This window comes from Pseudomonas grandcourensis (assembly GCF_039909015.1).
Taxonomy (GTDB): domain Bacteria; phylum Pseudomonadota; class Gammaproteobacteria; order Pseudomonadales; family Pseudomonadaceae; genus Aquipseudomonas; species Aquipseudomonas grandcourensis.
The window spans coordinates 2395644-2509221 of record NZ_CP150919.1; the positions used below are offsets into that span (position 1 = coordinate 2395644).

General features: G+C 61.2%; 108 protein-coding genes and 2 pseudogenes (2 of these 110 only partly in view). 53 read left to right on the plus strand and 57 right to left on the minus strand.

Translation table 11 applies throughout. From position 1 onward, the window contains the following. The 6 genes from AABM52_RS10700 to cysG form a co-directional block, all read left to right on the plus strand. A protein-coding gene (locus AABM52_RS10700; protein ID WP_347911710.1) for a DNA translocase FtsK 4TM domain-containing protein crosses the window boundary here: on the plus strand, positions 1 to 1515 show its 3' portion. It extends 897 nt beyond the left edge of the window; the window shows 1515 of its 2412 coding nt (coding positions 898-2412); its start codon lies beyond the left edge, outside the window; it ends in the stop codon at positions 1513 to 1515. A 66-nt stretch (positions 1516 to 1581) separates the two neighbouring features. Then, entirely contained in the window at positions 1582 to 2205 is a 624-nt protein-coding gene (lolA, locus tag AABM52_RS10705) for an outer membrane lipoprotein chaperone LolA (protein ID WP_347911711.1), read from the plus strand. Between the two features lie 214 nt (positions 2206 to 2419). Next, positions 2420 to 3742 carry a replication-associated recombination protein A gene (locus tag AABM52_RS10710; RefSeq protein ID WP_095943730.1) on the plus strand — a complete coding sequence of 441 codons (1323 nt, stop codon included), beginning with the start codon at positions 2420 to 2422 and terminating at the stop codon, positions 3740 to 3742. Further along, on the plus strand, positions 3742 to 4116 hold the full coding sequence (gene crcB, locus AABM52_RS10715; protein WP_347911712.1) for a fluoride efflux transporter CrcB: 375 nt from the start codon (positions 3742 to 3744) through the stop codon (positions 4114 to 4116). The genes AABM52_RS10710 and crcB overlap by 1 nt, the downstream gene beginning before the upstream one ends. Before the next feature lie 16 nt (positions 4117 to 4132). Further along, complete coding sequence (serS, locus tag AABM52_RS10720; protein ID WP_347911713.1) at positions 4133 to 5413, plus strand: serine--tRNA ligase; 1281 nt, start codon at positions 4133 to 4135, stop codon at positions 5411 to 5413. Then, complete coding sequence (cysG, locus tag AABM52_RS10725; RefSeq protein WP_347911714.1) at positions 5414 to 6808, plus strand: siroheme synthase CysG; 1395 nt, start codon at positions 5414 to 5416, stop codon at positions 6806 to 6808. 103 nt (positions 6809 to 6911) lie between these two features. On the opposite strand, the gene AABM52_RS10730 is transcribed toward cysG, so the two are convergent. From AABM52_RS10730 to AABM52_RS10770, 9 genes are all read right to left on the minus strand, one after another. Next, positions 6912 to 7913, minus strand: coding sequence for a glutathione S-transferase family protein (locus tag AABM52_RS10730; protein WP_347911715.1), 1002 nt, complete (start codon positions 7911 to 7913; stop codon positions 6912 to 6914). A gap of 91 nt (positions 7914 to 8004) precedes the next feature. Continuing rightward, positions 8005 to 9006, minus strand: a complete 1002-nt coding sequence (locus tag AABM52_RS10735; protein WP_347911716.1) for a glycosyl transferase family protein — start codon at positions 9004 to 9006, stop codon at positions 8005 to 8007. Continuing rightward, complete coding sequence (locus AABM52_RS10740; protein ID WP_347911717.1) at positions 9003 to 9338, minus strand: TusE/DsrC/DsvC family sulfur relay protein; 336 nt, start codon at positions 9336 to 9338, stop codon at positions 9003 to 9005. The genes AABM52_RS10735 and AABM52_RS10740 overlap by 4 nt, the downstream gene beginning before the upstream one ends. Then, positions 9335 to 9628, minus strand: coding sequence for a sulfurtransferase complex subunit TusB (gene tusB, locus AABM52_RS10745; RefSeq protein ID WP_347911718.1), 294 nt, complete (start codon positions 9626 to 9628; stop codon positions 9335 to 9337). Before tusB ends, AABM52_RS10740 begins: the two co-directional genes overlap by 4 nt. Next, on the minus strand, positions 9628 to 9990 hold the full coding sequence (gene tusC, locus AABM52_RS10750; protein WP_347911719.1) for a sulfurtransferase complex subunit TusC: 363 nt from the start codon (positions 9988 to 9990) through the stop codon (positions 9628 to 9630). The genes tusB and tusC overlap by 1 nt, the downstream gene beginning before the upstream one ends. A gap of 1 nt (position 9991) precedes the next feature. Continuing rightward, positions 9992 to 10384, minus strand: coding sequence for a sulfurtransferase complex subunit TusD (gene tusD / locus AABM52_RS10755; RefSeq protein ID WP_347912609.1), 393 nt, complete (start codon positions 10382 to 10384; stop codon positions 9992 to 9994). 97 nt (positions 10385 to 10481) lie between these two features. Beyond that, positions 10482 to 11186, minus strand: coding sequence for a YoaK family protein (locus AABM52_RS10760; RefSeq protein WP_347911720.1), 705 nt, complete (start codon positions 11184 to 11186; stop codon positions 10482 to 10484). Positions 11187 to 11211: 25 nt separating this feature from the next. Further along, positions 11212 to 11541: a DUF6388 family protein gene (locus AABM52_RS10765; RefSeq protein ID WP_347911722.1), complete on the minus strand. Its 330-nt coding sequence runs from the start codon at positions 11539 to 11541 to the stop codon at positions 11212 to 11214. Between the two features lie 20 nt (positions 11542 to 11561). Next, positions 11562 to 11810, minus strand: a complete 249-nt coding sequence (locus tag AABM52_RS10770) for a hypothetical protein (protein ID WP_008049352.1) — start codon at positions 11808 to 11810, stop codon at positions 11562 to 11564. Positions 11811 to 11957: 147 nt separating this feature from the next. Here AABM52_RS10770 and AABM52_RS10775 point away from each other — a divergent pair, with 147 nt between their 5' ends. Further along, positions 11958 to 12308 carry a hypothetical protein gene (locus AABM52_RS10775; protein ID WP_347911723.1) on the plus strand — a complete coding sequence of 117 codons (351 nt, stop codon included), beginning with the start codon at positions 11958 to 11960 and terminating at the stop codon, positions 12306 to 12308. Positions 12309 to 12438: 130 nt separating this feature from the next. On the opposite strand, the gene AABM52_RS10780 is transcribed toward AABM52_RS10775, so the two are convergent. Beyond that, positions 12439 to 12864: a GNAT family N-acetyltransferase gene (locus AABM52_RS10780; protein ID WP_347911725.1), complete on the minus strand. Its 426-nt coding sequence runs from the start codon at positions 12862 to 12864 to the stop codon at positions 12439 to 12441. Positions 12865 to 13032: 168 nt separating this feature from the next. Between AABM52_RS10780 and AABM52_RS10785 the strand changes: the two genes are divergently transcribed. Further along, complete coding sequence (locus AABM52_RS10785; protein WP_347911727.1) at positions 13033 to 13626, plus strand: NUDIX domain-containing protein; 594 nt, start codon at positions 13033 to 13035, stop codon at positions 13624 to 13626. On the opposite strand, the gene AABM52_RS10790 is transcribed toward AABM52_RS10785, so the two are convergent. After that, positions 13627 to 14139: a methylated-DNA--[protein]-cysteine S-methyltransferase gene (locus tag AABM52_RS10790; protein ID WP_347911729.1), complete on the minus strand. Its 513-nt coding sequence runs from the start codon at positions 14137 to 14139 to the stop codon at positions 13627 to 13629. Between the two features lie 136 nt (positions 14140 to 14275). On the opposite strand from AABM52_RS10790, the gene ggt reads away from it, so the two are divergent. Then, positions 14276 to 16003 carry a gamma-glutamyltransferase gene (gene ggt, locus AABM52_RS10795; RefSeq protein WP_347911730.1) on the plus strand — a complete coding sequence of 576 codons (1728 nt, stop codon included), beginning with the start codon at positions 14276 to 14278 and terminating at the stop codon, positions 16001 to 16003. 69 nt (positions 16004 to 16072) lie between these two features. Continuing rightward, positions 16073 to 16606, plus strand: coding sequence for a cysteine hydrolase family protein (locus tag AABM52_RS10800; RefSeq protein ID WP_347911731.1), 534 nt, complete (start codon positions 16073 to 16075; stop codon positions 16604 to 16606). 224 nt (positions 16607 to 16830) lie between these two features. Here the strand turns inward: AABM52_RS10800 and AABM52_RS10805 are convergent, their stop codons facing one another. Next, positions 16831 to 17733, minus strand: coding sequence for a LysR family transcriptional regulator (locus AABM52_RS10805; RefSeq protein ID WP_347911732.1), 903 nt, complete (start codon positions 17731 to 17733; stop codon positions 16831 to 16833). A gap of 199 nt (positions 17734 to 17932) precedes the next feature. On the opposite strand from AABM52_RS10805, the gene AABM52_RS10810 reads away from it, so the two are divergent. The 7 genes from AABM52_RS10810 (at position 17933) to AABM52_RS10840 (ending at position 27422) form a co-directional block, all read left to right on the plus strand. Continuing rightward, entirely contained in the window at positions 17933 to 19432 is a 1500-nt protein-coding gene (locus AABM52_RS10810; protein ID WP_347911733.1) for a cytosine permease, read from the plus strand. Then, on the plus strand, positions 19429 to 20271 hold the full coding sequence (locus AABM52_RS10815; RefSeq protein ID WP_347911734.1) for a nitrilase family protein: 843 nt from the start codon (positions 19429 to 19431) through the stop codon (positions 20269 to 20271). The genes AABM52_RS10810 and AABM52_RS10815 overlap by 4 nt, the downstream gene beginning before the upstream one ends. Positions 20272 to 20359: 88 nt before the next feature. Next, on the plus strand, positions 20360 to 21382 hold the full coding sequence (locus AABM52_RS10820; RefSeq protein ID WP_347912610.1) for a helix-turn-helix transcriptional regulator: 1023 nt from the start codon (positions 20360 to 20362) through the stop codon (positions 21380 to 21382). 200 nt (positions 21383 to 21582) lie between these two features. After that, complete coding sequence (locus tag AABM52_RS10825) at positions 21583 to 23379, plus strand: amidohydrolase (RefSeq protein ID WP_347912611.1); 1797 nt, start codon at positions 21583 to 21585, stop codon at positions 23377 to 23379. 18 nt (positions 23380 to 23397) lie between these two features. After that, positions 23398 to 25137, plus strand: coding sequence for an amidohydrolase (locus tag AABM52_RS10830; protein ID WP_347911735.1), 1740 nt, complete (start codon positions 23398 to 23400; stop codon positions 25135 to 25137). A 109-nt stretch (positions 25138 to 25246) separates the two neighbouring features. After that, positions 25247 to 25987 (plus strand): TorF family putative porin, encoded by a 741-nt coding sequence (locus AABM52_RS10835; RefSeq protein WP_347911736.1) that lies wholly within the window; start codon positions 25247 to 25249, stop codon positions 25985 to 25987. A gap of 46 nt (positions 25988 to 26033) precedes the next feature. Next, entirely contained in the window at positions 26034 to 27422 is a 1389-nt protein-coding gene (locus AABM52_RS10840; protein ID WP_347911738.1) for a cytosine permease, read from the plus strand. Positions 27423 to 27541: 119 nt separating this feature from the next. Here AABM52_RS10840 and AABM52_RS10845 read toward each other — a convergent pair whose 3' ends face one another. From AABM52_RS10845 to AABM52_RS10875, 7 genes are all read right to left on the minus strand, one after another. Next, positions 27542 to 28258: a L,D-transpeptidase family protein gene (locus AABM52_RS10845; protein ID WP_347911739.1), complete on the minus strand. Its 717-nt coding sequence runs from the start codon at positions 28256 to 28258 to the stop codon at positions 27542 to 27544. Further along, entirely contained in the window at positions 28255 to 29013 is a 759-nt protein-coding gene (locus AABM52_RS10850) for a M15 family metallopeptidase (protein ID WP_347911740.1), read from the minus strand. The genes AABM52_RS10845 and AABM52_RS10850 overlap by 4 nt, the downstream gene beginning before the upstream one ends. 33 nt (positions 29014 to 29046) lie before the next feature. After that, on the minus strand, positions 29047 to 30036 hold the full coding sequence (gene lipA, locus AABM52_RS10855; protein WP_347911741.1) for a lipoyl synthase: 990 nt from the start codon (positions 30034 to 30036) through the stop codon (positions 29047 to 29049). A gap of 141 nt (positions 30037 to 30177) precedes the next feature. Then, on the minus strand, positions 30178 to 31434 hold the full coding sequence (gene glyA, locus AABM52_RS10860) for a serine hydroxymethyltransferase (protein WP_347911742.1): 1257 nt from the start codon (positions 31432 to 31434) through the stop codon (positions 30178 to 30180). 40 nt (positions 31435 to 31474) lie between these two features. After that, a complete protein-coding gene (gcvH, locus tag AABM52_RS10865; protein WP_347911743.1) occupies positions 31475 to 31858 on the minus strand; it encodes a glycine cleavage system protein GcvH in 384 nt (127 codons plus the stop codon). A gap of 387 nt (positions 31859 to 32245) precedes the next feature. Further along, a complete protein-coding gene (locus AABM52_RS10870) occupies positions 32246 to 33754 on the minus strand; it encodes a sigma-54-dependent transcriptional regulator (RefSeq protein WP_347911744.1) in 1509 nt (502 codons plus the stop codon). 68 nt (positions 33755 to 33822) lie between these two features. Next, positions 33823 to 34737 (minus strand): LysR family transcriptional regulator, encoded by a 915-nt coding sequence (locus tag AABM52_RS10875; protein WP_347911745.1) that lies wholly within the window; start codon positions 34735 to 34737, stop codon positions 33823 to 33825. 151 nt (positions 34738 to 34888) lie between these two features. On the opposite strand from AABM52_RS10875, the gene speB reads away from it, so the two are divergent. The 5 genes from speB (at position 34889) to AABM52_RS10900 (ending at position 41728) form a co-directional block, all read left to right on the plus strand. After that, a complete protein-coding gene (gene speB, locus AABM52_RS10880; RefSeq protein WP_095943760.1) occupies positions 34889 to 35890 on the plus strand; it encodes an agmatinase in 1002 nt (333 codons plus the stop codon). A 53-nt stretch (positions 35891 to 35943) separates the two neighbouring features. Further along, positions 35944 to 37455, plus strand: coding sequence for an aldehyde dehydrogenase family protein (locus tag AABM52_RS10885; protein WP_347911746.1), 1512 nt, complete (start codon positions 35944 to 35946; stop codon positions 37453 to 37455). Between the two features lie 334 nt (positions 37456 to 37789). Continuing rightward, positions 37790 to 39364, plus strand: coding sequence for a cytosine permease (locus tag AABM52_RS10890; protein ID WP_347911748.1), 1575 nt, complete (start codon positions 37790 to 37792; stop codon positions 39362 to 39364). Between the two features lie 17 nt (positions 39365 to 39381). Next, positions 39382 to 41070 (plus strand): choline dehydrogenase, encoded by a 1689-nt coding sequence (betA, locus tag AABM52_RS10895; protein ID WP_347912612.1) that lies wholly within the window; start codon positions 39382 to 39384, stop codon positions 41068 to 41070. Between the two features lie 199 nt (positions 41071 to 41269). Further along, positions 41270 to 41728, plus strand: a complete 459-nt coding sequence (locus AABM52_RS10900; protein ID WP_347911749.1) for a GNAT family N-acetyltransferase — start codon at positions 41270 to 41272, stop codon at positions 41726 to 41728. Positions 41729 to 41741: 13 nt separating this feature from the next. Here the strand turns inward: AABM52_RS10900 and AABM52_RS10905 are convergent, their stop codons facing one another. Then, positions 41742 to 42047: an NIPSNAP family protein gene (locus AABM52_RS10905; RefSeq protein ID WP_347911751.1), complete on the minus strand. Its 306-nt coding sequence runs from the start codon at positions 42045 to 42047 to the stop codon at positions 41742 to 41744. A gap of 230 nt (positions 42048 to 42277) precedes the next feature. On the opposite strand from AABM52_RS10905, the gene AABM52_RS10910 reads away from it, so the two are divergent. Both AABM52_RS10910 and AABM52_RS10915 read left to right on the plus strand, forming a co-directional pair. After that, positions 42278 to 42940, plus strand: coding sequence for an ATPase (locus tag AABM52_RS10910; RefSeq protein WP_347911752.1), 663 nt, complete (start codon positions 42278 to 42280; stop codon positions 42938 to 42940). 67 nt (positions 42941 to 43007) lie between these two features. Then, entirely contained in the window at positions 43008 to 43346 is a 339-nt protein-coding gene (locus AABM52_RS10915) for a hypothetical protein (protein ID WP_347911753.1), read from the plus strand. Between the two features lie 149 nt (positions 43347 to 43495). Here AABM52_RS10915 and ppk2 read toward each other — a convergent pair whose 3' ends face one another. After that, the gene (ppk2, locus tag AABM52_RS10920) at positions 43496 to 44413 is read right to left on the minus strand and encodes a polyphosphate kinase 2 (protein ID WP_347911755.1); all 918 of its coding nucleotides are present in this window, start codon (positions 44411 to 44413) and stop codon (positions 43496 to 43498) included. Between the two features lie 177 nt (positions 44414 to 44590). On the opposite strand from ppk2, the gene AABM52_RS10925 reads away from it, so the two are divergent. The 3 genes from AABM52_RS10925 (at position 44591) to AABM52_RS10935 (ending at position 46594) form a co-directional block, all read left to right on the plus strand. After that, positions 44591 to 45520 carry a Ppx/GppA family phosphatase gene (locus tag AABM52_RS10925; RefSeq protein WP_347911756.1) on the plus strand — a complete coding sequence of 310 codons (930 nt, stop codon included), beginning with the start codon at positions 44591 to 44593 and terminating at the stop codon, positions 45518 to 45520. A gap of 23 nt (positions 45521 to 45543) precedes the next feature. Continuing rightward, positions 45544 to 46002, plus strand: a complete 459-nt coding sequence (locus AABM52_RS10930) for an arsenate reductase ArsC (RefSeq protein ID WP_347911757.1) — start codon at positions 45544 to 45546, stop codon at positions 46000 to 46002. Positions 46003 to 46204: 202 nt separating this feature from the next. Beyond that, complete coding sequence (locus AABM52_RS10935) at positions 46205 to 46594, plus strand: cytochrome c family protein (RefSeq protein WP_347911758.1); 390 nt, start codon at positions 46205 to 46207, stop codon at positions 46592 to 46594. Here AABM52_RS10935 and AABM52_RS10940 read toward each other — a convergent pair whose 3' ends face one another. Further along, positions 46595 to 47470: a LysR family transcriptional regulator gene (locus tag AABM52_RS10940; protein WP_347911759.1), complete on the minus strand. Its 876-nt coding sequence runs from the start codon at positions 47468 to 47470 to the stop codon at positions 46595 to 46597. Positions 47471 to 47604: 134 nt separating this feature from the next. On the opposite strand from AABM52_RS10940, the gene AABM52_RS10945 reads away from it, so the two are divergent. The 4 genes from AABM52_RS10945 to AABM52_RS10960 are packed head-to-tail and all read left to right on the plus strand — an operon-like array spanning position 47605 to position 51845. Beyond that, positions 47605 to 48657, plus strand: a complete 1053-nt coding sequence (locus tag AABM52_RS10945) for an agmatine deiminase family protein (RefSeq protein ID WP_347911760.1) — start codon at positions 47605 to 47607, stop codon at positions 48655 to 48657. A gap of 4 nt (positions 48658 to 48661) precedes the next feature. Beyond that, entirely contained in the window at positions 48662 to 49570 is a 909-nt protein-coding gene (gene aguB / locus AABM52_RS10950; RefSeq protein WP_347911761.1) for an N-carbamoylputrescine amidase, read from the plus strand. Between the two features lies 1 nt (position 49571). Further along, complete coding sequence (locus AABM52_RS10955) at positions 49572 to 50672, plus strand: extracellular solute-binding protein (RefSeq protein ID WP_347911762.1); 1101 nt, start codon at positions 49572 to 49574, stop codon at positions 50670 to 50672. Between the two features lie 48 nt (positions 50673 to 50720). Further along, positions 50721 to 51845, plus strand: coding sequence for an agmatine deiminase family protein (locus AABM52_RS10960; protein WP_347911763.1), 1125 nt, complete (start codon positions 50721 to 50723; stop codon positions 51843 to 51845). Between the two features lie 136 nt (positions 51846 to 51981). Here the strand turns inward: AABM52_RS10960 and AABM52_RS10965 are convergent, their stop codons facing one another. The 6 genes from AABM52_RS10965 to AABM52_RS10990 all read right to left on the minus strand — a co-directional run bounded on the left by AABM52_RS10965 (position 51982) and on the right by AABM52_RS10990 (position 55883). Further along, complete coding sequence (locus AABM52_RS10965) at positions 51982 to 52410, minus strand: nuclear transport factor 2 family protein (protein ID WP_347911764.1); 429 nt, start codon at positions 52408 to 52410, stop codon at positions 51982 to 51984. A 2-nt stretch (positions 52411 to 52412) separates the two neighbouring features. Further along, positions 52413 to 53147 (minus strand): SGNH/GDSL hydrolase family protein, encoded by a 735-nt coding sequence (locus AABM52_RS10970; RefSeq protein WP_347911765.1) that lies wholly within the window; start codon positions 53145 to 53147, stop codon positions 52413 to 52415. Between the two features lie 27 nt (positions 53148 to 53174). Further along, positions 53175 to 53375: a helix-turn-helix transcriptional regulator gene (locus AABM52_RS10975; protein WP_007988375.1), complete on the minus strand. Its 201-nt coding sequence runs from the start codon at positions 53373 to 53375 to the stop codon at positions 53175 to 53177. Next, the gene (locus AABM52_RS10980) at positions 53372 to 53746 is read right to left on the minus strand and encodes a hypothetical protein (protein WP_347911766.1); all 375 of its coding nucleotides are present in this window, start codon (positions 53744 to 53746) and stop codon (positions 53372 to 53374) included. Before AABM52_RS10980 ends, AABM52_RS10975 begins: the two co-directional genes overlap by 4 nt. Before the next feature lie 351 nt (positions 53747 to 54097). Continuing rightward, complete coding sequence (locus AABM52_RS10985; protein WP_347906638.1) at positions 54098 to 55123, minus strand: IS110 family transposase; 1026 nt, start codon at positions 55121 to 55123, stop codon at positions 54098 to 54100. A gap of 190 nt (positions 55124 to 55313) precedes the next feature. Further along, positions 55314 to 55883, minus strand: a complete 570-nt coding sequence (locus AABM52_RS10990; protein WP_347911767.1) for a thioesterase family protein — start codon at positions 55881 to 55883, stop codon at positions 55314 to 55316. A 104-nt stretch (positions 55884 to 55987) separates the two neighbouring features. Between AABM52_RS10990 and AABM52_RS10995 the strand changes: the two genes are divergently transcribed. Further along, the gene (locus tag AABM52_RS10995) at positions 55988 to 56953 is read left to right on the plus strand and encodes a helix-turn-helix domain-containing protein (protein WP_347911768.1); all 966 of its coding nucleotides are present in this window, start codon (positions 55988 to 55990) and stop codon (positions 56951 to 56953) included. A gap of 66 nt (positions 56954 to 57019) precedes the next feature. On the opposite strand, the gene AABM52_RS11000 is transcribed toward AABM52_RS10995, so the two are convergent. From AABM52_RS11000 to AABM52_RS11030, 7 genes are all read right to left on the minus strand, one after another. After that, positions 57020 to 57592 (minus strand): chorismate mutase, encoded by a 573-nt coding sequence (locus AABM52_RS11000; protein ID WP_347911769.1) that lies wholly within the window; start codon positions 57590 to 57592, stop codon positions 57020 to 57022. 81 nt (positions 57593 to 57673) lie between these two features. Next, on the minus strand, positions 57674 to 57964 hold the full coding sequence (locus AABM52_RS11005; RefSeq protein ID WP_347911770.1) for a hypothetical protein: 291 nt from the start codon (positions 57962 to 57964) through the stop codon (positions 57674 to 57676). A 196-nt stretch (positions 57965 to 58160) separates the two neighbouring features. Next, a complete protein-coding gene (locus tag AABM52_RS11010) occupies positions 58161 to 59714 on the minus strand; it encodes an amino acid permease (protein ID WP_347911772.1) in 1554 nt (517 codons plus the stop codon). A 133-nt stretch (positions 59715 to 59847) separates the two neighbouring features. After that, positions 59848 to 61008, minus strand: a complete 1161-nt coding sequence (locus AABM52_RS11015; RefSeq protein WP_223454068.1) for an iron-containing alcohol dehydrogenase — start codon at positions 61006 to 61008, stop codon at positions 59848 to 59850. Between the two features lie 3 nt (positions 61009 to 61011). Next, the gene (locus AABM52_RS11020; RefSeq protein ID WP_347911773.1) at positions 61012 to 62403 is read right to left on the minus strand and encodes an aldehyde dehydrogenase family protein; all 1392 of its coding nucleotides are present in this window, start codon (positions 62401 to 62403) and stop codon (positions 61012 to 61014) included. Between the two features lie 7 nt (positions 62404 to 62410). After that, a complete protein-coding gene (locus AABM52_RS11025; RefSeq protein WP_347911775.1) occupies positions 62411 to 63784 on the minus strand; it encodes a glutamine synthetase family protein in 1374 nt (457 codons plus the stop codon). A 173-nt stretch (positions 63785 to 63957) separates the two neighbouring features. Next, the gene (locus tag AABM52_RS11030) at positions 63958 to 65547 is read right to left on the minus strand and encodes a winged helix-turn-helix domain-containing protein (RefSeq protein ID WP_347911776.1); all 1590 of its coding nucleotides are present in this window, start codon (positions 65545 to 65547) and stop codon (positions 63958 to 63960) included. A gap of 248 nt (positions 65548 to 65795) precedes the next feature. Between AABM52_RS11030 and AABM52_RS11035 the strand changes: the two genes are divergently transcribed. The 4 genes from AABM52_RS11035 to AABM52_RS11050 all read left to right on the plus strand — a co-directional run bounded on the left by AABM52_RS11035 (position 65796) and on the right by AABM52_RS11050 (position 69765). After that, on the plus strand, positions 65796 to 66548 hold the full coding sequence (locus tag AABM52_RS11035; protein ID WP_347911777.1) for an SDR family oxidoreductase: 753 nt from the start codon (positions 65796 to 65798) through the stop codon (positions 66546 to 66548). Between the two features lie 44 nt (positions 66549 to 66592). Beyond that, positions 66593 to 67006 (plus strand): cupin domain-containing protein, encoded by a 414-nt coding sequence (locus AABM52_RS11040; RefSeq protein ID WP_218430537.1) that lies wholly within the window; start codon positions 66593 to 66595, stop codon positions 67004 to 67006. A gap of 96 nt (positions 67007 to 67102) precedes the next feature. Further along, positions 67103 to 68200, plus strand: a complete 1098-nt coding sequence (locus AABM52_RS11045) for an HlyD family secretion protein (protein ID WP_347911778.1) — start codon at positions 67103 to 67105, stop codon at positions 68198 to 68200. Beyond that, positions 68197 to 69765 carry an MFS transporter gene (locus AABM52_RS11050; RefSeq protein WP_347911779.1) on the plus strand — a complete coding sequence of 523 codons (1569 nt, stop codon included), beginning with the start codon at positions 68197 to 68199 and terminating at the stop codon, positions 69763 to 69765. The genes AABM52_RS11045 and AABM52_RS11050 overlap by 4 nt, the downstream gene beginning before the upstream one ends. A gap of 69 nt (positions 69766 to 69834) precedes the next feature. Here the strand turns inward: AABM52_RS11050 and AABM52_RS11055 are convergent, their stop codons facing one another. From AABM52_RS11055 to AABM52_RS11085, 7 genes are all read right to left on the minus strand, one after another. Continuing rightward, on the minus strand, positions 69835 to 70197 hold the full coding sequence (locus tag AABM52_RS11055; protein ID WP_108230278.1) for a hypothetical protein: 363 nt from the start codon (positions 70195 to 70197) through the stop codon (positions 69835 to 69837). A 152-nt stretch (positions 70198 to 70349) separates the two neighbouring features. After that, positions 70350 to 71042: an RES family NAD+ phosphorylase gene (locus tag AABM52_RS11060; RefSeq protein WP_347911780.1), complete on the minus strand. Its 693-nt coding sequence runs from the start codon at positions 71040 to 71042 to the stop codon at positions 70350 to 70352. Further along, a complete protein-coding gene (locus AABM52_RS11065; RefSeq protein WP_347911781.1) occupies positions 71036 to 71434 on the minus strand; it encodes an antitoxin Xre-like helix-turn-helix domain-containing protein in 399 nt (132 codons plus the stop codon). Before AABM52_RS11065 ends, AABM52_RS11060 begins: the two co-directional genes overlap by 7 nt. A gap of 147 nt (positions 71435 to 71581) precedes the next feature. Continuing rightward, positions 71582 to 73171, minus strand: coding sequence for a glycosyltransferase family 39 protein (locus AABM52_RS11070; RefSeq protein ID WP_347911782.1), 1590 nt, complete (start codon positions 73169 to 73171; stop codon positions 71582 to 71584). 265 nt (positions 73172 to 73436) lie between these two features. After that, complete coding sequence (locus tag AABM52_RS11075; protein ID WP_347911783.1) at positions 73437 to 73643, minus strand: co-regulatory protein PtrA N-terminal domain-containing protein; 207 nt, start codon at positions 73641 to 73643, stop codon at positions 73437 to 73439. A gap of 468 nt (positions 73644 to 74111) precedes the next feature. Beyond that, on the minus strand, positions 74112 to 75608 hold the full coding sequence (locus tag AABM52_RS11080) for a methyl-accepting chemotaxis protein (RefSeq protein ID WP_347911784.1): 1497 nt from the start codon (positions 75606 to 75608) through the stop codon (positions 74112 to 74114). 296 nt (positions 75609 to 75904) lie between these two features. After that, complete coding sequence (locus AABM52_RS11085; RefSeq protein ID WP_347911785.1) at positions 75905 to 76039, minus strand: hypothetical protein; 135 nt, start codon at positions 76037 to 76039, stop codon at positions 75905 to 75907. Positions 76040 to 76552: 513 nt separating this feature from the next. Here AABM52_RS11085 and AABM52_RS11090 point away from each other — a divergent pair. Beyond that, complete coding sequence (locus AABM52_RS11090; RefSeq protein WP_347911786.1) at positions 76553 to 76858, plus strand: hypothetical protein; 306 nt, start codon at positions 76553 to 76555, stop codon at positions 76856 to 76858. A 174-nt stretch (positions 76859 to 77032) separates the two neighbouring features. Further along, positions 77033 to 77196: pseudogene (locus tag AABM52_RS11095) on the plus strand (YceI family protein); the annotation flags it as partial. A 73-nt stretch (positions 77197 to 77269) separates the two neighbouring features. Here AABM52_RS11095 and AABM52_RS11100 read toward each other — a convergent pair. Together AABM52_RS11100 and msrA are read right to left on the minus strand one after the other, a co-directional pair. Then, positions 77270 to 80590: a multicopper oxidase domain-containing protein gene (locus AABM52_RS11100; protein WP_347912614.1), complete on the minus strand. Its 3321-nt coding sequence runs from the start codon at positions 80588 to 80590 to the stop codon at positions 77270 to 77272. Between the two features lie 482 nt (positions 80591 to 81072). After that, the gene (gene msrA, locus AABM52_RS11105) at positions 81073 to 81579 is read right to left on the minus strand and encodes a peptide-methionine (S)-S-oxide reductase MsrA (protein WP_347911787.1); all 507 of its coding nucleotides are present in this window, start codon (positions 81577 to 81579) and stop codon (positions 81073 to 81075) included. Positions 81580 to 81632: 53 nt separating this feature from the next. Between msrA and AABM52_RS11110 the strand changes: the two genes are divergently transcribed. After that, positions 81633 to 81812, plus strand: a complete 180-nt coding sequence (locus AABM52_RS11110; RefSeq protein ID WP_347911788.1) for a hypothetical protein — start codon at positions 81633 to 81635, stop codon at positions 81810 to 81812. Positions 81813 to 82238: 426 nt separating this feature from the next. Continuing rightward, entirely contained in the window at positions 82239 to 84749 is a 2511-nt protein-coding gene (locus tag AABM52_RS11115) for an EAL domain-containing protein (protein ID WP_347911789.1), read from the plus strand. A 151-nt stretch (positions 84750 to 84900) separates the two neighbouring features. Here AABM52_RS11115 and AABM52_RS11120 read toward each other — a convergent pair. The 3 genes and pseudogenes from AABM52_RS11120 to AABM52_RS11130 all read right to left on the minus strand — a co-directional run. Further along, positions 84901 to 84993, minus strand: a pseudogene (locus tag AABM52_RS11120) (isochorismatase); the annotation flags it as partial. A gap of 45 nt (positions 84994 to 85038) precedes the next feature. Beyond that, positions 85039 to 85374, minus strand: a complete 336-nt coding sequence (locus AABM52_RS11125; protein WP_347911790.1) for a hypothetical protein — start codon at positions 85372 to 85374, stop codon at positions 85039 to 85041. Positions 85375 to 85565: 191 nt separating this feature from the next. Beyond that, entirely contained in the window at positions 85566 to 85838 is a 273-nt protein-coding gene (locus AABM52_RS11130) for a hypothetical protein (RefSeq protein WP_347911791.1), read from the minus strand. Between the two features lie 296 nt (positions 85839 to 86134). Between AABM52_RS11130 and AABM52_RS11135 the strand changes: the two genes are divergently transcribed. The 3 genes from AABM52_RS11135 (at position 86135) to AABM52_RS11145 (ending at position 89064) form a co-directional block, all read left to right on the plus strand. Beyond that, entirely contained in the window at positions 86135 to 87493 is a 1359-nt protein-coding gene (locus AABM52_RS11135; RefSeq protein WP_347911792.1) for an MATE family efflux transporter, read from the plus strand. A 194-nt stretch (positions 87494 to 87687) separates the two neighbouring features. After that, on the plus strand, positions 87688 to 88359 hold the full coding sequence (locus AABM52_RS11140; RefSeq protein ID WP_347911793.1) for a phosphoribosyltransferase: 672 nt from the start codon (positions 87688 to 87690) through the stop codon (positions 88357 to 88359). A gap of 135 nt (positions 88360 to 88494) precedes the next feature. Further along, positions 88495 to 89064: a YceI family protein gene (locus AABM52_RS11145; RefSeq protein ID WP_347911794.1), complete on the plus strand. Its 570-nt coding sequence runs from the start codon at positions 88495 to 88497 to the stop codon at positions 89062 to 89064. A 121-nt stretch (positions 89065 to 89185) separates the two neighbouring features. Here AABM52_RS11145 and AABM52_RS11150 read toward each other — a convergent pair whose 3' ends face one another. Further along, entirely contained in the window at positions 89186 to 92578 is a 3393-nt protein-coding gene (locus AABM52_RS11150) for a multicopper oxidase domain-containing protein (RefSeq protein ID WP_347911795.1), read from the minus strand. 266 nt (positions 92579 to 92844) lie between these two features. On the opposite strand from AABM52_RS11150, the gene AABM52_RS11155 reads away from it, so the two are divergent. Then, the gene (locus tag AABM52_RS11155) at positions 92845 to 93567 is read left to right on the plus strand and encodes a GNAT family N-acetyltransferase (protein WP_347911796.1); all 723 of its coding nucleotides are present in this window, start codon (positions 92845 to 92847) and stop codon (positions 93565 to 93567) included. Between the two features lie 218 nt (positions 93568 to 93785). Here the strand turns inward: AABM52_RS11155 and AABM52_RS11160 are convergent, their stop codons facing one another. Continuing rightward, positions 93786 to 94916: a P1 family peptidase gene (locus AABM52_RS11160; RefSeq protein WP_347911798.1), complete on the minus strand. Its 1131-nt coding sequence runs from the start codon at positions 94914 to 94916 to the stop codon at positions 93786 to 93788. Positions 94917 to 95080: 164 nt separating this feature from the next. Beyond that, positions 95081 to 96184 carry an extracellular solute-binding protein gene (locus AABM52_RS11165; protein WP_347911799.1) on the minus strand — a complete coding sequence of 368 codons (1104 nt, stop codon included), beginning with the start codon at positions 96182 to 96184 and terminating at the stop codon, positions 95081 to 95083. A gap of 110 nt (positions 96185 to 96294) precedes the next feature. On the opposite strand from AABM52_RS11165, the gene AABM52_RS11170 reads away from it, so the two are divergent. Beyond that, entirely contained in the window at positions 96295 to 97068 is a 774-nt protein-coding gene (locus AABM52_RS11170; protein ID WP_347911800.1) for a helix-turn-helix transcriptional regulator, read from the plus strand. An 18-nt stretch (positions 97069 to 97086) separates the two neighbouring features. Here the strand turns inward: AABM52_RS11170 and AABM52_RS11175 are convergent, their stop codons facing one another. After that, positions 97087 to 98022, minus strand: a complete 936-nt coding sequence (locus tag AABM52_RS11175; RefSeq protein ID WP_347911801.1) for a class I SAM-dependent methyltransferase — start codon at positions 98020 to 98022, stop codon at positions 97087 to 97089. Positions 98023 to 98304: 282 nt separating this feature from the next. Here AABM52_RS11175 and AABM52_RS11180 point away from each other — a divergent pair, with 282 nt between their 5' ends. From AABM52_RS11180 to AABM52_RS11210, 7 genes are all read left to right on the plus strand, one after another. Continuing rightward, positions 98305 to 98922 (plus strand): cytochrome b/b6 domain-containing protein, encoded by a 618-nt coding sequence (locus AABM52_RS11180; protein ID WP_347911802.1) that lies wholly within the window; start codon positions 98305 to 98307, stop codon positions 98920 to 98922. Further along, positions 98919 to 99704 carry a molybdopterin-dependent oxidoreductase gene (locus tag AABM52_RS11185; RefSeq protein ID WP_347911803.1) on the plus strand — a complete coding sequence of 262 codons (786 nt, stop codon included), beginning with the start codon at positions 98919 to 98921 and terminating at the stop codon, positions 99702 to 99704. Before AABM52_RS11180 ends, AABM52_RS11185 begins: the two co-directional genes overlap by 4 nt. Before the next feature lie 53 nt (positions 99705 to 99757). Continuing rightward, positions 99758 to 100027, plus strand: coding sequence for a pentapeptide MXKDX repeat protein (locus AABM52_RS11190; protein ID WP_347911804.1), 270 nt, complete (start codon positions 99758 to 99760; stop codon positions 100025 to 100027). A gap of 386 nt (positions 100028 to 100413) precedes the next feature. After that, positions 100414 to 100926, plus strand: coding sequence for a formaldehyde-activating enzyme (fae, locus tag AABM52_RS11195; protein ID WP_008043405.1), 513 nt, complete (start codon positions 100414 to 100416; stop codon positions 100924 to 100926). Positions 100927 to 100936: 10 nt separating this feature from the next. Beyond that, positions 100937 to 101971, plus strand: a complete 1035-nt coding sequence (locus AABM52_RS11200; protein ID WP_347911805.1) for an aldo/keto reductase — start codon at positions 100937 to 100939, stop codon at positions 101969 to 101971. Then, complete coding sequence (locus AABM52_RS11205; protein ID WP_347911806.1) at positions 101968 to 103401, plus strand: NAD-dependent succinate-semialdehyde dehydrogenase; 1434 nt, start codon at positions 101968 to 101970, stop codon at positions 103399 to 103401. The genes AABM52_RS11200 and AABM52_RS11205 overlap by 4 nt, the downstream gene beginning before the upstream one ends. 151 nt (positions 103402 to 103552) lie before the next feature. After that, positions 103553 to 104917, plus strand: coding sequence for an MFS transporter (locus AABM52_RS11210; protein ID WP_347911807.1), 1365 nt, complete (start codon positions 103553 to 103555; stop codon positions 104915 to 104917). A gap of 121 nt (positions 104918 to 105038) precedes the next feature. Here the strand turns inward: AABM52_RS11210 and AABM52_RS11215 are convergent, their stop codons facing one another. From AABM52_RS11215 to AABM52_RS11240, 6 genes are all read right to left on the minus strand, one after another. Next, on the minus strand, positions 105039 to 105914 hold the full coding sequence (locus tag AABM52_RS11215) for a LysR substrate-binding domain-containing protein (RefSeq protein WP_347911808.1): 876 nt from the start codon (positions 105912 to 105914) through the stop codon (positions 105039 to 105041). 233 nt (positions 105915 to 106147) lie between these two features. Continuing rightward, the gene (locus AABM52_RS11220) at positions 106148 to 107296 is read right to left on the minus strand and encodes a hypothetical protein (RefSeq protein ID WP_347912615.1); all 1149 of its coding nucleotides are present in this window, start codon (positions 107294 to 107296) and stop codon (positions 106148 to 106150) included. A 128-nt stretch (positions 107297 to 107424) separates the two neighbouring features. Continuing rightward, positions 107425 to 109074, minus strand: a complete 1650-nt coding sequence (locus AABM52_RS11225) for an ABC transporter ATP-binding protein (protein WP_347911809.1) — start codon at positions 109072 to 109074, stop codon at positions 107425 to 107427. A 2-nt stretch (positions 109075 to 109076) separates the two neighbouring features. Next, positions 109077 to 109913 (minus strand): ABC transporter permease, encoded by an 837-nt coding sequence (locus AABM52_RS11230; RefSeq protein ID WP_347911810.1) that lies wholly within the window; start codon positions 109911 to 109913, stop codon positions 109077 to 109079. Next, positions 109910 to 110863 (minus strand): ABC transporter permease, encoded by a 954-nt coding sequence (locus AABM52_RS11235; RefSeq protein ID WP_347911811.1) that lies wholly within the window; start codon positions 110861 to 110863, stop codon positions 109910 to 109912. Before AABM52_RS11235 ends, AABM52_RS11230 begins: the two co-directional genes overlap by 4 nt. 76 nt (positions 110864 to 110939) lie before the next feature. Then, complete coding sequence (locus AABM52_RS11240) at positions 110940 to 112574, minus strand: ABC transporter substrate-binding protein (protein ID WP_347911812.1); 1635 nt, start codon at positions 112572 to 112574, stop codon at positions 110940 to 110942. A 562-nt stretch (positions 112575 to 113136) separates the two neighbouring features. Between AABM52_RS11240 and AABM52_RS11245 the strand changes: the two genes are divergently transcribed. Next, positions 113137 to 113578 carry the 5' portion of a LysR substrate-binding domain-containing protein gene (locus tag AABM52_RS11245; protein ID WP_347911813.1) on the plus strand. It continues 491 nt past the right edge of the window, so the window shows 442 of its 933 coding nt (coding positions 1-442); its start codon is at positions 113137 to 113139; the stop codon falls past the right edge of the window.

Below are 113578 nucleotides of genomic sequence, written 5' to 3' on the forward strand. Positions count from 1 at the left end.
GTCGACAGTGCCGTGGAAGGTACCTTGCCGCCGATTTCGATTCTCGACCCGGCGGAAAAGAAACAGCTCAATTACTCGCCTGAATCCCTGGCTGCGGTTGGCCACTTGCTGGAAATCAAGCTCAAGGAATTCGGCGTCGAAGTCACGGTGGATTCGATTCACCCGGGCCCGGTGATTACCCGTTACGAGATCCAGCCGGCGGCCGGGGTCAAGGTCAGCCGTATTTCCAACCTGGCCAAAGACCTCGCGCGTTCCCTGGCCGTGACCAGTGTGCGCGTGGTGGAAGTGATTCCGGGCAAGACCACGGTCGGTATCGAGATTCCCAACGAAGACCGGCAGATCGTGCGCTTCTCCGAGGTGCTGTCGACCCCCGAGTACGACAACTTCAAGTCGCCGGTCACCCTGGCCCTGGGCCACGACATCGGTGGCAAGCCGGTCATCACTGACCTGGCGAAGATGCCGCATCTGCTGGTGGCCGGTACCACCGGTTCCGGTAAGTCGGTAGGTGTGAACGCGATGATCCTGTCGATCCTGTTCAAGTCCGGCCCGGAAGACGCCAAGCTGATCATGATCGACCCGAAAATGCTTGAACTGTCGATCTACGAAGGCATTCCGCACCTGCTGTGCCCGGTGGTCACTGACATGAAGGACGCCGCCAACGCCCTGCGCTGGAGCGTTGCCGAGATGGAGCGGCGCTACAAGCTGATGGCCAAGATGGGTGTGCGAAACCTGTCGGGCTTCAACGCCAAGGTCAAGGAAGCCCAGGACGCCGGCGAGCCGTTGAGCGATCCGCTGTACAAGCGCGAAAGCATCCACGACGAAGCGCCGCTGCTGAGCAAGCTGCCGACCATTGTGGTGGTGGTCGACGAATTCGCCGACATGATGATGATCGTCGGCAAGAAAGTTGAAGAACTGATCGCCCGTATCGCGCAAAAGGCGCGTGCGGCCGGTATCCATTTGATCCTGGCGACCCAGCGTCCTTCGGTGGACGTGATCACCGGTCTGATCAAGGCCAACATCCCGACCCGCATGGCGTTTCAGGTATCGAGCAAGATCGACTCCCGGACCATCATCGACCAGGGTGGCGCAGAACAACTGCTCGGCCACGGTGACATGCTCTACATGCCGCCGGGTACCAGCCTGCCGATTCGCGTTCACGGTGCTTTCGTGTCCGACGAAGAGGTGCACCGCGTGGTGGAAGCCTGGAAGCTGCGGGGCGCGCCGGAGTACAACGACGACATTCTCAATGGCGTCGAAGAGGCGGGCAGCGGCTTTGAAGGCAGCAGCGGTGGCGGCGACGGCGATGATCCAGAGGCCGACGCGCTGTACGACGAAGCGGTGCAGTTCGTGCTGGAAAGCCGTCGCGCCTCCATTTCCGCGGTACAGCGCAAGCTGAAGATCGGCTACAACCGCGCCGCGCGCATGATCGAAGCCATGGAAATGGCCGGGGTCGTGACGTCCATGAACACCAACGGTTCGCGTGAAGTCCTGGCCCCGGGCCCGGTGCGCGACTGACCCGAGTATGAAAAGGGTGGTGCCTTTGGCGCCGCCCGCACTCCCACGAATGTTATGAGGACTCCCATGCGTCTGATCCGCATGCTGTTGCTGCCGGTACTGGCCTTGACCACGCTCCAGGCTAACGCCGATGACAAGGACGTGGCACGCCTGACCCAACTGCTGGAAAAATCCCAGACCCTGACCGCACGCTTCTCGCAACTGACCCTCGATGGCACCGGCACCCGGTTACAGGAAACCGCCGGCGAGATGTCCCTGCAGCGTCCGGGCCTGTTCTACTGGCACACCGATGCGCCGGCCGAACAGACCATGATCTCCGATGGCAAGAAAGTCACCCTGTGGGACCCGGACCTGGAACAGGCCACCATCAAGAACCTCGACCAGCGCCTGACCCAGACCCCGGCCTTGCTGCTGTCCGGCGACGTGTCCAAGATCAGCCAGAGCTTCGACATCAGCGCCAAGGAAGCCGGCGGCGTGATCGACTTCACTCTCAAGCCGAAGACCAAGGACACCCTGTTCGACAGCCTGCGCCTGTCGTTCCGCAATGGACTGGTCAATGACATGCAATTGATCGACAGCGTCGGTCAGCGCACCAATATCCTGTTCACCGGGGTGAAGGCCAACGAACCGATCCCTGCGTCCAAGTTCAAGTTCGACATCCCTAAAGGCGCCGACGTCATTCAGGAATAAGACACATAACCTGTGGGAGCGAGCTTGTGTGGCGAGGGGGCTTGCCCCCGTTGGGTCGCGAAGCGGCCCCAAAACCTGCTATTGCGTTGTATCAGGCATACCGAATGCAGAGTTTTTACGACTGCTTCGCAGCCGGACGGGGGCAAGCCCCCTCGCCACAGGATGCTCGCCAGGCTTGAAACTGTGTGATAACCCGAGGTTTTAAACGTACGCCATGGACCTGTTTCGCAGCACCCCCATCGCCCAGCCTTTGGCCGCCCGCCTGCGTGCGGCCAATCTGGACGAGTACGTCGGTCAGGAGCACGTGCTCGCTCGCGGCAAGCCCTTGCGCGAAGCGCTGGAGCAGGGTGCCCTGCATTCGATGATTTTCTGGGGCCCACCCGGGGTCGGCAAAACCACCCTGGCGCGATTGCTCGCGGAAGTCTCGGATGCGCACTTCGAAACGGTCTCGGCGGTGCTGGCCGGGGTCAAGGAGATCCGTCAGTCGGTGGAAATCGCCAAGCAGCAGGCCGCGCAGTACGGTCGCCGCACCATCCTGTTCGTCGACGAAGTGCATCGATTCAACAAGTCCCAGCAGGATGCGTTCCTGCCCTATGTCGAAGACGGCACGCTGATTTTCATCGGCGCGACCACGGAAAACCCCTCGTTCGAACTCAACAACGCCTTGCTCTCCCGGGCGCGGGTCTATGTGCTCAAAAGTCTCGACGAAGCGGCCCTGCGCAAACTGGTGCACCGCGCGCTGACTGAAGAGCGTGGCCTGGGCAAGCGCAACCTGACCCTCAGCGACGAAGGCTTCCAGATGCTGCTGTCGGCCGCCGATGGCGATGGTCGGCGCCTGCTCAACCTGCTGGAAAACGCTTCGGACCTGGCGGAAGACAACAGCGAAATCGGTACCGAACTCCTGCAAAGCCTGCTTGGCGATACCCGTCGGCGGTTCGACAAGGGCGGCGAAGCGTTCTATGACCAGATTTCCGCGCTGCATAAATCGGTGCGCGGCTCCAACCCCGACGGCGCGCTGTACTGGTTTGCGCGGATGATCGACGGCGGTTGCGACCCCTTGTACCTGGCCCGGCGCGTGGTGCGCATGGCCAGCGAAGACATCGGCAATGCCGACCCGCGAGCCCTGAGCCTGTGCCTGGCTGCCTGGGAAGTGCAGGAGCGCCTCGGCAGCCCCGAAGGCGAGCTGGCGGTGGCCCAGGCCATCACTTATCTGGCTTGTGCGCCAAAGAGCAACGCGGTGTACATGGGCTTCAAGACCGCACTGCGTGCCGCCGCCGAGCACGGCTCGCTGGAAGTGCCACTGCACCTGCGCAACGCGCCGACCAAGCTGATGAAACAGCTGGGCTACGGCGATGAATACCGTTATGCCCACGATGAGCCGGACGCCTATGCCGCGGGCGAAGACTATTTTCCGGAAGAACTCGACCCGATCCCGTTCTATCAACCGGTCCCCCGTGGCCTGGAATTGAAGATTGGGGAAAAGCTCAACCACCTGGCGAAACTCGACCGTTTAAGCCCAAGGCAGCGGAGAAAATAGTGCTTCCCCTGATCGTTGCGGTTTCCGTCGGCGGGATGGCCGGCACTCTGTTGCGCTTTGCCACGGGCAACTGGATCAACGCGAATTGGCCGCGGCACTTCTATACCGCGACGCTGGCCGTTAATATCGTGGGCTGTTTGCTGATCGGCGTTCTATACGGTCTGTTTTTGATACGCCCGGAGGTGCCTTTTGAGATTCGCGCCGGGTTGATCGTTGGCTTCCTCGGGGGGCTGACAACTTTTTCATCCTTTTCACTGGATACGGTGCGCCTGCTGGAAAGCGGGCAAGTGCCGCTGGCCCTGGGCTATGCGGCGCTCAGCGTATTCGGCGGGCTGCTTGCCACCTGGGCCGGCCTGTCCTTGACCAAACTTTGATAAACGAGAAACCGACATGCTCGATTCCAAACTGTTACGTAGCAACCTTCAGGACGTAGCGGACCGCCTGGCATCCCGTGGCTATACCCTGGATGTTGCGCGCATCGAAGCGCTGGAAGAACAGCGCAAGACCGTCCAGACCCGCACCGAAGCACTGCAGGCTGAACGTAATGCGCGTTCCAAATCCATCGGTCAGGCCAAGCAGCGCGGCGAAGACATCGCGCCGTTGATGGCGGACGTCGAGCGCATGGCAGGCGAATTGAGCGCCGGTAAAGTCGAACTGGACGCGATCCAGACCGATCTGGACTCGATCCTGCTGGGTATCCCCAACCTGCCGCATGAATCGGTACCGGTTGGCGAAGACGAAGACGGCAACGTCGAAGTGCGCCGCTGGGGCACCCCGGCTGCCTTCGATTTCCCGGTTCAGGACCACGTGGCCCTGGGCGAGAAGTTCGGCTGGCTGGACTTCGAAACCGCCGCCAAGCTGTCCGGCGCCCGTTTCGCCCTGCTGCGCGGCCCGATTGCCCGTCTGCACCGCGCCCTGGCGCAGTTCATGATCAACCTGCACGTCACCGAGCACGGCTACGAAGAGGCCTACACGCCTTATCTGGTCCAGGCCCCGGCGCTGCAAGGCACTGGCCAGCTGCCGAAGTTCGAAGAAGACCTGTTCAAGATCGCGCGCGAAGGCGAAGCCGACCTGTACCTGATCCCGACCGCCGAAGTGTCGCTGACCAACATCGTCGCTGGCGAAATCGTCGACTCGAAACTGCTGCCGATCAAGTTCGTCGCCCACACCCCGTGCTTCCGCAGCGAAGCCGGCGCATCGGGTCGCGACACCCGCGGCATGATCCGCCAGCACCAGTTCGACAAAGTCGAGATGGTGCAGATCGTCGAGCCGTCGCAGTCGATGGAAGCGCTGGAAGGCCTGACCGCCAACGCCGAGAAAGTCCTGCAACTGCTGGAACTGCCTTACCGCACCCTGGCGCTGTGCACCGGCGACATGGGCTTCAGCGCGGTCAAGACCTACGACCTGGAAGTTTGGATCCCGAGCCAGGACAAATACCGCGAAATCTCGTCGTGCTCCAACTGTGGCGACTTCCAGGCCCGTCGCATGCAAGCGCGTTTCCGCAACCCGGAAACCGGCAAGCCGGAACTGGTACACACCCTGAACGGCTCCGGTCTTGCAGTCGGCCGTACCCTGGTGGCGGTGCTGGAGAACTATCAGCAGGCCGACGGTTCGATCCGTGTGCCTGAGGTCCTCAAGCCGTACATGGGTGGCCTCGAGGTCATCGGCTAAATGAACTATCTGCCGCTGTTCCATAACCTTCGCGGCAGTCGTGTGTTGGTCGTCGGTGGGGGGGAGATTGCCTTGCGCAAATCCCGCCTGCTGGCCGACGCCGGTGCGCTGCTGCGGGTGGTTGCACCTGAAATCGAAGCGCAACTGCGCGAACTGGTTGCCGGCAGCGGTGGCGAGTGCCTGCTACGTGGCTACGCCGAGGCGGATCTGGACGGTTGCGGGCTGATCATTGCCGCCACCGACGACGAAACGCTGAACGCCCAAGTCTCCGCCGATGCCCATCGGCGTTGCGTGCCAGTCAACGTGGTGGACGCGCCAGCCCTGTGCAGCGTGATCTTCCCGGCCATCGTCGACCGTTCTCCGTTGATCATTGCAGTGTCCAGCGGCGGCGATGCGCCGGTGCTGGCGCGTTTGATCCGCGCCAAGATCGAAACCTGGATTCCTTCCACCTACGGTCACCTGGCCGGGCTGGCGGCGCGATTCCGTCATCAGGTCAAAGGCCTGTTTCCGGATGTGCAGCAGCGTCGGGCGTTCTGGGAAGATGTTTTCCAGGGACCGATTGCCGACCGGCAACTGGCCGGTCAGGGCGGTGAAGCCGAGCGCTTGCTCCAGGCGAAAATCGATGGCGAAGCACCAGTGGCGACCGGTGAGGTCTATCTGGTGGGCGCAGGGCCAGGTGATCCCGATCTGTTGACGTTCAAGGCATTGCGTCTGATGCAGCAAGCCGACGTGGTGCTGTACGACCGTTTGGTCGCTCCGGCGATTCTCGAACTGTGCCGTCGCGACGCCGAGCGGGTTTACGTCGGCAAGCGCCGTGCCGATCACGCAGTGCCGCAGGATCAGATCAACCAGCAATTGGTGGACCTGGCCAAGCAAGGCAAGCGCGTGGTGCGATTGAAGGGCGGCGATCCGTTCATCTTCGGTCGCGGCGGTGAGGAGATCGAAGAACTGGCGGCCCATGGCATCCCGTTCCAGGTCGTGCCGGGGATCACGGCGGCCAGCGGTTGCGCGGCCTATGCCGGGATTCCGCTGACCCATCGCGATTATGCGCAGTCGGTGCGTTTCATCACCGGCCACCTCAAGGACGGCTCCAGCGATTTGCCATGGGCCGATCTGGTGGCCCCGGCGCAAACCCTGGTGTTCTACATGGGCCTGGTGGGCTTGCCGATCATCTGCGAACAGTTGATCAAGCATGGTCGCGCCTCCGATACCCCGGCGGCACTGATCCAGCAGGGCACCACGGTCAACCAGCGGGTATTTACCGGCACCTTGGCGGACCTGCCACGCCTGGTGGCAGAGCATGAAGTGCATGCGCCGACCTTGGTGATCGTCGGTGAAGTGGTGCAACTGCGCGAGAAACTGGCGTGGTTCGAAGGGGCTCAGGGGCAGGTCTGATTACTGCATTGGCTGTTACAAAAAGATCGCAGCCTTCGGCAGCTCCTACAGGGGTAAGGTGTACACCCTGTAGGAGCTGCCGAAGGCTGCGATCTTTTGCTTTTTAACGCTTTTTCCAAACCCCTTTCCCGCTCAACCGCTCCCGATCATGGGCCGCGGTGAAGTCCTGTGCCGGGCCTTTCGGTACCACACCCGTCGGGTTGATAGTGCGGTGGCTAGCGTAGTAGTGGTTCTTGATGTGGCTGAAGTCCACCGTCTCGGCAATCCCCGGCAACTGATAAATCTCCCGCAGCCAGTTCGACAGGTTCGGATAGTCGGCAATCCGCCGCAGGTTGCACTTGAAGTGCCCGTAGTACACCGCATCGAAGCGAATCAGCGTGGTGAACAGGCGGATGTCCGCTTCGGTCAGGTATTCGCCAGCCAGATAGCGGTTGGCGCCCAGCAGCAACTCCAGGCGGTCCAGTTCGGCAAACACCTCATCGAAGGCTTGTTCATAAGCCAGTTGCGAGGTGGCAAAGCCGGCGCGGTACACGCCATTGTTCACTGCCGGATAAATCCGCTCGTTCAGCGCATCGATCTCACCGCGTAGCGGCGCCGGGTAGAAGTCCAGGTCGTTACCAGTCAGATCGTCGAAGGCGCCATTGAACATGCGGATGATTTCCGATGATTCATTGTTGACGATGCGCTTCAGTTTTTTGTCCCACAGCACCGGTACGGTGACGCGGCCGGTGTAGTCGGCGGTGTCGGCGGTGTAGCGCTGGTGCATGAAGTCGAAGTGATCGAGCCTGTCGCCGGTCGAACCGAGGGTCTGGTCGAAGGTCCAGCCGTTTTCCAGCATCAACCAGCTGACAACCGAGACGTCGATCAGCTTTTCGAGGCCTTTGAGTTTGCGCAGGATCAGCGTGCGATGGGCCCACGGACAGGCCAGGGACACGTACAGGTGATAGCGCCCGGGCTCGGCCGCAAATCCGCCGACACCGGTCGGTCCCGGCTTGCCGTCAGCGGTCAACCAATTGCGACGCTGCGCCTGTTCACGCTGGAACGCGCCGTCCTTGCTGCTTTCGTACCACTTGTCCTGCCAGCGGCCATCCACTAACAAACCCATGTTCAAGACTCCCTAAACCCATAATCGATGGAGTCGAGTCTATTCCGATGAGTTCGAACAAAAAGCGCAAAGATCGGGCGTAAATGATCGATTAAATCGATTTATCCCGCGCAGCCCAGTATTTTTCAGCGATTTCGAAGGCCTGTTCACGGCTCTGTCCCAAGCCGCGCAGGGCCAGGGCCATGGTCGAGATCAGGGCCATTTGCGGGTAGCTGTCGACCACATCGCCACGCCAGACCGCTTTCAAATGTTCAGGCTCAAGCGAGGCAGGTTTGACGTGACGCTGCGCCGACAACTGCGGCCATTCCTCGTCCCAGCTCTCGCCGCCGGTGGTGCCATACAGGTGGCTGTCGGCGTCCGGGTTGATCTCGATCTCGCCGCCATCGCCTTTGACGACGATGGCGGTGTCACCCAGCAGGCCGCTGGCATCGCGATGCACCGCCTGATAGCCCGGGTGGAAAATGCTCTGCAGGCCGCATCGGGCGCCCAGCGGATTGAGAATCCGCGCCAGGGAGTGGATCGGCGAGCGCAGGCCCAGGGTGTTGCGCAGGTCGATCATGCGTTGCAGCTGTGGCGCCCAGTCCATCAATGGCATGAAGGCAAGGCCGCCGTTATCCAGCGCCGAACCCACCTGTTGCCAATTGCGGCACAGCGGGATGTTCAATTCGCCCAGCAGTTGCTCGCTGTACAGGCGACCGGCCGTGTGGGCGCCGCCGCCGTGCATGAAAATCCGCACGCCGTTTTGCGCCAGGCACTTGGCTGCCAGCAGATACCACGGCAGATGGCGTTTCTTGCCGGCATAGGTCGGCCAGTCCAGATCCACCGCCAGCGCTGGAGGACCCAGGCGTTCGCGCAAGGCTTCGGTGAAGCCCGCCATTTCTTCCGCGCTTTCTTCCTTGTGCCGCAACAGCATCAGGAATGCGCCGAGCTGGGTTTCCTCGACCTTTTCATCGAGCACCATGCCCATGGCTTCGCGGGCTTCGACCCGGGTCAAATCGCGGGCGCCGCGCTTGCCTTTGCCAAGGATCCGCACGAACTGGGCGAACGGATGCTCGGCGGGTGTTTCGAGTGTCAGTGCTGGGTAATCGGTCATAAGCAATTCGTCGGTTTGGGCAGGCCCGCCAGTTTCGCGGCGAGTTTGGCGGGAGTGCCTTTGAACAGTCGGTTCAGGTTTAGGCTGTTGCCTTTTTCCGGGCCGAGTTTCAGGGCGGTGTACTTGATCAACGGGCGGGTGGCCGGTGACAACTGGAATTCGGCGTAGAAACTGCGCAGCAGTTCGAGGACTTCCCAGTGTTCGGGCGTCAACTCGATGTCTTCGGCAGCCGCCAGGGCACTGGCCACCTCGGCGGACCAGTCACTCAGTTCGACCAGGAAACCGTCCTTGTCCAGTTCGATGGCGCGGGCGCCGACCGTCAATGCATTCATAGCCAGCTGTTGACCTTGTCGTAGCGAATCGACAGTTCGACGAACGCCGGGTAATCGATGGCTTTGGCCCAGTCTGGAACCGCAAGCGCCCGGGCCTGGGCATCTTCGGTCAGCACGAACAGTTTCAGGCCACGTGCGCTGAGCGCCATGAACGGCGCAGTGCCTGGCTGCAACGCATAGGCCGCATCACCGGACAATAGCAACCCGTCGCTGGCGCCGATCACACGCAGGCAACTGGTCAGGCGTTCGTCGCCGAACGGGGAATGAGACAACACATGCAAGGTCGACATCAGAGGGTGATCACCTGGTCGTAACGGTCAATGAGGGCGGTGATTTCGTGGGCGGCCACCACCTGGGCTTCTTCCAGCGACAGGCCGCTCGGGTCCAGGCCGCGCTGGGTGATACTGTCGCCGCAGGCAAACAGCTCCTCGACACCGAACATCGGCAGGGCTTGCAGGTTGGCGCTCAGGTCTTTTTGTTGCAGGGCCTTGGCGTTCTGACCGGCGGCCAACTGGAACACGCCGTCATCGAGAAACAACAGGCCGATCGGCAGATCGAAGGCGCCCCCGGCCAGCACGATATCCAGCGCTTCCCGCGCGCCAGGGCCGGACCATGGCGACTGGCGGCTGATGATCAATATGGATTTGGCCATGTCATGCGCCTCCGAAACAGATCAGACGGTCGGCATCCTGCGCGGCGTCATGCAATTGGCCGAGGCCGGACAATTCCCACGGCGCACCGACGGCAACCGCCTCGCGCTGATAGCGCTTGGCTTCTTCTTCATTCAACACGCCACGACGCAGCGCGGCGGCGATGCACACCACGCCATCGAGTTGATGGTCGCTGACAAAGGCGCGCCATTGCCTGGGCAAGTCCAATTCATCCTGGGGCGTGACCACGCTGGCGGACGCGTTGTAGACGCCGTCCTGATAGAAAAACAACCGGACAATCTCGTGCCCGCTGGCCAGCGCGGCCTGGGCGAACAGCAAGGCGCGGCGCGAGGAGGGCGCATGGGCGGCGGAAAATACGGCGATGGCGAACTTCATGACAGACTCGATCAGCGAAACTGCGGCCATGATAAAGCTTTATCGGCGGGCCGGCTAAAGTGATGTTGTCCGGGCGGCCTCACAGTCAACACCAGCCTCAGCGCGGCATATACCCCAACTGCCAGCGCCGCGGGATCTTCAGCGACAACACCCCGAGCCCGGCAGCCAGCAGGCCGCTGGCAAACAACGCCTTGAGCCCCAGGTGGTGTTCCAGCACGGCACCGAGTACCGCGCCGACGAACATGCCGGTCCAGGGGATCAGTTGTACGCGCCAGCCGCTACGGCGCTCGCCTAGCATCCAGCGGCCCAGTCCGCGGCCGAAGCGCGAAAGGGCACCGGTGACGTAAGTCAGGCCTACTGGCAGGCCGTTCACTTCTTCCACTGCGGAGTTGAGCATGCCCATTGCGATGATCGCCGCCAGCAGGGCCGGAAGTTGCGCGTCATAGGGCCAGGCTGCGGCGGTGCACAGCAGTGTGGCGATGCACAACAACAAAGGCAGGGCCCGGCGTCTGCCTAGCCGGCTGACGATAATGCCCAGCGCGTTGCCGACGATGAAAGTGGCGACGAGGATCACCAGGCGCAGGGTCAACCCAAGGTCGCCAGTACTGATGGCGACAGCCATCCGGGTGGTATTGCCGCTCATGAACGAGACGAAGTCGCCGCTGGCCATGAAGCCGATGGCGTCGGTCATGCCGGCGAGTACCGAGAGCATGGCCACCAGGCTCAGGCCTATGCGCCCGCGCCATTTCTGCGTGTGCAAGTGTCCGGGGCTGGCGTGGGGCCTGGCGGTGTTGGGCAGCATCGGCGACGGCATCCTTGAACAGTGCTTAGGGTTTGATCCCATTCAACTCGCAATATTCCAGCCAGTCCATGCCGGCCATTTCCGCCACTTCCCGATGCACTTCCAGGCGCTGCGCTTCGTAGTCCTGGGGTGTGGCGGTAGTTAACTGCAACGTCAGTTCCCAGGCGAACAACTGCTGGCGTTCGGCTTCAGCTTCAAACGCTTCGTGCAGCCGCTCCTCGCGATACTGAGCCGCCGTTTCACCCTTGGCCTGAGCCAACAGCGGGTTGAGGTGGTCGAGTTCTTCGCGCAACTCGGGGCGCGCATCGAGAAACTTCTTGAGTGCTTGCTCATGCTGCAGTTCGGTTGCCGCCATGGTCGCTCCTTGAGAACGGATTACGAGGATTGCTTCTTGCCGGCCTTCGCCGCTGCCGCCAGGCATTCGAGGGCAAACTGTTCGGTGTAGGTCATCTGGATCGGCGTGGTTTCGCCTTTGACGGTTCTTTCGCCGTCGAGGATGTAACGAATCCGCTTGTCGGTGACGCCGATTCGCTTGGCAATCCAGGACGGCGTCTGACCGATCTGGCTGATCAGCTTGTCGGCATATTCAGTGCTCGGTTTGTAGAACTCGGCATTAGGTGTCATCAGGTTTCCAGTCAGGGTGCGATGCAGCGTTATTGGCGCGACAGGGTGCGCGAATCGTTGCGCGCTGTCGCGGTATAAATGCAGTAAAGCAGAACGATACGGGCTGCCGGGGTGATAAAGTCCGCTTTTTCCCGATGAGTGAATGCAATGCGAATTCTGATGGTGGCGCTGGCCGTGACGTTGCTGGCGGGATGCGCCGGCTCGGCAATGAACGACGCCCGCACCAAGGCCCCGTACAAGACCCTGAACTCGGAAAAACCGGGAAAAGACGTCGCCCAGTGCGTGCAGTTTTCCTGGCAGGACGAGGCCGTGTTCGGCGTTGATGCCGCTGCGTATCTGCAACCGGGGGAGAAGGGCGGCACGACCGTTTACACCCGTTCGGCGGAGTACTTCGTCGACGTGACCACCGATGCCTCGGGCACGGTGTTGAGCTACTACGCACAGAAGGACGACTTCGTGGCCAAGCGCCGGTTGGCGGCGTTGGCGACTTGCCTCTGATCTGATGGCTTGTTGCATTACCCCTGTGGGAGCGAGCCTGCTCGCGATAGCGGTTGGTCAGTCGACATCAATGTTGAATGACAGTCCGTCATCGCGAGCAGGCTCGCTCCTACATTGGTTTTGTGTCGAGTCAGTAATTCAGGCGCTTCTGGAAGAAGAAGTGCTTGTGGCCCGGCGGGTAGTCGGCAATGTGCCCGATTTCGCTGTAGCCGCATTTCCTGTAGAACTCCGGTGCCTGGAATTCGAAGGTGTCGAGCCACAGTCCGACGCAGTGCCGTTCCCGCGCCAGGTCTTCGACCATCTGCATCAATTTCGAACCCAGGCCCTGTCCCCGGGCCTGTTCCGGCACCACCAGCAAGTCGATGTACAGCCATTGGTAAAACAATCGGCCATGCAGGCCGCCGAGGATCTCGTCGTTGTCGTCGCGCACCAGCAAGGCGATGTGCTCAGGCACGTTACCTTCGGCCTTCGAGCCGTTGTAGGCGCGCAGCGGTTTGAGGATGGCCTGGCGTTGTTCTTCCGTGGGGTTTGGCGACAGTTCGATACGCAGGTTCATGGCTATATCCTTATGGCATTGAAGCCGCAGCCTATCCCGGTTGCAGCGATTGTTCCATCCCCGGAAAAGTTGAACCGTCGTCGACGCGCAGCTTGCTAGAGGGGGGGTAAGCGCTGTGCGTTTTCACTTAACATGTGGACCCTCAGACAAATAACAGGACGCGTTGTCATGTCGAATACCGCCGAGCGGGTCAACATCCTTGAGTCTCAGGTGTTGTCCCACGACTGGTACCTGCTCAAGAAAATCACCTTCGATTACCAACGCAACAATGGCGAGTGGCAACGCCAGGTCCGGGAGGTCTACGACCGTGGCAATGGCGCGGCGATTCTCTTGTACAACCGCGAAAAGAAAACCGTGGTACTGACCCGGCAATTTCGCCTGCCGGTGTTCGTCAACGGTCACGACGGGCTGTTGATCGAAGTGGCGGCGGGACTGCTGGAAGGCGCGGCGCCTGAAGACCGCATCCGCGATGAAGCGGAGGAAGAGACGGGGTATCGCGTGCACCATGTGCAGAAGGTGTTCGAGGCGTACATGAGCCCCGGTTCGGTGACGGAAAAACTGCACTTCTTCATTGCCGAATACGACGCGAAGTCGAAAGTCAGCGACGGTGGCGGGCTGGAGGCGGAAACCGAAGAGCTGGAAGTGCTGGAGTGGGCGTTCGACGACGCGCTCGAAGCGTTTTATCGCGGCGAAATCTGCGACGCCAAGACCATCATGCTGTTGCAGTATGCGGCGATGAAAAACCTCTTCGCCCAAGCATGATCAAAAGCCTGGCAGGCGTGCCGTGCCGGGCCATTGCCCACCCTCCAGCGTCAGCAACAGCTCCTTCGCCTCAAGCCCACCGGCAAACCCGGTCAACTTCCCCGACGCGCCAATCACCCGATGACAGGGCGCGATAATCGAAATCGGGTTCTTGCCATTCGCCGCACCCACCGCCCTGACCGCCGCCGGGTTGCCGATCTGTTCGGCGATCTGGCTGTAGCTGCGGGTCTCGCCGAACGGGATGGTCAGCAGCGCCGCCCAGACCTTCTTCTGGAATTGCGTGCCGGCAAAATCCAGATCCAGTTCGAAGCGATCGCGGGTGCCGGAAAAATATTCGCGTAACTGCGCAGCCGTGCGCACCAGGATCGGATTGTCCGGCGCTTCGCTCATCGGCCCCAGGCGCACCCGGCCGGGCTTGTCGTTTTCCCAGAGGATGGCCGCCAGTCGTGAACCGTTCGCGACCAGCTTCAACGGGCCCACGGGTGAAGCCACGGTGATGCAGGTATAGGTCATGCCAGGGCTCGCGCAAAATTGCTGAACAGGCGTTAAGGATACTGCCTCGACGGGGAGGCGCAAACCGTAATCCCGACCATACTTGGCTACGGCTTTTGAAATGTTTCCCTGTTTAATAACAAGAAGAGACCGACTCATGAAGTACGAACCTTTTGCCAAATCGCTGATTGCGACCTCATTGGCGCTCAGCTGCCTGACCGCCCATGCCGCCTCCGTGGCCCCGGCTACCGGGGAAAACGGCATGGTGGTCACGGCCCAGCACCTGGCCAGCCATGTGGGCGTGGATGTGCTCAAGAACGGCGGCAATGCCGTGGATGCGGCGGTGGCGGTCGGCTATGCGCTGGCGGTGGTGTACCCCGCGGCAGGCAACCTCGGCGGCGGTGGTTTCATGACGATTCAACTGGCGGACGGGCGCAAGACCTTCCTCGACTTCCGTGAAAAAGCCCCGCTGGCCGCTACCGCCAACATGTACCTGGACAAGGAGGGCAACGTCGTTCCCGATCTGAGTACCCGTGGCCACCTGGCCGTGGGCGTGCCGGGCACCGTGTCGGGCATGGAACTGGCGCTGTCCAAGTACGGCACCAAGCCGCGCAAGGAAATCATCGCCCCGGCCATCAAGCTGGCCGAAGACGGTTTCGTGCTGGAACAGGGCGACGTCGATCTGCTGGACTATGCCACCGACATGTTCAAGAAGGACATCAAGGATTCCGGCGCGATCTTCCTGAGCAATGGCGAGCCGATGCAGGTCGGCCAGAAACTGGTGCAAAAGGACCTGAGCAAGACCCTGCGGGAGATCTCCGAGAAAGGCGCCGACGGTTTCTATAAAGGCTGGGTGGCCGACGCCATCGTCACCTCCAGCCAGGCCAACAAGGGCATCATCACCCAGGCCGACCTCGACAAATACAAGACCCGCGAACTGGCGCCCATCGAGTGCGACTACCGTGGCTACCACGTGGTTTCCGCACCGCCACCGAGTTCCGGCGGGGTGGTGATCTGCGAGATCATGAACATCCTCGAAGGTTATCCGATGAAGGATCTGGGCTATCACTCGGCCCAGGGCATGCACTATCAGATCGAAGCGATGCGCCACGCTTACGTGGACCGCAACAGCTACCTGGGCGACCCGGATTTCGTGAAGAACCCGATTGCCCACCTGCTGGATAAAAACTACGCGACCAAGCTGCGCGACGCGATCAAGCCACAAAAAGCCGCGGTATCCAGCGAACTCAAGCCCGGCGTAGCGCCCCATGAAGGCAACAACACCACCCATTACTCCATCGTCGACAAGTGGGGCAACGCGGTGTCGGTGACCTACACCCTCAACGACTGGTTCGGTGCCGGCGTGATGGCGAGCAAGACCGGGGTCATCCTCAACGATGAAATGGACGACTTCACCTCGAAAATCGGCGTACCGAACATGTACGGCCTGGTGCAGGGCGAGGCCAATGCCATCGCGCCCGGCAAGGCGCCGCTGTCGTCCATGAGCCCGACCATCGTCACCAAGGACGGCAAAGTGGTGATGGTGGTCGGTACGCCGGGCGGCAGCCGCATCATCACCGCGACCTTGCTGACCATGCTCAACGTGATCGACTACGGCATGAACATCCAGGAAGCGGTCGATGCACCGCGTTTTCATCAGCAGTGGCTGCCGGAGGAAACCAACCTGGAAGCCTTCACCACCAGCCCGGACACGGTGAAAATCCTCGAAAGCTGGGGGCACAAGTTTGCCGGTCCTCAGGACGCCAACCACCTGGCGGCGATCCTGGTCGGTGCGCCATCCCTGGGTGGCAAGCCGGTAGGCAAGAACCGTTTCTACGGGGCGAACGACCCACGGCGTAACACCGGGTTGTCGCTGGGTTATTGAGGGTTGTGTCCGGAGGGGGACGGGCTTATGTTCGTCCCCTGATCCCTCGACATCACAAGGAAGGAAATCATGACCACTGCACTGTTAATCATCGACGTTCAGCAGGCATTGTGCTCCGGTGAATACGAGTGTTTCGAGATCGGACGGGTTATCGATACGATCAACGATCTCTCGGCCCGGGCCCGCAAGGCCGAAGTTCCCGTGGTGCTGATCCAGCACGAAGAAACGGGCAGTCCGCTGGCGCATGACGCTGCCGGCTGGCAACTGGCCGAAGGGCTGCAAACCTCGGCCACGGATCATCGCGTGCGCAAGACCACCCCGGATTCGTTCTACAAGACCAAGCTGCAAAAACTGTTGCCGGAGCAAGACTTCGAACGCCTGGTCATCTGCGGCCTGCAGACCGATTACTGCGTCAATGCCACTGTGCGCCAGGCCCTGAAACTGGGCTACGACGTGGTGCTGGCGGGCGACGCACATTCCACCGTCGACAACGGCAACCTGACCGCCGAAGACATCATCGCCGAGCACAACAAGGACCTGGCGCACCTCACCGGTTCCGTGGCGCGGATCGACGTGATACCGGCCAAGGACATCCACTTCTGATACCACCACATTCCCCCTGTGGGAGTGAGCCTGCTCGCGATGACGTCGTTACAGCCAACATTGATGTCGGCTGACCCACCGCTATCGCGAGCAGGCTCACTCCTACAGTAATTTCGGTTGCTCCCGGATTTTGCGTACACCCAATAACCCTGTGAGCGAGCTTGCTCGCGATGGCGTCATTACAGCCAGCATCGGCTTTGACTGACTCACCACTCCCACAGAACCTACACCGCTCCGAAAATCTCGATCAGCTCGTTCAGGAACGCACTCACCAGGTCCCGCTGCCGCGCCGAATGCCTTACCGCCGCATGAAAGCTGACCTCATAGCGCAACAGGTCCGGGTTCAGCGGGTGTAACTGCCCCAGCTGTTCATGGCGGGTCGCGTAGTGCTGTGGCAGAAACCCCAGGTGCTGGCCGGACAGGATCAGCAGGGCCGCGCCGTCCATGCTGTCGGTGAGCACGGTCAGGCGCTCGATGGAGGTGGGGGCCGGCATTTCCGGCAGCGGATGGCTCGGCCAGACCCAGTCGAACCCGCTGACATCTTCCCGGGTCAGTGCGCCGACCTTGCCGAACAGCGGGTGCGAGGGCGCGCAGTAGGCAATCTGGGTTTCCGGGAACAGCGGGAAATAATCGATGCTGGGCAAGCGATGCCAGAAGTAACCGATGGCCAGGTCGATATGGCCGTTGATGATTTTTTCTTCCAGCAGCGACGACGACAGTTCGGTGAAATGGAAGTACAACCCCTCGTGCCGCGCCCGCAAACGGGCAATGGCCTGGCCGATTTTCTTGTTTGCCACCGGATCGATTTGCCCCAGCAGGCCAATGTTGATGCTGCCCGAGACTTTGCGGTTGATGTGCTGCACCTCGACCCGAAAGCCTTCGGCCGCCGCCAGCAAGCGCCGGGCCGCCTCGATGAACTGAGTGCCTTTGGGCGTTACCGAAAACCCGCCGCGCCCGCGTTCGCACAAGCGGAAACCGACCCGGGCTTCCAGCGTCGCCAACTGCGCGCTGATTGTGGGTTGCGTGGTGTTGAGGGCGGTTTGCGCCGCCGAGATGCCACCCGCTTCGACGACGGTCAGAAATACCCGGATCAGGCGCAGATCCAGCTCCGTTACAGTTCCCAGCATGGGGGCTCCCGATTCTCGCTTACATAGATGCAGGTCTATGTGAACAGTGTGCCTGCGATATTTTATTGCCCGGACTCACGCCCTACATTGCCGTGAAACCAGCGTCATCGTCAGCTTTTTCTGGACTTTCACCTGAACTGGACGTCGTAGCGAGCGCTGTACCCACAAAAACAACAAACAACAGCATAGGAACAATCGTATGTCAGGTTCCCCAGTGTCTGCGCACGCCGCCGAGGCGAGCGGCGGGTTGGCCATCGAAGGTCACTCCATCGACTACATCCCGGAAAACGAACGCCACGCCAAACTCAGCAGTCAGGGGCCTTTCTGGTTCCTCGGCAATTTCCACTTCTTCACCATCTCCATCGGCTTTGTCGGCCCGAGCCTTGGCTTGTCCGCGCTGTGGACCATGTTCGCCGGTGCCCTGGGCATCATGTTCGGCACCATTTTCATGGCGTTCCACGGCTCCCAGGGCCCGGAAATGGGCCTGCCGCAGATGATCCAGTCCCGCGCCCAGTTCGGCTATCGCGGGGTGATCCTGGCGTTGATGGCGACGATGTTTGTGTTCGTCGGTTTCAACGTGGTGAACATTTCGCTGATCATGAATGGCCTGGAGCATGTGTTCGGCATTAATCCGACCATCGTCGCCGTGGCCGTTGTGCTGATCGGCGCGCTGTTGTCGATCTACGGCCACGACCTGATGCACAAGGCCTTCAAGTGGGCCTTGCTGGCGACCTTGCCGCTGTACGCACTGGTGACCATCGCCCTGATGTTCGGCGCGGGCCAGGAAGGCGTCACGCCGGCGGCCGACCTGGGCTTCAACTGGGTGGCCTTCGCCACGCTGTTCGCCATCGGTGCCAGCTACAACATTTCCTATGCACCCTACGTGTCTGACTATTCCCGTTACCTGCCAAAAAACACCAGCCGGGCGAAACTGATCGCGGCGGTGTTCATCGGCGCCTCGTTGTCCGGCAGCTGGATGATCGGCCTCGGCGCCTGGCTGGCCCAGGAGCTGAAAGCCGCCGACGCGCTGGTGGCGTTGAATCAGGTCGGCTCCTCGATGGTGCCTGGGTTGGGCAATCTGCTGGTAATCGTCTCGGTGGCGGGCTTCCTGCCGATCATCGCCCTCAACACCTACAGCGCCATGCTGACGCTGCTGACCGGTGTCGACTCGATCAGGAAAATCACCCCGACACCCCGCGCCCGTGTGCTGTCGATCAGTGTGATCAGCGTCATTGTGTTGACCTGCGTGCTGTCGATCAAAGGTGACGGCATCGCGCTGTTGAACACCTTCCTGGTGTTGTTGCTGTACTTCCTCGTGCCGTGGACCGCCGTCAACCTGGTGGACTACTTCTTTGTGCGCAAGGGCCGCTATGCGATCCCGCATTTCTTCACGCCAAACGGCATCTACGGCGCCTGGCAATTTCGCGGCATCGTCTCGTACCTGATCGGCTTCGCCGCGATGGTGCCGTTCTTCTACATCTTCGATGCCGCCGCCGGCAAAGAGGTCTTCGTCGGCCCGCTGGCGCGAGTGCTGGACGGCGTGGATATCGCCTGGCTGGTGGGCCTGGTGGTGTCGGGGCTGACCTATTACCTGCTCAGTCGCTCGATTGATCTGGTCGCCGAACGCCGGGTGATCGACGCGCTGAGCGAGAGCGACATCGTCGCCATGACCCATTCATCTGCGGAGGCAGGGCGTTGAACAGCGTAAAAAATACCGTGGTCGCCTGCTGCCAACTGGCACCGAAAATCGGCGACCTGGCCCACAATCGCACGCTCACCGAGCGCGCGATCCGCCAGGCAGCCTTTCAGGGCGCGCAAGTGGTGGTGCTGCCTGAACTGGTACAGAGCGGCTATCTGTTCGCCGACCGCGACGAAGCTCTGTCTCTGGCGGAAACCACTGACGGTCCGACTTTACAACTGTGGCAGGCTCTGGCCCGTGAGCTGAACCTGGTGATCGTCGGCGGATTCTGCGAGCGCCTGCCCGGTGATGAACTGGCCAACAGCGCGGCAATGATCGACGCCAATGGCCTGCGCGCGGTGTACCGCAAGGCGCATCTGTGGGATGCCGAGAAGGACATCTTCACGGCCGGGGATGCGCCACCGCCGGTGGTCGAAACGGTGCATGGGCGGCTCGGCATGCTGATTTGCTACGACCTGGAGTTCCCCGAGTGGGTGCGTCTGCCGGCGCTGGCCGGGGCCGATCTGCTGTGTGCGCCGGTCAACTGGCCCGACGGTCCGCGGCCGCAAACCGAGCGCCCGGCCGAAGTGCTGCGGGTGCAGGCCAATGCCTCGGTCAACCGCATGTTCATCGCCGCCTGTGATCGCTATGGCCATGAACGCGGGGTCGGCTGGGTCCAGGGTTCGGTCATAGTCGACGCCGATGGCTACCCGCTGGCCGGGCCGGCGGAGCAGGGCGGCGAGCAATTGTTGCTGGCCACCCTGAACCTCGCCGAAGCGCGCAACAAGCGCATCAGCGCGCGCAACGACCTGCACAAGGACCGCCGACCATCGTTGTACGGGTTGCTCAGCGGTTTGTAACTGCTGATGTCAAAGTGCGCTGGACCCATTCCCGAGCCTATGGCATCGTCCAGACGATAAAAACCATGCAGTGAACGGGATCGCAATGATGGAGGAGGGGATCAAGGCCGGCGACAACACGTCCATGGCCACGCTGAAGGCGTTCAATCGCTGCGTGTTGCACGTTGGACGGCTGGCGCGGGAAAGTGGCGCGTCGCGCTTCATCGCCGACGGTTTGCAGGCATTCGGTCAACTGGTGCCGTTTGCGTCGGCCTGGTGGGGCGAGATGTCTACGCCGGGTCCCAATGTTGTCCCGCAGAGCTGGATGCACGGCAGCATCAATCTCCCTGAATCCTTTGCCGCCGAATGGCATCCGGTCGCGGCAAACGATCAGTTCTCCCATACCACACTGAGTCAACCCGGCGAGGTGGTGCGTGATAAAGGGTTCAACGACCCGTGCGAAGCCGTCAACGATTTCGCCCGGCGTTACGATCTCTACCACTTGATGGGCATCACCTTCGAGTTGCCCGAGAGTGGCTTGATGTTCTTCGTCTGTCTCTACCGCGGCGAGCACGAACAGCATTTCGATGAACACGAGGCCGAGTTGTTTTCGGCGTTTTGTGATCACTTGTTCCAGCTATGGCGGTTTCAGGTGCAGGACATGATTCGCTTCGACACCGATGATGGCGCGAGCGACTTCGGTATTGCGCGCATGGACGGCAGCCTGCTGTATGTCGGTGCGCGATTGTGCGCAGCGATTCAGCGTGAACTGCCCGGCTGGAACGGTTCAATGCTGCCGGTCGAAGTTGTCTCACAGTTGCAAAAAGCGCCCTGCGTGGTTCGTTTGGGCCGCTGCGCGTTGACCCTGAGCCCCAATGCCGAACATGTCATCTTGTCCCTCGAAGCGCCATCACGGGCCGAAGGCCTGGCGCCTCGGGAACGCACGGCGGCGATGTTGTTCGCCGCCGGCCATTCCTACAAGGAAATCGCCAAACTCCTGTCCCTTAGCCCGGCGACCGTGCGTACTTACCTGCGCAATTGCTATTTGCAGCTCGGCGTGAAAAGCAAGGTGGAACTGGGTTCGGTCCTGCGTTCGCCCGGTTCGCTGATTGAGTCTGCGCGCCGCGATTAATCGCGTCATTTCAACTATTTGCCTCACCCCTCCTCATTTGCAGAGGTCCATTCGAACGCTGCGCCCTATAGGGTAGGCCCTGTCTATCAGGGGCTGGCGCAGTCGCTTCGGGCCGCTTCAAAACAATAAGAACAGGGGTGAGGCATTTGAGACTTTCCAGGCTTTTTGTCGCCGTTGCGACGGCGACGGCATTTTCCGGCATGGCGTTGGCGGCGACACCCGCCGACACGGTCATGCGCAATGGCTACGTCTACACCATCGATGGCCAGAATTCCGTACAGCAGGCCATTGCCATTTCGAGCGGCAAGATCGTCTATGTCGGCAGCGATGCCGGGGTCGGCGCCTACATCGGCAAGCAAACACAACTGATCGACCTGGCCGGGCGCATGCTGATGCCGGGCTTCGTCGATGCGCACATGCACCCGGGGGATGGCGGTCGGGCCATGACCCTGTGTGACCTGAAATACCAAACCATGACCCGCGCGCAGTTTCAGACGAGCATCCAGGCTTGCCTGGATGCCGAAAAGGACAAGGGCCCGGACGTGTGGCTGGAAGTCGGCAGCTGGGACCGCATGGGCATGACCGGGCTTGACGGCGATGCGGACAAATCGACCCTGGACGCGCTCAAGACCCAGCGTCCGATCCAGGTGCGCTCCACCGACTTCCACACCGTGCTGACCAACTCTCGTGGCCTGGAACTGGCCGGCATCAACAAGAACACCGCCGACCCCGAAGACGGCAAATACCGACGCGACAGCGCCGGCAATCCGAACGGCATCTGTGAAGACGGCGCCGCCGAATCGTTGGCCGCCGTGGTGCCGCCTGCGACCGACGCGGAAAAACTCAATCAGGTTCGCGCAGCCCTCGACGCCATGCGCCAGCAAGGCATCACCAGTTTCTTCGATGCACTGTCCGGCCCGGAAAACGGCAAGGCCTTCACCCGCCTGCAAAAGTCCGGCGAACTGACCGCCCGGGCCTTGCTGGCGATCAAGCTGGACCCGGCCGCCGCTGCCGCCGACCCGGTGAAAACCATCGCCGAGGCCAAGGCGCTGGCCAGCACCTACGACCAGGGCGAAGTGCGTGTCGCGCCGGGCGTGAACATGCGCCACGTCAAACTGTTCATGGACGGCATCATCAATGCCCCGGCGGACACCGGCGCCATGTTGACCCCGTACCTGCACAACAGCGGCACCGACAAGGCGCCGAAGTGGACGCCGGGCAAGAACCTGGGCGAACTGTACTTCCCGCCGCAAGTGCTCAATCCGTTGTTGTTGCAAGCGGTCAAGGCCGGTCTCGATCCGCACCTGCACGCCACCGGCGAGCGCGCGGTGCGCGATGCACTGGACAGCGTCGCCTACGTGCGCAAGGAACTGCCCGGTACTGATTTCCGTCCGGCCATCGCGCACGCCGAGTCTGTCGACCCTGCCGACTATTCGCGCTTCAAGGCACTGGACGTCACGGCCACCATGTCGTTCCAGTGGGCGCAGCAGGCACCGTCCACGGTCGACGGCACCAGCGATCACCTTGGCGCCGAGCGATTCGAGCGCATGGAGCCCTCGGGCAGCATCGCCCATGCCGGCGGCCGAGTGGCCTTTGGCAGCGATTGGCCGGTCGATCCGCTGGATGAATTCCTGGCGCTGAAAGTCGGTGTCACCCGTTCCGGCGACCCCACCAATCCACACAGCTATGGGCCGAAGTATGCCGGGCGACTCAATGCCGATCCGGCGCTGTCACGAGCCGAAGTGCTGCGCAGCATCACCCTCAGTTCCGCTGAACAGCTGAAGCTGGACACGGTGTTGGGGTCGGTCGAAGTCGGCAAGTTCGCTGACCTGATCGTGCTCGACAAGAACTTCATGCAGGTGCCCGAGGAGGAACTGGGCCGCAATGATGTGCTGCTGACGCTGGTCGGCGGCAAGGTCGTGTGGGCCAAGGCGCCGTTCCTCGGGCTTGCGCCACACATGGTTTCCCAAGCTGTTACTTCCCGATCCGCCCTATAAAAACCAGAGAGCGTTCCGATGCGATTGATTCCAAACCTGTTGGCCGCCGCGCTGGCCTTGTCGTCGGTGCAGGCCATGGCCGCCGCTGACCTGGTGTTGTTCAACGGCAAGGTCTTTACCGCCGAACCCGGCCAGGCGCTGGTACAGGCTGTTGCGGTGCAGGACGGCAAGATTCTGAAAGTGGGCAGCGATGCCGAAATCAATGCCCTGGCCGATGCCAAGACCCAGCGCATCGACCTGGCGGGCAAAGTGTTGATGCCAGGCATGATCGACACCCACAGCCACCCGGTCACGGGCGCTTTCGACAGCATGAAGGCCAACCTGCTGGACGAGGTCAAGCCTTTGCCGGAACTCGAGCAATGGTTGATCGAAGAGGACAAGGCCGGGCGTGCCCGGTCCGGCGATGTGATCAGCGTGGCCGGGGTCAGTTCGGCCTACTGGGAGAAGAGTCGTGAACTGGGCAAGGTGTTCAACCGGGGACGTTGGGCCGATCAACCGATTGTCTTCAGCGGCATCGACGGCCACACCGGTTGGGCCAATAACGCAATGCTCAAGCGCTTGAGCATCGACGCGGCACTGGTCAAGAGCCTGCCGGAGAAAGAACGCGGTTACATCGGTCATGAAGCGGACTTCACGCCGAACGGCTACTTCGCCGAATCCCGTTGGGACGTGGTGCGCAACGGTGTTCCGGCGCCCACCCCGGAGGCCATGCTCAAGGCCGCTCGCGAGGCGGTGAAGATCAACAATCAATTCGGCGTCACCGCCTGGATGGACGCGGCGGCGAATGGCGGCAGCGAAGATACGCTGTTCGATTTCCATGCCACCGCGGAAAGTGTCGGCGTGCTGCCGCTGTACAAGGAACTGGCGCAGAACGGCGAACTCAGCGCCCACGTCGCCGCGTTGATGGTCACCAATCCGAAGAGCAAACCCGCCGACCTGGAAGTGATCGCCACAGTGATGAAGCAATTCGAGGGCGTGCCTAACCTGACGTTCCCCGGCATCAAGGTGTTTGTCGACGGCATTCTCGAGTTCCCGGGGCAAACCGCAGCGGTCATCGTACCGTTCAAGAACAGCCATAAAAATGGTCAGTTGCTGACCGATCCGGCGCACTTCGGCGAACTGGTGGTGGCGGCGGAAAAACGCGGCTGGATCGTGCACATGCATGCCGTCGGCGACCGCGCGGTGCGTGAAGCGCTCAATGGCGTGGCGTATGCGCGCAAGCTTAGCCCGACGCCGGTACCCCACAGCATCGCGCACCTGCAACTGGTCAATCCCAAGGAGTTTCCACGCTTCAAGGAACTGGGTGTGATCGCTTCCATGCAACTGCTGTGGGCCACCGGCGAATCCTACACCGTCGAACTGGTCAAGCCTTACATCAGCGCCTTTGCCTACGGTTACCAGTATCCCGCGCGGTCCCTGCATAACGCGGGCGCGACGATTGCCGGTGGCAGCGACTGGCCGGTGTCCAGCAACAATCCGTTCAACGCCATCGCCCAGGCCAGCACGCGCAAAGGGCCGTTGGGTGTACTCAACGCCAAGGAAAGCATCGATCGCCAGACCATGTTCTACGCCTACACCATCAACGCGGCGAAAACCCTGCGCCTGGAGCAGCAGATCGGTTCGCTGGCACCGGGCAAGCAGGCCGACCTGATCATCCTCGACCGTGATGTGTTCAAGGTCAGCGATGACGAGCTGTTCGAGACCAAAGTCCTGAACACCTTCTTCGCCGGCAAACAGGTCTACGCCCCCGCGTCCTGACCTGCGTACACCCCGCACCCGCAAAAAAACCGCCAGCCCCTCGCAGCGCGAGGGGCCTGGCATCGCCATGCCTGAAATTCCCCGTACGCCATAACAACAAGAGAACTGTATGAACGCACTTTCAGCATTGACCCTCGCGACACTGGCATTGATCCCCCTGAGCAGCCAGGCCCTGGTCCTCAACGATGATTTCAGCCTGGATATGACCCTGGGCGTCGTCAGCGACTACCGTTCCCGGGGCATCTCGCAAACCCTGGGCGATCCGGCGGTACAGGGCGGCGCAACGCTGCTGCACAGCAGCGGCCTGTACATCGGCGCCTGGACCTCCAACGTCGATTTCGGCGGCGGCTTCGACACCCGGCAGGAGCGTGAGTACTACGCCGGTTACTACTGGCAGGCGACGGACGCGATCAGCTTGGATCTGGGCTACATCAAGTACGACTACCCGAAAGATTCCGAATTCAACCTGAGCGAAATCTACGCGGTCCTTGACCTGTACGGCGTGAAGCTGGGTGCCAATTACTCCAAGGACACGCCGAACGTTTTCGGCGAAGACCAGGACACGCTCTACACCTACGTCGGCTACAAGTTCACGCTGCCGGCCGAGGTCGGCCTGGAACTGCGTGTGGGACGCAACGACGTGAAAGACCCGGCGTTCTGGTCCGCCAACGGCGACAACCGCGAAGCCTATTACGAGTGGGAAGCGAAGTTGACCCGTGACTTCGTCGGCGTGACCTGGGGCCTGAGCTATGTCGACACCGACCTGTCGAAGAGCGAGTGCAGCGGCTGGTACGGCTATGACGACCTCTGTTCGGCGACAGTTGTAGCCAGCGCAACCAAGACATTTTAATTTCCGTCCCTGACAACAAAAACAGTTCCACAAAGGAAACACCGTCATGAGTGCGCAACGCAGTCCCCTGGTCGAGACCCGCTCGATCGACTTCATTCCCGAGGCTGAGCGACACGGCAGTCTCTACAGCCAGTTCACCCTGTGGCTGGGTGCCAACCTGCAAATCACCGCCATCGTCACCGGCGCCCTGGCCGTGGTGCTGGGCGGCGACGTGTTCTGGTCGCTGATCGGCTTGCTGATCGGGCAAGTGCTCGGCGGTGCCGTGGTAGCGCTGCACGCGGCGCAAGGGCCGAAGCTTGGGCTGCCGCAGATGATCTCCAGCCGCGTGCAGTTCGGGGTATATGGCGCGGCGATCCCGATTGTCCTGGTGTGCCTGATGTACCTCGGTTTCAGCGCCACCGGCGCGGTGCTGTCGGGGCAGGCGATCGCGCAGTTGATCAGTGTCAGCGACAGTACCGGCATCCTGATTTTCGCGGCGTGCATCGCGTTCCTGACGATCTTCGGCTATCGGGTGATTCACCTGGTCGGGCGGGTGGCCAGCGTGCTGGGCATCATCGCCTTCGCCTACCTGTTCACCCGGTTGATGACCCTCAACGACATCGGCCTGCTGCTCGACAATCGTCATTTTGCCTGGAGCACCTTCCTGCTGGCGGTTTCGCTCTCGGCGTCCTGGCAGATCGCCTTCGGCCCCTACGTGGCGGACTACTCGCGCTACCTGCCGAGCAAGACTTCATCGTGGAAAACCTTTGCCGCCGTGGGCCTCGGCACAGTGCTGGGGGCTCAGACTTCGATGGTGCTGGGGGTGTTCGCCGCCGCACTGGCCGGGGCCAATTTCCGTGGGCACGAAGTGGCGACCATTGTCGGCCTGGGCAGTAGCGGTGTGATCGCGTCCTTGCTGTACCTGAGCATTGTGTTCGGCAAGGTCACGGTGTCCACCCTCAACGCCTACGGCAGTTTCATGTGCATCGCCACCATCATCAGTGGCTTTCGTCGTCGCCTGGAAATCACCGCCCGCCAGCGCATGCTGTTTGTGCTGCTGATCGTCGCGGCGTCCACCGCGCTGGCATTGCTGGGGCAGTACTCGTTCCTCAACTCGTTCAAGTACTTCATCCTGTTTTTGCTGACGTTCTTCACCCCGTGGAGCGCGATCAACCTGGTGGATTACTACTTCATCAACAAGGAGCGTTACGACGTTCCGGCGCTGTCCGACCCGAACGGGCGCTACGGTCGCTGGAACGTGCTGGGGATCAGCGTCTACGTGATCGGCGTGTTGATCCAGTTGCCTTTTGTCGACACCCATTTCTACTCCGGGCCGATGGTTGCGCAACTGGGCGGCGTGGATATTTCCTGGATCGTCGGGCTGCTGGTGCCGGGGGTGATCTATTACGCGCTGGCCAAGCCGTCGATGAGTGGCGTGGTGGTTGAGCGGGGTTAATGCCCGTCAGAACGGCGAGTTCTTGTGGCGAGGGGGCTTGCCCCCGTTGGACTGCGCAGCAGGCCCATCTTTTAGGGCCGCTTCGCGCCCCAACGGGGGCAAGCCCCCTCGCCACAGGGTTAGTGCTCAGGCAGTTTCCAGCGCTCACGCAACTGCTCGTACTGCGCTTGCGGCAGTTGCACCAGCACAGGGGATTTGCCCGGGTCCAGCCAATCGAGCAACCGCGCGATATCCGCCGGGTCCATGGCCGTACAACCACGGGTCGGCGTCGTGGGGCCGCGCCAGATGTGGAAGAAAATGCATGAACCGGCAGCGGGAGAGGCCGGGGTGTTGTGCTGGATGACGATGCCTTGGCGGTACAACTCATCCGAGCGGCGCATCCGTTCGGAGCTGTTCCAGTCCTTTTCGACGACCGCTCCGTCGACCAGTTCGTTGTAACGCGTGGATTGGCTGTCATCCACACATTCGATGGTCGGTGTCAGCGACAGATAGGGCAGGCGGGTCTCGGCCGCAGGCGCATAGCCAAACGCCGTGCCCAGCTTGAACATTCCGGCCGGCGCCTTGCCATCGCCTTCCTGTTTGACCGGTCCTTCAGGTTGCCCGATATCGAGCAGCCCCTTGCCCCAACCCATACCGTTCTTGCCGAGCACCACTGCAAAGGGCGCTTCGAATTTTTGCAAGGTCTGCCCGTGCCGTTCATAGCGCTGGGCAGTACCCCGGATGTCATCCCAGTTTTTACTGGTGACCACGATCAGCTGGTCGCTGCCGTCGAGTCCCTGGGCCATCGCGGACAGCGGAAACAACGCCACCAACAGGGTTTTGAGCAGACAGTTCATGGTGCAAGCGGCGTGATGGGGAAGTCCATGACGTCCGGCTTCTGCGGATTTCCGCTGTACGTGAAGTGCCACCACTCGGCCGAATAACCCACGAAGCCTTCCCTGGCCATGGCACTGGTCAGGCGTTGGCGATTGGCTTTGGCCGTGGCGTTGATCAGCGCCGAGTCGGTGTGCGCCCGCTCATCGAAACAATCGAAACCGGTGCCCATGTCCAACGCGCCGTCGTGCCAGCGCTGGCCGTAAGGGGCGGTGCAATCCACTGGCGTGACCGAAGGCGTCCAGGTGTCGGCGGGCAGGGCGTCGGGGCCGGTCAGGGTCAGGTCGACGGTGTTGCCCCGGGAATGATTGGACACCCGGGCCACATAACCCAGGCGCCAGAAGTCCTGCTTGTCGACCCGTGGATAGAACTCGGTCTTCAGCGGGTCGCCAGGTTCGGTGGCGAAGCGTCCCATGTCCGCCACCGCGCGGGTCGGGCGATAACAATCGAATACCTTCAAGCCGTAGCCTTCGGCTTTCAGTGAGCTTTGCACTCGGGCCAATGCCTTCGCAGCGTCCTCCGACAGCAGACACTCCGCCGCCTGGTAGCCGTCGAGCGGGTGCCCGGTGAAGTTGTGCGCGCTGGCGTAGCGGATGTCCTGCTCGATGCCCGGGTCGACGCTGCGCACATACACCATGTGCCCGGGTTTCGGCTCGTCGGCCATGCACGGCGTGGCAAGGCTCAGGCACAGCAACAACAGACAGGGTGAACGCGACATCGGGAACGGCTCCATGCATGACCAGTCATTCCATCATGGCTTGAAACCGTCCGTACCTCCATGAAGTTGTTGATCGGCGTGATAGGACGAGCGCACCAGCGGCCCGGACGCCACGTTCTTGAAGCCCATGCGCGTGCCTTCTTCGGCGAACCAGGCAAAGGTGTCCGGGTGCACGAAGCGCTGCACCGGCAAGTGACTGCGGGAGGGTTGCAGGTATTGGCCGAGGGTCAGCATGTCGATGTCGTGCTCGCGCATGCGCTGCATGACCTCGATAACCTCCTCGTCGGTTTCGCCAAGGCCCAGCATCAGACCGGATTTGGTCGGCACATGGGGCACCGCTTGCTTGAATTTCTGCAGCAGGTCCAGCGACCACTCAAAGTCCGAACCCGGCCGCGCGGCCTTGTACAGGCGGGGTACGGTTTCCAGGTTGTGGTTGAACACGTCCGGCGGCTCATTGGCGGTGATCGCCAGGGCCACGTCCATGCGTCCGCGATAATCCGGCACCAGGGTTTCCAGTTGAATGCCGGGGGACAGCTTGCGGATTTCCCGCAGGCAATCGACAAAGTGCTGGGCACCACCGTCGCGCAAATCGTCGCGGTCCACCGAGGTGATCACCACGTACTTCAGGCGCAGCTCGGCGATGGCCACGGCCAGGTTCATCGGCTCGTTGGTGTCCAGAGGCTTGGGCCGGCCATGGCCGACATCGCAGAACGGACAGCGACGGGTGCAGATGTCGCCCATGATCATGAAAGTCGCCGTACCGCCGGAAAAACACTCACCGAGGTTCGGGCACGAGGCTTCTTCGCAGACGCTGTGCAGCTTGTGCTTGCGCAGCAGTTGTTTGATCCGGTCGACCTCGGGCGAGATCGGCATGCGCACGCGAATCCAGTCGGGTTTGCGCGGGAATTCATCCGTGGGAATGATCTTCACCGGAATCCGCGCAACCTTTTCCGCACCGCGCAGTTTGGTGCCGATTTCTACTTTGGCCGGGCTGTTGCCGGTTGATTCGACAATGGCATTCATGATGCTTTCCTTGTGCAGCAGGGAGCAGAACCTGTAGGAGTGAGCCTGCTCGCGATAGCGTCGTATCAGTCAATATGAATAGCGACTGATCCACCGCTATCGCGAGCAGGCTCGCTCCTACAGGGGATTTGTGTGGATTGCTCAGTCGCGGTAGACCGGGAAGTCCGCGCACAGGGCTGCCGCTTGCCGGGCGACATTGGCCTCGATATCGGCATCGCCGAGGTGATCGAGGATGTCGCAGATCCAGCCCGCCAACGCAATGCTCTGCGCTTCCTTGAAACCACGGCTGGTGATCGCCGGCGTGCCGATGCGCAAACCGGAGGTCACGAACGGCGATTGCGGATCGTTGGGCACGGCGTTTTTGTTCACGGTGATGCCGGCGCGGCCGAGGGCGGCGTCGGCGTCTTTGCCGGTGAGGCCCTGGCGGATCAGGCTGACCAGGAACAGATGGTTGTCGGTACCGCCGGACACCACGTCGTAACCGCGCTCGATAAACACCTGCGCCATGGCCTGGGCGTTGCGGATCACTTGCGCCTGATAGGTCTTGAAGCCTGGCTCCAGCGCTTCCTTGAAGCACACGGCCTTGGCGGCGATCACGTGCATCAGCGGGCCACCCTGACCACCGGGGAATACCGCAGCGTTGAGCTTTTTCTCCAGTTCCGCATTGGCCTTGGCCAGAATCAGACCGCCACGCGGGCCGCGCAGGGTCTTGTGGGTGGTGGTGGTGACCACGTCGGCGTAGGGCAGGGGGTTGGGGTACAGACCGGTCGCCACCAGGCCGGCGACGTGGGCCATGTCGACGAAGAGGTACGCGCCGACCTTATCGGCGATCTGACGGAAGCGCGGGAAGTCCAGGGTTTTCGAATAGGCCGAGAACCCGGCGATGATCATCTTCGGCTTGTGCTCGACCGCCAGGCGCTCGACCTCGTCGTAATCGATCAGGCCCGTGGTGGTGTCGATGCCGTACTGCACGGCGTTGTAGAGCTTGCCGGAAAAACTCACTTTGGCGCCGTGGGTCAGGTGGCCGCCGTGGGCCAGGCTCATGCCGAGCACGGTGTCGCCGGCTTGCAGAAGGGCCAGATAAACCGCGGCGTTGGCCTGGCTGCCGGAGTGCGGCTGGACGTTGGCGTAGTCGGCACCGAACAGTTGTTTGGCGCGGTCGATGGCCAGTTGCTCGACCACATCGACGTGCTCGCAGCCGCCGTAGTAGCGCTTGCCCGGATAGCCTTCGGCGTACTTGTTGGTCAGGCCGCTGCCTTGTGCCTCCATCACCCGCTGGCTGGTGTAGTTTTCCGAGGCGATCAGTTCGATATGGTGTTCCTGCCGCGCATCCTCGGCATTCATCGCCGCCAGCAGTTCGTCGTCATAGCCTTTGATCTGGTCGTGCTTGCTGAACATGGTGTGGTCCTTTTTCGGATTCGGGATATGCGTAGGGGCTTCAAGCGTCGGCGTGTTCTGCGGTCAGGCGTTCATAGGCGTCTTGATCCAGTAGATCGCCCAGCGCCAGGGCATCGACCGGTTTGAAGCGAAAGAACCAGCCTTCGCCCAATGGGTCTTCGTTGACCAGTTCCGGGGTACTCTCCAGCGTCGCGTTGATCTCGACCACTTCACCGTCCAGCGGCATGCCGATACTGCTGGCAGCCTTCACCGATTCCAGCACCGACACTTCAGCGCCTGCATCGAAGGCGCCCAGTTCAGGCACCTGAACGAACACCACATCCCCCAGCGCCTGCTGGGCAAACGCCGTGATGCCGACGGTGACCAGGCCATTGCTTTCAAGGCGCAACCATTCGTGATCGACGGTAAAACGCAATTGGCTCATATCAACTCCTTATTGTTTTGACGCTCGTGGCGGGACGACGAGCGGGGTTGGAGGAGTGATAGCAAGGGTGGTGCCAATGTTTTTTATTTGTTTTAAATCAATGGCTTGAAGTTGTTTTATTAAGTGCGATAGATTTCATCTGTATTGAAATCAATACAGACAAACAGGGCTGTGGGAGCAGACGCCGTAAATGCGCGGTGGGAAAGGATTTGTCTTGATTCCGCTACGCTGTATCGATTTGCAGACGAACAATTCAACAACAACACCGATCCCCTGTAGGAGTGAGCCTGCTCGCGATGAGGGCGTGTCAGTCGAAATGTATGTTGACTGTCAGGCCGCTATCGCGAGCAGGCTCGCTCCTACAGGGAATGTGTTCCGACAGATAGCTCAGGGCTTGGCGGGAATGCCGTACTTGCGCAGGCGAATGGCAATGGCGCTATGGGACGTCTGCAACCGCGCCGCCAGCAACCGACTGGACGGATAGCTGCGATAAAGCTGTTCCAGCAGGTTCTTCTCAAAGTCGCCAACGGCCTCTTCCAGGCTGCCGACTTCGCCGTCGTTCTGCCGCTCTACCGCCGTGCGGGCGATGTCCAGGTCGTCGATGTCCACCAGCGGATTTTCGCAAATCGCCGCCGCGCGAAAGATCACGTTTTGCAGTTGCCGCACGTTGCCCGGCCAGCGGTTGCCGAGCAGGGCGCTGAAGGTGCTCGGTGCCAAACGACACGCCGGTCGCTGGATCTGCGCGCAGGCCTGTTGCATGAAGTGATTGGCCATCAGCAGGATGTCATGACCGCGCTCGCGCAGCGGCGGCACTTGCAGGTTGAGCACGTTGAGGCGGTAGAACAGGTCTTCGCGAAACCGTCCTTCGGCGACCATTTTTTCCAGGTCACGGTGGGTCGCGCTGAGCACCCGCACATTGACCCGGACTTCTTTGTCGCCACCGACCCGACGGAAGCACCCATCGCTCAAAAAACGCAGCAATTTGGCTTGCAGGTAGGGCGACATTTCGCCGACTTCATCGAGAAACACCGTGCCTTGGTCGGCCAGTTCCAGCAGGCCGAGTTTGCCGCCCCGTTGCGCACCGGTGAAGGCGCCGGGGGCATAGCCGAACAGTTCGCTTTCGGCCAGGCTTTCGGGCAGTGCGGCGCAGTTCAGGGCCAGAAACGGTGAGTCGTGGCGAGCGCTGATGGCATGGCAGGCACGGGCCACCAGTTCCTTGCCAGTGCCGGTTTCACCCTGGATCAGCAACGGCGCATCAAGGGCCGCCACCCGTTGCGCGCGGGCCTTGAGCGCACGAATCGGTGGCGATTCGCCAAGCAGCGCATCGAAGCCTTCGGCATGGTCATGGTGCAGCGCCGACAGGCGTTCGCCGATGCGATTGGGTTGATACAGGGTGAGCAGGGCGCCGGCGTCAGTGATCGGCATCGCGTCGAGCAGCAACGTCTGGCCGCCGAGGCTGACCTCGTGCATCGGCAGGCGGAAATGTTGAGCGATCAAGGTGCGTTGCAAATCGGCATCGTCGAACAGCGCGGTCAGCGACTCACCGGCCGGTTCGCGCCCGCAGAGGGCGATCAGCGCCGGGTTGGCCAGCAGCACATGGCCACGGTCATCCACCGCCAGCACCGGGTCGGAACTGGCTGCCAGCAGCGCGTCCAGTTGCAGGCGCCGGCGTTGCCCCGGAAGGATGTCGACCATGGTCACCGCTTGCACGCCGCGCACATCGAAAAGCGCCTCGCGCAATTCCTCCAGCACCTCGGCGCCGAGGGTCGGGGCGTCGATGTAGACGTTCGGCGGCACCATCTCCACGGCGTCCAGATTGAAACTGCGACCACCGAGCAGGGCCAGCACTTCCTGGGTGATGCCGACGCGGTCGATGAAGGTGACGTGGATGCGCATGACGGGCCTGCAAGGTTGGAGAACCGAATCAGTATGCCCGGCAAAATTTGAATTTGGCGAGCGTCACATCACGGCTGGCCGGTTTTACGGGCGCTGGCAGCCAGGTCCTCGAGGAACGCCTGGAGGATCGGTGGCGGTGCCGTGCCGCGTCGGGTGATCACGTCGAAAGGCGATTTCAGACGCAGACTCCCGGGGGCCAACTGGTGCATCTCGCCGCTCTTGACCCACTGGGCGGCGAAGTGCTCAGGCAGAAAGCCCAGGTAGGCGCCGGAGATGATCAGGATCGCCGTGGCTTCGATGTTGTCCACGGTGGCGGCCGCCTTGCTCACGCCCAGGTGTTCGAGGTCGTATTGCTGCATGTAGCCGCGCACGACGATGCGCCCCGCAGCGACTTCTTCGAGCAGTTCCTCACCTTCGGCGCGGCTGCCGTACAACGGGTGACGCCGCCCGCAATACAAACCCAGGGCTTCCTGGTACAGCGGTGATTGCAGCAGGCCCGGCACATGGATCGGGAAGTGCCCGATGGCCAGGTGCAGGCGACCGTCGAGCACCCGTTCTTCGAGTTCCGCCGGGGTGCCGACGTACACGTTCAGGTGCACGTCATGGCCTCGGGAGACGAAGCGCTGGGTGGTGCGCGGGATCGGCGAATCGGGGTCGGTGATCGTGGTGTCGATGATCCCCAGGTTGAGCTTGCCGCTGATGTGCTGCTTGAGCACGTCCGCGTCCATGCAGAAGTTTTCCACCGCCGACAGCAGGCGCTGGGTGGCTTCATGGATCGCCACCCCTTGTTCGGTCAGGCGGAAGCCGCTGCGCCCACGCTGGCAGAGTTTGACCCCGAGACGGGTTTCCAGGTGGGTCATCTGTTCGCTGATGGTCGACTGCCCGGCATTGAGCGCCGCCTGCGCGGCCGAGAAACCGCCGCAGCGCACAATCGTGGCAAACACCCTGAGCAGTTTCAGGTCGACATCGTGCAGCTGGATCATCTTGGGCCTCCGGCATGGGGACGCATCGGGAATACCGATATGAGTATCTGATGTTTAGCATTTTTTCCACGAAAACCTGCGCCCATAGTCTTTCCAACGGCGGTCGCCTTGCAGTCCGCCAAGCCGATAACAAGAAGTGGAGAGGCTAGAAATGTCGAACAACGGTTATGAATCCGGTCGCCTGAACCTGCCATTCGTGGGTCATTGCACCTTTGGCAAATCCCCGGTGTGCACCGATTGGGATGCACTGGATGCCGACGTCGCGGTGCTTGGCGTGCCCAACGACATGGGCACCCAGTGGCGCTCCGGCGCACGCTTCGGACCACGCGGGATTCGCGAAGCATCGACGCTGTTTTCCTTCGGCCACGCCGGCGCCTATGACCACGAAGATGACGTGATGTACCTCACCGCATCGGACGTGCGCATGGTCGACGTCGGTGATGCCGACATCGTCCACACCGACATGGTGACCAGCAACAAGAACACCGAATACGCCGTACGCAAGATTCTCGATGCCGGCGTGATGCCGGTGGTGCTCGGCGGCGACCACTCGGTGCACGCGCCAGTGATCAAGGCCTTCGAAGGCCGCGGCCCGATCCACATCATTCACTTCGATGCGCACCTGGATTTTGTCGACGAGCGTCACGGTGTGCGCTACGGCCACGGCAACCCGCTGCGCCGCGCATCCGAAATGAACCACATTGTCGGCATGACCCAGATGGGCATCCGCAACGTGTCGTCGTCCAACCGCGACGACTACGAAGCGGCCCATGAAGCCGGCTCGAAAATCCTCTCGGTGCGCGACGTGCGTCGCCTTGGCGTCGAGGGTGTGCTGGCGCTGATCCCGCAGAACATCAACTACTACATCACCATCGACATCGACGGTTTCGACCCGTCCATCGCCCCTGGCACCGGCACCCCGAGCCACGGCGGCTTCCTCTACTACGAAGTGCTGGAAATCATCCAGGCCCTGGCCAAGCGCAGCAAAGGCAACATCGTCGGCATGGACCTGGTGGAAGTGGCACCGGTCTACGACCCGACCGGCATGACCTCGATCCTGGCCGCGCAACTGCTGCTCAACAGCATCGGTTTCATCTTCCACGAGCGTGGCAAGGTGCGGGCAGCCGCCGAGAGCGAAGCCGCATCAGCCTGATCATCGAAACCAGTGACCCGGCAGGCTCTGACTGCCGGGCAGAGAGAACAAAAATGGACACGATCGTCAAAAGTTACCTGCAAAAATTCGGCGTCAGCGAAGCCACCCAGACCTTCCTCAGCAAGGTCCAGAAAATGTTCATCGGCGGCGCCTGGGTCGAAGCCAGCGACGGCCAGACTTCCGATGTGATCGAACCTTCGACCGAAGGCCTGATCACCCGCATTCCCATGGGCACCACCGACGACCTGGACCGCGCCGTGCAAGCCGCCCGCGCGCAGTTCGACGGCGGCGCCTGGCGCCAGGCCAAACCGGCGGAACGCGAGCGCATGATGCAGCGCCTGGCCGACCTGGTTGAGCAGAACGCTGCGGAACTGGCGGAAATCGAATCCATCGACATGGGCAAATCGGTTGCCTTCGCCAAGGACGTGGACATCCAGGGCACCGTCGATACCCTGCGTTACTTCGCCGGCTGGGCCACCAAGCTGCACGGCCGTACTGTCGAACCTTCGCTGCCGGGCAACTACCTGGCCTATACCCGCAAGGAAGCGGTCGGCGTGGTCGGCGCCATCGTGCCGTGGAACTTCCCGCTGCAAACCATGGCCTGGAAGCTCGGCGCGGCGCTGGCGACCGGTTGCACCGTGGTGGTCAAGCCCGCCGAACTGACTTCGCTGTCGGCCCTGCGTTTCGCTGAGCTGGTGCAGGAAGCGGGCATCCCTGACGGCGTGATCAACATCGTCACCGGGCGCGGCAGCGTGGTCGGTGCGGCCATGGCTACCCACCCGGGCATCGACAAACTGACCTTCACCGGTTCTACCCCGGTCGGCCAGACTGTCGGCCGCGCGGCGCTGGATGACATGAAGCGCCTGACCCTCGAACTCGGTGGTAAATCACCGGTCATCGTCTGCGCCGACGCCGACATCCCGGCCGCCGCCCAAGCAGTCGCCAACGGCGTGTTTTTCAACTCCGGGCAGGTATGCGACGCCGGTACACGGGCCTATATTCATAGCAGTGTCTACGACGAATTCCTGCGTGAGCTGATCGCCTACACGCGCACCCTGAAAATCGCCCCGGGCCTGGATCCGGAATGCTTCATCGGCCCGCTGGTTTCGGCCCTGCAAAAACAGCGCGTGACCGAGTACATCGAAACCGGCAAGGCCGAAGGCGCCGAACTGGTCTACGGCGGCCAACCGATCGAAGGCCCTGGCTTCTTCGTCGAGCCGACCATCTTCGCCAACTGCCGCAATGACATGCGCATTGTCCAGGAAGAAATCTTCGGCCCGGTGCTGGTCACCGCACCGTTCGACGACGAGGAAGACGCGCTGGCCCTGGCCAACGACTCGCCTTACGGCCTGGCAGCGGCACTGTATTCCAACGACCTGGGCAAGGTGCACAGCCTGATTCCACGCTTGAAAGCAGGCTCGGTCTACGTCAACGCCCACGGCACCCTGGATCCATCGATGCCGTTCGGTGGCTACAAGCAGTCCGGATTCGGCAAGGACCTGGGCGCCGAGCAGCTCGACTACCTGCTCGAAACCAAGGCGGTGTGGATCACGCTGCCAAGCTGATGCTGATCAGATAAGACAAGGAACAATGCAATCCCTGTGGGAGCGAGCTTGCTCGCGATAGCGGACTGTCAGCCAACATCAATGTTGCATGTCACGCCCCCATCGCGAGCAAGCTCGCTCCCACAGTCAAAAGGCATCTGCAACAACGCCAGGTAGGCACGGGCAACTGACTCTATCTCTGTGGGAGCGAGCTTGCTCGCGATGAGGCCAGCACATCCAACATTGATGTTGACTGATCTTGCGCAATCGCGAGCAAGCTCGCTCCCACAGGGGAGTCGTTCACCCGAAAGAACGCGGTTATCTCGTCATGATCTTCCAACAATAAGAGTCCATCATGAACACTAACGCCAAGTCCGCCACGAGCGTGCCCAGCCTCGACGAAAAATCCGTCGTCGAGGGGCATTCGATTGACTTCATCCCCGAGAACGAGCGCACCGACAAGCTGGCCAGTCAGGGCCCGTTCTGGTTCCTCGGCAATTTCACCTTCTTCACCATGACCATCGGTTTCGTCGGCCCAAGCGTCGGCCTGACCGCGCTCTGGACCACGCTCGCCGGCACGCTGGGCATCATGTTCGGCACACTGTTCATGGCCTTTCACGGCTCCCAGGGCCCGCACCTTGGCCTGCCGCAGATGATCCAGTCCCGTGCGCAGTTCGGTTATCGCGGGGTGATCCTGGTGCTGCTGGCGACGTTGTTCGTGTTCGCCGGCTTCAACATCGTCAATCTGGTGCTGATGATGCAGGGGCTGCACACGCTGTTCGGGTTCAACCCGGCGGTGATCGCGGTGGCGGTGACCATACCGGCGGCGGTGCTGGCGATTCTCGGCCATGACTGGATGCACCGCAGCTTCAAATGGGCGTTGTACCTGTCGCTGCCGCTGTACGGCCTGGTGACCCTGGCGGTGGTGATGGGCTGGGTGCCGGATGCAGTGCTGCCGGCACTCGCGGAAGGCGAAGTGGCCCGGGAGCCGCTGGGTTTCAACTGGACCGGTTTCATTGCGCAGTTTGCGGCGGCCGCCAGCTACAACATCGCCTACGCCCCGTACGTGTCGGACTACTCGCGCTACCTGCCGAAAAACACCTCCAGCGGCAAGCTGATCGCCGTGGTGTTCCTCGGGGCTTCGTTGTCCGGTGCGTGGATGATTTCCGTGGGTGGCTGGCTGGCCGATCACCTGCACTCCACTGACGTGCTGGTGGCCCTCGGGCAAGTCGGCAACACCGTGTCGCCGCTGGTGGGCACGGCGGTGGTGGTGGTCACCATCCTGGCGTTCCTGCCGGTGATCGCGATGAACATCTACAGCGCCAAGCTGACCACGCTGACTTGCGTCGACTCGATCAAGCACATCGAACCAACCCGCAGGGCTCGCATCCTGGCCATCGGCTTCGTGATCCTGCTGCAACTGGGCGTGGCCCTGAGCATCCAGAGTTCCGGCAAAGGCCTGTCGGTGCTGGGGATCTACCTGGTGGTGATGCTGTACTTCCTGGTGCCCTGGACCTCGGTCAACCTCACCGACTACTTCTTCGTGCGCAAGGGCCGCTACGCCATCCCACACTTCTTCATGCCCCACGGCAACATCTACGGCAGCTGGGGACTGCGCGGCATCGCCGCCTATGCCATCGGTTTTATCTCGATGATCCCGTTCTTCTACATCTTCGACGGCGTTGAACAGCGCGAGGTGTATGTCGGCCCGCTCGCCAAGGCGCTGGGCAGCATCGACATCGCCTGGCTGGTCGGGCTGATTGTGTCGGGCCTGGCGTACTACTGGCTGAGCCGCTCGATCGACCTCAAGCGCGAAGAAGTAGTGATCCAGCAGATCGAGAAAAACTCCCCGCAATACACCACCGGCGACACGCTGACCCACAAACAGCAGCCACCGCGGGTATTCACTGAATCGACGGTCGGGAGATAACTATGACCACGCAAAGAATGACTACGCAAAAATACGACTACATCATCATTGGCGCAGGCTCGGCAGGTTGTGTGTTGGCCAACCGCCTGAGCGAAGACCCGGCCACCTCGGTGCTGGTCCTGGAATTCGGTGGCAGTGACAAGAGTGTAGTGATCCAGATGCCGAGCGCATTCTCGATCCCGATGAACACCAAGAAGTACAACTGGCGCTACGAAACCGAGCCGGAGACCCACCTCAACGGCCGACGCATTCACTGCCCACGGGGCAAGGTGCTGGGCGGTTCGTCGTCGATCAACGGCCTGGTGTACATCCGTGGCCACGCGCTGGACTTTGACGAGTGGGAATCCCTGGGTGCCGAAGGCTGGGGCTATCGCAACTGCCTGCCGTACTTCAAGCGTGCCGAGAGCTATGAGTCGGGCGGTGACAGCTATCGCGGGCAGACCGGGCCGCTGCACACCACCAACGGCAACCACATGAAAAACCCGCTGTACGGTGCCTGGGTCGAAGCCGGCGCGGAGGCGGGCTACATCAAGACCGAAGACTGCAACGGCTACATGCAGGAAGGTTTCGGTGCCATGCACATGACCGTGAAGAACGGAGTGCGCTGCTCCACGGCCAACGCCTATCTGCGCCCGGCCATGGGGCGTCCGAACCTGACGGTGGTCACCCACGCGATGACGCGCCAGATCATTCTTGAAGGCAAGCGAGCGGTGGGTGTCATGTATGACCACGGTGGCCAGACCCACCAGGTGTATTGCAACCGCGAAGTGCTGATATCGTCCGGGCCAATCGGCTCGCCGCACCTGCTGCAACGCTCGGGCATCGGCCCGGCGGACGTCCTGCGCAAGGCCGGGATCGGCGTACGCCATGACCTGCCGGGAGTAGGGGAGAACCTGCAGGATCACGCCGAGGTGTACATCCAGTTCGGCTGCAAGGAACCGGTGACCCTCAACAACAAGATGGACCCGCTGAGCAAGCTGATGATCGGTCTGCGCTGGCTGCTGTTCAAGGACGGTCTGGGCGCCACCAACCACTTCGAGGCTGGTGGTTTCATCCGCTCCGAGAAGGGCCTGCGCTGGCCGGACATCCAGTTCCACTTCCTGCCTGCGGCGATGCGCTACGACGGCAACAAGCCGATCAAGGGTCATGGCTTCATGGTGCTGACCGGGCCGAACAAGCCGAAAAGTCGCGGCTATGTGCGCGTACGCTCGGCCGACCCGTATGAGCATCCGGAAATCCGCTTCAATTACCTGGAGCGGGAAGAGGACCGCGAAGGTTTCCGCCGCTGCATTCGCCTGACCCGCGAGATCATCGGGCAGAAAGCCATGGACCGCTTCCGCGACGGCGAAATCGCCCCGGGCGCCCAGGTGACCAGCGATGAAGACCTCGACGCCTTCGTGCGCGACAACCTGGAAAGCACCTACCATCCGTGCGGTTCGTGCCGCATGGGCGAGGACGACATGGCGGTGGTCGATTCCGAATTGCGCGTGCGCGGCATCACCGGTCTGCGGGTGATCGACTCGTCGGTGTTCCCGACCGAGCCGAACGGCAACCTCAATGCGCCGACGATCATGCTCGCCGAGCGTGCGTCCGATCTGGTGCGTGGTGCACAGATGTTGCCGTCAGCGGATGTGCCGGTGGGGTTGGTGGAGGGCTGGGAAAGCAGCCAGCGTACCTCCTTGCCAGGGCGCAACGTCCGCGTCTGAGGGCAATCGGTAATCCAATGTAGGAGCGAGCCTGCTCGCGATAGCGGTCTGTCAGTCAACTTCACTGTTGAATCTGATGGCCTCATCGCGAGCAGGCTCGCTCCTACAGGGGACGGCGGTGCTTTCAGGAAAATAGTGCGTCGCTGTTACGTCGCCATTGCTAGTCTGTAATTCCTTGAGACCGCAATGGAGCACCCTCATGGCTATTCAGGCCCTGCGCGCCGACGCATCGCACATCGACCAGATCGCCCCCTTGTTTGACGCCTACCGGATGTTCTACAAGCAGCCGTCGAACCTTGCGCAATCGCGCGCCTTCATCGCCGAGCGACTCGCCCGGGATGAATCGGTGATATTTCTTGCCCAGGACACCGACGGTGAAAACCTCGGCTTCGTCCAGCTGTTCCCGACCTTTTCCTCGATCGATGCCCATCGCACCTGGCTGCTCGGTGATCTGTTCACCACGTCCGCCGCCCGGGGCAAAGGCGTCGGCACCGTGCTGATGAACACCGCCCGGGATTTTGCGACGCTGGCCGGTGGCAAAGGCATGACCCTGGAAACCGCCACCGACAACCTCACCGCCCAGCGCCTGTATGAATCCCTGGGCTGGGTGCGCGACCCCGGTTACTACACCTATTGCCTGGATCTGAAAAAAGACTGACTCAGCGATCCAGTCAGCCAAGCACCGGTCGCATGAACGAACGCTCGTAGCTGAGGATGAATTTTTTCTCTTCGGCGTACTTGAACGCTGCGATGCACTCCGGATCGTTCATCGACTGTTGCCGGTAATGCTCGTAATCCGCCAGGCTGGGAAAGGTGAACAGCGCCAGGGCGATGTTGTTGGCGCCCTCCGACGGCAAAAAATAGCCGTGGTGCTGTCCGCCGAACTTTTCCACCAGGGGAATCCACAACTTGCCGTAGTGCTCGAACGCTTCGAGCTGGTAGGGATCGAGCACGTATTTCAGGTAGCAGGTCACCATTGTTTCGTTCCTTGATCAGGTTTTGAGGGCAGCCGCCACTGTAATCAACAGTGGGCGCCCGGCACAGCCGCTTGTTCGACATTGACCGGTAACTTTACGCCAGAGGCAGGCGCCGGCGTCGCCGCACTATTGGTTCAGTCAATAGTCACCATCAAGAATCGCAAGTTCTGTTTTTTGCGCAAAGGCGGAAAATTGCCTGCATTGAACACGCTGCTCAAGGAACCTGCGCGATGAAAATCTTGACCCGACTGGCTGTGATTGCCCTGTTGCTGGGCAGCGTTGCATCCACCGCATCGGCCTTTGCCGAAGACGCACGCACCTGCCATCTGCCGCCCATCACCGCTGGCCAGGGCAGCCTGCAATACGGACAGACGGTCGGGGTGCTGTACAGCGAAAACACCGTGGAAAACCTGCAATACCTTGAGCAATACCACTCGGTGGCCGTCAACGGTGCGAAAAACGCACTGGACGCGCGGATTCGCCAGGCGTTCGTCAACAGCTCCGATCCGGACCTGGCCATCGACTGGCTGATGGGTTCGCTGCACCACACTTTTCTGTCGGTGACGGTCTACGACAATCTTGAAGCCCTGGTGCAGGCCCATCCGGATGTGGTGGTGATGCTCGATACCCACAACCAGTTGCTGACCCAGCGTAACGACCGGGTCGAGGCGCGTTTCGCCGCACGTTTCTACGACGCCAACCTGCAGTACATCGGCAAAGCCGAAGGCTCGGTGGAAAAACAACTGCCGTCGGTGTGGGTGCATGACAAGACCGCGCCCGAGATCGCCGCGCAAATCGAACAGCAACGCGACCTGCAACTGACCGCGCTGAAACAGTTCGATGCGTCGTTGAAGGCGCTGGTGACCGCCGGATTGACCGCAGCAACAAATTAATCAGCCCGACGCCCATTGAGCGGCGGGCAAGCCGATCCACCGTGGATTTCTTTTCAGGACCTGATTCATGCGCACTGTTTTTGCCCCGACCCTGGCCTTCGCCTCGCTGCTGCTGGCCGGTTGTGCCACGCCGAACAATCCGACCATGACCTTGCAGACCAGCAAGTCGCCCGAGGAGTACACCCATTGCGTGGTGCCGAAGTTGCAGGACGATGCGCTGGCACCCACGGTATCGCAGACCCAGCGCAGCTACCGGATTGTCGTATCGAGCAAAGTGTCGGCGGACAACGTGCTGGAAACCTATAAAGCTTCGAACGGCGGCAAGGTGTTCCTGTACGAGCGCAAATTGCTGGCCTCGGCGTTCGTACCGTCGACGTTCGAGCGTGCGGCGCAGGAATGTCTGTAAGCAGAATTCCAGGCAAAAAAAAGCTGCCGGGACTGGCAGCAGAAAGTTAAAGCACGCATTGAATGACTTGAGTATGGCGCCTGGTTCATGACGATTCGATGACAGCTTGATGGACATTCATCCGGATGCCACAGGTCATGTGTTGAGCCTTAGTAAATCTCCGGCACGATGATTTCCTGCGGTACAGGCCCTCGTGAATAGTCTTTCTGGCGCTCGCGTTGCGGTAATTCGATCACCGGCAGCTCGACTTCTTCATAAGGCATCTGGCTGAGCAGGTGATGAATGCAGTTGAGGCGGGCCTTCTTCTTGTCGTCGGCCTGCACCACCCACCAGGGCGCTTCGGCGATGTGGGTGCGCTCGAGCATGATTTCCTTGGCCTTGGTGTAGGCCTCCCAGCGACGACGCGACTCCAGGTCCATGGGGCTGAGCTTCCACTGCTTGAGCGGGTCGTGAATGCGGCTGAGAAAGCGCAGGTTCTGTTCCTGGTCGGAAATCGAAAACCAGTACTTGATCAGCTGGATGCCGGAGCGGGCGAGCATGCGCTCGAATTCCGGCACGGTGCGGAAGAATTCTTCGTACTGGTCGTCGTTGCAGAACCCCATGACCTTCTCGACCCCGGCGCGGTTGTACCAGCTGCGGTCGAACAGCACGATTTCCCCGGCGGCGGGCAAGTGCGAAACGTAGCGCTGGAAATACCACTGCGTGCGCTCGCGGTCGTTGGGCGCGGGCAGGGCAGCCACCCGGCAGACCCGAGGGTTGAGGCGCTGGGTGATGCGCTTGATCACGCCACCCTTGCCGGCGGCATCGCGACCTTCGAACAGGATCACCACCTTGTGTCCGGTTTTCACCACCCAACTCTGCAATTTCACCAGCTCGCCTTGCAGGCGAAACAGTTCGGCGAAGTAACGGCGCCGGGCTTCTTTCTCGCTGCCATCCTCGATGTGTTCGTCGAACAGTGCGTCCAGGTTGTGCCCGTCTTCCGATAATTCCAGTTCCAGCTCCTCGTCACTGATATCGAGCAGCTCGCGGTGGATGCGCTGGATCAAGGTGTCTTGATTGGAAAGCATGGTGAGACACTCGCGTCATGGGTGGCACAGCCGATCCTAGTCACAGTTTGTTACGAAGTGGTGATGCCAGGCGGTGTCATCTGGGTGTCATCGAAGTAATGGCAAGATCCTCGCAATCCGTCATGAGTGCCCGACGGCCGTCAGTCCGCCGGCAGATGAATGTGCAAGGAACCCTCCATGAAAGACGCCCCGCTGTTTGCCGCCATCGACCTGGGTTCCAATGCGTTTCGCCTGATGATTGGCCAGTCGGTGAGACGGAACCAGCAGATGGTCATCCAGGAAGTGAAAACCCTGCGTGAACCGGTGCGTCTGGCCGAAGGCCTGCAGGGCGGGGCGCTCGATGAGTTGGCGCTGGACCGTGGTTGGCAGGCGCTGGCGCGATTCGGCAAGAAACTGCGCGGTTTCGAAGCCGGGCGCGTGCGGGCGGTGGCCACCAGCGCGGTACGCGAAGCGGACAACGCGCCGCTGTTCCTGGCCAGTGCCGAGCGTCACCTGGGTTTTCGCATCGACGTCATTTCCGGTCACGAAGAGGCGCAACTGGTCTACGCCGGCGTGGCCCACACCTTGCCGGCGCAAACCATGCGGCTGGTGGTGGATATCGGCGGTGGCTCCACGGAGATGATCATCGGCCGTGGCGATCAATTGCTGGTCACCGAGAGCATTGCCATCGGCAGCGGCACCTTCGGTGCGCGTTACTTCCATGGCGGGCGGATTGTGGCCGAAGCGCTGCTGGAGGCCGAACGCGCGGCCACCGTGCAATTCGAACGCATTGCCCGCCGTTACCGCGCCATGGGCTGGCAGCAGGCGGTTGGTTCCTCGGGGACCGCGCGGATGCTGGCCAAGGTACTCAAGGCCAATGGCCTCAATGATGACGGCCAAAGCGGCATCACCTACGGCGGCCTGTTGCGCCTGTCGTTGCGCCTGCTGGAAGTCAAACATGTGAAACACCTCAAGCTGGCCGGTTTGCCCACCCATCGCCTGAGCATCTTGCCGGGCGGTCTGGTGGTGATGCTGGCGGCGTTCAAGGTGTTCGGGATCACGCACATGATTGCGTCTGAACCGGGTCTGCGGTTCGGCGTGCTGCATGGATTGATGAGCAAACACTAAAGTCCGCCAGCCGAGGTAAACCCATGACCGACCCCCGTCGCGTGCTGTTCGTCTGCGCCAGAAACGATGTCCGCTCACCCATGGCCGAGGCCCTGCTGCGCCATATCGATCCTGCCGACTTCCAGGCCTTCAGCGCCGGGCTTGAGGCCTACGAGATCGACCCGCGCACGTTCGAATCCCTCGATCACATCGGTGTCGATGCCAGCGGCTTGCGCAGCAAGTCCCTCGAAGATTTCGAAGGCCAGGCATTCGACTACGTCATCACCCTGTGCGACAAGTCCTCCGAAGAGGCCTCACGCATGCCGTTTACCGGTGAAGTGATGGTCTGGAGCTTCGAAGACCCGACCATCAGCGAAAGACACGACCCTTTCCGCCATACCCTCCAGGAAATCGGCGACCGCATCAAAATGTTCGTCACCGTGAAAACCCGCCCTGTGCCCCAGGCGCCGTCAGTCAGCGATTCCAATACCTCCCGAACCTAATCCAAATAGTAAGCCAGTGCGCAGAACCCCTGTGGGAGCGAGCTTGCTCGCGATGAGGGAGTGTCAGTCGACATCAAAGGTGCCTGACAGACCGTTATCGCGAGCAGGCTCGCTCCTACATTGGGCGGTGCCCACCTGACCGTTTTGGATATCCTCAGCCGTCATGTTCCAATAGCGAGCATTCGCAGACTGGAAACGCAACATGAAGAAAATCGCCGCCCTGACCCTCGCCCTGGCGCTCACCGCTGGCCTGTTCAGCACTCCCACCCTGGCTGCGGGCGATGTCCAGGCCGGGGAGAAAGTGTTCAAGCGCCTCTGCAGCGGCTGCCATCAGATCGGCGAATCGGCTCGCGCTTTCTTCGGCCCGCAGCTCAATGGCGTGATCGGCCGCCACTCCGCGATCACCACAGACTATGTGTATTCCGACGCGATGAAATCCGCCAACCTGGTCTGGGACCGCGAAACCCTGATCGCCTACCTCGAAGCGCCGAAGAAAGTCGTGCCCGGCACCCGCATGATTTTCTGGGGCCTCAGTGACCCGGAAAAAATCGAAGACCTGCTGGCTTACCTGCAAACCTTCCCGGCGCAATGATCACGCCGTGGTCTGCTGCTCGGTCGCCAGATTGTCGACCAGCCACTGGGTGAAGGCCCGCGCCATCGCGATGTTCTCGCTGTCACGGTGAGTCAGCAGCGCCCAGTTCGGGCCGCGGATGGTTTGCTCCACCATCGGCTGCAACAGCCCGGTGACCCGCGCCTGCCGACTCAGCAACTGGCTCACCAGCGCAATGCCCAGCCCGGTGCAGGCCGCGTCCAGCAGCAACCCCGGATCGGAAAAATTCAGTCCCTGATCCATCTGCCCCACATCAATGCCGGACTCCACCGCCCAGTGGCTCCAGTCCATTTCCCGCTCGCCATGCAGGGTGGTGCGCTGCTCCACGGGCACTGCCAGCAGGCTCGGATGGCACGCCGGGTAGAGGCGGTCGGCGTGCAGCACCTTGAAGCTGCATTCGGCCTGGGAGCTGATGTCGTCACGCACCGCCAGGTCGATGGTCTGGCTGGCCATGTCCGGCACTTCATCGGTGCTGAAAATCCACAGATCGACCTGCGGATGCTGGCGACGGAAATCTCCCAGACGCGGCAACAACCAGTGCCGGGCGAACGCCGGAGTGGTGTTGAGTACCAGTTGATTGGGTTTCTGGTATTGCCCCAACCGGCGAATGCCCACCGCCAGTTGCTGCAACAATGCCTGGGTGGTGCTCAGCAGATCGTGACCGGCATCGGTCAGGCTGACGCTGCGCCCGCTGCGATGGAACAGAGGTTGTTCCAGGTAGGCCTCAAGGCTGCGGATCTGCTGGCTGATCGCCGATTGGGTGAGGTGCAACTCGTCGGCGGCCTTGTGAAAACTGCCCAGCCGGGCGGCGGCTTCGAAGCCGCGCAGGGTGCTCAGGGGCGGCCAGTGTTTGAGCATATCGATAAGTTCCTCTAATCAGTTGTCGGCAAAATCCATCGTTTGTTTGCCTGTTTTTCCAGACGTAGCATGCATGCAAAGACCGCCAAGGCTGTTTTCATTGAACACAATGACTTAACTCAGAGGTGCTTGTCATGCAGCAGAACGAAATTCAAAACAGCGGTTGGACGATGCCGGCCGAGTGGGTCACCCACGCCGCCACCTGGATGGTCTGGCCGCACAACAAGACCCTGTGGGAATCAGGCTGGCGGGTGACGCTGCCACAGGTTCAAGAAGACTTCGCCCGGGTGGCCAACGCCATCGCCCGTTTTGAGCCGGTGAAACTGGTGGTCGATCCGTCAGCCGTCGCCAGAGCCAAAGCCTTGTGCGGGCCGAATATCGAGTTGATCGAACTGGCGGTCAACGACAGCTGGTGCCGCGACTCCGGCCCGAGTTTCGTCTGCCATCCGCAGCAAGGCCTGGCCGGTGTGAGCTGGCGCTTCAATGCGTGGGGCGGCAAGTCGGCCCACGATCTGGATGAAAGCCTGGCCCGTCGTGCGCTGAACCATTTGGGGCTGGAGTGTTTCGGCACGGCGCTGAGTAACGAAGGCGGCGCGATTCATGTGGACGGCGAGGGCACGCTGATCACCACCGAATCGGTGTTGCTCAACCCCAATCGCAACCCGGGCGTGAGCAAGGCCGAGATCGAAGAGATCTTCACCCGTCTGCTGGGCGTGAAGAAAACCATCTGGCTGCCGGGCGATCCGGACTACGTGACCGGCGACATGACCGACGGCCACGTCGACGGCGTGTGCGCCTTTGCCCGCCCCGGCGTGTTGCTGGTGGACGCCACCCACGACCAGAGCTCGGTGTACGCCGCAGTCGCACGGGAAAACCGTCGCGCCCTTGAACTGGCCACCGATGCCCAGGGCCGCAAGTTCGAACTGATCGAACTCTATGAAGCCACCGACGCGGTAGATACCGAGGCCGAAGTGTTCTGCGCCTCCTACACCAACTTCTACATCGCCAACGGTGCGATCATCATGCCGGCCTATGGCATCGATGCCGACAAGGTCGCGGCCGAAGTGCTGGCGCAGGCATTCCCCGGACGCGAAGTGGTGCCGGTGCGGATCAACCATCTGGCCCATGGCGGCGGCGGTGTGCATTGCATCACCCAGCAACAGCCGGCCTGGCCGGTGCGGGGTTGATGCCATGACACTGTTGACCATCGCCACCACCCAGATGCCTTGCACCTGGGACCTGAAACACAACCTCGACCAGGCCGAGCAACTGGTCCGCGAGGCCGCGGCCAAGGGCGCGCAGGTCATCCTGTTGCAGGAGCTGTTCGCCACGCCGTACTTCTGCATCGAGCAACACCACAAACACCTGGCACTGGCCGAGGAATATCGCGACAGCCACGTGCTCCAGCGCTTTGCCGCATTGGCCAAAGAGTTGGGCGTGGTGCTGCCGCTCAGCTGGTACGAGAAAGCCGGCAACGCCTACTTCAACTCACTGAGCGTGGCCGACGCCGACGGGCGTCTGTTGGGTGTGTATCGTAAGACCCACATCCCCAACGCCATCGGCTATCAGGAGAAGGAATACTTCAGCCCCGGCGACAGCGGTTTTCGGGTCTGGGACACCGCGTTCGGGCGCATCGGCCTGGGCATCTGCTGGGACCAGTGGTTCCCGGAAACCGCGCGCTGCCTGGCGTTGATGGGCGCCGAAGTGCTGCTGTTCCCGACCGCCATCGGCTCCGAACCGGGTTGCGCCACTCTCGATTCCCGGGATCACTGGCAGATGACCATGCGCGGCCACGCCGCCGCCAACCTGCTGCCCGTAGTGGCAGCCAACCGTGTCGGCCGGGAAGCGGCGACCACCGACCCGACCTTGCAAATGAACTTCTACGGCTCGTCGTTCATCTGCAACCACAAGGGTAAATTGCTCGCCGAAGCCGACCGTGACAGCACCGGGGTGCTGGTCCACAGCCTGGACCTGGCGGCCATGCGCGAAGACCGCCTGACCTGGGGCATCTACCGCGACCGCCGTCCGGAAATGTACGGCGCCTTGTTGACCCAGGACGGTCGTCAGATCCACTCACACTGGGCAACCCAAGGGGTGTGACATGAACACGATCAACAAGCTGTGCCTGGCCATGGGGTTGGCGCTGACCTGTGCGATACCTGCGCTGCACGCCGAGGAGAAAACCCTGCGGCTGTACAACTGGGCCGATTATTTTGCCGAGGACACCCTGAGCAAGTTCACCGCCGAAACCGGGATCAAGGTGATCTACGATGTCATGGACGGCAGTGAAACCCTGGAAGCCAAGATGCTCGCTGGCGGCAGCGGCTATGACCTGATCTTCCCCGGTGACACCGTGGCCGAACGCTTGATGCGCGCCGGCAGCCTGCAACCGCTGGATCAATCCAAAATCACCGCCCTGAGCGACGTCGAGCCCGGCTTGCAAAAGCTGCGCTCGCACTATGAGCATTCGAGCCAGGCCACGGTCCCGTACACCTGGGGCACCATCGGCCTGACCTACAACGCCGAGCAGATCGCCCAGCGTGCGCCGGACGCGCCGGTCAATAGCCTGGACATGCTGTTCAAGCCAGAACTGGCAGCGAAATTCGCCGACTGCGGCATCTCGATGATCGACTCGCCGGACGAAGTGTTGGCGGTGGTGCTCAACTACCTCGGCCGCGATCCGCGCAGCGCCAAGCCTGCGGATCTGGCGGCGGCGAGTGAGGTGCTGATGAAGGCGCGGCCATACATCCGCAAGTTCCAGTCGCAACCGGTGACCGACCTGGTCAACGGCAACCTGTGCATGTCCCTGGGCTACAGCGGCGACATGACCCAGGCGCAACGCGCGTCGGACAGCGCCGGCAAGAAAACCACTTTCCACTACCGCATTCCCCGTGAAGGCACCACGGTGTGGATGGACACCATGGCCATTCCCGTCGACGCCCGGCACCCGGAATACGCCTACGCGTTCATCAACTTCGTGATGCGCCCGCAGAACATGGCGGCCATCAGCAACTTTACCGGTTACCCGACCTCCAACGCCAAGGCTCGCCCGGATGTCGATGCCGCGATGCGCAACAACCCGGACATCTACCTCGATGACGCCACCTACGCGCGGCTGATTCCCGGCAAGGACATTCCCCAGGCCGACATGCGGGCACGCATGCGCACCTGGACCAAGTTCAAGACCGCTACAGTCAAATGATCACTGGCCGGCCGAAGGGCCGGCCAAACCTCGATTTCAGGAAAACACATGCCGACACGTCGAACATTCATCAAGCAGGTATCGGTCGCCGCCGGGCTGGGCGCGGTGGCGTCCATGGGATTGGGCTTTGCTTGCCTGCCGGTGCGAGCGGCCGGTAACGGCAATTGGTACATGCCCGATGAAGGGGACAAACACCAGCGGGCTTTCATCGCCTTCGGCGCCCAGGCCGCGATCTGGGAAGACTTCACGCCCCACGTGCAAGACGCCCTTGGCCGGATCGCCCGCAGCATTGCCGAATACGAGCCGGTCACCGTGTTCTGTCGCCAGGGCGAACGGCGCCTGGCCGAAGCCAAATGCGGCAGCCATAACACCACCTTCGTGATCACAGAGCTGGATGACATCTGGATGCGCGACATCGGCGCGAATTTTGTCGTCGATGGCGACGGCAACCTCGGCGCCGTGGACTTCAACTTCAACGGCTGGGGCAACAAACAGCAGCATGCGGACGACGCGCAACTGGCCGCCCTGGTCGCCGAAAACGCCAAGGCGGATTACCTGCGCAGCGAACTGGTGGGCGAGGGCGGTGGCATCGAAGTGGACGGCCACGGCACCGGGATCATGACCGAAAGCAGCTGGATCAACCGCAATCGCAATCCCGACTGGAGCAAAGCCGACGTCGAGGCAGAACTGAAAGAGCGCCTGGGGCTGCGCAAAATCATCTGGCTGCCGGGCATCAAGGGCAAGGACATCACCGACGCCCATGTCGACTTCTATGCGCGCTTCGTCAGGCCCGGCGTGGTCATCGCCAACCTCGACAACGACCCCGAGTCCTACGACTACAAGGTCACTCGCGCCCATCTGCAGATCCTGGAAAACGCCACGGATGCCGATGGCCGCAAGTTGCAGGTGCATACCGTGTCGCCACCGCTCAACCCGCGCAGCAGCCAGTTCAGCAAAGACAATAAGGACTTCGCCGCCGGCTACATCAACTACTTCGTGATCAATGGCGCGATCATCGCGCCGGAGTTCGGCGATGAAGAAGCCGATGCCAAAGCCTTCGACCTGCTGTCCGAACTCTACCCGCAGCGCAAGGTGGTGCAACTCGACATCGACGCGATCTCCGCCGGTGGTGGCGGGATTCACTGCGTGACCAGTCATCAGCCGATGGTGTGAAGTTTTCAGGCTTTACACAAAACCTGTAGGAGCGAGCCTGCTCGCGATGGCGGTGGGTCAGTGAACAACATATTGACTGACACTCCGCCATCGCGAGCAGGCTCACTCCTACAGGGATTTTGGTGAATCAGATAAGTCAGGCCTTGCTGGCCTTCAGATAAGCCCCGAGGCGTCGCCCCATCTCCTCACCCAACGCCTGCAAGCCACTCAACGGCCGCACCATCACTTCAAACTCGACAATCTTGCCCTGTTCGTTGAAGCGAATCATGTCGATGCCCTTCAGCTCTTTCCCGTCGACCCTGGCGCTGAATTCGAGAATCACGTTCAAGCCATCCGCCGTCGCCAGCTCGCGGTGATAGGCAAAGTCCTCGAACACGTTCATGACCGTGTTGAGGATCATCGACACCACCGGCGCCCCCGGATACGGCGTGTGCGCCATCGGCGAGCGGAACACCGCCTGCGGATCGAGCAGTTCGGGCAAGCCGCTCAAGTCGCGGTTGCCGATCATCCCGTGCCACTGCTTCAGGGACGTTGCGACGTTGTGGTTCAGGTTCAGCTCGGACATCTTCAACTCCTGTTTTTTATTGTTGTGCTGCGAAAGCGTTGGTCGATGACCCTGGCGGCATCGTCGGCCCATTGGCGGTAGAGCAGCGGCCCCGGATGAAAACCATCGCTGGCCATCAGGCCCGGTTCGGGTGCCAGCGGGGTAGTCAGCATCGTACATTGATCCAGGCGTGCGGCCAGATCCGCCAAATGTGCATTGAAACGCCGCGCCCTGAACCCCAGGAACCAGCGCAAGGGTTGCGGCAGCGCGGGGAACATATGCATTGGCGGAAGCGGCGACACGACAATCTGCCTCACCGCAAACTTGTCGCACAATAGCGCCATCAAACGCCGTTGCCGAGCGAGCCACTGATCCAGGGTGAGTGAGCTGGTGACATCGTTGACGCCAATCGACAACAGCGCCACATCGAACGGCTCGGGGGCGTGCTGTTCGAGCAGCTCCAGCAACCCTTGCGAGTCCAGCCCCGTGCGCGCCCAGAGTTTCCACGACACCCGGTAATCATCGGCCAGGCGCTCCACCAGCCGACCGCTGAGGGCTTCACTTTGAGTCGCCGCACCCACACCCGCAGCGGCGCTGTCGCCGACAATCAACAACCGCAGAACGTCGCCGCTGCCGACTTTGCCCTGGCGTTCACCCTCGGCCTCCGGCAACCTGGGCGTCACGCGTCGCGTATACAGACCCTGCGCCAGCAACACCGGGCCAAGGAAGATTTTAGCGAGGGTCTCAGTGTGACTCATGGGCCGGCGCCTGATTGAAGAGGGAAATTACCCTGCGAACTCATCATCGAAAATGCTCTCGATAGGCAGCGCAAATGCCCGGGCAATCTGAAACGCCAAGGGCAGGCTGGGATCATAGCGGCCATTTTCGATGGCATTGATGGTCTGCCGCGAAACATTCAACAACGCTGCCAGGTCGACCTGAGACCACTTGCGTTCGGCACGCAGTTCCTTGAGACGGTTTTTCATTGATAGCGTCGCTTGGCAAGTCTGAGCCCGATCATCCACATCAGGCCCATCACCGGCCACACACAGACCCAGGACACGTGCGGGAAACCGACATTCTCCAGAAAACCGTAGGTGAAGGTCAGCAATGCCGAAGCGGCAAAGGCAAAACCGAGAGCTTCGTACTGAATACGCAAATGCATTTCGTCCAGCGTGCGCATATTGCGCACCACCGCCCAACACATCAGCCCCGCAGGAATCACAGGCAACAGCGTGATGATGATCTTCAGCGCCATTGCCATTTCTTGCCGGTCTTTAAGCAAGATAATCGACACCAGCAACAGCACGGTGTACAGCGTAATCGCGACGCCCATTTCGATGTAGTAGCGCTTCATTGCATCCTCCTGATGTAAAAGTCCCTTTACATACTCGCCGGAGATTTCGCGAATGTAAAGGGTGTTTTACATTGATGAGGCCGGCCCATGAAAATCTATGGTCGCCCCCATTTTTGCAATACTGATTAACGGGTGGTGTGGTTGGCTTGCTTAAATCTATCCGGCGTCTGTTTGGGGCATGCCCCAGCGCCACGATGAGAATCGCGCCTGACGATCCTAAAAAGCCCATCGGCTTCTAAAGCCGATTTTTATGCCAGGATCTTCGCCAGGCCGGTAGGCCGTTCACGTCATCTGTTGTTCAGCTATCGCAAAACCTGAAGGGTGAGTCGTGGTACTGCAACAACCTCAGGGTCAGGCGTTCAAGGCGTCTGGCCCTGCTTCATATTGCGTATGGTGAGTCGCGATCGCCCAGGCGATACGCGCCAGTTTGTTAGCGAGGGCACAGGCCACGACATTCGAATGTCGTCGACTGAGCAAGGCTCGTACCCAGTCAGCCAAGGCCCCTTTCTGGTGCTCCAGCCTCTGCATATAGACCCTGGAGCATTGCACCAACAGTTGTCGCAGGTGCTTGTCACCCCGCTTGCTGATCCCCAGCAAATTTGCCTTACCGCCTGTGCTGTACTGCCTGGGCACCAGTCCCACTGAGGCGGCAAAATCGCGACTGCGCCGGTACTGCTTGGCATCGCCCATTTCCACAGCCAGCAGGCTGGCGGTGATCGGGCCGACACATGGCATGCTCAGTAAGCGACTACCCAGATCATCGTCGGCCAGTTGGCTCGCCAGCTCTTTATCCAGCGCCCTGATTTGCTCATCCAGGTAAACGAAGTGATCGTGCAGACGTTGCAGCAACACCGTCAAACGAATGGGCAATTCGTGCTCGGCCAAGACATTTGTCAAACGCTTCATGATTGCCAGGCCTCTGGGCAGGCTGACGCCAAATTCCAGTAGAAAACCGTGCATCTGATTAGCCGTTTTTGTGCGGTCATGCACCAACGATTCGCGCATCCGATGCAGAACAGACAGGGTTTGCTGGGACTCGGTTTTAGGCGTCACAAAGCGCATAGATGGACGGGAAGCCGCTTCACAGATCGCTTCAGCATCAACGAAATCATTTTTGTTGCCCTTGACGAAGGGCTTAACGAACTGCGGGGAAATCAGCTTGGCCGTGTGTCCCATTGCCGCTAGCTGACGAGCAACAAAATGCGCCCCCGCACAGGCTTCCATCACCACGATACAACTCGGCACGTTGCCGAAAAGCTGCATCATCTGCGTCCGAGAGAGCTTCTTGCGAAACACCTCGTGGCCTGATTTATCCTGGCCGTGAAGGTGGAAATTATGTTTACCGAGATCGATACCGATCAGTGCTGACTGGATCATGATGATGGCCTCCGAAAACAAAACACCCTGCGAAAGCGTAGCCCTCGCAGGGTGTGGGGGTGACCATCTCATTAGCCCAGCTGATTGGGCCGGGCTCTTCGTTTGCATCACTTCACTGTCATCGACTCACAACACACAACTCGCCCGTTGCGCGAGGTAGGCACAGAATAGAGCGTACACAGGTTGGCGGTCAGCCGACTGTCTCCGGTTGCCGCGCAGGCGGAGCCTCTTGTGTACGCAACTGATGGCTCATGTCGTTGCAGTTACGCGACCAGTCCGTCAGCCATGGCGGCATCGACGGCGATTGCTCTGGCAAACCCAGTTCCAGCGCGAATTCACCGGGTGCCACCGTGCCTCTGCCCGCGCGGAACAGACCGCGCATCACCACCACGCCGACCACCCGGCCCTTGCTCACGAAACGGTGCTCCATAAAGGTCCACTTGTCGTCCCAGCCAAGCATGCGGGTATGTATTTCAAAGGCTTCGAACAGGCGCAACTCTCGGCGGAACTTGCCCCAGGTATCGCCGACAATCGGCACGGCCTTATGACGAAGCGCCACGCGAAAGGCGCCGCTGCGCAGTACGTAATCCATTCGCCCGATGTCTGCCAGCGTGAAATAGCGACCGTTGGTGACGTGCCGGTTGAGGTCCAGATCCAGCGGCCACACGCGCATGCACACAACGGTGGTCGCCGAGGCGTCCACGGGGTTGCGCCACGGGCGACGCAACAGCATAAGGAAAAGTCGAAACCAGAGATTCATAAGTGCGCCACCGTTGGGTTGATGGCTGCACTTTAGGCCATGGAAATCGGCTAAGGTAGGTGCGCAAATGACATTTTTCATGCGGAAAGTGCAATGGAGTCGCTATGCACATCACCTTGTTACTGGCCGATCAATGCTCCGCCGCCAGCGCAACCATGGCCCTGGAAGTGCTCAGTGCCGCCAACCTGTTCGCCGATAGCGACCCACCACCGTTCAGGGTGGTCAGCGCTTCGCTCGATGGCGCCGATGTGGCCGCCTGGGGCGGGCAGCGCTTGCATGTGAACCGTTCCACTCGCGAGATCCCGCGAACCGATCTGGTCCTGATCCCGGGATTCCTCTTCACCCTCAAGGACGCCTTACCGGCGTTTTGCGCCTATGGACCGTGGCTGCGTGAGCAGCACGCCCAAGGCGCAGTGGTGGCTTCCATGTGCACGGCGGCGTTCATGTTGGGTGAGGCCGGGCTATTGAACGGCACCCGTGCGACCACGCACTGGGCTTTTGCCGAGCTTTTCCGTCGCCGCTATACCGAAGCGTTGCTGGACGAAGGGCAAATCATTTGCGAGGACAATCGCGTGGTCACCAGTGGCGGCGCGAGTGCGGCCATGGACCTGTTGCTGCACCTGGTGCGTCGCTTTGCGTCACTGGAACTGGCGCAAAAGTGTGGCAAGTACCTGTTGGTCGACTCGGTGCGCAGCGAGCAGTCGGTGTATGTGATGTGGTCAATGCCCAAGAGCCATGGTGATGGCGACATCCTGCGGGTGCAAAACTGGCTGGAAGAACGCTTCGATCAGCCGTTGTTGATCGATGATGTGGCCCAACAATTCGGCTTCGGCGTGCGCAACTTCAAGCGACGTTTCAAGGACGCCACTGGCTACACGCCGATTACCTACCTGCAGACCTTGCGTCTGGAAAAGGCCAAACAGTTGCTTGAATCCACACGCATGACGCTGGACAGCATCACCTATGCCGTGGGCTACGAGGATGGCAACTCGTTTCGCAGGCTGTTTCAACAACGCGTCGGGCTACTGCCGGCGGCTTACCGCAAGCGGTTTCAAGCGGCGGCGAACTGAAGAAGAAAGAGCGTCCATGAAAGCCCGGCCGATTGGGCCGGGCTCTTCGTCTGGATCACTTCGCTGTCATCGACCTACAACGCACAGCTCTCCGGTCGCACGAATCATCGCCTGGCCATGCAGGTAATCCTTGATCAGCGCGGAGCGTTCGGTGGCCAGCCATTGCGGGCAGTTCGGGTCTTTGCGGTAGGGCAGGAACGCGGCGTACTGCGTGAGCAGCAGGTTTTGCAGGGTGTCGAGCTTGGGCCGGATGTCATTGTTGAGGTCCGGCCGTGGCGTGTCCGGTGCCTTGTGCGCTGCTTGCCATTGCGCGATTCGGCCGTATTGCACCAGTTTGCTGGCTTCGATCTGGGCGGCGATCAGGTCGGCGACATCGTCGGGGTCGAGCTGGCGCTGGGCCGCCTGCTTCCTGGCGTTGGCGATGACTTGTGCTTCCCGGGCGTTGTCCTGGACCGGTTTGCCGCTGTCCCACTTGGTCAGCGCCACCAGCTCGCTGATGTACAACCGCTCATTCATCGTCGCCAGCAAGGGTTGCAAGGCATCGGGCGCCGGGGGCGTCGTGCCGGCCTGGGCGCCGCCAGCGAACAAACCGAACAGGGCGCAGGCCAGCCAGTGCGGCAGGCGTGGGGAACGGGGCATGGGCAGAACCTCCTTGGACGCGAAAATCACTCCGGCCTGTTTATCACAAGTGCGGCCAGGGAACGACAGGTTGCGAAGGATTCAGGCCAGCAACCGTTCAATCTGCGCCAGCTCCCAGGTGCTGAGCAAACTCACCGGGTCAGTGCCGAAGCGTTGCCCGTTGTCGAACACATAGTCACGGCCATCGGGGCTTTGGCCGTGCAGGCAGTGACGCAAGTGGCCGGCGTCGACCTCCAGTGTCAGTTGCCAGCCGTCGATGTTGATCCGAACATGGCCAGACTCGCAGGCATCGTCGACTCGCTGGAAGGTGCAAATGCCCTGGGCGGCATCGCGCAGCGGCTGGTAAACCTCGCGGGCGGTGAGGGCGGGCACAGGAGTCTCCGGGGTGAAATCGGAGGCACAGGATAAATCATCGCCATACAAAAAAACCGACTGATAAGGCCCGGACTCTGTAGGAGCGAGCTTGCTTGCGATGGGCTCAAGAGCTCCGCGTTTAGCCAGTAAACACGCGTCATTGTTAACGACCATCGCGAGCAAGCTCGCTCCTACAGGTTACTCATTGCTCGCTCTATTTGCGGTTCAACGCCGCCTCCGCCGCGGCAATTTCAGCCTGGCGCTTGACGATCATGTCGCCCACCGGTGGCCCCTGGAAGCGCCGGGCTTCAAAGCCGAACCAGACGATGGCCGTCAGCACCAGGAAGCCGATGGTGATGTACAGCGCCCAATCGTTCGGTGGCTGGATGCCGATGACGAAAATGATGATCATCGACAGGATCGAGAGAATGGCGAACACCGAGTACCAGAAACGCCCCATGTTCCACGGGCCCATGGTCGGCCACTTCGACGTCCCGTAGGTAAACAGGCCGAGCACGATGGGGATGGCGAAGGAGAAGAACAGGAAGATCACCGTGCAGGACACCACGATCGTGTACACCGGCGTTGCCCCGACCGAGATCACCGACGAGCCCCAGTCGAACAGGACGGCAAGGGTGGCACCGGTCCAGATCGCCGCCACCGGGCTGCGAAAGGTCGGCGAGACCGAGGCCAGTGCCTTCGAGCAGGGCAGGCCGCCGTCCCGGGAGAACGCGAAGATCATCCGCGAAACCGAGGTGACCGTGGCCAGTCCGCAGAGTATCTGCGAGATGAAAATCGCCACGTAGAGCACCAGTTTCAAGGTCGGGTTTACCTGGGTGTTCATGGCCCAGAAAAACACGTTCCAGCCTTGCTTGGCCGCCTCGTCCATGTTCGGCAGCATCAGCACGAATGCGCTGAGCATCAGCCAGCCGAACAGCAACGACCAGACCACCGACATGACCATGCCGCGCGGCACCGACATGGCCGCGTTGCGGGTTTCCTCGGAGGTATGCGCCGAGGCGTCATAGCCGGTGATGGTGTAGATCGGCAACAGCAGGCCGAGCATGAAGACCCAGCCGTTGGAGACCTGCGGCCATACGCTGCCGCCAGCCTCGCCGGAATAGTTGCCGAAGGTCCACAACCGCGCGAATTCGTAGCTGGGTGCCGACATCAGGCAGACGATGGTCAGTGCCAGCGCCGTGGCGAAAATCAGGTAACCGGAAAAGTCGGTGAGTTTGGCGGTCAGGCCGATGCCCAAGTGGTTACACAAGGCCTGCAGGCCGGTGAGGATCGCCAGGAAAATCACCCGGACCGTGGTCGTGTCTTCCATGCCCAGTGCCGGTCCGAAGGCGCCGAAAAAGAAGTAATAGGTGCCGACGTTGATCGCGCCCAGCACCGTGACCAGCCCCAGCAGGTTGAACCACGCGGTCAGCCAGCCAGTGAAGCGGTTACCGAGAATCGAACCCCAGTGGTACAGGCCGCCAGCGGTGGGGTAGGCCGAGGAAATCTGCGCCATGGCCATGGCGAATACCCCGGAGATCAGGCAGCCGATCGGCCAGCCGATGCCGATGGATATCCCACCCGCGCCCGAGGTGCCCTGGGCCAGGGAGTTGATGCCACCCGAGAGGATGCAGATGATCGAAAAGGAAATGGCGAAGTTGGAGAAAACCCCCATTCGTCGTGAGAGTTGCTGGGCGTAGCCCATGCTGTGCAGCACCTTGACGTCATCGTCGTGCGTTTCGGTGCCCGGCTGGCTTGCTGGGTTCATGATGTGTGCCCCTTCAGGTGTTCATACGCAACCATCCGGCTGGCCGGATGGGCTGGCTTCAACCCCTTGTCGTACTGCTCCTGTCGCTATCGGATCACACCTGTCCATGCGCAGTGCCGGCCAGGCGACTGCTCTACAGGCGGCCGTGAAACGCCGCGTCGAAAATCTTTGCCACGCCGTCCCGGGTCAAGGGCAGCGGGTTGCCGCCAGCGGAAGGGTCGACAATCGCCATGTCGGCGATCAGGTCGGCCTGCCGGTCATCCACGCCCAGTTCAACCAGGGTATGGGGCACGCCGATGTCCTTGCGCAGCTTGAGGACGAAGGCCAGGAAACTGTCGAACCCCGGGGAGGGCAGGCGCAGGTACGCCGCCAGGCGGGTGATGCGCTCCTCGATGGCCGAGCGATTGAACTGCAGCACATAGGGCATGAAGGTGGCATTGGTCATGCCGTGATGGGTGTCGTACAGCGCACCCACCGGATGGGAGAGCGCATGCATCCCGCCTAGGCCTTTCTGGAATGCCGTGGCGCCCATCGCCGCCGCCGCGAGCATTTGTGCGCGCGCCTCAAGGTCCGACGGCGTGTGTACCGCCTTTACCAGTGAGTTGGCCACCAGGCGCATGCCTTCCACGGCAATGCCATCGGCCAGGGGGTGAAAGCCGGGGGCGCAGTACGCTTCCAGGCAATGGGATAACGCGTCCATGCCGGTGCCGGCGGTGATTTTCGCCGGCATGCCGACGGTGAGGGCCGGGTCGCTGATGACCACGCGCGGCATCATTTTCGGGTGGAAGATAATGCGCTTGGTGTGGGTGCGCTCGTCGATGATCACCGCCGCACGCCCGACTTCGGAGCCGGTTCCCGCCGTGGTCGGCACGGCAATGACCGGGGCGATGCGGCTGTCGTCGGCGCGGGTCCAGTAGTCGCCGATGTCTTCGAAGTCCCAGACCGGGCGGGTCTGGCCACTCATGAAGGCAATGAGCTTGCCCATGTCCAGGCCGCTGCCGCCGCCGAAAGCGATCACCCCATCGTGCTGGCCGGCACGCCAGGCGTCGAGCCCGCCGGCGAGGTTGGCTTCCACCGGGTTGGGCTTGAGATCACAAAACAGCGCCACCCCAAGACCGGCGGCGCGCAATGCGTCCAGTGCCGCCGTGGTGATCGGCGCGCGCGCCAGGCCGCTGTCGGTCACCAGCAGGGGGCGCTGGATGCCCTGGCTGCGACAGACCTCGGCCAGTTCGGCGATGCGCCCGACACCAAAGCGAACGCTCGTGGGGTAGTTCCAGTTTCCGGTCAGGTTCATGGTCTACACCTCGTGACGCAGATGAAAGGATTTGGCCCGGGTCAGGTGCTCGTAGCCCAGTGGCGACAGGGTAACGCCGCGCCCGCTGTTCTTCACGCCGGTCCAGGCCAGTGCCGGGTCCAGGTAATCGCAGCGGTTCATGAACACAGTGCCGGTGGCGATCTCGTTGCCCAGGCGTTCGGCCGCTGCGAGGTCTTGGGTCCAGATGGACGCGCTGAGCCCGAACTCACTGTCGTTCATCAAGGCGATGGCTTCTTCATCGCTGGCCACCGGCATGATGCCGACCACCGGGCCAAAGCTTTCGTCGCGCATGACCGACATTTGATGGTTCACGCCCACCAGCACCTGCGGCGCGAGGTAGGCGCTGCCCGGTACGTCGGCGGCAAATGCCTGCGGATCGATCAGCGCCGTCGCGCCCTGGGCCAGCGCTTCGGCGATCTGGCCGCGAACGAAGAATGCGGCGCCCGGTGTCACCAGCGGGCCGAGGGTGGTGGCTTCGTCCAGCGGGTTGCCCAGCACGTATTGGCGGGTCAATTCGGCGAAACGTTCGACAAACACCGGGTAGATTTTCTGGTCGACGTAGATGCGTTCCACGGCGCAGCAACTCTGTCCGGAATTGAAGAAACTGCCGTCCACCAGATTTTCCACCGCATGCTCAAGGTTCGCGTCTGCCCGGACATAGGCCGGGTCTTTTCCACCGAGCTCCAGGCCCATGCCGAGAAACTGTCCGCTGGCGGCGCTTTCCATGACTTTGCCAGCCTCCACGGAGCCGGTGAAGTTCACTTGCTGCACGCGCCCGCCAGCAATGATCGCCCCGGTCGACACATGGTCGAGCAGCAGGTTCTGGAACAGCCCCTCGGGCAGTTTTGCGCGACGCATGGCCTCGGCGAAACGCTCGCCCACCAGCAGGGTTTGCGATGCGTGCTTGAGGATCACGCTGTTGCCGGCCATCAACGCCGGGATGATCGTGTTCACCGCCGTGAGGTAGGGGTAGTTCCACGGGGCGACCACCAGCACCGTGCCCAGCGGCTCGCGTTTGATAAAGCGCCTGAAACCCGCCTTGGGCTCCGGCTCTATAGCGGCCAGGGCCTGCGGTGCGATAGCGATCATGTGCCGGGCGCGTTCGGCAAAACCGCGCAGTTCGCCGGCGCCGTACCGCACCGGGCGGCCCATTTGCCAGGCCAGCTCCGGCACGATATCCGCCTGCATCGACAGCATCGCGTCAACCGCAGCGCTGCAAAATGCCGCGCGTTCGCTCAGTGAGCGGCGTTGCCATGAGGCCTGTGCGCTGGCAGCCGCCGTCAGCGCCTGCTCGACCTGCGCCGCATCGGCAAGATCGCGTTCGACGTACACCCGGCCATCCACCGGGGAGATCAGTTGCACCTTCGCAGTCATGATGTTCTCAATAGCGCTCGAAGCCGCGCTGCAATTCCCAGTCGGTGATTCGCCGGTCGTACTCCTTCTGCTCCCACTCGGCGGTGTGCACGTAATGGTCGACGACCTCGTCGCCAAACGCCTCGCGCAACATGCTTGAGCTCTTGAGGGCGGCGCTTGCCTCGCGCAGGGTCTTGGACACTTCCGGCAAATGCTCGTCGAGGTAGGCGTCGCCTTCGAACGGCGGCGCAAGGTCGAGCTTCTCGTCGATACCCTTCAAACCTGCTGCGATCAATGCGGCGAAGGCCAGATAGGGGTTGAGGTCGGCACCGCCGATGCGGCATTCGATGCGGATGGACTTGCTGCCTTCGGCACACAGGCGAAAGCCGGCGGTGCGATTGTCGCGGCTCCAGACCGCCCGCGTCGGCGCAAAAGTGCCAGCCTGGAAGCGCTTGTAGGAGTTGATATAAGGTGCGAGAAAACAGGTGATGTCGTTGGCGTACTTGAGCTGCCCGGCGACCCAGGCCCGCATCAGTTTCGACATGCCGAACTCGGCTTTTGCGTCGAAGAACAGCGGCTTCTTGGCGTTCTTGTCCCACAGCGAATTATGGATGTGACTGCTGGAACCGGCAGCGTCGTAGCGCCACTTGGCCATGAAGGTGATCGCCTTGCCCTGCAACTGCGCGATCTCTTTGCAGGCGTGCTTGATGATGACGTGGTGGTCGGCCATGGTCATGGCGTCGGCGTAGCGGATGTTGATCTCTTCCTGCCCCGGGCCCCATTCACCCTTGGAGTTTTCCACGGGAATGCCCGAGGCCTGCAAGTGTTTGCGGATCGCCCGCAGCACCGGCTCTTCGCGGGTGGTCTGCAGGATGTTGTAGTCCTCGATGTAATGGCCGGCGGTTTTCGGTTTGTGATAGTTGCGCTTGTGGATCGCCTCGTAGGTCTCATCGAACAGATAGAACTCGAGTTCCGAGGCAAACATGCCGGTATAGCCGCGCTCGCGCAGGCGCTCGACCTGTTTTTTCAGAATCGCCCGCGGGCTGTGGGGCAGGTCCTGGCGATGGTGATGATCGAGCACGTCGCACAGCACCAGCGCCGTGCATTCAAGCCAGGGCACGCGCCGCAGGGTGGACATGTCGGGCTTGAGCACGAAATCGCCGTAGCCCTTGCTCCAACTGGCCGCGGCGTAACCCGGCACCGGCTCCATGTCGATGTCATCGGCCAGCAGATAGTTGCAGCAGTGGGTTTCTTCGTGGCCGCTGTCGATGAAAAACTCGACCTGGAAGCGCTTGCCGACCAGGCGTCCCTGCATGTCGACCATGCAGACCAGTACGGTATCGATTTCGCCGGCAGCCGCGGCGCGCTTGAGTGCATCAAAGCTGAGGAGGGGCTCTGTCATCACGGCAATCCTGCGTGAAAGGTTTGGGCCAGTCTGGGATAGCTGTTGCAGACGCTCTCCAGAAAAACCCAAAACCTGCAGAACCGAGCATCGTGAGCAACGAGTTGATCAAAGCTTAGCTTACCGTTGCAAAGTGCAAGTTTTGCCAGGTGTAAGTCGTGTTCAGCGACCCATCACTCAGGCAACCCCGCCAACCGCAGCCCATCGACGAAACGGGCGAAATCCTCAGGCCGTTGAATAGGCAGCCAGTCCTTGAGGGTGCACAGGCGCAAAGAGGGATCCAGCTCTCGCAGGCGTTGCATCGCCAAATTCGCTTTATCCATTCGACCGTCGAGCGCATGACTGGCCGCCACCAGCGCCGCCGCGATCAGCAGACTGGGCAGGTTGCCCAGTCCCTTTTCCGCCCAGTCCGCAGCGGCATCGAAGTGCCCGGCGAAGAAATGCGCGAGCGCCATCCCGACCTGCATCCTGAACATTTCCGGATCCAGCGGACTCAAGCGAACGGCATGGTTCAAATTCTCGATGGCGGCGTCTGTTTCGCCGTGCAGCGCCCGCAGGATACCGCCCAGAAACCAGGCAGGGGCGAGGTTGGGATTGAGCAGGCGCGCCCGGTCGAGCAGTGCAATGCCGGCGTCGACTTCGCCAGCGAGGTGAGCCAGCGCATGTCCGCCCCGGGTCAACGCAACGGCATCATCTCGGCCGAGGGTCACCGCCAGCCGCGCCAGCCGTATGCCCTCGGCGATTTCTGCTGGTCGATCGCTCATCCAGCCATTGAGCTTGCGCCAGAAGTGGCACCAGGCAGCCATGCCATAGGCCGAAGCGAATTCCCCATCGAGTTCGATGGCCTGGTAGAACATCGGCAGCGCCTGCTCGATGGCTTCCCGACTGCCGCTATGCAGTTTTGCCATGGCCCGCAGGTAGTAGTCGTAGGCGTCCAGGCTTTCCGTCGGCTTGCGTTTGGCGCGCTCGATTTCTGCCCGTTCCAGTTGCGGCGCAATCGCGCCGACGACGCTTTCGGTGATTTGGTCCTGCAGCTCGAAGATGTCGTCGAGCAGGCCTTCAAAGCGCTCTGCCCAGATGTGCGCTCCGCTCGTGGCGTCGATCAGTTGCCCGGTAATGCGCAGCCTGTTCCCGCACTTGCGCACGCTGCCTTCGAGCACGTAGCGAACGCCCAGCTCCTGGCCGACGCCCCGGGCGTCCACGGTCTGGCCCTTGTAGGTGAAGCTCGAGTTGCGCGCGATGACGAACAGCCAGCGGATACGCGACAGGGCGGCGATGATGTCCTCCACCACGCCATCGGCGAAATACTCCTGCTCCGGATCGCCGCTCAGGTTCTGGAAGGGCAGGACCGTGATCGAGGGTTTGTCCGGCAGGACGAGCGCAGGGGAGGGGATTGGCTTCGCGGTGGCGGCCGGGCGTTCATCGATATCGGGCTGTGGCGTTTCCCCGGTCATGTCGCCGTTGATCCGGCCAACGAAGCGGTAGCCCTTGCGGGCGACGGTGCGCACCAGCCGTTGTTCCTCTCCGGTATCGCCAATGGCCTTGCGCACCGCATTGATGTGGCTGGTGATCGTCGACTCCGAAACGATCCGGCCACTCCACACCGCCTGGAGCAATTCGTCCTTGCTGACGACACGGTCGGGATTGTTAACGAACAGCAGCAACAGGTCGAAGACCTGCGGTCCGACGGCCACGACCTGCCCGCGCAGGGTCAGCTCCCGGCGCTCCTGATCGAGCACGTAGTCTTCAAACGTGAATGGCAAGTCGAGCATCCCCTGGCGAAGCGCCCTCAACTCCGTGTCCCAGGCGGTTGGTAACTGAGGAGAATAATACGGCAGCCCGAAACCCGCTGCACCGTCTGCGGCAAGATTGGACGAACATCCATGGCCTTGGACATAAATCCAAGCACTCGCCAAGGCAAACCCAAGGCCGGCGCAAGGACTTGCCTCGTGCGTACCGGCACTCTATCTACACCGACGCAATGGTTGCAGTCGACAAGTGGAGAAAAGTCATGAAGATCGTCGTCATCGGAGGCTCCGGCCTCATCGGATCGAAACTTGTGAACACCCTGCGCGAGCGCGGCCATGACGCGCTCGCCGCCAGCCCCAGCACGGGCGTGAACAGCATCACCCGCGAAGGCCTGGCCGAAGCGATGGATGGTGCCGATGTGGTGGTCGACGTGGCGAACGCGCCGTCGTGGGAGGACCAGGCCGTTCTCGATTTCTTTGAAACGTCGAGCCGTAACCTGCTGGCCGCCGAAGCCGCTGCGGGGGTTGGTCATCATGTTGCCCTGTCGATTGTCGGCAGCGAACGGCTTCCCGATACCGGCTATTTCCGGGCCAAGGTCGCGCAGGAGGCCCTTATCAAGGCGTCCGGCATGCCTTACACCATTGTGCGTGCCACGCAGTTCTCCGAGTTTGCCGGCGGCATTGTCCAGTCGTTCGCCGTAGGCGATGAGATTCATGCTTCGCCGGCGCTGATCCAGCCGATTGCGTCCGACGACGTGGTCGCGGCGCTGGCCGATGTCGTGTTGGCGGCACCGGTCAATGGCACGGTTGAAGTCGGCGGCCCGGAGGTCATGCCGATCGACGAGCTGGCCAGGCGCTATCTGCGGGCGACCCAGGACAACCGCAAGGTCGTGCCGGACGTGCATGCGCGCTACTTCGGCGCCGTGCTCAACGATCAATCGCTGGTCACTGGCAAGAACGCACGCCTGGGGGCGATCCGCTTCGACGACTGGCTGGCCCGGTCGACTGCGCAGTAACGAATCGCACCCTCACATTTCCCTACCAATCCAGGAGAAATCCCATGGTTACCCGATTGCTGATGGCCGCTGTCTTCGCCGCGCTTTCGATCAGCGCCGCATCCGCTGCCGAGCCGCCCCACGGCAAGGTGACGGTGGTGTTCGACCGTCCCATTCCCAACATCCCTGGCAAGAGCATGAGGGGCGTGGTCGTCGAGTATGGGCCGGGTGCCGCGTCGCCGGCCCACACCCATCCGAAAACGGCCTTTATCTATGCAACGGTCCTGGAAGGCGCGTTTCGCATCCAGGTCAAAGGTCAGCCGGAAAAGATCTACAACGTTGGTGAAAACTTCGTAGAGGAGCCAGGTTCCGTGCACCTGGTCAGCGCCAACGCCAGCGACACCCAACCGGCACGCCTGTTGGCGGTGTTCGTCCTCGACACCGAGGAAAAGGTACTCGTCACACCGATCAAGCAGTGAGCCGATCAACGCGCTCATGAAGGCTCGACAGCCGGGCGGCAGACCCTGCCGCCCAGTGGCAGAGTCAGTTCTTGGCATTGAACAGGAAATGAAAACATGAACTCGCTCCTGGACAAGGCCGCCAATGCCACCAGCGCAAGCGGCGGAACGCCTGTGGTCGTGGCGCGCCGAAGCAAGCGCAAGACCATCGGCCTGTTGCTGTGCGTCGCGGCCTTGATGGTCGTGGCGTTTTGGGGAGCCCTGGCGTTTTCAAGTGGCGTGACCTCGACCGACAACGCTTATGTTCGCGGGGACGTCACCTCGCTCGCCGCCAAGGTCGCCGGCTATGTCACGGCGGTCGAGATCGAGGATAACCAGGCCGTGCGTGCCGGTGATGTGCTGTTTCGTATCGATGACCGCGACTATCGCGCCAGACTTGCGCAAGCCGAGGCCAATGTCAGCGCCGCCCAGGCGCGCCTGACCCATGTCGATGCGCAGATCCAGCTCCAGCATGCGCTGATCAGGCAGGCCGAAGCACAAAGGCGCTCGGCCACCGCCGACATGAGCCTGGCGGCCAAGACCCACGATCGCAGCCGCAAACTGATCGTCAGCAATGCGGTGAGCCAGGCCCTGGTCGATGAAACCGGCACGGCGCAATCCAGAGCCTTGGCCTCGGTGTCGGCCGCTTCGGCAACGGTCGAGGCACAACAGCAACGCATCGCGGTGTTTGCGGCCGAGCGCGAGGCGGCCGTTGCCGCCGTGACGCAAGCACAGGCCGCGCGTGATCTCGCCCGGATCGATCTCGATCACACCGTGGTGCACGCACCGGTGGATGGCGTGGTTGGTAACCGTCAGGTTCGCCTCGGTCGTTTCGTCACGCCGGGCGTATCCCTGCTCGATATCGTGCCGGTCAACGATGTGTGGGTCGTGGCGAACTTCAAGGAAACCCAGCTTGAACATATCCGCCCCGGTCAGCCCGTGCGCGTCACGGTCGATGGCTATCCCGATGCGGCACTCGATGGCGTGGTCGACAGCTTTGCACCGGGCAGTGGCTCGGCGTTCAGCCTGCTGCCGCCCGACAACGCCACCGGGAACTTTGTGCGTGTCGTGCAGCGCGTGCCGGTGAAGATCCGCCTGGCCCACAATCCGCTGCCGGGGCGCATCGTGCCGGGCCTGTCCGCGCGGGTGGAAGTTGCGCAAGGGGCCGGCTCATGAGCGGCGCCAGACCGACCACTGGCGTGCTGCTCATCGCCGGCATCGTCCTGGCGACATTGACCGAAGCGATCGCCAGCACCGTGCTGGCCCTCGGCCGCGGCGACATCATCGGCGACACCTATGCCACGCCTGACGAGTTCGCCTGGCTGGATGTCGGCTACATCGCGTTCAAGCTGATCGGGTTCATGATTGCCCCCTGGCTGATGCAGCGGTTTTCTGCGCGCTACGTGATCATCGGCGCCACCCTGATCATGGGCCTGGCGTGTTGCATGGCGGCCGCTACCGCCTGGCTGGAACTGCTGATCGCACTGCGCGTCCTGCAAGGCTTCGCCGGCGGCGCTTTGCTGGTGGCGGGTCAGGCGCTGATTTTTCGCGGTTATCCGCGGGCCCTTCAGCCGATCCTGCAAGCCCTGTTTGCCATGGCGGCGGTGGTCGCGTCGGCGACCCTCGCGCCAGCCCTTCAAGGGTGGTTGATCGACAGCCAATCCTGGACCTGGATTTTCTTCAGCGTGGTGCCGCTGGCCCTGGCGGCCATCGGCCTCTTGCTCATTGCCGACCACCCCGTGCCCGCCAAGGTCCGGCAACACTCGTTTGACTGGTTCGGCTGTGCACTGATAGGTGCCGCGCTGTTCTGCTTCACCTATGTGCTCAGCCAGGGCAGCCGCTGGGACTGGTTTGAAGAACCGCGCATTCTAGTGATGACGGTGATCGGCGGTGCCGCGCTGCTGGTCTTTATCGGCCAACAGGTTTTGGCCAACGGCCAGGGGTTGTTCGATTTCACCCTGTTCAAATCGAGCGATTTCACCTTTGCCTTTTGCGTCAGTTTCGTCGCCGGTGCCGCCCTGTTCGGCAGCGCCTACCTGATCCCGGCGTTCGCCCTGTCGGTACTCGCCTTCACACCGACCGATGCCGGCCTGCTCCTGTTGCCCAGTGGCGGGTTTTTTGTCGGTTCGCTGCTCATCGCCGCCTGGCTGTTCAGCGTGCGCCGCGTGCCGCCGGTGGCGACCGTGCCGTTGGGTATCTTGCTGATCATGGGGGCGATGTGGATGTTGTTTGGTTCCACCAGCGAAAGCGGCAGCGACGACATGATGGCGGCCATCCTGCTGCGTGGCCTGGGCCTTGGCTTCCTGTTTCTGTCGATCACGTTGATCGCTTTCACCCACCTCAACAGCCGCAACCTGGCCAGCGGCATCGGCCTGTTCAATACGGGGCGCCAGTTGGGTGGCTTGATGGGCGTTGCCGGGCTGCAGACCTTGATCGATCATCAGGTTGTCAGCAATGGCGTGGTCCTCGGCGCCAACGTCACCCCGGGGGGACACGCGCTCATCGAACGGCTGATGAGCACAACCGCGATGCTGGCGGGGAAGGGCATGGATCAGGTGGCCGCTGGCCGGGCAGCCACGAGCCTGCTGGGCAAGGCGGTGACAGGTCAGGCCACGGTGATTGCTTTCGATACGGCGTTCTTCGCCGTGGCCCTGCTGTTCGTCGTTGCCGCGCCCATCCTGGTTGGCATCAAGATCGGCCTGGCGCGATCCGAGAAAGTGCACGAACAACGGACACATTGATGACCCACACGAAAAAGCCCGGCTGTTGAGGCCGGGCTTTTCGTTGAGTCCTGCGGTCAAACACTGCATTCAGACAGCGCGGCTTTCGATCAAACGATCCGAACCGCCTTCAGCGACGCGGTTTTGCAGGAGCTTGTCGGAACCGCCTTCGGCGACGCGGTTTTGCAGCAGTTTGTCGGAACCGCCTTCAGCGACGCGGTTTTGCAGGAGCTTGTCGGAACCGCCTTCGGCAACGCGTTTTTCCAGCAGGCGATCCGAACCACCTTCGGCCACACGATTCTCGATCAGGCGATCGGAACCACCCTCGGCCACACGGCTTTCAATCAGACGATCCGAGCCGCCTTCAGCGACCACAGGTTGAGCAGAGGTAGCGGCGAAAGCGTTAACTGCGAAAACCGAGAAAGCGATGCTGAGGAGGGTTTGGCGTTTCATGATGGTGTGCTCCGGGGTGCTTATGGGTTGGTATGGAGCTGATGTTACGCCGGGGATTTTTTAAGAGAACTTCATTGAATCAATGGTGACTATCGACGCAGTCAATGGATCGAACACCGTGTGTATTAACACCTCTTTTTGTGGCGAGGCAATCAGGCCTCACTGATCTGGCTGACACTCGTGATCTGCCCATTCCAGACCATCTCGTAATGCGCCGCCTGCACAATCGACGAAACCGGCCTCGGCGTCATCAACGCCCAGCAATGACTGCCCGGCATCCGCACCGAGTGATAACGCAAACCGGGACAACCGGCGTCCCGCACCGCCCGCCCCAGCACACGGGAATGGCTGTAGTCGTCCGGCGCATACACCGGATCGCTCATCGGCAGGGCCGCAGCGTCCTTCATCCCGGCATCGCCAAATGCACAAGCCAACCCCCGAAACACAAAGCGCTCATAGTTCAGGCTCCGCACCCTCGACCAATACAGCGCCTGGTGATGCCGCACCTCGGCCAGCGCCGCTTCCATCGAGTCCGCCAGGTACAACACGCCAAAACGGCCATCGCTGAAACGCGAACCCGCCGGATTAACGTGGGTAAAGGGCGCAATGGCATAGGAGCAACCGGGAATGCCGAACGGAATCTCGCTGCGCGCAATCAACTCAAGCTGACCCACCTCATTCTTCAACCGCGGATTGGTCAGCGCCTGAATCTCGAACAACACCTCGAACTCATCCGCATCCGCCACATCATCAAACAACGCAATGGGCGGAAACTTCGAATTGACCAGGCGGTAAGCCTGCAACGACTGACCGGCAAACACCTCCAGCTCAGTCGCCATCACCATTGCGCACCCCGCAGCATGTCGATGCGGCGGAAGGTTTCATACAGCGAAATCATGTCGCCCTGGGCCATGATCTCCAGCGGCGAACGCCCGTTGAAAAACTCGTTGTCATTCGCCATCGAGGTAAAGCCATAGACGTTATCCGGGTTGTCGAACACCAGCCGCAACGTCGCGTGAATGTTCAGCACGAAGCTGATGCGCTGCATCTGATCCGCATCCAGTGCCACCGCCCAATCCGGGTCCCGTTGCCGGGCGCGGGTGTAGGTACTGCGGGAAATACGCAGGATGCGACAGGCCTGGTCGCTGGTGGCTTTCCACTTTTCCAGAATGCTCACAGCGGCGCGCAGGCCGGTGACGCATTGGTTTTTGCTGAAGGATTGGGCTTGGACGGCCATGTTCGCGTGCTCTATCTGAATCTGTAGATTCAAATGTAGTTTTATTGAATCTGTAGAGCAATATTTCCACGACCAGTGGGCTTGCGCATATATACAAAACGGGCGCCCCGCAGACGCCCGTTTTTATTGATAGCTCACCTCAATACATCATTGATCCAAAGCCTGCGTTACCGCTTGCCTGGTCACCGCCGTTTTCCCATCGGGAACAAACGCCGCACTGCCATTCTCATGCGCATGAAACAACCGCGCGCCGTTGTTGGGCTTGGTGGTGATCAACTGATGGTCCGCCGTCAGATAGTCCAGCGGCAGTTGTTTGATGTCCTTGTACTGCTCCACGATGATCGTGCGCTGTGGATTCCAGGTCTCGCCACTTTGCTTTTCCAGCCACGCCATCAGCGCGGCGCTGTCTCCGGTTTGTGGAATGTCCGAATCCGGGAGCACGTAGTAGAGCGGGGCGCCATGGTTTTGCAGGTACATCGGCAGCTTGTTGTCGACATCCACCAGCACCATGCGCCATTCGTTCCACGGTGCAGTCTTGATGGCTTCTGCACGCACATCCCGGGTGAACTGCATGACACCGCCCGCACCGCCATTGGTCCAGGGATAGAAAACGCCAAGAATCAAAAACAAGAACCCGGCGGCCCCGGCAATGCCCTTGGCCCAACCAGGCCCGCTGACGTTACCGGCCGCCTCGCGCGCGGCCATGCGCCGGGTGACCCACCAGGCCGCCAGCAATTGCGCAAACGGCACCAGCGGCAAGACGTAATAGCTGCGCCGGCTGCCACTGGCGGTGAAGAACAGGAACAGCAACCCCAGGCCCCCGATCAGCCAGCGAACGTTGGGCTCGGTGTGCTTCCAGCCGCGCACCGCCACCCACAGGCCGAGCATCCAGCAGGGTGCCCAGGGCAGGGTGTAGACCGGCAGATACAGCAGATAGGTATAGATCGGGCCGATGTTGTCGAACGGCTTGAAAAACCGAACCACGTTCTCCTGAAACACCAGGCCCAGCCCGCTCGGCCCAAAAGTCGGCGTGCCATAACGGTGGGACAACATGAACGGCAGCATGTAGACCACGCCGCCCACCAGCATCGCCAGAAACAGGCGTGGATTGAGATGGTTTTTCCAGCGCCCCTCACTGAGCAGATGCGGCAACAGCATCAGCCCCGGCAGGATGAACCCGATCAAGCCCTTGAGCAACGAGGTCAGTGCCAGCATCAGGAAAAACACGCAGTATCGGCTCAGGCGTGTGTCGTTCGGGCCGCGCCAATACCACCAGACAGCGGCCAACACCCCGCAGACCGTCAGCACGTCCGCCGTGGCGACCCGGGCCCAGAACACGAAAAAGAACGTCGTTGCCAGAAACCACCCGGCAATCAGGCCGGTGCCTTTGCTAAAGAGCCGTTCACCGATCAGATAGACCAGCCAGACACTCAGCCAGGCCGCCAGTACCGAGGGCAGGCGCAGCGACCAGTGCCCGAGACCACCCATCAAATGGGCGGTGGCGGTAATCAACCAATAGGACGGCAGCGGCTTGTCGTAGTAGGGCATGCCCTTGAGGTAAGGGTCGAAATAATCGCCGGTTTGCAGCATCTGCAACGCAATGTTCGCCCAGCGCGTTTCCGCGCCCCAAAGCTCCCTTGCGCCCAACCCGAACAGCAATAGAAACGCCGATACGCCAAGCAGAAGGATCAGCGCACCCTGATCACTTTTCAGAAACCGAACTAAAGAATTTTTCATCACTGTTTCGCATGTTGCGCTCGCCGTGGCGACGCTGGAATAGCAAGGCTATAGGGCGAAATGTGATGGGATTGTCAGTAGATTGCGAATAAACCGTTGCTTCAGATTGAAGCGTGGTTGCTGCATCAAGTGAAGTAAGGCCGTGATCTGCATGATGAAAAATTGTTCATGCAAACCACGGCCCCATTATCGATCAAACGTACGCCCCTGCGCATCCAGCTGCGTGGCAACAGGCGCTGATCGACGACTGCTCAACGCCAGCGGATCAGCCTTTGGCGCGATCGGCGGCCTTGGCTTTGCTTTCAGCTACAGCGGGTTCAGCCTGCTGTTTTTGTGCAACCTGGAAGGCTTGCATCGAGACTTTCCGGGCTGACTCCATGCGTGCGAAGGTCTTGTCACCGCCACCTGTGGCCATCGCCAGCGAAGACGTGGTCAGAGCGGCAACTACGAAGAGAACTTTCATGGATTTCATTTGGGTATCCTCAAGTGATATTTAATTAAAAGCTGACAGCGGAATTTATTTGCTAAAACCGATATTCCGCGGCCGACGAAGAAAGCACACACCAAGTTCCATGGCGCCTCCTCGTTCAAATAGTCAATCAACATGACGCCCAGTGCGACTTGATTGAAGTTTGCTGTTGCTGGCTGTCATCAAGGGCCAGCCATTTAAATTAATCAACCCGCGGCATTACGCAGCCAGGATAAAAGCGGGCTTCTCGAATGAACTTCCAATCATTCGATTAGCTAAGTTTTCAGGTAACAAAAAACCTCATTCGCACTCAGTGCCTATGAGGTTCAGCTTCCACTTCTGGGGGCAGGTGAGGAGCAGAGCCCGCGTCACCTGTTGCGTATTCTGAACGGGGAAACCCGGTTTCGTTCATTTTTTGATCAGGTTCGCTGACCAACGGCAGTTTCATGGCCAGTCATTTTTGGCCGCCCATCATTGGTGAAAGGTCCGTCCCAACGCATCCAGCCGAGTCGCAATCGGCGGTAAACGCCGACTGCTCAGCGCCAATGTCTCCACGTCATCCGCCGTGTTCTGCGCAATGCTTTGCACCGACTGCAAGCGCCCGACAATTTCGAAACTCGCCGAGGACTGTTCGCGGGTCGTCGTGACAATCCGCCCATTGAGTTCATCGATGTGCGAGATGTCGCTGCCGACGGCCTGCAACATCGCCGCCGCCAACTGACTGTCCTCGACACAGCGCTCCACACCTTCGCGACTGTCCTGCATGGCCTCCACGGCTTTGCGGCTGCCTTGCTGCAAGGCCTCGATGATGGCGCGGATTTCCTTGGTGGACACCGCCGTGCGCTGCGCCAGGCTGCGCACTTCATCGGCCACCACGGCAAAGCCCCGGCCTTGCTCGCCGGCACGCGCTGCCTCAATCGCCGCGTTGAGCGCCAGCAAGTTGGTCTGCTCGGCAATGCTACTGATCACCTCCAGCACCGTACCGATCTGCTGCGCCTGCCCGGCGAGCACCTGTACGGTTTCATTAGTACCTTCCAGGCGCGAGGCCAATTGAGTGATTTCCTGCCGTGCACGGTTAACGCTTTCCTGCCCGCGAGTGATTTGCGCGCTGGCCTGGCCGGCATGTTCAACGGCATGTTCGACATGCACCACAATGTGCTCCATCGCATCGCCCATGCGCTGCATCGACCCGGTCATCTGCGCGATTTCCGTCAACTGATGCTTGGCGCCTTTCTCCAGCGTATTACTGGCCTTGGCCAACTCCTGGCCCAACTGACCCAGACCCTGAGAGTCGCGCACCACGCCGTCCACCAACGCGGTGATTTGCCCCAGGAACTGATCGAAGCGCTGCGCCAGCGACACATGCACCCGCGCCTTGTCACCCTGGCCGACACCGACGGTGAACTGCGACGTGGTGGCGAGCATCTTGTCCAGCATGTCCTGGCTCTCCACCGCATCGGCCTGGCTGTGCACCGCCAGATAGAGCAGCGCGACCGTCTCCATCACTACATAAAAGGCGTGAACGAACACCATCGTCCAGCCACCGTGATGCGCCATCACAAACACCGGATAACCCTGATGCTGCAGCACATGAAACACCACGTGATGCAGCGCAATCGTCACCGCGGCCACCAGGATCGGCAGCCAGTCCCGATAAAACGTCAACACCGCCAACAACGCAAAAATCCCGAAGTGCGACTCAATGACCCCCTCGGCCTGATTGATATGCAGCGCCGCCATCACCATCAACCCCACGCCCAGCAAACAACGCATCAACCGCGACCCGCCGATGGCGCGATACAACAGCGTCAACAACACACTGGTGCCGCCACCCACCAGTAACGCCTGCTTGAACGTGTCGTGCCAGAACGCCAGACCGATTGCGAAAGCGAACATCAGCCAGATCAGGCCCAGCATGATGCGGTCGGCTTTGCGGTAGTGGTCGAGGAAACGAGGGGGGAAGGGCATGTACGCTTACTCCATGTAAATGAGCCAGAAAAAAGCAGGGTTTATGGCAACACGGGACATCGCGAAAGCTTGGGTGCGTTGAAGGGGCAGGCGTTTTCAGAGCCGGACATGCAAATCGGTTGGCGGCAGGGTCGAGGTGTATTTGTGATGCCGTGGAGAGCGTAGCCCTTAGCCATCATTCCGGGCGGGTACGACGTCGCTCGTGGAAAACAATGTCCGATATGGAGGCAAGTAATGCTGAAGTGACGGGGAGTACGACGGGCTCCATTGCAAAGCCTGTCGTACACCCGAGGTCATTACGACTTCTTCGGCGGATAGTTACCGCGCAAGCCACTGGACTTGTTGCCGGTTTTGCTCGGCAGGTTCGGCACCAACGGACGGGACCTGGGCTGGGGGTTGGAGCGGCTTTGGGGTTGAGGTTGTTTGCTCATGCTCGCCTCCTGACGTTCAGGGTTTTGCGAAGTGTTTTACTCATGAAGTTTAGCTAATCGACTGTGGGCAGGGTCGTTTGGCGCTTGGGGAAGGTGCTGTGAGCGATCGGCTTTCTTTTTTGGCCCCGTTGATAAACCCTCATACGCAATTCTCGGATTCTGCCTACAGCTTCGGCGGGAGTGATCCGCTACTCCAAAAAATGAAAAACGGGAAGTATTGAAGGGGCGCAAAAGGTGGGGGCGGCAGAGCATCTGAACGCGCGATACCAGAGCCATCTATCTGTGGTGCTTGAATTTTGCCGTTGCGCAGCCCTCATTGGCCAACATGGGTTCATGCAGGAGATACGACCCGTGACTCATACAGGAAGTAGCAGGATGTCCTCACAACCTATGAATCAATCCAGCATTGAACAACCGCACTCACACCGCGACGCTGGAGAACTACAAAGTCAAGGATGCTTTTGAACTGCTCTATACACCCGATGCTATAGAAGCGGATGAAAAACAAAGGGAATGAAAGTGCAAGAAACTTGGAGGGGTAAAATAATGAGCGTCATTGCAACCATCGTACTTAACGAAAAACCTGAAGAGGTAATTCTATTTCTCACAAAAAATGAATTAGGCATCTCCCTTCCGCGGCTTGATGGCCTTTATAATCTGGCTAACTGGGCGCATGTGGAGAACAACATAGGACTATTGAACCTTGTCCATAAAATGTGTGATGCCGGTTTTATAAAAAATAATGGGCTCAGAGTTGTGAGAGGGCCCAACTGGAGAGAGCCGGCATTCATGCTCGAAGGCAAATACACCTTTGATTGACAGCACCAAGTGCCTGAACGCCGGTGCCAGAGAACGGTGACAGTAGCCATCATTTCGTGGTCGTCCGGTTCTCTTGTCCAGTCGTTTAAATCATCGAAGGTTTCCCAGGTTGAGCCGCTGCCGCAGCGGCTTTTCTATTTGTTACGGACATATTGAGTATCTTCACCTGATCGGTTTTTCGTGGCCTCGAATCATCCGGTGGCAACCTTCGAGTCAACGTCCATCAAGGTCCTGGGCAATAACCGCTACACCATCACCGGCAAAAACGTTCCCTGTGCGGGCTCACTCGGGAAGTGAGTATGCCGGTGCTGCTTAAGTGGGAAAGCGTCATCGGCATTCGGCCCCACCGCACGCTGTACAAAGAAAAACGCCCGATCCACATTGCATGGACCGGGCGTCGATCAATCCGCTCTAGTTAGCCTTTATCGGCACTGTCACGGTTTTGCCGAAGGCGGATTTGACGGTTGCCGTCGCGCCAGGCGATGGGCCACTGCCGGCGGTGGTCACCGCTATGTTCCAGCGCGCGCCTGTCGCCGTAGGCGTCAGGACGGCGGCGCCAAGGTTCACCGTACCGGTGGTGGTCGTGGCAGTCGCCGTGATGGTATTGCCCTGGGCACGGGAGGTGGTGCCGGACAGGACCCAATACCAGCGGCTGTTGCTGCGGGCGGTGACGGTAGCGCTGGTGACGATCAGGTTTTCGACGACCGCTGTCGAGACCGCTACGGACACCGTCGCCGGTGCCGACTCCGCGCCCTTGGTATCTACGGCCTTGTAGGTAAAGGTCGCGGTGAACGGTGTGGTGACCGTGGCCGGTGGTGTGTAGATCACGCGCAGACCATCGGTGCTGACCGTGCCCTTGCCGGAGTCCGGTTGCTCCAGGCCCACCACTTTAAGTGGCACGTTACCGTCAGGGTCGCTGTCGTTGGCCAGGACGTTGATGGTCAGCGGTTGGCCGGTGTTGCTGACGGCGCTGTCGGGGTTGGCGATCGGGTTTTTGTTATCGCCATCGTTGGCACGGGTATCGCCAGTGCGGAAGGTTGGCAGCGCGGCGGAGTTGACGTAGTTGACGCCGTCCCAGCCGGGCAGGGGCGTTGGCATCAACTGGAACTGGCCGGGGTGCTCGATATCCCAACGCAACAACATGGACGAGTCCTCGTGCTGGGTGTTGTGGCAGTGCTCCATGTAGGTCCCGGCGAATTCACGGAAGTGGATCGCCATTTCTACATCCACCGAGCTGTCGATGCCCTCGCCGATGCGATAGACGTCCTTGCGTGCCCATTTTTCCCATTCCGGTGGGGCCTTGCCATCGCGGTGGAGGATGATCCCCTCTTCGAAGTGCACGTGCACCGGGTGGTTCCAGCCGTTGCCGCCGCTCTTGATTTTCCACACCTCAAGAGTGCCGTCGCCGGAGAACCCGGCAGGGGTCGGGCCATTGGCCAGTTGCGGAGCGGCGTAGATCCGGCGTGGGTCCATGTGGTAGCCAAAACCACCGTCGGTCTTGATGGTCCAGGGTGCTTCGTCGGTGCCGTCGGAGCGGCCGAAGATGAACTCGCGATGCCGTGCCACCTTCAGCTTGGCCTGCACCGTCGCATCGTCGCGGTTGAAAGTCAGCGGGATCATGCTCTTGCCGGCCGGTTTACCCGGTTTGGCGGGTTCGTAGTCGGCGGGGTTCATGCTCACGTCCTGGCCGGCATAAGGCTTGACCACCAGCTGCAGGAACTTGCCCACCACCGGGTCGCCGTTGTCCCATTCCAGCCCTTTGCTGCCCGACTTGAGCACCGCCTTGTACTTGCCGGACAGGACATCGGCCAGGCTCAGCGGTGTAGATTCCGGTCCCTTGCCGGTCTGGTGCTCCATCAGGTTGACGAAGTACAGCTTGTCGCCGGTGCTGATCCCGTTTTTCGCGAAGTTGACGATGATGTCGTAACGCTCGGCGATGCCCATGGTCGGCAGGATGGCGTTGTGGTTCTGCATGTCGCCGTCACCGTCCAGGTCCATGCTGCCATCGAACGGCACGGCGTGTTCCATGAGGTTGCCGTCGTTGGCGATCATGTGGAACGGCACGCGGGTGTAAGACAGGCCGGAACCTGCCGGGCCGGGGAATTCGCCGCCGGTGCCGACGACTTCACGCACCAGCGCGATCCTCAAGTAGCGCGACACCGAGCCATTGAGAATGCGGAAGCGATAGCTGCGTGCCCGCACGTTCAGGCGCGGCTGGTACTGCCAGTTGACCAGCAACTGATCGCCGAGAAAGCCATCGGTGTTGAACGGGTTGAACCACAACTGGCCATTGGCGTCCCAGGCCTTGTCGGCCAGCATCAGGTTGACGTCATAGTCGCGGTTGCCCCAGGGCAATGCCGAACCGCTGGGCAGGCGCAGGTTGACGCCGTCTTCGAAGGCTTCGTTACCGCGGTCCATGGCGCTGTAGTAGTTCATCATCACCGCGTTGCCCTTGTAGACGTTCTGCGCGGTGAAATCGAGCATGTGGTCGTGGAACCAGTGGGTGCTCATGGTTTCGCGCCAGTCGCCGCGAATCTTGATGCTGCCGTTGTTGCAGGTTTTGAGGCCCGGCGTGGCATCGTTGACGAACAGGGTTTCACCCGGGGCGCAGGGGAACGCTGCACGCGGATCCTGAGCGGTGGTGTTGATGGTGTCGTAACCGGCCAACTGGACGGGCCAGCGATAGTCGTAGTACTGCCCCGGAAAGAAAAACGCATTGGCATAGCCGTCGCTTTCGGCCGGGGTGTGGCCGTTGTGTTCGTGGGTGGTGAGGGTGTGCAGGCCGAACCCCATGTTGGCCGACGGATCGATCGGCAGGGCGTTGTAGTGACGCATCAGCACCGGTTGGCCATACCGCACCATCAGCAGTTTTGGCGGAAAGGTGCCGTCGAAGGTCCAGAGCGCCTTGTGGTTCTGAATCGGCATGTTGGGGTGAAAGCGGGTGTCGATGCCTTTGGTGGTGCCCGTTATGACCGGGGTGTCCGAGGTCTGGTTGTAGAGCCCGCCAGGCCCGAACTCACCGACGGCGTAGTTGTGCATTTGCCGGCGGTCGCGCATGCCGCCGTTGAGCTTGGCACCCGCTTGAGTGGTCTTGAAGGCGACCTGTGGGTAGAACTCGTTCCAGCGCTGGTGCGACCAGCCTTTTCCTGGCGGACGACCTTCGGCCGGTGAACCGACCGGATGGCGGTTGAGGAAGGCTTCGATCTGCGCTTTCCACGGGTTGCGGTCCAGCACGTTGGAATACTGCGACGGAAACGGGTACAGCCCCGGCTGGCGCATGAAGGCTTCCAGCGCCGCGGCCGAAGGACCGCTGCGGGCGATGCTGTTCGGGTCCTGCGTGGGCGCCGGACCGACGGTCGGAACCGGGAAGGTCAGGGTGGGCGGCGGCAGTGTCGGGTCGAGTTTCTCCGTGCCGAATTCTTCAAACAGCAACAGTTGCTGAGTGTACGGCTGGGCCCCGAACAATGGGCTGGGCTTGCCATTGGTAGGGATTTTGAAGGATGTCTGCAGGGCTGGCGGCAGCACGTTGTCGGCCGTTGGCGTGGTGTGGGTGCCGTACGCGCCATTGGGCAGGGCGAGGGAGCCCTGGTTGGCGGGGGGCATGGTCAGTATGGAGTCCAGCGCAGCCTTGGGGTCGGGCGCAGGATTGGTATACGCCGAGGGGTCCGTCGGTGGCGGCTGGTCGGTATCATCCAGCGGTACGGCGTTGGCGGTCGTCAGGCTAAAGAGCATCGCACAGGGCAGGAATGACCTGCGCAGCAAGGCGATGGAGTTGCATGGTGGTGTCGCGCGTATCATTTTTTCACCCCTCGCGTCATGCCGAATCTGGCAAGCCCCGCCGTCTTCATGTTGTCTGGGACGACAGCTGTTGCGGGTACCTGGGGGTGGTGCAACTAATGAGCCATTACCTTGGGGCGAAGAAAAAGTTCAATTTAATTAGCGAATTGTTTCTTGATGTTTCAAATTGGGGGCAGGGGGGGAGTGGGGAGCATTCCTCAAGTTAGGTGGTAAACGCCAGGTTGGGTGGGTGTAGTACCCCATTTGCGGGGATAGTAGCGGCCCTGTTTCACCGGCCGAAATTGGTAGGGGTTGCTTGCCTTGAGGCTACATGGATTTGACTGATCGAGAAGGGGCGCTTCTGGCCGATTACTGCCTGTCGCAACAGGCCGCTAGCGGTCAGAAGCGCTCACCTCTGCGCCTCACAAACTCGACTTTCAGGCGCGCTTGGGGAGCTTCCAGTTCGGGCGGATGAAGTGGCATGTGTAGCCATTCGGTATACGGTCGAGGTAATCCTGGTGCTCTGGTTCCGCTTCCCAAAAAGGCCCCGCCGGTTCGATTTCGGTGACTACTCGGCCTGGCCACAGGTGTGAAGCATCGACATCGGCAGCGGTGTCCTCGGCAATGTCGCGTTGCTGTTCGTTGAGGTAGTAGATCGCCGAACGATAGCTGGGGCCCAGGTCATTACCCTGACGGTTGGGCGTGCTGGGGTCGTGTATCTGGAAGAAGAACTCAAGGATCTGCCGGTAGCTGATCACGGCAGGGTCGAAGACGATCTCGATGGCTTCGGCGTGGTTGCCATGGTTGCGATAGGTGGCATTCGGCACATCGCCGCCGGAATAACCGACCCGCGTGTGCAGCACACCGGGATAGCGCCGCAGCAGATCCTGCATGCCCCAGAAGCAGCCGCCGGCGAGAATGGCGGTTTCGGTTTGACTGGTCATGGTCTGTCCTTCCTCTCGGAAACGTTGTGTATAGCCACTGTTATGAGGGCGGGTTGGCCGATTCCAAGGTTTCGCGCAAACAGAACTGGAATGACCGCTCCCGAAAGCTGCCGACCATCAAGGGCTGCTACCGACCTGGAGCGGTCGGCGAACAGAATAATGGCAAATTACTGGCTATGCTTGGTCTGCTGTCGAAGCTGATCAGGCAGTCCGGCAGGCTGCGCGGAAATTGAAAGGAACAGAACATCCGGCAAAAGTGATTGCCGTCGTTCAGTTCTACAATGGAGAGCGAGGAGAATCGTTACCTGAAACGATGATGTCAAACGCAACAAATGAAAATGATTTCGTTTTATCGCCGAAATGTTAAGAGACTGCTTCCGAGAGTAAAAAATTTCACCATGAAATTAGCATCGCCAAATGCATTGCTTAGAGTCGAATAGTTGGTTGGCGTGACACTTAAGACGTATAGCTTCGGTAGTTATTGCTTGTCTTGGGAGCTTCGCTCACGAAAACCAGCGTGAATCCGGAACAGAGAAAAAATTTGGCCAATGCTACGCGCGGTGTGTTCTCGGGTTCAGGTGTCGGCACAAAAGGTTAATTGGTTTCCGAATACCGCTTCTATTGGTCAATTTAGAAGGATTATGTTTGGAGATTGTGAAATGGATTTTTTCAGGAATAAAAGCACCGCAAAGCAAGCCATACCCACCCGTTCAAATAAGCCGCGCTCGACCAAATGGCACCGCATGTACTTTTTTCTTGCGGGATTCGACGTGCTGGTTGTTGTGCTGAGCGTGCTATTGAATCACCTGATCGTCGATACCTATCACCGCTCCATCAAGGCAAACCAGTCGTGGGTCCAACAGCTGTCGAGCTATTCAACGCTGGGCAGCCTGGCTTCCACAGTCAATGCGCCGGGCAATAATGTGTTCGATACACATAATGTTGAAGCCGAATCGCGGAACATGGATGAAGCCTTGCGCGCCTTCAACGAGCATTTGGCAATGGCCAAAAAACAGTTGGAAGTACGGATCGCCAATGAGGCTGAACACAGTGCAGATATACAAGCCTTTACCCTTGCATTGAAGGATGAGGTGGGTGCGGTTGATGCCGCGATGGTCGAAATGGTGAACGAGGCCTTGCTGATTTTTTCCTACTTCAGGGAGGGGCAGTCGGATAATGCCGGCCAACGCATGGCAACGATGGACAGGAAGTATGCCCTGTTGCTCGCCTCACTCAGTACCGTGCGGGATCGCGTTGGCCTGGTTCAAAGCAAGCTCCTGGGGGAGGAGCTTGAGTCGGTCGAAGAACTGCGCCGGGTCGAATACGCGATCATGGTGTTCGTGCTACTGATGGTCAGTGCGGCCGTTATCTACGGGGGCAAGATCAGGCGCGAAATGGAGTCGCAAGCAGCCGAAAGGGAAGGTTATCTGGCAGTGCTGCGCGAAAGCGAGAAGCAGGCCCGCCAGCAAGCATCGCTGCTGGACAAGGCCCAGGACGCCATTGTCGTTCACGGGATGGATAACCGCATCCTGTACTGGAACAAAAGTGCCGAGCGTCTCTACGGTCTGTCAAAGGAAGAGGCACTCGGCAAATCGGCACAGGAGTTGATCTACCAGGGTAGCGCCGCTTTCAATGCAGCCACTAACAGCCTGATAGAAACGGGTGACTGGGCGGACGAAGTGACACTTCGACGCCGGGATGGCTGCACCATCACGCTCGAAAGTCATCGAACCCTGGTGCGAGACGATGATGGCCAGCCGCAATCCGTTCTGTCGATCAATACTGACATCACCCACCGTAAGACCGCTGAGCAAGAGGTCCAGCGTTTGGCCTTCTACGATCAGTTGACCGGGCTGGCCAACAGGCGGCTCATGTTGGACCGGTTACAGCATCTGCTGGCGGGCAGCTCCCGTAGCCTGAATACGAGCGCGATAATTCTCATTGACCTGGATAACTTCAAGGCACTGAACGACACGCTGGGGCATGACAGAGGCGACATGTTGCTGCAGCAAGTTGCTCTGCGCCTTTGCGGCTGCATACGCGAGAGCGACACCGTGGCTCGCCTGGGCGGAGACGAATTCGTCGTCCTGCTGGATGGCCTTAATGAGAATCCTCCAGAAGCCGCTATCCAGGCCAAGGCTATTGGCGAAAAGATTCTCAACGCTCTGAACATTTCCTACCAGTTGGATGGATATGAGCACCACAGCACCCCCAGCCTCGGCATTGCGCTGTTCCAGGGGCAGCTGAGCACAGTGGACGATATTATGAAGCGCGCTGACCTGGCGATGTATCGCGCCAAGGCGGCGGGCCGCAATACCATGCGCTTCTTCGATCCGGAAATGCAGGCGGTTGCCACGGCACGCGCCAGACTGGAAGTAGACTTGCGCCAAGGCTTGCAGGACAACCAATTCCGTCTTCATTACCAGCCGCAGGTGAATAGTGAGGGCCGTATCATTGGCGTAGAGGCACTGATGAGATGGCAGAATCCTGAGCGCGGAGTCGTGTTTCCAAGCGAGTTCATTCCATTGGCAGAGGAAACGGGGTTGATTCTGCCGTTAGGCCGTTGGGCGCTGCAGGCAGCCTGCACTCAGCTGGTTGCCTGGGCAAAGCATTCGGAAACCACCCGACTGGGTATGGCTGTGAATGTCAGCGCCCGCCAGTTTCACCATCCGGACTTCGTCGAGGAGGTACTGCAAGTACTGAGATACACGGGGGCCGATCCGAAGAAATTGAAACTGGAACTGACCGAAGGCCTGCTGATAGAGGATATGGAAGGTACTGTTGCCAAAATGATCGAGTTGAAAGCGATCGGCATAGGCCTTTCGCTGGATGATTTCGGAACCGGCTACTCGTCACTGTCATACCTGAAGAGCCTTCCGCTGGATCAACTCAAGATCGACCAGTCCTTCATCAGAGATGTGCTGGTTGATCCCAGCGACGCCGCCATCGCCTGCGCGATTGTGAGCCTGAGCCAGATATTGGGGCTTTCGGTGATTGCAGAAGGTGTGGAGACAGAAGCTCAGCGCACCTTTCTGTTCAAGCATGGCTGCCAGACCTACCAGGGCTTCCTGTTTTCCCCGCCACTGCCAGCCGAACAATTTGAGAAGTATGTTCACGAAAGATTTATGGCGAGCACTGATTTCCCACGGACCAAGTCTAAATCGCCATAACTTCGCAGGTGCCTGGGAACGTCCGCTTTCGGCTGTGGATTCAACCCAATGCGGACGATGAGAGGTCGACTCAAATGTGGCTCGCACCCGCAACTGCCGGAGGTAGCCTCGAACAGCTAGTAGGAGCGCGCCTTCTTGCCCACCTGAGGATCTAGCCGCGTAGTGCTGTCATCAGGACTTGTACCAACTGACCACCTTCGGGCGTAGCCCAGCTTCCTGCGAGCTCCGCGATCAACTGATTGGAGGGCAAAAAAAACTGCTCAATGGCGGGCTTCGTAATCGGCTGTTCCTATGGCAGGCGGCCCAGACTCTTGCGCAATTCGACCTCCAGCTTTCGACAAGCTTCTGCGATAACGTTTTTCCCGACTGCCGGGCCGGAGTAGCTGTTTACTTCCTCAAGGCATCGTTCCACCGCCTCTCGGGCCTGCGTTCTTTCCTTGCCTTGCGATGTGTTGCTGACATAAAAGCCGAAAGCCAGGTACAGCGTAATGGCGATAATGATTCCGACGACGATCTTGCTGTCCAGGCCCATTCTCTTTTCTGGCGGTAGTGCCCACCCAGGCGGGATTCGTATTTTTTGCCTGAGGTCAGATTGGCAGTGTTTGCATAAGATGGCTTCAGCCATGATGACTTCCGCGCAATAGGGGCAACTCTTTTTTCCAGCCTCCACAGATGAAACTCCTTTTTCAAAACAGGATTCTATCATTGGGCCTGGGGGGCGTAGAGGGACGCGTCGCTGGGAATGTGTTGTGAGTGACTAAACCCGCTGCATGCAGCGCAAACAAAGCGGGTGCCTGATCAGGCACCCGTTTTTGTTTATTCCGATGCTTGTGCTCGCAAGCGTCGGCCGATCACATCCATCAAATCGCAGCCATCGCGCAACGGAATGACCAGCAACCTGGAAAAGTCCTCCAGCACTACCGTGTCGCAACCGAGTTCGGAACGATAGGCGATGTTTTCCAGCACCTGCGTGACTGTCCGGATACGGTAGTCGGCCATGGCTTGCAGGACGTCGAGCGGGGCTTGGGTGTCGATGAGCAGGGAGGCCGGAACCAGGTCGATTCCGGTGAGGGGCATATATCGATTCATATTGAATGATCTCTGTTTGATGGGCTCAAGGCCGTCAATTGGTCATTCTCTGTGTTCAGGTCGCCAAACCCGGCCGCCATTCTGGGCGACGGCGCCGACTATAAGCCGCATGAAATCAGCGCGGGAAGGTGAGGGTTTCCGAGCTTCATGTAGGACCCGCGACGATGAAACTTCAGACCTTTCACATAACGTCGCTGGAAATATAAACACAGACCTGAGATGTTCACGGCCCCTTGGATTCAGCCACCCACGCTATCCTTACTCATCGCTCACGCCGTCGAGATGGACCTTCCCGAATGCAAACCCCGAACCTCCAACGCCCCCTCTGGAAAACCTACCTGTTTTTCCTCGCCCCGATGGTCCTGTCGAATTTCCTGCAATCCATGTCCGGCACGGTCAACAGCATCTACATCGGCCAGATGCTCGGCACTCAGGCCCTGGCGGCGGTGTCGGGGATGTTCCCCATCGTGTTTTTCTTCATCGCCCTGGTGATCGGCCTTGGCGCTGGCGCGGGGGTGTTGATCGGGCAGGCGTGGGGGGCGCGGGAGACGCATCTGGTGAAGGCGATCGCCGGGGCGACGGTGTTGCTGGGGGTGTTGATCGGGTTGGTGGCGGCGGTGGTGGGGAGTGTGTTTGCGCGGTCGGCGCTGGTGGGGTTGGGGACGCCGGCGGATGTGCTGGACGATGCGGTGGCGTATGCCCATGTGATGTTGTGGATCATGCCGTCGCTGTTGGTGTTTGTGTTGTTCACGCAGTTGCTGCGCGGGGTCAGCGATACCTTGTCGCCGTTGTTGGCGCTGGTGGTGTCGACCTGTGTGGGGCTCGCGCTGACGCCGGCGTTGATTCGCGGGTGGTTGGGTTTTGCGCCGATGGGGATTCAGAGCGCGGCGATTGCCGGGCTGGTGGGTAACCTGGTGGCGATGGGGCTGTTGGCGTGGCGCTTGATTGGCAAGGGCCATCCGTTGGCGCCGGACCGTGAGTTTTTTGCGGCGATGAAGCTGGACATGGCGATTCTCGGCAAGGTGCTGCGCATCGGTTTGCCCACCGGGTTGCAGATGGTGGTGTTGTCGCTGTCGGAGTTGGTGATTCTGGCGCTGGTGAACCAGCACGGGTCCCAGGCGACGGCGGCGTATGGCGCGGTGACGCAGATCGTCAATTACGTGCAATTCCCGGCGTTGTCGATTGCGATCACGGCGTCGATCCTCGGGGCGCAGGCGATCGGGGCGGGGCGCATCGAGCGCATCGGGCCGATCCTGAAGACCGGGCTGATGATCAACGTGTGTTTGACCGGTGGCCTGGTGGTGCTCGGGTACTTGTTGTCGAGCTGGTTGCTGGCGTCGTTCCTCACTGAAGAGGCGACACTCAACATGGCCCAGCACCTGTTGCACATCATGCTCTGGAGCCTGTTGGTGTTTGGCTTCCAGGCGATTATCGGCGGGATCATGCGCGCCAGCGGCACGGTGATGGTGCCGGTGGCGATTTCCATTGTCTGCGTGGTGGGGATTCAGTTGCCGGCAGCGTATCTGCTGGATGCGAAGTTCGGGCTGCAGGGGGTGTGGATGGCGTTTCCGGTGGCGTATCTGGGGATGCTGGTGTTGCAGACGCTGTATTACAAACTGGTGTGGCAACATCAGAAGATTGAGCGGTTGGTGTAGTTGGTTTTTTTGATTGCCTGTTCGCGATAGCGGTGCTTCAGTGGTGTTGATGTTGACTGTACTGACGTCTTCGCGGGCAAGCCCGCTCCCACAGGGACGGTGGTGTTTGTAGTCTTGTGCACACTGAGAATCAGGCACTTCATCAGTGGGAGCAGGACTCACCGACAGGCGCGATCGCCTGGGGAGGTTTTCATATGAACCCCTTGTCCCATACCATCCTGCAAGACCGGCCGGCAGCCGGGCGGCGTTTGGTTGAGCCGTTGCTGCCTTACGCCAATCGTTCCGACGTCATTGTTCTGGCCTTGCCCCGTGGCGGCGTGCCGGTGGCTTATGCGGTGGCCACGGCGCTGAAGGTTCGCCTGGACCTGATGCTGGTGCGCAAGCTCGGCGTGCCGTCCCATCAGGAGTACGCCATGGGCGCGATTGCCAGCGGCGGTATCCGGATTCGTAATGAAGAGGCGCTGCGGGTGCATCCGATTGCCAAGGCTGCATTCGACGCCGTGGTCGAACGGGAAAGCCGCGAGCTGTTGCGCCGCGAACAGGTCTACCGCGGCACGCGGCCGGCGGTGCAGCTCAAGGATCAGGTGGTGATCCTGATCGACGACGGCCTGGCCACCGGCGCTTCGATGAGGGCGGCGATCCAGGCGCTGCGGGCGCAGGCACCAGCACGCATTGTGGTGGCGGTGCCGGTGGCGCCGATCGAAACGGTGGAGGCGCTGCGCAGCGAGGTGGATGAGTTGATCTGTCCGCTGATGCCCGAGTGGTTCACCTCGATTGGCCATTGGTACATGGATTTTTCCCAGACCTCGGATGCCGAAGTGATCGAGCTGTTGCAGCGGGCGTGGCAACGCGGGGAGTGCGGGTAGCGCACGGCCATCGGCAGGTGGTCGAAAATCAACGGGTGAGGTGGAATAAACGCCGGTTGTTTGCTTTAGTCCATCTGATGCCACCCGACCTGTGCGGCACGCCAACTCAAGACGGGAGCCCTCCCGGAGAGTGCCATGAACCTTCGATCCGCGCGTTGCGTCGCTCTGGCCGGCACGTTGGTGTTCGGCCCGGTGCCGTTTGCGCAAGCCGTGGAATACAAGGATGTGAACGCCAAGGCCAGCACCCTGAGTTTCACCTATCAGCAGATGGGGTCGAGAGCCTACGGCACCTTTGGCAAGTTCAAGGCCAAACTCGACTTCGACACCGATAACCCTGGCGCCGCCCATGCCGCGCTGACCATCGAACTGAACAGCATCGACGCCGGCAGCAGCGACGCCAACACCGAACTGCAAAAACCGGCGTGGTTCGACACCGCGACTTATCCGGAGGCGACCTTCGAGTCGACGTCCATCAAGGCCTTGGGCAATAACCGCTACACCATCACCGGCAAGCTTTCCCTGAGGGGGCTCACTCGGGAAGTGAGTGTGCCGGTGCAGCTCAGATCGGAGAGCGCCATCGGCATCTTCGAGGGCCAACTGGTGCTCAAGCGTGACGACTTCAAGATCGGCGAGGGCGAGTGGGCGGACAGTGTGGTCTCCAACGAGATCAAAATCCGCTTCCGGATGGTGGCGCCGCAGCGGTGACTGCCAGGCACTTTGCCGATAGAACCGATAGTCAACAAACCCAACCTCGGTCCCACCGTACGCCGCACAAAAGAAAAACGCCCGATCCACATTGCATGGACCGGGCGTCGATCAATCCGCTCTAGTTCGCCTTTATCGGTACCGTCACGGTTTTGCCGAAGGCGGATTTGATGGTGACCGTCGGGCCAGGCGACGGGCCACTGCCGGCGGTCGTCACCGCTATGTTCCAGCGCGCGCCTGTCGCCGTAGGCGTCAGGACGGCGGCGCCAAGGTTCACCGTGCCGGTGGTGGTCGTGGCAGTCGCCGTGATGGTATTGCCCGTGCCACGGGAGGTGGTACCGGACAGGACCCAATACCAGCGGCTGTTGCTGCGGGCGGTGACGGTAGCGCTGGTGACGATCAGGCTCTCGTTGATCGCTGCCGAGACCGCTACGGACACCGTCGCCGGTGCCGACTCCGCATCCTTGGCATCACTGGCCTGATAGGTAAAGGTCGCGGTGAACGGCGCGGGCACCGTGGCCGGTGGTGTGTAGGTCACACGCGTACCATCGGTGCTGACCACGCCCTTGCCGGAGTCCGGTTGTGCCAGGCCCACCACTTTAAGTGGCACGTTACCGTCAGGGTCGGTGTCGTTGGCCAGGACGTTGATGATCACCGGTTGGCCGGTGTTGCTGACGGCGCTGTCGGGGTTGGCGATCGGTTTTTGGTTATCGCCGTCGTTATTGTTACGGGTATCGCCGGTGCGGAAGGTTGGCAGCGCGGCGGAGTTGACGTAGGTGACGCCGTCCCAGCCGGGCAGGGGGGTTGGCATCAACTGGAACTGGCCAGGGTTCTCGACATCCCAGCGCAGCAGCATGGATGTGTCCTCGTGCTGGGTGTTGTGGCAGTGCTCCATGTAGGTCCCGGCAAATTCCCGGAAGCGGATCGCCATTTCCACATCCACTGAGCTGTCGATGCCCGCGCCGATGCGATAGACGTCCTTGCGTGCCCATTTTTCCCATTCCGGTGGTGCCTTGCCGTCACGGTTGAGGACGATGCCTTCTTCGAAGTGCACGTGCACCGGGTGGTTCCAGCCGTTGCCGCCGTTCTTGATTTTCCACACTTCCAGGGTGCCGTCGCCGGAGAACCCGGCAGGGGTCGGGCCATTGGCCAGTTGCGGAGCGGCGCTGATGACTCGAGGGTCCATCTGGAAGCCTAGACCGCCGTCGGTCTTGATCGTCCAGGGGGCTTCGTCGGTGCCGTCGGAGCGGCCGAAGATGAACTCGCGATGGCGCGCCAGTTTCAGTCTCGCCTGCACTGTCGGGTCGTCACGGTTGAGGGTCAGCGGAAGCATGGTTTTACCCATCGCCTTGCCCGGTTTGGCGGGTTCGTAGTCGGCGGGGTTCATGCTCACGTCCTGGCCGGCATAAGGCTGGACCACCATCTGCATGAACTTGCCCACCACCGGGTCGCCGGCGTCCCATTCCAGTCCTTTGCTGCCCGACTTGAGCACCGCTTTGTACCTGCCGGACAGGACATCGGCCAGGCTCAGCAGTGTAGCCTCCGGCCCCTTGCCGTCGTGGTGCTCCATCAGGTTGACGAAGTACAGCTTGTCGCCGGTGCTGATCCCGTTTTTCGCGAAGTTGACGATGATGTCGTAACGCTCGGCGATGCCCATGGTGGGCAGGATGGCGTTGTGGTTCTGCAGGTCGCCGTCAGCGTCCAGGTCCATGCTGCCGTCGAACGGCACGGCGTGCTCCATGAGGTTGCCGTCGTTGGCTATCAAGTGGAACGGCACGCGGGTATAGGACAGGCCGGAACCTGCGGGGCCGGGGTATTCGCCACCGGTGCCGGCGACTTCACGCACCAGCGCGATCCTGAAGTAGCGCGATACCGAGCCGTTGAGGATGCGGAAGCGATAGCTGCGCGCCCGCACGTTCAGGCGCGGCTGGTACTGCCAGTTGACCAGCAGCTGATCGCCGAGAAAGCCATCGGTGTTGAACGGGTTGAACCACAGTTGGCCATTGGCGTCCCAGGCCTTGTCGGCCAGCATCAGGTTGACGTCGTAGTCGCGGTTGCCCCAGGGCAATGCCGAACCGCTGGGCAGTCGCAGGTTGACGCCGTCTTGCAGCGCTTCGTTGCCACGATCCAGGGCGCTGTAGTAGTTCATCATCACCGCGTTGCCCTTGTAGACGTTCTGCGCAGTGAAGTCGAGCATGTGGTCGTGGAACCAGTGGGTGCTCATGGTTTCGCGCCAGTCGCCGCGAATCTTGATGCTGCCGTTGTTGCAGGTCTTGAGGCCCGGCGTGGCATCGTTGACGAACAGGGTTTCGCCCGGGGCGCAGGGGAACGCCGCGCGCGGATCCTGAGCGGTGGTGTTGATGGTGTCGTAACCGGCCAACTGGATCGGCCAGCGATAGTCGTAGTACTGCCCCGGAAAGAAAAACGCATTGGAAAAGCCGTCGCTTTCGGCCGGGGAGTGGCCGTTGTGTTCGTGGGTGCTGAGGGTATGCAGGCCGAACCCCATGTTGGCCGACGGATCGATCGGCAGGGCGTTGTAGTGCCGCATCAGCACCGGCTGGCCGTAGCGCACCATCAGCAGTTTTGGCGGAAAGGTGCCGTCGAAAGTCCACAGCGCCTTGTGGTTCTGGATCGGAAAGTTGGGATGGAAGCGGGTGTCGATGCCTTTGGTGGTGCCCGCAATGACCGGGGCGTCCGAGGTCTGGTTGTAGAGCCCGCCAGGCCCGAACTCACCGACGGCGTAGTTGTGCATTTGCCGGCGGTCGCGCATGCCGCCGTTGAGCTTGGCGCCCGCTTGAGTGGTCTTGAAGGCGACCTGCGGGTAGAACTCATTCCAGCGCTGGTGCGACCAGCCTTTTCCTGGCGGACGACCTTCGGCCGGTGAGCCGACCGGATGGCGGTTGAGGAAGGCTTCGATCTGCGCTTTCCACGGGTTGCGGTCCAGCACGTTGGAATACTGCGACGGAAACGGGTACAGCCCCGGCTGGCGCATGAAGGCTTCCAGCGCCGCGGCCGAAGGACCGCTGCGGGCGATGTTGTTCGGGTCCTGCGTGGGCGCCGGGCCGACGATCGGAACCGGGAAGGTCAGGGTGGGCGGCGGCAGTGTCGGGTCGAGTTTCTCCGTGCCGAATTCTTCAAACAGCAACAGTTGCTGAGTGTACGGCTGGGCCCCGAACAATGGGCTGGGCTTGCCATTGGTAGGGATTTTGAAGGATGTCTGCAGGTTTGGCGGCAGCACGTTGTCGGTCGTCGGCGTGGTGCGGGTGCCAAACACGCCATTGGGCAAGGCGATGGAGCCCTGGTTGGCGGGCGGCATGGCCTTTACGGCATCCAGCGCGGCCTTGAAGTCGGTCGGCGGGTTGGTATACGCCGAAGGATCTGTTGGCGGCGGCGGGCTGACATCGTCAAGCGGTACTGCATTGACGGTACCGAAGCTGACGTTAATCAGCATCACAGCGGCGATGCCCGGTTTGCTGAAAAAACCGTGCGATTTGAGGTCTGGCATTTTTTTCATGTTGTTCCCCTCGGGGCGCGCCGGTGTGGCTGACGTTCGTCATTCGCTCGGTGCAAGAGGTGCGCCAATCGAGGGGGGTAAAAAAATTTGTTTGATATCAATAAGCTGGCTGATCGGACTTTAGTCGTAGTGGCACAGTGGGTGGGAATCCTCAGAGTTGGGGGCCTTCACCCATCCATTCCCCCCCACTCACACCACGGACCGCTCTGATAATTGCCAGGCGCGCTATGATAGGCGGCCCTTGCCTCCCGGAGCCTGTCACCGCAATGCCCCTGATCAGCCACTTCAAGACCCCGTGCCCCGAGCACATCAATAGCCAGATCCTGCAGATGGTGGTCGACAACCTGACCGACATCAGCATGGTCGCGATCCCGCCCAGCAACCTGCTGTACAACCTCTATCAATACGCGATCGGCTATGAGGTGCACCTGTATCTGGAGGCGTTGAACGGTGAAAAGGGCATTGCCGTGGAGTTGATTGTCTCCACCGACGAAGACGACCCGCAAAAGGTGACTGGCTTTGTGCTGTACCTGCCGGTGCAGGACGACCCCGACGCCTGTGGCGTGGCCTATATGGCAGTGCAGGCCGAGTTTCGGCGCCAGGGCGTGGCCCGGCGGATGCTGCGGGAAATGGTCGGCCGCTATCCCCATGCCGAACTGACCTGCGCGGTGGCCAAGGTGCCGTATTTCGAGGCGATGGGTTTTCAAGTGGTGGGCGTGCGTGCGACCCAGGTATTGATGAACACCCGCGACCACGCCACCGATGGCTTGATGGCGCTGCTGGATGTGGCGTCGATCTACAGCTCGCTGGAAGTGCGGCAGATTCATACCTACCTGCTGCAAAAGCATGGCAAGCGGGCCATGACCGACGCGGAAAAACAGCGCGACCGGCATCTGGACCAGTTGACGCGCAAGGCTCAGGAGTTTGTGCGGGGGCGGCTCGGAAAAGATGCCGTACCCGCCAGCGGACCTCGATTGCGCTTGGTCTGACCGCACTCTCCCAGCCACCACAATGAATAGTGTTGTTTTTCAGAGGTAAAAAAAGAGCCTCAAAGCTCTTGATGGGGAGGAAGTGGAGCCGTGAGGCTCAAGATGCGCATGAAGCAGGCGGTGAGCTTGGTAGTGGTTCAGTTCACTCACCACCTACGCAGCGGCCTGCACAAGCAAGCGGCTGCGTAAGTTCATCCTAAAAAGACCTAGTGTTTTACTCAAGTACCACTAGTCGTATCCCCCGGCCAGCCGGCGCGGCGCAACGCCTTGAGCAAGGTCTCGGCATCCAGCCCCTGCACCCCATGCCCGTTGCCCTCGGCCGTATCGGCGGCGAGCAGGGCATTGATGATGGCTTCTTCCACGGCTTCCGTGGCGGCCAGGAACAGCTCGCTGATGTGGTCGTTGTTGACCATGCTCAGGTTGTGAGTGGTCGGCGCTTTCTTGCTCTCGTAGGCAGCCGGAGGCACATGATCGTTACCGGTGGCGAAGGCGATGAAGATGTCGCCGCTGTGGTCTTCATTGCCGCCGCCGGTGCGGGCCAGGCCGAGACTGGCGCGCTGCGCCAGGCGGGTGCACTGGTGTGGCAGCAACGGCGCATCGGTGGCCAGGCAGACCACGATCGAACCCATGCCCGGATGGGGTAGCGAGGCCTTGAGGAACGGCGAATCGACCTGTTCCATGTAGCGCCCGACCGGGTAGCCATCGACGCGCAGTTCATTGCGAATGCCGTGGTTGGCCTGGACGATCGCCCCCACCGTCCAGCCACCCTGAGCGCTGTTCAAGCGGCGCGACGCGGTGCCGATGCCGCCCTTGAATTCGTGGCAGATCATGCCGCTGCCACCGCCGACATTGCCTTCGGCCACTGGGCCGCCCGCCGCCGAATGCACGGCCTGAGCCACGTGTTCAGGCTTGACGTGAAAGCCGTTGATGTCGTTGAGCAGGCCGTCGAAGGTTTCCAGCACCACCGGCATGTTCCAGTACAGGCGCCCGTCATCCGGCTGTTGCTCGCGGTCGAGCACGATCAGGGCGTCGCGCACCACGCCCAGGCTGTGGGTGTTGGTGAAGGCAATGGGGCTGGTCAGCAAGCCGGCCTCGCGAATCCACTCCAGCCCCGTGGCATCGCCGTTGCCGTTGAGCACATGCACACCGGCAAAGCACGGTTGCTGACCGGTGGAACCGGCACGGGGTTCGATGACAGTGACGCCGGTGAGGATGTCGCGGCCGTTGGCGGTGCGTCCTCGTACATCGCTGTGGCCGACCCGTACGCCGGGAACGTCGGTGATGGCATTGAGCGGGCCGGGTTGCAGTTGGCCAATCGGGATGTTCAGGTCGCGGGCACGTGGTTTCATGGTTTTCTCATCTTCAAATCGTGGCAGAAAAAAGGGTGTTTGTTGGGCACCACGGACCCTGTGGGAGCGAGCTTGCTCGCGATAGCGGTGGATCAGTCGCCATCGATGTTGAATGCAGCGGCCCCATCGCGAGCTCGCTCCCACAGGGTTTTGTGGTGTCCTCGTCACTGGCCGTTTTTGACCTTGCTCCAGATCCGCGTACGCACGCGCTCGGTAGCCGGCGGCAAGGGCTGCAGGGTGAACAAGGTGGCCATGGCTTCGGCGGGTGGATAGACAGCCGGGTTGCTGCGGGTCGCTTTGGCCACCAGCGTGGTCGCGCTGCGGTTGCCGTTGGGGTAGTTGAGGTGGTCACTGACCGGGGCGATGACTTCGGCGCGCATCAGGTAGTCGATGAAGGCCATGCCTTGTTCCGGGTGCGGCGCATCCTTGAGCAGCACCAGGGTGTCGAACCACACCGGCGCGCCTTCCTTGGGCAAGCTGTAGGCGATCTTCACGCCGTTGCCGGCCTGCTCGGCGGTGTTCCTGGCTTCGAGCATCGCGCCGGACCAGCCCACCGCCACGCAGATGTTGCCGTTGGACAGGTCGCTGATGAACTTCGACGAGTTGAAGTAGGCGATATGCGGGCGCAGTTTGAGCAACAGCGCTTCGGCCTTCTTGTAGTCCTCGGGGTTGGTGCTGTTGGGTGGCAGGCCGAGGTAATGCAGGGCGACCGGCAGCATCTCCGACGGCGAGTCGAGCATGGCCACGCCGCATTGGCCGAGTTTGGCCAGGTTCTCTTCCTTGAACACCAGGTCCCAGGAATCCACCGGCGCCTTGTCACCCAGCGCTGCGCGGACTTTGTCGATGTTGTAGCCGATGCCGTTGGTGCCCCACAGGTAGGGCACGGCGTACTGGTTGCCCGGATCGTTGTTGGCCAGTTTCGCCAGCAGTTCGGTGTCCATGTTTTTGAAGTCCGGCATCTGCGCACGGGGCAGGGGGGCGAGGGCGCCGGCCTTGATCAGCGTGGGCAAACTGAAGTTGCTGGCCACCACCACGTCGTAGCCGCTGCGGCTGGTGAGCAACTTGCCTTCCAGCACTTCGGCGCTGTCGAAGGTGTCGTAGACCGGCGCAATCCCGGTGTCACGCTTGAAGTCCTGCAAGGTGGTCGGGCCGATGTAGTCGTACCAGTTGTACACGTGCACCGTCGGGGCTTCGATCGCAAAAGCCGACAGCGAAACCGCCAGGCAAGCGCCAAACCCCAGATTGAAATACAAGCGGTGACGACTCATGATGCGGCACTCCTGGCCTGTTGCGGCCGGTGGTAATCAGGAGTTTGCAGCGTATCGACCGGGGTGGCCTTCACCCATTCCCATCATGGGTTACTCAAAAGGGGTAGTGCGTGGACGCGTTGTTGAAAGAGTTGCCGGTGCACCAGGGGCTGGCGCGGGTCTTCACGGCGGTGGGGCGGGACAGTTTCTGGCGTGCGCTGGTCGATACCCTGCGCTTGCTGGTGCCGTTGGATAACGCGCTGGTGGCGCTGATGCGCCCGGGCCATGTACCGCGTCTGCTGATTGATTTCGACGCTACGGGCCGCATCGACGAGCAGGAAGAACTGGCAGACTACCGCGCCGGCATGTACCTGCTCGACCCGTTCTACCAGGCCGCCTGCGCGGGCATCGCCGACGGCTTGCACAGCCTCGAATCGGTGGCCCCCGACCAGTTCCAGCACAGTGAGTACTACCTGAGTTACTTCAGTACCGTGGTCGGTGGGGACGAGTTGCAGTTCATGGTCAACGTCGATGGCGCCGTGCTCGGCCTGTCCCTGGGGCGTGCGACACGCTTCAGCCTCGAGGAGCAGGGCCGCCTGCTGTGCGTGCGTGACTGGGTGCTGGCGGCGATGCGCCGACACCTGGATTTGCTGCCGTTGGAAGGGCCGGTCGCCGAACCACCGGCGGGCGACCTGGCGACCTTGCTCGATCGCTTCGACGCACGCCTGACCCTGCGGGAAATCGAAACCGCGCGCCTGATTCTCCAGGGCTTCTCCAGCAAGGCCATCGCCCAGCAAATGGGCATCTCCCCGGAGACGGTGAAAGTGCACCGGCGCAACCTCTATCACAAGCTCAACGTGAACGGGCATGGCGAGTTGTTTGCGTTGGTGTTGCGGCCGCGCTGAACGCCCAAAGGGTCGGTGTTACTGCCGAAAAACCAACGCCTTCAACCCACATTCCACATCCGCATCCGGAAACTCCGGCGGGTTCTCCAGCCGCTGTTCGAACCGCAGGCTTGGCGCCTCGCGGGTCACGCCTTCGATCAGGAAGTCGGCGCCGAACGCCGGGTCGTTCATGCACGCCAGCACGGTACCTTGGGGGCTGAGCAATTCCGGTAACCGGCGCAGTACGCGCTGGTAGTCCTTGGTCAGCAGGAAGCTGCCTTTCTGGAACGACGGCGGGTCGATGATCACCAGGTCGTACGGGCCTTTGCCGATCACTTTGCCCCAGGATTTGAACAGGTCGTGGCCGAGGAAACTGACCTTGCTCATGTCGTGGCCGTTGAGCCGGTGGTTGTCGCGGCCACGGTTCAAGGCCGGGCTCGACATGTCGAGGTTGACCACCTGGCTCGCGCCGCCTTCGATGGCGGCCACCGAGAAGCCGCAGGTGTAGGCGAACAGGTTCAGCACCCGTTTGCCCTCGGCATTGGCGCGGACCCAGTCGCGGCCGTAGCGCATGTCGAGGAACAGCCCGGTGTTCTGCTTGCGGCCAAGGTCCACCCGGTACTTCAACCCGCCTTCGGTGATGGTCATTTCCTCGATGACGTCCCCCAGCAGCCATTCGGTGGTGCTTTGCAGCAGGTAGCGGTGTTGCAGCAACAGGGTATGGGCGCCGGACTGGGCCCATTGCGCTGACTCGGTGATCGCCATCAGCAACTGCTTCAGGTCTTCCAGCTGCGCCGCTTCCGGCTCCTTGAACAGCGCCACCAGCACCACGCCCTGCAGCCAGTCCACGGTCACTTGCTCCAGCCCAGGCCAGCAGCGGCCACGGCCGTGGAACAGGCGACGGGTTTCGGCGGGGGCGGTTGCCAGGGCGGTCAGCAGGTGCTGGTTGAGGGTGGCGAGGGCTTCAGGGTTCATCGGGTCGGGTCGGTCATTTGTGGGGGGCGGCATTTAACCATAATTGCGCAACCGGCGGAGCACCACGGAACCCTGTAGGAGTGAGCCTGCTCGCGATGACGGTCCATCAGTCGACATCAATGTTGAATGACAGACAGCTATCGCGAGCAGGCTCACTCCTACAGGGTTTTGGTCGGCAGTGAATGAGCAGTTATCACGTTTAATTTAACTTTACGTGAGGATTTGGCGATCTTCCGGCTCCCATAATCGGCTCCAACGAACAACAACAACCGGGAGCCGGACATGTCGCAGAGCACTGCTTCACCCAAGTCCAGTCATCCACGCTGGCTACGCCTGACCCATTGGCTCAACGCCTTGGCGGTGGTGGTGATGGTCACCAGCGGCTGGCGCATCTACAACGCCTCGCCGATCTACGAATTCAGCTTTCCCAAGTCGATCACCCTCGGCGGCTGGCTTGGCGGCGCGCTGCAATGGCATTTCGCGGCAATGTGGTTCCTGGCGATCAACGGTCTGATTTACCTGGCCTTCAACCTGTTCAGCGGGCGCCTGAAGCGGCGTTTTTTCCCGGTTTCGCCCAAAGGCGTGCTGCATGACCTGTGGGCCGCCGTGCGCGGAAAACTTGGGCACGCCGACCTCAGTCATTACAACCAGGTGCAACGGGTGGCGTACCTGTTCGTGATGGTCGATATCACGCTGCTGGTGCTCTCCGGGCTGGTGTTGTGGAAGTCGGTGCAGTTTCCACTGTTGCGTGAGCTGATGTTCGGTTACGAGGGCGCGCGCCGTGTGCATTTCTTCGCCATGGCGCTGTTGGTGGCCTTTGTGGCGGTGCATCTGTTGATGGTCGCACTGGTTCCAAAAACGCTGTTGGCCATGATCGTCGGCCGCAAGGAGCAGGTATGAAAAAGCGCATTCAGGTACCCGGGCTGGACGAGGCGTCGATCCTGACCGACGCCCGCAAGATCCTCGCCCCGCAGATCGAAGACCGCTCGCGCCGCTCGTTCCTGCTGCGTGGCCTGACCCTTGGCGGCGTGGCGATGTTGTCCGGTTGCAACATCACCGACAACCAAAGCGTCGAGACCGCGCTGTCGTCCATGTCGCGCTTCAACGATCGGGTGCAGGGCTGGCTGTTCAACCCCAACGCGATGGCGCCGACCTATCCCGAGTCGATGATCACACGGCCGTTTCCCTTCAATGCCTTTTACGGCATCGACGAGGCACCGACGGTGGAGGAAGAGGGCTATCGCCTGGAAGTCACCGGGCTGGTCGCCGACAAGCGCAGCTGGCGTCTTGAAGAGCTGCGGGCCATGGCCCAGACCGAGCAGATCACCCGACACATTTGCGTCGAAGGCTGGAGTGCGATTGGGCGTTGGGGCGGCGTGCGTTTCAGCGATTTCCTCAAACGCATCGGCGCCGATACCGATGCCAAATACGTCGGTTTCAAATGCGCCGACGACTATTACACCAGCATCGACATGGCCACCGCGCTGCATGCGCAGACCCTGCTGACGCTGACCTATGACGGCGCGGTGCTGCCGCGCCAATACGGCTTCCCGATGAAGCTGCGCATGCCCACCAAGCTGGGCTACAAGAACCCCAAACACATTCAGGCGATGTTCGTCACCAACACCTATCCGGGTGGTTACTGGGAAGACCAGGGCTACAACTGGTTCGGTGGCAGCTGATGAACGTGCGAAACATTCACCGTCCGCAAACCCGTGCTTCAAGGAGATTCATCATGAAAAAGTTGACCACCGTTGTTCTGTCCATGTGCCTGGCCGTTGGTGCTGCCTCTGTGTTCGCTGCCGACACGATGAGTAATGACAGCATGAGCAAGGATTCGATGTCCAAGGACGCTATGTCCAAGGATGCGATGAAGAAAGACGCGATGAAGAAGACCGATTCGATGTCCAAGGACGCCATGTCCAAGGATGCAATGTCCAAGGACGCGATGAAAAAAGACGCAATGTCCAAGGATGCGATGAAGAAAAGCGAAATGTCGCAGTAATTCCAGACAACCGAAATCCCCCTGTGGGAGCGGGCTTGCTCGCGAAAGCGGTGTATCAGTCAACATTGATAGCGACTGATACGACGCCTTCGCGAGCAAGCCCGCTCCCACAGTTTTTTTGCGCATCCGATGGGTATGACTTGAAGTCATGGCCCCATGACTTTTAATGGTTACAGCCCCGCCAACCCCCGGTGTTAAAAAATCGCAAACCAGCTCATCAACAACAAAAAAGAGCGTTTGCAACCATGAGTGATCATCACTACCGCGTCTTCGCAAGCTTCCCGCTGCGCTCTTCGAACCCAGACTTTTGCCACGCCAGGCTCTCTGCCTGCGTGCGCTTCTGACCGTCCAAAACATCCCTCTGCGTCCTGACAAGAGTAATGACCATGAAAGAACTCGACCTGTACATCGGTGAAGGTTTCGAAGGCCCAGGCGTGAACGCCGCGCACATCAACATCCTGATCGGCCCGCGCAACGGCCCGGCAGGGCAGGCATTCGCCAACAGCCTGGCCTCGCCAAGCCAGGGTCACTGCCCGTTCATGGTGATCGCCCAGCCGAACATCCCGGTCAAGCCGATGACCCTGTACGTCAACAAAGCCGCGATCAGCAGCGACCTGCACGGCAACGCCACCTGGGGCGCGTCCCAGGCAGGTATCGCCAAGGCGGTCCTCGAAGCGCTGCTCGACGGCACCCTGCCGCCGGAAGCCGAAGACGAGTGGGCCATCGTGACGGCGAACTGGGTCAACCCGGCCTGCGACGACCTCGATGCGGTGTACCTGAACAACTACAACGCCTGCCGCACCGCGATCCGCGCCGCCCTGACCGGCAAGCCGGAAACCGCGCAACTGGCCGATGTGGTCAATCACATCAGCAACCCTTTCTACACCCCTAAAGCCTGAGGTTCGCGCCATGCAATACATTCGTTTGGGCAACTCCGGCCTCGAAGTCTCCCGCCTGTGCCTGGGCACCATGAACATGGGCACCCCGGACTGGAAGCCGTGGATCTTCGATGAGAAGAAAAGCGAGCCGATCGTCAAGCATGCGCTGGACAACGGCGTGAACTTCATCGACCTGGCGGACTTCTATTCCGCAGGTACAGGTGAAGAAGTGGTGGGGCGCATCGTCAAGCGCCTGGCCCGTCGTGAAGACCTGGTGATCACCACCAAGGTCGGCTATGGCACCCGCAGCGGCATCAACGCCAGCGGTCACTCGCGCAAGCACATCATGGACAGCATCGACGCTTCGCTGAAGCGCCTGGACATGGATTACGTCGACGTCTTCATGCTGCACTACTTCGACGTCAATACCCCGGTTGAAGAGACCATGAGCGCGATGAACGACATCGTGCGTTCCGGCAAGGCCCGTTATATCGGCGTGTCGACCATGCTCACCGGGCAACTGGCAAAAATCCTCATGGCCTGCGAGCGCAATGGCTGGGTCAAACCGATCAACATGCAGCTGCAACTGAACTGTGCCTACCGCGAAGAAGAGCGCGAGATGATCCCGTTCTGCCGCGACCAGGGCCTCGGTGTCTCGGTGTTCAGCCCACTGGCTCGCGGCCTGCTGACCGGTGACGCGCAGTCGACCCGCAACCAGACCGACTTCTTCACCCAGCAGATGTACAGCGACGAAGCCTCGTTCGAAATCGCCCATTCGGTACAGCGTGTGGCCCGTGCCCGTGGCGTGTCCAACGCGCAGATTGCCCAGGCGTGGGTGGCCAACCATCCGGGCGTGGATTGCATGCTGGTCGGCGCCGACACCACCGAGCAGTTCGACAGTGCCCTGGCGGCCCTGGAGACCAGACTCGACGCCGAAGAACTGCATGAGCTGGAACGCAACTACACCCCGTGCGACGTGATCAACGATTACACCGCCGGCAAACGCATCCTGCGTACCGCCCGTCCGGGTCTGGATCGCTTCAACCTGACCGAGGCCGTGGCATGAGCGCGTTGATCCGTCACGGCAATTTCATCGATGGCCAATGGTCCAGCGATGGTGCCACGTACTCGGTGCTGAACCCGGCCAATGGCGAACTGATCGCCGAGGTGCAGAAGGCCGGCGCTGAAGAGACCAATCTGGCCATCGAAGCGGCCAACCGTGCATTGCCGGCGTGGCGCAAGCTGACCGCCAAGGAACGCAGCCAGCGCCTCAAGCGCTGGAGCGACTTGATGCTGAGCCACCAGAAGGATCTGGCCACGCTGCTCAGCCGCGAACAGGGCAAGCCGCTGGCCGAAGCCATGGGCGAAGTGGTCTATGCCGCGAGCTTCCTGGAGTGGTTCGCCGAAGAGGCCAAGCGCGCCTACGGCGACGTGATCCCGAGCCACAAGGCCGATGCGCGGATCATCGTGGTCAAGGAAGCCATTGGTGTGGTCGCGGCGATCACTCCTTGGAACTTCCCGCTGGCCATGGTCACGCGCAAGGTCGGCCCGGCGCTGGCGGCCGGTTGCACGATGATCCTCAAGCCCTCGGAAGAAACCCCGCTGTCGGCCTTCGCCTTGGCGGTGCTGGCCGAGCAGGCCGGGATTCCGGCGGGTGTGTTCAACGTCGTCTCCGGTGATGCCGTGGCGATTGGCGGCGCGCTGCAAGCGTCCACCGTTGTGCGCAAACTGTCGTTCACCGGCTCGACCCGCACCGGCAAACTGCTGATGCGCCAGGCGGCCGACACCTTGAAAAAGGTCTCGCTGGAACTGGGCGGCAACGCGCCGTTCATCGTGTTCGACGACGCCGATCTGGATGCGGCGGTCAAAGGCGCCATGGCCTCGAAGTTCCGCAACACCGGGCAAACCTGCGTTTGTGTAAACCGCTTCTTCATTCAGGACGGTGTGTACGAAGCCTTCACCGGCAAACTTGCCGAAGCGGTTGCCGCCATGCGTGTCGGCAGTGCCCTGGATGGGGAAACCGAGCAAGGTCCGCTGATCAACGCCGCCGCTTTGACCAAGGTCGAGCAGCACGTGAACGATGCGGTGGAGAAGGGCGCCAAAGTCCTGTGCGGCGGCCGCCGTCATGCACTGGGCGGCACCTTCTACGAGCCGACGATTCTTGCCGAAGCCAGCAGCGACATGCTGATAGCCCAGGATGAAACCTTTGGCCCGGTGGCTGCCTGCTTCCGGTTCAAGGACGAGGCGGAAGTGCTGCAAAAGGCCAACGACACGCCGTTCGGTCTGTCGGCCTACTTCTACAGCCGCGACATCGGCCGCGTCTGGCGCATGGCCGAAGGCCTGGAAGCCGGCATGGTCGGGATCAACGAAGGGATCATTTCCACGGAAGTGGCACCGTTCGGCGGCATCAAGGAATCGGGCCTGGGCCGCGAAGGTTCGAAGTACGGCCTGGATGACTACCTGGAGATCAAATACCTGTTGATGGGGGGCCTCTAAGGTTCCCGACCATCAACTGTAGGAGTGAGCCTGCTCGCGATAACGGTTTCACATTCAACATCATTGTTGTCTGACGCGCCGCCATCGCGAGCAGGCTCGCTCCTACAGAAAGCATCGGTTTCTCCTTAAATAACAACAACTGGAGACGAACATGTCCGTAAAACCGGTAAAAATCGACGACCTGCCCATTGGCCGCTTTCACATCAAGATCGCCGGCCTGACCTTCGGCGCGCACTTCACCGACGGCTACATCCTCGGCCTGATCGGTATCGCTTTCACCCTGCTGAGCCCACAGATGCAACTGGATGCATTCTGGCAGGGCCTGATCGGCGCTTCGGCACTGATCGGCCTGTTTCTCGGCAGCCTGTTCTTCGGCTGGATCTCCGACAAGGTCGGCCGGCAGAAAATCTTCCTGGTCAGCTTCGTGCTGATCACTATCGCCTCGGTGATGCAGTTCTACGTTGAGTCGGCCATGGCGCTGTTCCTGTGCCGGGTGTTGATCGGCATTGGTCTGGGCGGTGACTTCAGTGTCGGCCACGCCATGCTTGCCGAGTTCGCGCCGAGAAAAAATCGTGGTGTGTTGCTCGGTTCGTTCAGCGTGATCTGGACCTTCGGCTATGTCGCCGCGACTTTCGTCGGCACTGCGATGCTCAGCCTCGGCGACGATGCCTGGCGCTGGATGCTGGCCTCGTCGGCGATCCCGGCGGCGTTGATTCTGATTGCTCGAATCGGCACCCCGGAATCGCCGCGCTGGCTGGTCAATCAGGGCCGCATTGCCGAGGCCCGGGCCATCGTCAAGAAACACCTGGGCGAGCACGTCGAACTCGACGAAACCCCGTCCACCGAAACCCGTTCCGGTTATGCGGTGCTGTTCAGCCGTGAATATCGCAAGCGCACGGCGTTCAACTGCCTGTTCTTCGTGTGCATCGTGATGCCGTACTTCGCCATCTACACCTTCCTGCCGTCGATCCTGCAGAAGATGGGCCTGGCCGAAGGCTTCGGCACCGAACTGATGCTGAACATGCTGCTGATCCTCGGCGCGTTGATCGGCATCTGGTGCACCATCAAGTTCACTCGGCGCGGATTCCTGATCAACTCGTTCATCATTCTGGCGGCGGCGTTGTTCCTGCTGGCGGTGTTGCCGGGTAGCGCGGCGTGGCTGATGGTGCTGGTGTTCGGCCTGTTCACCCTGGTGCTGTCGGCGGTGAGTAACCTGGTGGGCGTGTTCCCGGCCGAGAGCTTCCCGACCGAAGTGCGCGCCAGCGGTATCGGCCTGGCCACGGCGGTGAGTCGCCTGGGTTCGGCGATCAGCACCTTCCTGTTGCCGGTGAGCGTGGCGGGGATTGGCCTGAGCCCGACCATGGGCATTCTCGCGGCAATCCTGGCGATTGGCGCGCTGTTGTCGTGGGCCTGGGCGCCGGAGACCAAGTCGCTGACCTTGAGCCAGGCGTGCAAGGCGCAGAGTCCGGTGGAGGGCGGTGGGCCTGTGGGCGTGAAGGTCGCGACACCCATCTAAGACCTGCGAAATTCCCTGTAGGAGCGAGCCTGCTCGCGATGACGGAGTGTCAGTCGCCATCAAAGCAGCTGATCCGCCGCTATCGCGAGCAGGCTCGCTCCTACACGGGGGGCTTGGTGTATCAGGGGTTGCTGACCAACCCCAACCACTCGGTAAACAACCGCACCTTCGACAAGCCCTGCTTGTCGTTCGCCACATCCAGCCAGTAGCCATACGGCCCGATCACTTCCACCGGGGTGATCGGCAGCAGGCTGCCATTGGCCAGTTCCTTTTCGATCATCTGCCGGTCGATCACCGCCAGCCCGCCGCCCGCCAGTGCGGTATGGATTACCTGGTCCAGGGTGCTGAATTCCAGCCCTTGCCCGGCATCGACATCGTCCCGGCCCATGGCCGCCAGCCAGTTCTCCCAGACCTTCAAGCGTTTGCCATCGTGCAGGATGTGCAGCAACGGAAATTGCCGCAGATCCGGCGACTCGCCGTCGTTGAACAGCTCCGGGCTGGCCACGGCGATGTGCCGTTCCATCACCAGCAGGCGGCTGCTGCAATGGCTGGCGGCTTCGAGGCCGAAGCGGATGTGGCAGTCGATCTCCGCGAGGCTGTCGTGGCCCATCTGGTTGGTCACGCTCAGGCTGATGTCGGGGTAGCGCTGCACGAACGCGCGCAGGTGCGCCGATAGCCAGCGGGTCGCCCAGGTGGGCGGCGCGACGATGCGCAGGCGTTGCCGCAGATTGGGTACGCGCACGGCCTGCAGCGCTCGTTCGATGTGGTCGAAGGCGTCGCTCAGGTGCGGGGAGAGGGCAGTACCGGATTCGGTCAGGGTCAGGCCCTGGGGCGTGCGGATGAACAGTGCGACGCCGAGGTAGTCTTCCAGTTGTTTGATCTGCCGGCTGACAGCGCCCTGGGTGACGTTCAATCCCAGGGCCGCCTGGCTGAAACTGCGATGCCGCGCGACTTCTTCAAAGACACGCAGCATGTTGAGCGAGGGCAGTTGACGCATGAAGGAAGGGCTCCGCACCGGCCGCCGGTGTTGCGTGGGGGCAGGTTGAATGTACGAAATGTCTGAAGGCCCTATCTGACTATTAGTGTTGAGCTGATGCAAGTGTTGTTTGGGCTGGCCCTATCGCGAGCAGGCTCGTTCCTACAATTGACCGCGTTCGCAGTAACAACTCGGTCTAATGTAGGAGCGAGCCTGATCGCGAAGGCGTCCTCAAGGACGCCATTTAATTCAGATCAGAAGTAGTACCCGATGTTCATGTACAACTGGTTCTCCCATTGATCCGTCCCGCCAGCCCCAAGGCTCTGGGTATAGCTGCTGCCACCAATGTACGGATCGTTCTTGCCGAATATCCATTCGGTGGCGATCCACAGCTTGCTGAACGAAAACGAGGTACCGAGGATCGCCCGCTCGGAGGTCTTGAAGTCATCGGCGGATTTGTCGAAGGCGCTGTAGTTGGCGTAGAGCTTGACCCCGCTGATCTGGTCGAACAGGTATTTGCCGGCCACGTCATAACTCACGTCCGCGACGTACAGGTTGCCGCGGCTGGCGACGTTGTAGGTGCCGTCGTAACCGCCGAGGGTCACCAGTTCATCGGTGCCAGGGTTGCGTGGCGACATCTGCTGCCGCGCCGCTTGCAGTTGCACCCCCCACGGACCGTTCTTGCCCAGGTAGTGCACGGCCACGGCATTGCGCCGGCCGTCATTGTCTGTGTCCCGGTTCTGAATGCTGGAGGTCAGGCCGGAGAGGCCGACCTCGGATTTCCACGGCCCCAGGTCCAGTGCCTTGGCCACGCGCAGTACCACGGTGTTGCGTTCCTGGTTGTCGCTGCCGTCGGCCACATAACTGTCGGCCTCCGACACCACGCTGGAGTAGGTGACGCCGTTGCTGGTGCCTTTGCCTTGCCAGGCCGGACGCAGGTAGTAACCGGCCTGGACGTTCCAGTCACCGCTTTGCTGGATGTACTTGGCGCCGACCTGCTGCACATCTTCCAGGCCGATGACGTTGCCCAGGGTTTCGTAGAAGGTGCTGCCGAAGTACGGCTGCAATCCAAACGGCACGCTGTTGAGGCCCACTTGCACCTGCTGGTCGGGGTTGAACTTGTAGCCGGCCCACGCGTACTTGGCGAACTGGATGTCGCCGTAGTTCTTGGTGTACTGGTATGGATAGGAGCGGCCGTAGAAACGGTACTGGGCCTCACCGATCCAGCTGTCGGAGTTGTACTTGGCGCTGAGGAACACGGTGTCGAGGCCGAACTTCTGGATGTCCCGGTCCGGGTCGTAGTCCCAGCGGGCACGGACGGCGCCGCCGAGGTCGAGGTTGTCGGTGACCTGGACCGCCATGGCCGGTTCTGCCAGGGCGCCAAGCACCGGTATCAGGGCCATGCAATGGATAGCGCGAAAGGTAGGTGTGCGCAAAGTCTTACTCCCGTTTTTGATTTTATGTTGGCAACAGCAACCCCGGCCGCAGCGAATGCTGCAGCGTGGGGCAAAGGGTTTTGCGGGCCGATGGCCTAGGGGCGGATCAACCTCAACGCAGAGCTTTCAACAGGCATGCCCGCTATCGCCGAAGCGCCCGGCGCCGCCGCCAGCAGTGTCTGGGTGTAGTTGTTCTGTGGCCTGAGCAGCACCTGTTCGGCGGTGCCGTATTCGACGACTTCGCCCTGGCGCATCACCGCGATGTAGTCGCTGATCTGCGCTGCCACCCGCAGGTCGTGGGTGATGAACAAAATGCTCAGGTTCAGCCGCTGTTGCAGTTCGGCCAGCAACTCCAGCACCTGCTTTTGCACCGAGACATCGAGGGCCGAAACGCTTTCGTCGGCGATCAGTACTTCCGGGCGCATCGCCAGTGCCCGGGCGATGCCGATGCGCTGGCGCTGGCCACCGGAAAATTGCCGGGGCTTGCGTTTGAGGGCGTCGCGCTTGAGCCCGACCTGCTCAAGCAAATCACCGGCTTCGGCCCAGGCATCCTTGGCCGACAACCCGCGCAATTGCGCGGCGCGAGCGATGATGTCGCCGACCCTATGCCGGGGGTTTAGCGAGCCGTAAGGGTCCTGGAAAATCATCTGGATACGCCGCCGGTTAGCCGCCAGTGCCGCACCGCGCAGGGCCAGGAAGTCGGTATCGCCAACCCAGACATGACCGCTATCGCTGTCCACCAGACGAATCGCCGCTTTCACCAGCGTGCTTTTGCCCGAACCGGATTCACCGACGATGGCCAGGGTCTTGCCCCGTGGCAGTTGCAGCGAGACATCCCGCAGTGCTGCCACCGAGCGGCCGCCGACGTTGTAGGTCTTGTTCAAATGCTCGATACGCAACGCCAGTTCGCCGTCGGCGCTGGGCACATGCAACTCCGGGTGCAGCGCCGGCACCGCCGTGATCAGCTTGCGGGTGTACGGGTGCGCCGGGGCGTTGAGCACCTGGTCGCGCTCTCCGATTTCCACCAGGCGGCCACCTTCCATCACTGCAATACGGTCAGCGATTTCCGCGACCACACCGAAGTCATGGGTGATGAACAGAATCCCGTGCTGGCCGCGCCCGCGCAGTTCACGCACAAGTTTCAGCACCTGCGCCTGGGTGGTGACGTCCAGCGCCGTGGTCGGTTCATCGGCGATCAGCAGGTCCGGGTTCATCGCCAGGGCCATGGCGATCACCACGCGCTGGCATTGGCCACCGGAGAGCTGATGCGGGAAGCTGTTGGCGATCCGTGGCGGGTCGGGCAAATGGGTCGAGTCGAGCAGGGCGAGCATGCGTTCGCGGCGCTCGGCGGATGGCATTTGCGGCGCATGAATGTCGAAGATTTCCTCGACTTGCCGGCCGATGCGGATTGCCGGATTCAGTGCCGCCATGGGCTCCTGGAAAATCATCGCGATGCGGTTGCCGCGCAACTGACGCAAGGCATCGTCCGGCATGCGGCAAATGTCGTCGCCAAGGAAATCGATCACCCCTTCGCTGTGGCGCAGGCCTTTGGCGTAGTCGCCCATGATCGCTGCCGAAAGCACCGATTTGCCCGAGCCGGACTCGCCGATCACGCAGAGGATTTCGCCCTTGCGCACGTCCAGGCTGATGCCGTGCACGGCGTGGCTGCGGTCGGCACCGGCGGGCAGTTCGATGGAGAGGTTCTCCACGCGCAACACTTGTTGCAGGTTCAGTGGGTTGCTCATGCTCAGCTCCTTGCGCCTTTCTGGGCGTGTTCGTCCAGGCCGTCCGCCAACAGGCTCAGGCCCAGCATCAGGGTGGAGATGGCAATGCACGGGAAGATCACCAAGTGCGGGAAGGCGATGGCCATGCTGCGGCCTTCGTTGATCATGCCGCCCCAGTCCGGGGTCGGCGGTGGCAGGCCGAGGCCGAGGAAGCCGAGGGCGCCGATCATGATTGCGGTGTAGCCGATGCGCAGGCAGAAATCGACGATCAGCGGCCCGCCGCAGTTGGGCAGGATTTCCACCAGCATGATGCGCAGCGAGCCTTCACCCTGGGTGATGGCGCTGAGCACGTAGTCCCGGGAACGGATGTCGATGGTCAGGGCGCGCATGATGCGGAAGATCGCCGGGGCACTGGTGAAGGTCACCGCGATCAGGATGTTCAGCGCCGAAGCGCCGAGGGCGATGATGATCACGATGTACAGCACCAGCACCGGGAAGGACAGCACGGTGTCGGCGACATAGGACAGGAAGGCGTCGACCTTGCCATTGAAGTAACCGGCGCACAGGCCCATGGCGATGCCCACGGCGAACGCGGTCAGGGTGGCCAGGATCGACCAGAACAGCACGGTGCGGGTGCCCCAGATCAGCCGCGAGAGAATGTCCCGGCCAATCATGTCGGTGCCCAGCAGGAAGCTCTGGCCGCTGGGGTCAGCGGTCATCGGCGTGAGCAACGGGCTGAAGCTTGCCAGCGGATCATGGGGCGCCAGCCACGGCGCAAACGCGGCGACCAGTACCCAGCCGCCCACCAGCAGCAGGCCGAGCAGGGCCAATGGATGTTTGAACGAGTGCAGGAAGCTCATTGGCCACCTCCGCCAAGACTGCGCAAGGTGATGCGCGGGTTGAGCCAGGTGTAGGCCAGGTCGGAAAAAATCTTGGTTGCGCCAACCACCGCGCCGCTGATCATCGCGCAGGCTTCGATCAGGTACACGTCGTGGTTCAGTGACGCGGTGTACAGCAGCGAGCCGAAGCCCTTGTAGGCGAAGAACACCTCGACCACGATCACGTTCGACAGCAGCCACGGGATGTACAGCATGATCACCGTGATCGGTGCGATCAGCACATTGCGCAGGGCATGACGCAGCACGATGCGCGACGTCGACGCACCCTTGAGGCGAGCGGTGCGGATGTACGGCGCCTGCATCACTTCGACCATCGAGGCACGGGTGATGCGCGCCAGGTAACCGATGCCGAACAGGCACAGCACCATCAGTGGCAGGGCCAGTTCGGCGACGTTGAAACCTTCGCTCATGCTGCTCACGCCCGGCAGCCAGTTGAGCCAGAAGACGAAGATCGCCGAAACGAACACCGCACTGGCGAAGTCTGGAATCGACGTGGTGACAATCGACAGGAACGACACCAGGCGGTCCACCAGCGAACCCTGGCGAATGCCCGCCAGAATGCCCAGGGTCAGGGCCACCGGCACCATGATCAACAGCGCCAGCCCGGCGAGGATCAGGGTTTGCCCAAGGTTGGGCAGCAGCAGGTTGATCACAGGCTCACGAAAGTGCACCGAAGTGCCCCAGTCGCCGCTGATGAAGTCCTTCAGCCATACCAGGTAGCGCCACAGGAACGGCTGGTTGTAGCCATGTTCCACCAGCCACGCGGCACGCTGGTCGGCGGCGGAGTAGGGGCCGAGGACGTTGATCGCCACGTCCTCGATGTTCAGTTCGAGGGCGACGAACACGATCAGCGACACCGACAGCAGGGTCGCGATCAACGCCATCAATTTGCGTAACAGAAATTCAGCCATGCTTGCAGGCTCCGGCTAATCAAGGGATGCCGGCCCGCCGCACCGGTCGGTGGGCGGGCACGGATGGGGCTGCGCGTCAGGCGCTCAACCAGACCTCATCCATTGGGTAGAAGTCCGAAGGGTGAACCCTGAAACCCTGGACCTTCTTGCTGGTGGCGGTGAACTTGTCACCCCAGAACGGCTGCACCATCACGGCGTCGTCCTGCAGGATGCGCTCGACATCCTGCATGGCCAGGGCGCGTTGCTGCGGATCGATGATGCCCATCGCCTTGTCCAGCGCGGCGTCGAACGCCGGGTTGCTGTAGTGGCTTTCGTTCCAGGCGGCGCCGCTGCGGTAAGCCAGTTCCAGGGACATCACCCCCAGCGGGCGGTGGGCCCAATAGGTCAGGCTGAACGCCGCCTTGTCCCAGATCGGCCAGTACTGGGTGGCCGGGATCACTTTGAGGTTGATGCGGATGCCGGCTTCCAGGCAGTTCTGTTGCAGGATCTGCGCGCAGTCCTGTTCGTAGCGGCCCTGGGTGTTGCCGACGATCAGGTCGATGTCGATGCCATTCGGGTAACCGGCTTCGGCCAGCAGTTTCTTTGCCCCGGCCACATCCCGCTCGCGCTTGGGCAGCGGCGAGTATTCCGGATGGGATGGTGCGACGTGGTGGTCTTCACCGAGGGTACCCATGCCGCGATAAGCGATTTTCAGCATCTGTGCGTTGTCGGCACACAGCACCACGGCTTTGCGGATGCGCACATCGGTGAATGGTTTCTGGTCGCAGGCCATGCGCATGACCACGGTCTGCGCCGACTTGCAGCTGAGCAGTTGCGCGGCCGGCAAGCGTTTGGCCAGGTCCAGTTCGGCCACGGTGACGCGGTACAGCACGTCGACCTGACCGGCCTGCAATGCGGCAAGATGAGTGGAAATGTCGGTGCCCATGTCGACGTAGCGCAGTTCGTCGAGGTTGGCCGGCTTGCGCCAGTAGTCGGCGCGCTTGGCGAAGGTCGCCTGCTTGTTCACTGCAAACGATACGAGCTTGAACGGCCCGGTACCGATGGGGTTTTTGGTCCAGTCGTCACCGTTCTTGAAGCTGCGGTGCACCAGGGTGCAGGTAAACGCGCTGAGCATTTCCGGAACGGCCAGGATCGGGCGCTTGAGCACCAGGCGGAACTGGTACGGGCCGGTTTTTTCGAAGGCGGCTACGTCCTGGAACGCGGTGCGGTTGACCGACTTGGAATCGGCGGCGATCCAGCGATTGATGTTGTGTTCGACGTCGTCCGCGGTGAACTCGTCGCCGTTGCTCCACTTCACGCCCTGGCGCAGGTTGAAGGTCCAGGTCTTGAGGTCTTCGGACGGACTCCAGCTTTCAGCCAGGTAAGGGTGAGTGATGTTCTCGGCATCGACCCAGGTCAAGAATTCAAGGGAGTTGCGCAGCAGGTTCGAGGCTTCGATCCAGGTGATCAGCATCGGGTCCTGGATTTCCTGAATGGCGCAGGCAAAACGCAGGCTGCCCCCTTGGCGCGGCGGTTGATCGTCGGCGGCGAACGCCGAATCACCGAGCAGCGCCGAACCGATAAAGGTGCTGGCGCTGGCCACGGTGACGCCCAGCAGGGCGGCGGTGCGCAGGAATTGTCGACGGTTGATCTGGCCATGCTTGACCTGTGTGCACAGGTCGTTGACGGCAGGATGCGGCGCGGTGCCGTCCAGTGTCTTCAGCTCGTTCATAAAGCTTCTCCGATACGTAGCAAAGTGCGTTTTTCGACTGACCGCAGACAGGGCTGGCGGCCTGGAGTTCGGGGGATCAAACCAGCGAAATGTTCAGCGGCCAGCACCGTGCGGGCACAGGCGAAGCAGGCGGGAAGCCTTTGGCTGAAGCGGTCGGGACGTATTCGGGAGGGCGCAGGTGAGGTAAGGCATGGGGCAGCTCTCATGTTGTTTTTATTAGAGATGGCTGCAGTTTTGTCAGCGGGGCCAAGAACGACAAACGATAAATTCAGCGGTTAAACGTTCGATAAATGCATGTTACTGGGGTGGGGCTGTGCCGGAGCCTGAAATAGACAGGCTGGACACCGTCCCTGTAGGAGCGAGCCTGCTCGCGATGACGGTGTGTCAGTCGACGTTTGTGTGTCAGATACGTTGCCATCGCGAGCAGGCTCGCTCCTACAGAAAAGCTGTTCGCGGTGATGCCTTGATTGTCCTACACAACACAAAAATGCATGTTACTGCGGAAATTTCCTGCGGGGCGTGGGATGCTTACGACCTGGTCAGCCTTCCACGAGTGCCTTTCATGAAACGCAAAATGCCCGGCCTGAATGCCCTCAAGGCCTTCGAAGTGGCCGGCAGCACCGGCAGTTTTACCCGCGCCGCCGAGTTGCTCAATGTCACCCAGAGTGCGGTCAGCCGCCAGGTGCGCCAACTCGAAGAACAACTGGGCGAGAACCTGCTGGAGCGGCGCCATCATCACCTCGAACTGACCAGCGCCGGCCGGGTGCTGTTGCGGGCGTTGCACCAGTCGTTCGACAAGATCGAGTTGACGGTGCGCAGCATCCAGCAAAAAACCCACTCCAACCGCCTGCACATCAACGCGCCGCCGACCTTCACCAGCCGTTGGTTGATGCCGCGTCTGGGGCGCTTGCGCGAGCAGCACCCGGAGCTGGAACTGAGCATCACCACGCGTTTGCAGGACAGCCTGGCGGAGACCAGTACCCTGGACTGTGCGATCCGTTTCG

Bases quoted from the DNA above. Each gene is read 5' to 3' on its own strand.
- AABM52_RS10985 (WP_347906638.1), bottom strand. From the start codon at position 55,123: ATGATCCAGTCAGCACTGATCGGTATCGATCTCGGTAAACATAATTTC.
- AABM52_RS10785 (WP_347911727.1), top strand. From the start codon at position 13,033: ATGTCGAATACCGCCGAGCGGGTCAACATCCTTGAGTCTCAGGTGTTG.
- gcvH (WP_347911743.1), bottom strand. From the start codon at position 31,858: ATGAGCCAATTGCGTTTTACCGTCGATCACGAATGGTTGCGCCTTGAA.
- AABM52_RS10870 (WP_347911744.1), bottom strand. From the start codon at position 33,754: ATGCGCATCCACGTCACCTTCATCGACCGCGTCGGCATCACCCAGGAA.
- AABM52_RS10820 (WP_347912610.1), top strand. From the start codon at position 20,360: ATGGAGGAGGGGATCAAGGCCGGCGACAACACGTCCATGGCCACGCTG.
- AABM52_RS11055 (WP_108230278.1), bottom strand. From the start codon at position 70,197: ATGAAACGCCAAACCCTCCTCAGCATCGCTTTCTCGGTTTTCGCAGTT.
- AABM52_RS11200 (WP_347911805.1), top strand. From the start codon at position 100,937: ATGCAATACATTCGTTTGGGCAACTCCGGCCTCGAAGTCTCCCGCCTG.
- AABM52_RS10945 (WP_347911760.1), top strand. From the start codon at position 47,605: ATGCAGCAGAACGAAATTCAAAACAGCGGTTGGACGATGCCGGCCGAG.
- AABM52_RS10935 (WP_347911758.1), top strand. From the start codon at position 46,205: ATGAAGAAAATCGCCGCCCTGACCCTCGCCCTGGCGCTCACCGCTGGC.
- AABM52_RS11065 (WP_347911781.1), bottom strand. From the start codon at position 71,434: ATGGCCGTCCAAGCCCAATCCTTCAGCAAAAACCAATGCGTCACCGGC.
- serS (WP_347911713.1), top strand. From the start codon at position 4,133: ATGCTCGATTCCAAACTGTTACGTAGCAACCTTCAGGACGTAGCGGAC.
- AABM52_RS11015 (WP_223454068.1), bottom strand. From the start codon at position 61,008: ATGAACCTGACCGGAAACTGGAACTACCCCACGAGCGTTCGCTTTGGT.
- AABM52_RS10740 (WP_347911717.1), bottom strand. From the start codon at position 9,338: ATGAATGCATTGACGGTCGGCGCCCGCGCCATCGAACTGGACAAGGAC.
- AABM52_RS11175 (WP_347911801.1), bottom strand. From the start codon at position 98,022: ATGAACCCTGAAGCCCTCGCCACCCTCAACCAGCACCTGCTGACCGCC.
- AABM52_RS11180 (WP_347911802.1), top strand. From the start codon at position 98,305: ATGTCGCAGAGCACTGCTTCACCCAAGTCCAGTCATCCACGCTGGCTA.
- AABM52_RS10790 (WP_347911729.1), bottom strand. From the start codon at position 14,139: ATGACCTATACCTGCATCACCGTGGCTTCACCCGTGGGCCCGTTGAAG.
- AABM52_RS10910 (WP_347911752.1), top strand. From the start codon at position 42,278: ATGAAAATCTTGACCCGACTGGCTGTGATTGCCCTGTTGCTGGGCAGC.
- AABM52_RS11070 (WP_347911782.1), bottom strand. From the start codon at position 73,171: ATGAAAAATTCTTTAGTTCGGTTTCTGAAAAGTGATCAGGGTGCGCTG.
- AABM52_RS11010 (WP_347911772.1), bottom strand. From the start codon at position 59,714: ATGAACCCAGCAAGCCAGCCGGGCACCGAAACGCACGACGATGACGTC.
- ggt (WP_347911730.1), top strand. From the start codon at position 14,276: ATGAAGTACGAACCTTTTGCCAAATCGCTGATTGCGACCTCATTGGCG.
- AABM52_RS10810 (WP_347911733.1), top strand. From the start codon at position 17,933: ATGTCAGGTTCCCCAGTGTCTGCGCACGCCGCCGAGGCGAGCGGCGGG.
- AABM52_RS10840 (WP_347911738.1), top strand. From the start codon at position 26,034: ATGAGTGCGCAACGCAGTCCCCTGGTCGAGACCCGCTCGATCGACTTC.
- AABM52_RS11060 (WP_347911780.1), bottom strand. From the start codon at position 71,042: ATGGTGATGGCGACTGAGCTGGAGGTGTTTGCCGGTCAGTCGTTGCAG.
- AABM52_RS10980 (WP_347911766.1), bottom strand. From the start codon at position 53,746: ATGAAGCGCTACTACATCGAAATGGGCGTCGCGATTACGCTGTACACC.
- AABM52_RS11035 (WP_347911777.1), top strand. From the start codon at position 65,796: ATGAAGATCGTCGTCATCGGAGGCTCCGGCCTCATCGGATCGAAACTT.
- AABM52_RS11160 (WP_347911798.1), bottom strand. From the start codon at position 94,916: ATGAAACCACGTGCCCGCGACCTGAACATCCCGATTGGCCAACTGCAA.
- AABM52_RS10965 (WP_347911764.1), bottom strand. From the start codon at position 52,410: ATGTCCGAGCTGAACCTGAACCACAACGTCGCAACGTCCCTGAAGCAG.
- AABM52_RS10995 (WP_347911768.1), top strand. From the start codon at position 55,988: ATGCACATCACCTTGTTACTGGCCGATCAATGCTCCGCCGCCAGCGCA.
- AABM52_RS10825 (WP_347912611.1), top strand. From the start codon at position 21,583: ATGGCGTTGGCGGCGACACCCGCCGACACGGTCATGCGCAATGGCTAC.
- AABM52_RS10775 (WP_347911723.1), top strand. From the start codon at position 11,958: ATGCGAATTCTGATGGTGGCGCTGGCCGTGACGTTGCTGGCGGGATGC.
- AABM52_RS11155 (WP_347911796.1), top strand. From the start codon at position 92,845: ATGCCCCTGATCAGCCACTTCAAGACCCCGTGCCCCGAGCACATCAAT.
- AABM52_RS10770 (WP_008049352.1), bottom strand. From the start codon at position 11,810: ATGACACCTAATGCCGAGTTCTACAAACCGAGCACTGAATATGCCGAC.
- AABM52_RS11240 (WP_347911812.1), bottom strand. From the start codon at position 112,574: ATGAACGAGCTGAAGACACTGGACGGCACCGCGCCGCATCCTGCCGTC.
- AABM52_RS10915 (WP_347911753.1), top strand. From the start codon at position 43,008: ATGCGCACTGTTTTTGCCCCGACCCTGGCCTTCGCCTCGCTGCTGCTG.
- AABM52_RS11150 (WP_347911795.1), bottom strand. From the start codon at position 92,578: ATGAAAAAAATGCCAGACCTCAAATCGCACGGTTTTTTCAGCAAACCG.
- AABM52_RS10710 (WP_095943730.1), top strand. From the start codon at position 2,420: ATGGACCTGTTTCGCAGCACCCCCATCGCCCAGCCTTTGGCCGCCCGC.
- msrA (WP_347911787.1), bottom strand. From the start codon at position 81,579: ATGACCAGTCAAACCGAAACCGCCATTCTCGCCGGCGGCTGCTTCTGG.
- AABM52_RS11130 (WP_347911791.1), bottom strand. From the start codon at position 85,838: ATGAATCGATATATGCCCCTCACCGGAATCGACCTGGTTCCGGCCTCC.
- AABM52_RS10780 (WP_347911725.1), bottom strand. From the start codon at position 12,864: ATGAACCTGCGTATCGAACTGTCGCCAAACCCCACGGAAGAACAACGC.
- AABM52_RS11125 (WP_347911790.1), bottom strand. From the start codon at position 85,374: ATGGCTGAAGCCATCTTATGCAAACACTGCCAATCTGACCTCAGGCAA.
- AABM52_RS11190 (WP_347911804.1), top strand. From the start codon at position 99,758: ATGAAAAAGTTGACCACCGTTGTTCTGTCCATGTGCCTGGCCGTTGGT.
- speB (WP_095943760.1), top strand. From the start codon at position 34,889: ATGTCGAACAACGGTTATGAATCCGGTCGCCTGAACCTGCCATTCGTG.
- AABM52_RS10955 (WP_347911762.1), top strand. From the start codon at position 49,572: ATGAACACGATCAACAAGCTGTGCCTGGCCATGGGGTTGGCGCTGACC.
- AABM52_RS10885 (WP_347911746.1), top strand. From the start codon at position 35,944: ATGGACACGATCGTCAAAAGTTACCTGCAAAAATTCGGCGTCAGCGAA.
- AABM52_RS11185 (WP_347911803.1), top strand. From the start codon at position 98,919: ATGAAAAAGCGCATTCAGGTACCCGGGCTGGACGAGGCGTCGATCCTG.
- AABM52_RS10845 (WP_347911739.1), bottom strand. From the start codon at position 28,258: ATGAACTGTCTGCTCAAAACCCTGTTGGTGGCGTTGTTTCCGCTGTCC.
- AABM52_RS11090 (WP_347911786.1), top strand. From the start codon at position 76,553: ATGAAAGTGCAAGAAACTTGGAGGGGTAAAATAATGAGCGTCATTGCA.
- AABM52_RS10735 (WP_347911716.1), bottom strand. From the start codon at position 9,006: ATGACCGATTACCCAGCACTGACACTCGAAACACCCGCCGAGCATCCG.
- AABM52_RS11145 (WP_347911794.1), top strand. From the start codon at position 88,495: ATGAACCTTCGATCCGCGCGTTGCGTCGCTCTGGCCGGCACGTTGGTG.
- aguB (WP_347911761.1), top strand. From the start codon at position 48,662: ATGACACTGTTGACCATCGCCACCACCCAGATGCCTTGCACCTGGGAC.
- ppk2 (WP_347911755.1), bottom strand. From the start codon at position 44,413: ATGCTTTCCAATCAAGACACCTTGATCCAGCGCATCCACCGCGAGCTG.
- AABM52_RS11000 (WP_347911769.1), bottom strand. From the start codon at position 57,592: ATGCCCCGTTCCCCACGCCTGCCGCACTGGCTGGCCTGCGCCCTGTTC.
- AABM52_RS10890 (WP_347911748.1), top strand. From the start codon at position 37,790: ATGAACACTAACGCCAAGTCCGCCACGAGCGTGCCCAGCCTCGACGAA.
- AABM52_RS10940 (WP_347911759.1), bottom strand. From the start codon at position 47,470: ATGCTCAAACACTGGCCGCCCCTGAGCACCCTGCGCGGCTTCGAAGCC.
- AABM52_RS10800 (WP_347911731.1), top strand. From the start codon at position 16,073: ATGACCACTGCACTGTTAATCATCGACGTTCAGCAGGCATTGTGCTCC.
- AABM52_RS11135 (WP_347911792.1), top strand. From the start codon at position 86,135: ATGCAAACCCCGAACCTCCAACGCCCCCTCTGGAAAACCTACCTGTTT.
- AABM52_RS11165 (WP_347911799.1), bottom strand. From the start codon at position 96,184: ATGAGTCGTCACCGCTTGTATTTCAATCTGGGGTTTGGCGCTTGCCTG.
- AABM52_RS10830 (WP_347911735.1), top strand. From the start codon at position 23,398: ATGCGATTGATTCCAAACCTGTTGGCCGCCGCGCTGGCCTTGTCGTCG.
- AABM52_RS10925 (WP_347911756.1), top strand. From the start codon at position 44,591: ATGAAAGACGCCCCGCTGTTTGCCGCCATCGACCTGGGTTCCAATGCG.
- fae (WP_008043405.1), top strand. From the start codon at position 100,414: ATGAAAGAACTCGACCTGTACATCGGTGAAGGTTTCGAAGGCCCAGGC.
- AABM52_RS10970 (WP_347911765.1), bottom strand. From the start codon at position 53,147: ATGAGTCACACTGAGACCCTCGCTAAAATCTTCCTTGGCCCGGTGTTG.
- AABM52_RS11045 (WP_347911778.1), top strand. From the start codon at position 67,103: ATGAACTCGCTCCTGGACAAGGCCGCCAATGCCACCAGCGCAAGCGGC.
- AABM52_RS11080 (WP_347911784.1), bottom strand. From the start codon at position 75,608: ATGCCCTTCCCCCCTCGTTTCCTCGACCACTACCGCAAAGCCGACCGC.
- AABM52_RS11205 (WP_347911806.1), top strand. From the start codon at position 101,968: ATGAGCGCGTTGATCCGTCACGGCAATTTCATCGATGGCCAATGGTCC.
- AABM52_RS10930 (WP_347911757.1), top strand. From the start codon at position 45,544: ATGACCGACCCCCGTCGCGTGCTGTTCGTCTGCGCCAGAAACGATGTC.
- AABM52_RS11100 (WP_347912614.1), bottom strand. From the start codon at position 80,590: ATGCTCTTTAGCCTGACGACCGCCAACGCCGTACCGCTGGATGATACC.
- AABM52_RS11050 (WP_347911779.1), top strand. From the start codon at position 68,197: ATGAGCGGCGCCAGACCGACCACTGGCGTGCTGCTCATCGCCGGCATC.
- AABM52_RS11075 (WP_347911783.1), bottom strand. From the start codon at position 73,643: ATGAAATCCATGAAAGTTCTCTTCGTAGTTGCCGCTCTGACCACGTCT.
- AABM52_RS10765 (WP_347911722.1), bottom strand. From the start codon at position 11,541: ATGGCGGCAACCGAACTGCAGCATGAGCAAGCACTCAAGAAGTTTCTC.
- betA (WP_347912612.1), top strand. From the start codon at position 39,382: ATGACTACGCAAAAATACGACTACATCATCATTGGCGCAGGCTCGGCA.
- AABM52_RS11235 (WP_347911811.1), bottom strand. From the start codon at position 110,863: ATGGCTGAATTTCTGTTACGCAAATTGATGGCGTTGATCGCGACCCTG.
- AABM52_RS11115 (WP_347911789.1), top strand. From the start codon at position 82,239: ATGGATTTTTTCAGGAATAAAAGCACCGCAAAGCAAGCCATACCCACC.
- AABM52_RS10875 (WP_347911745.1), bottom strand. From the start codon at position 34,737: ATGATCCAGCTGCACGATGTCGACCTGAAACTGCTCAGGGTGTTTGCC.
- AABM52_RS10835 (WP_347911736.1), top strand. From the start codon at position 25,247: ATGAACGCACTTTCAGCATTGACCCTCGCGACACTGGCATTGATCCCC.
- AABM52_RS11140 (WP_347911793.1), top strand. From the start codon at position 87,688: ATGAACCCCTTGTCCCATACCATCCTGCAAGACCGGCCGGCAGCCGGG.
- AABM52_RS11220 (WP_347912615.1), bottom strand. From the start codon at position 107,296: ATGGCCCTGATACCGGTGCTTGGCGCCCTGGCAGAACCGGCCATGGCG.
- AABM52_RS10760 (WP_347911720.1), bottom strand. From the start codon at position 11,186: ATGCTGCCCAACACCGCCAGGCCCCACGCCAGCCCCGGACACTTGCAC.
- cysG (WP_347911714.1), top strand. From the start codon at position 5,414: ATGAACTATCTGCCGCTGTTCCATAACCTTCGCGGCAGTCGTGTGTTG.
- AABM52_RS11210 (WP_347911807.1), top strand. From the start codon at position 103,553: ATGTCCGTAAAACCGGTAAAAATCGACGACCTGCCCATTGGCCGCTTT.
- AABM52_RS10905 (WP_347911751.1), bottom strand. From the start codon at position 42,047: ATGGTGACCTGCTACCTGAAATACGTGCTCGATCCCTACCAGCTCGAA.
- AABM52_RS11225 (WP_347911809.1), bottom strand. From the start codon at position 109,074: ATGAGCAACCCACTGAACCTGCAACAAGTGTTGCGCGTGGAGAACCTC.
- tusC (WP_347911719.1), bottom strand. From the start codon at position 9,990: ATGGCCAAATCCATATTGATCATCAGCCGCCAGTCGCCATGGTCCGGC.
- AABM52_RS10960 (WP_347911763.1), top strand. From the start codon at position 50,721: ATGCCGACACGTCGAACATTCATCAAGCAGGTATCGGTCGCCGCCGGG.
- glyA (WP_347911742.1), bottom strand. From the start codon at position 31,434: ATGTTCAGCAAGCACGACCAGATCAAAGGCTATGACGACGAACTGCTG.
- AABM52_RS11215 (WP_347911808.1), bottom strand. From the start codon at position 105,914: ATGCGTCAACTGCCCTCGCTCAACATGCTGCGTGTCTTTGAAGAAGTC.
- AABM52_RS11040 (WP_218430537.1), top strand. From the start codon at position 66,593: ATGGTTACCCGATTGCTGATGGCCGCTGTCTTCGCCGCGCTTTCGATC.
- AABM52_RS10805 (WP_347911732.1), bottom strand. From the start codon at position 17,733: ATGCTGGGAACTGTAACGGAGCTGGATCTGCGCCTGATCCGGGTATTT.
- AABM52_RS11025 (WP_347911775.1), bottom strand. From the start codon at position 63,784: ATGACAGAGCCCCTCCTCAGCTTTGATGCACTCAAGCGCGCCGCGGCT.
- AABM52_RS10850 (WP_347911740.1), bottom strand. From the start codon at position 29,013: ATGTCGCGTTCACCCTGTCTGTTGTTGCTGTGCCTGAGCCTTGCCACG.
- AABM52_RS10975 (WP_007988375.1), bottom strand. From the start codon at position 53,375: ATGAAAAACCGTCTCAAGGAACTGCGTGCCGAACGCAAGTGGTCTCAG.
- AABM52_RS10730 (WP_347911715.1), bottom strand. From the start codon at position 7,913: ATGGGTTTGTTAGTGGATGGCCGCTGGCAGGACAAGTGGTACGAAAGC.
- lipA (WP_347911741.1), bottom strand. From the start codon at position 30,036: ATGAATGCCATTGTCGAATCAACCGGCAACAGCCCGGCCAAAGTAGAA.
- AABM52_RS10900 (WP_347911749.1), top strand. From the start codon at position 41,270: ATGGCTATTCAGGCCCTGCGCGCCGACGCATCGCACATCGACCAGATC.
- AABM52_RS10990 (WP_347911767.1), bottom strand. From the start codon at position 55,883: ATGAATCTCTGGTTTCGACTTTTCCTTATGCTGTTGCGTCGCCCGTGG.
- tusD (WP_347912609.1), bottom strand. From the start codon at position 10,384: ATGAAGTTCGCCATCGCCGTATTTTCCGCCGCCCATGCGCCCTCCTCG.
- AABM52_RS11020 (WP_347911773.1), bottom strand. From the start codon at position 62,403: ATGACTGCGAAGGTGCAACTGATCTCCCCGGTGGATGGCCGGGTGTAC.
- AABM52_RS11230 (WP_347911810.1), bottom strand. From the start codon at position 109,913: ATGAGCTTCCTGCACTCGTTCAAACATCCATTGGCCCTGCTCGGCCTG.
- AABM52_RS11085 (WP_347911785.1), bottom strand. From the start codon at position 76,039: ATGAGCAAACAACCTCAACCCCAAAGCCGCTCCAACCCCCAGCCCAGG.
- tusB (WP_347911718.1), bottom strand. From the start codon at position 9,628: ATGTCGACCTTGCATGTGTTGTCTCATTCCCCGTTCGGCGACGAACGC.
- lolA (WP_347911711.1), top strand. From the start codon at position 1,582: ATGCGTCTGATCCGCATGCTGTTGCTGCCGGTACTGGCCTTGACCACG.